Raw genomic sequence first — 112,458 nt, 5'->3', positions numbered from 1 at the left:
CGCACGTACGTGGCGGTGCGCGGCGGCATCGCGGTCGAGCCGGTGCTGGGCAGCCGGTCCACCGACTCGCTGTCGGGGCTCGGCCCCGAGCCGTTGCGGGCCGGGACGCTGCTGCCGGTGGGCGGGTCCGCCGCCGGGGAGATCTCGGTGGACCTGGCGCCGCCGCCGGGGCCCGCGCCCGCCGTGCTGCGGGTGCTCGCCGGGCCGCGGGACGACTGGTTCGTCCCGGGGGCGCTGGAGACGCTGTGCGGGGGGCCGTACGAGGTGAGCCAGGACAGCAACCGCGTCGGGGTGCGGCTGCGCGGGCCCGAGCTGAGGCGGGCCAGGAAGGGCGAGCTGCCGAGCGAGGGCATGGTCACCGGCGCGGTCCAGGTGCCGCCGAGCGGGCAGCCGATCGTGTTCCTCGCCGACCACCCGCCCACGGGCGGCTACCCGGTGATCGCGGTGGTGCGGCAGGCCGACCTGCCGGTCGCGGCGCAGCTGCGGCCCGGCGACCAGGTGCGCTTCACAACGCGACCTGGCCGCTGACGCAGGTGACGACCGACCCGCCGACCCACACGTCCCGCTCGTCGGCGGTGATCCGCACACGCCCGGCCCGGCCCAGCACGGTCCCCTGCCCCGCCGTGTACGGCGCCTTCACCCGCCCCGTGCGCAGCAGGAACTGCGCCAGGGACGCGTGCAGGCTGCCGGTCACCGGATCCTCGACGTCGGGGGCGAACACGCGTACCTCGTACTCGTACGGCGAGCCCTCCGGGCAGGGCCCCGCCACGCCGACCATGTGCTCGATCGCGCCCGGCCGCAGCTCCAGCACCTCCTCAGCGGCCGCGAGCAGGACGACCACCCAGCCGGGCCCGTTGTCGGCCCATTCGACGGCCAGCATGCGCTCGCGGCCGATGCGCAGGGTCTCGGCCAGCCGCTCGGCCAGCTCCTCCTCGACCGGCCCCGACCGCAGCAGCTCGGGGGCGGCGAAGGCGAGCCCGTCCGCGGTCCTGCGCACCCGGATCAGCCCGGCCTCGCACTCCTGGACGATCTCCGCCGCGTCGCGCGGCCGGCCGCCGCCCTCCAGCCAGGCGTGGCAGGTGCCGAGCGTGGGATGCCCGGCGAAGGGCAGCTCGCCGCCCCCGGTGAAGATCCGCACCCGGTAGTCGGCCCCGGGCACGGTCGGGGGCAGCACGAACGTCGTCTCGGACAGGTTCGTCCAGGCGGCGAAGCGCCGCATCTCCTCGGTGTCCAGCCCTCGGCCGTCGAGCACGACCGCGAGCGGGTTGCCGCGATAGGGGACGGAGGTGAACACGTCGACCTGACGGAATGCACGTTGCATACGCGCAGTCTGGCCGACGGGTCTTCCGCCGGTAACCCCGCGCGCTCACACTGGGCGATGTGGCGGACTACGACGTGCTGGTGCTCGGCTCCGGTCCCGGCGGGCAGAAGGCCGCCATCGCGGCGGCGAAGCTGGGCCGGCGCGTCGCCGTCGTCGAGAAACGGAACATGATCGGCGGCGTCTGCATCAACACCGGCACGATCCCGTCCAAGACGCTGCGCGAGGCGGTCCTCTACCTCACCGGCCTCAACCAGCGCGAGCTGTACGGCGCCAGCTACCGCGTCAAGGACGAGATCACGGTCGCCGACCTCGGGATGCGCACCCAGCACGTGATCGGCCGCGAGATCCAGGTGATCCGCAGCCAGCTCGGCCGCAACCACGTCACGGTCCTGCCCGGCACCGGACGTTTCCTCGACCCGCACACCATCGGGATCAGCGGCGAGGAGGAGCGCAAGGTCACCGCCGACCGGATCGTGATCGCCACCGGCACCTCCCCCGCCCGCCCGGACAGCGTGCAGTTCGACGAGCGCACGGTCATCGACTCCGACGCGATCCTGCACCTGGACCGGGTGCCCGAGACCATGGTCGTGGTCGGCGCCGGGGTCATCGGCATCGAGTACGCCTCCATGTTCGCCGCCCTCGGCACCAAGGTGACCGTGGTCGAACGGCGCGAGCGCATGCTGGAGTTCTGCGACCTGGAGATCGTCGAGGCGCTCAAGTACCACCTGCGCGACCTGGCGGTGACCTTCCGCTTCGGCGAGCACGTCGCCGCCGTCGAACGCCGCCCGCGCGGCGCGCTGACCCTGCTGGAGAGCGGCAAGCGCATCCCCGCCGACTGCGTCATGTACTCGGCAGGACGCCAGGGCAAGACGGCCGAGCTGAACCTGGAGGCCGCCGGGCTGACCGCCGACGACCGCGGCCGGATCCGGGTGGACGAGCACTACGCCACGGCCGTGCCGCACATCTACGCGGTCGGCGACGTGATCGGCTTCCCGGCGCTGGCCGCCACCTCGATGGAGCAGGGCCGGGTGGCCGCCCAGCACGCGTGCGGCGAACCCGTGGCGGAGCTGCGGGAGCTGCCGCCCATCGGCATCTACACGATCCCCGAGATCAGCTTCGTCGGGAAGTCGGAGGACGAGCTGACCCGCGACCGGATCCCGTTCGAGGTGGGCATCTCGCGCTACCGGGAGCTGGCCAGGGGGCAGATCATCGGCGACTCGTACGGGATGCTCAAGCTGCTGGTCTCCTCGGAGGACCGGCGGCTGCTGGGCGTGCACGTGTTCGGCACGGGGGCCACCGAGCTGGTGCACATCGGCCAGACCGTGATGGGCTGCGGCGGGACCGTCGACTACCTGGTCAACGCGGTGTTCAACTATCCGACGCTGGCGGAGTCGTACAAGGTGGCGGCGCTGGACGCGATGAACAAGATGCGGGTGGTGGCCCGGCTCACCGCCGACATGTGACTTCTCCCAATTGTCGGTTCTGACCGCTACGCTCCTCGATGGTTCATCTACGGGAGGCGTACGTGCGCAGCGAGGCCGCGGGGAGGTGGCTGCCCGCGTTCCTGCTGCTGGCCGCCATCTGGGGCAACAGTTTCTTCTTCATCAAGATCGCCGTGGGGGCGCTGCACCCGCTGCAGGTGTCGTTCGGCCGCATGGCCGTCGGCGCGCTCACCCTGCTGGTCGCGCTCGCGGTGACCAGGCGGCCGCTCCCCCGCGACCCGCGGCTGTGGGGGCACTTCCAGATCGCCTCCGTCGTGCTCACCACGCTGCCCTTCACCCTGTTCGCCTACGGCGAGCAGTACGTCTCCTCCGTCGTCGCCGCCATCTGGAACGCCACCACGCCGCTGTGCACCCTGGCCTTCACGCTGGTGCTGCGGGCCGAGCGGGCGACCGCCGCGCGGGCGGCCGGGCTCGGGCTCGGGTTCGCCGGCGTCATGGTGGTGCTCGGGGTGTGGCAGCCCATGGCCGGCGGACAGCTCGGCGGCAGCCTGGCCTGCTTCGGGGCGGCGCTCTGCTACGGGGTCGGCGGCGCGTACATGGGCCGCTTCATCACCGGGCGGCGGTCCGAGCCGCCGGTGGTGCTGGCCGCCGGTCAGCTCCTGACCGGGGCGGTCCAGCTCGCGGTGATCACGCTGGTGGCGGGCGTGCCGCTGGTGGACACCGCGGCGCCGGCCGAGGTCTGGTGGAGCCTGCTGGGCCTCGGCGGCCTCGGCACGGGCGTGGCCTACCTGCTGCTGTACCGGGTCCAGGCCCTGGCGGGCGTGACGACGACCTCGACGGTGACGTACCTGCTGCCGGTGTTCGCGGTGGCCTCCGGCGTGCTGCTGCTCGACGAGACGATCACCTGGAACCAGCCGGTGGGCGCGCTGGTCATCCTGCTGGCCATCGCGCTCACCCAGGGCGCGCTGCGGGTGCCCGCCCGCTCAGCCCTCCGCTGAGGGACGGCGTCCGCGGGGCGCGGGCTTCTTGCGGCCCGCCACCAGCGTGTCGCCGGGCACGGGGGCCGGGGCGGGCTCCTCGGTCGCCGGCGGGGCGGCGGGCCGGGTGCGGGGCCGGGGGTGCGGCATGGTGTCCGTCATGGGCGAGGGCGCGTCCTCGGACTGCTGACCGGTCTCCTCCGGGACGGCGTCCTCGGCGGGCTTCGACCGGCGGGCGGGCGGGACGGCGTCCTCGGCCGGTCTCGACTGGCGGGCGGGCGCGTCGGCGTCGCGCAGCGAGGCGATGACCCGGTCGGCCTCGGCATCGGCGGCGAACTCGTTGGCCGCCTCCGTCTCCCGCCTGCGGATCACCACCATGTGGTCGACCGACAGCCGCCCGGCGCCCACGACGGCGAGCAGGATGGCGGCCGCTCCGAGCAGGATCAGCTCGTTCATGCTGATGGGGTTGAGCGGCGGGGCCACCAGGAAGACGCCGAGCGCCTCGGCGAACAGGATCAGCCCGGTGACGGCGACGCCCAGCCCGGCGATCAGCAGCGCCCCGCCGATCAGCTCGGTGAGCATGGTGACCGTGGCCCACGCGCCGGGCGCGGGCGCGCCCTGCTGGAGGAACTTCGCGCCGGTGGCGGTGAGGCCGTCCTCCAGCTTGGTCCAGCCGTTGGCGAAGAAGATGCCGCCCACGCCGACGCGGGCGACTAAGGCGGCGACATCACGCAGGGCCTGTTTCACGGTATTTGTCTGCCCGGTGCGGGACACGGCACACCTCAATCACGGCTGAGCAGCATGGCCACCGCGACGGCGGTGAGGCTGAGCAGGACGACGCTGACGACCACGGTCGTGTGCAGGGCGTTGACGAAGGCCCAGCGTGCGGCGCCGAGCAGCGCGTCGCCGGTGCTGCCGCCGATCTCGCGGGCGACGTGGGCGGCGCCGGCCAGCGACTGCCTGGCCTGGTCCATGCCGCCCGCCGACACGCCGGGCACGGCGGGCAGGGCGGGCGCGTAGGCGAGCGTGGTGATCGTGCCCAGCACGGCGACGCCGAGGCCCGCGCCCAGCTCGTACGCGGTCTCCTCGATGGCCGCGGCCCCGCCGGCCCGGGACTCGGGGACCGACGACATGATCGTGTCGGAGGCGGCCAGCAGCGCCACCTGCACGCCGAACCCGATGCCCACGAAGCAGACCGCCAGCATCACGGGATGGCCCTCGACGCCCCAGCCCAGCGTGGGCGTCAGGGCCAGCGCGACGAGCCCGAGCCCGCCGCTCATCGTGGCCCGCATGCCGATCCTGGGCAGGATGTGGGCCGCCGCGAGCCCGCCGGTGACGGCCGACAGCACCAGCGGCAACATCCTGACCGCCGCGCGCACCGGGCTGTCGCCCAGCACGAGCTGCAGGTACTGGGCCAGCATGAGCTGGAGCCCGACCAGCGCGAACACGCCCAGCAGCACGCCGGCCACGCCGGTGGTGAACTCGCGCCGCCGGAACAGGGCCAGCTCCAGCAGCGGCGCCGGCAGCCGGGACTGGCGGCGGACGAACGCGACCAGCAGGCCGGCGCCGCCGAGGAAGACCAGCACCGAGGCCCAGAACGGCAGCAGGGTCCCCGCCCCGGCCTCCTTCAGCCCGAAGGCCAGGGCGAGCAGGCCGAGCACCGACAACACGGCGCTCGTCGCGTCCCAAGGACGTTCCCTGCGCAGCGGCGACTCCGGCAGCAGCCGGACGGCCAGGGGCAGCAGCACCAGCAGGATCGGCACGTTGATCAGGAAGACCGCGCCCCACCAGAGGCCGACGAGCACGCCGCCGATCAGCGGGCCCACCGCCGCCCCGGCCGCGGCGACCGCGCTCCAGACGCCGAGCGCGACGGCCCGCTCGCGCCGGTCGGTGAACACCTGGCGGATCAGCGAGAGCGTGGCCGGCATGATCATGGCGCCGCCGACGCCGAGCAGCGCCCTGGCCAGGATCAGGGTCAGCGGCGTGGGCGCGAACGCCGCTCCCGCCGAGGCCACGCCGAACAGCACGAACCCGCCCAGGACCAGCCGCTTGCGGCCGTAGCGGTCGCCGAGCGTGCCGAAGACGATGAGCAGCGGCGCGACGACGAGCGAGTAGCTGTCGATGATCCACAGCAGCTCGACGGAGGACGGTTCGAGCGCGGCCGTGAGCGCGGGCACCGCGATGTGCAGGACGGTGGCGTCGACCGTGATCAGGAGCAGGCTCAGGCAGAGCAGCACGAGGACGGCCCAGCGGTTGTCCCGCCGCGGGCGATCGGCACGCCGTACGAGGGGTGCGGCCTGGGTGACGGTCATGGGCCTCCTTGCAGGCCGATCCGGTCACCAGGGCCTGCACGTGCGCAACGGTCGAAAGCGGGGGAACTCACGGGGGGCGGTCTCGCGCCCTCTCCTGCCGCGGCTCTCCACTCCGGCTTGCGTGGCAGCTTAGGCCATGCCAGGCGCCCGGCATAGCGGTATGGGCCGATCCGCGAGGCCCCCCACCTCTCTAGTGAGATACAGCCATATGTCCGGATCTACCCAACCCCCATCCGTCACCCGATCATGGAAGCCGTGGGGAACGCTGGAAGTGCCGGTAAAGACGATATTTCCGATAAGTCCTCACGCGAGTGGTGCACCGAGGCCCTGACCAGGCTGAACGCGGGCCGTCCCGAATCGGCGCTGGAGGCCGCGCGCCGGGCCGCCGACCTCGACCCCGGCGACGAATGGGCCTGCCGCCTCATCAGCCTGGCCCACGAACGCCAGGGCCGCGACGCCGACGCCCTCCCCCCGGCCGAACGCGCGGTGGACCTCGCGCCCGGCTCCTGGTCCGCCCGCCTGCGCCGGGCCGCGATCTCCCGCCGGATCCCCGGCCGCTGGTCCGCGGCGGCCGCCGACGCCGTGCTGGCCGCGCGCTTCGCCCCCGAGGAGGCCGACCCCGACGTCCTGCTCGGCGACCTGGCGCTGCTGCGCGGCGACCATCGGGAGGCCGGGCGGGCCTACCGCGCCGCGCTCGCCACGGCTCCGGCCCATCCGCAGGCCCGCGTGAACCTGGCGCTGTGCCTGCTGCGCTGGGACCGTCCGCGCCCGCACCACGACCCCGCCTGGCCGGTCGACCCGCGCCAGACGGGACGCGCCAGGCGGGCGCTGGAGGTGTGGGCGCGCCAGGCCCGGCTGCTGCTCGCCGTGGCCACGATCGCCGTCGCGGCGGCAGCGCTCGCCCTCGACTCGGCGGTGTGGGCGCGGTGGTGCGGGTTCGCCGCGCTGGCCGCGCTGGTGCCGTTGACGGTCCGGCAGGCGCGGCGGGTGGGGGTCTGGGCGTACGTGCCGGCCATGGCCGGGCGCGATCCCTGGCTGGGCGCGGCCGTGGCGTCGGCCGCCTTGTCGGTGCCGGCGTTCACGGGGTGGCTGCTGCTGGGCGCGGTGCCGGCGGCGCCGTCCTGGCGGGATCCGGTGTGGGCGGGGCTGGCCGGGATCGTGGTGCTGATGTGGCCGGCGCTGGCGGTCGTCCGGGTGCTGGCAGAGGCGTGGCGGGGGCGGCCGATGCCCGCGCTGGCCGAGCTGGCCCGCGTCACGGGCGAGCGCACGGCGGCCAGGAACGCCGGCGTGACGTTGTGGATCGTGCTCATCAGGACCTGGTCGGTGCTGGTGCCGCTGGTCGGCGGGGCGCTGGCGGTCGAGCCGCGGGCCGCGGTGGCGGCGGTGGCGGTGCCGTTCCCGCTGGTGCGGGCCTGGCTGCGGGCCCGCCGCGGGGGCGACGGATGGCTGCTCGCCGCGGGAGTTCTCGTGGCGCTCGCCGCCCTCGGCTGCGCCGTCGGCGGCGCGCTGGGGTCGGCCTGGGGCTGGCGGGCGGGGGTGGCCGCGCTCGGGGCGGCGATGACGGTGTTCGCGGCCCGCGCCCTGCGCGCGTGGTGGCGCGGCGCGCCGGGGCCCTGGCGGGCCTCGCTCGTCATGTGCGACCTGCCCATGGGCGGCGCGCCCTCGGTGGCCCTGACCCCGGAGGCGCGCCAGGCGTTCTCCTACGCCAGGAGCCTCGTCCTGTCCTACGGCGATCCCGCGGGCCCCCGGGTCGTGGGCGCGGCCGGATCCGTCACCTCCTCCGGCGAGCTGCGGCTGATCGCCGGGCCGGAGGCGTGGGAGGGCGTGGCGGCCGACCCGCGCGTCGCGGTGTTCGCGGCCGACCCGTTGCAGCGGCGGTTCTGGGTGGAGGTGCGCGGCATCGCCCTGGCCGGCCCGGACGTGCTGCGCGTCACCCCCAAACAGGTGCTCGTCGGCGAGTTCCCCGGCAGGCACCAGCGACGGTGAATAGAGTTTTGTTCTATGCGGACCCTGCGCACCCCCGAAGAGCGCTTCGCGAACCTGCCCGACTTCCCCTACGAGCCCCGCCACGCCGACCTGCCGGACGGCCCGCGCATGGCCTACGTCGAGGCCGGCCCCGCGGACGGCGAGCCGGTCGTCCTGCTGCACGGCGAGCCGAGCTGGTCCTTCCTCTACCGCCACGTCATGCGCGAGCTGGCCGCGGCCGGGCTGCGCGCGATCGCCCCCGACCTGATCGGCTTCGGCCGCTCGGACAAACCCGTGGACCCCGCCGACCACACCTACGCCAGACACGTCGAGTGGACCCGCGCGCTGCTGTTCGACGCGCTGGCCCTGGACGGCGTCACCGTCGTCGGCCAGGACTGGGGCGGCCTGATCGGGCTGCGGATCGCCGCCGAGCACCCCGAGCGCGTGGCCAGGATCGTGGCCGCCAACACGGGGTTGCCCTCGGGTGACATTCCCATGCCCGACGTCTGGCACCGCTTCAGGGACACCGTGGCCAGTGCCCCCACGCTGGACATCGCCCGGCTGGTCCAGGCGGGTTGCCGGACGCGGCTCAGCGACGAGGTGCGGGCGGCCTACGACGCGCCGTTCCCGGACGAGTCGTACAAAGCGGGCCCGCGGGCCCTGCCGGGGCTCGTGCCGATCACGCCCGACGACCCCGCCGCGCCCGCCAACCGCGCTGCCTGGCAGATCCTCACCACGCTCGACCGCCCGTTCCTGGTGGCCTTCTCCGACGGCGACCCCATCACCGGCGGCATGGCGCCCATCATGCTCAAGGCCGTCGCGGGCACGGCCGGGCTGTCCCATCCGGTGATCGCCGGCGCCGGCCACTTCCTCCAGGAGGACGCCGGCACCGAACTCGGACGTCGGATCGCCCTTTTCGTGACCTCCACCTAGCGTGTCAGGGCCGCCCAATCGTCGGTCGGGTGCGGTATAACCGGGGGCGGACCGGGGAGGCGTGATGCGTGAGTCCGACAGGGCCCAGGCCGCGGGGCGGGCCGCGGCGCGGGATCTGTTCGAGCAGGTGAGACTGCGTTATTTCCAGATTCCCCCCGCCGTGCGCCGGGTGCTCTACGCCGTGCTGCTCATCGTCGTCATGGGCGTGGGCGCGGCGCTCGGCTGGGATCTGCTGAAGACGTTCCCCCTCGTCCTGCTGGCCCTCGCCTTCGTGGCGCTGACCATGCGCTTCCCGCGGGCCGCGGCGACCGCGCTGGTCGTGGCCGGCTGGGTGGTGCTGGCGCTGCCGCTGTTCTCCTGGCGCTTCCCCCCGGGCTCCATGGCGCTGCACGCGATGGTCGCGCTCGCCCTGCCCGTGGCCGCCGCCGCCCACCTCGTCCGCTGGGTCACGCCGTGGGTCACCACGCTGGCCGCGCTCGTGCCGGCCGGGGTGCTGGCCTTCGGGCTCTCCTTCCTGTCGGCCGCCGTCGCGCTCTGGGGCGCCTGCCTGGCGGCCGTCGTCGTGCTGGTCCACCGGTTCCTCCAGGCGCGCCGGGCCAAGGCCGAGCTGTCCGCCGAGGAGCAGCAGGTGCGCGTGCGCGCCCGCGAGGGCCGGCCCGAGCCGCAGGCCGACAAGGCGGGCGCGCCGCCGCAGATCTCCGTCGAGGAGGCGCTGGCCGAGCTGGAGGGCATGATCGGGCTGGCGCCGGTCAAGGAGCAGGTCCGCTCGATCGCCGCCTCCATCGAGGCCACCCGGCTGCGGGCCGAGGCGGGCTACACCGCCGAACGCCCCACCAGGCACTTCGTCTTCGTCGGCCCGCCGGGCACCGGCAAGACCAGCGTGGCCCGCGCGCTGGCCAAGATCTTCTACGCGTTCGGCCTGCTGGAGACCCCCTACGTGGTCGAGGCGCAGCGGGCCGACCTGGTGGGCGAGTTCCTGGGCGCGACCGCGATCAAGACCAACGAGCTGGTCGACCGGGCGCTCGGCGGCGTGCTGTTCGTCGACGAGGCCTACAGCCTGGTCAACTCCTCCGACGGCCAGCCCGACAGGTTCGGCGCCGAGGCCGTCCAGACCCTGCTCAAACGGGCCGAGGACGACCGCGAGCGCCTGATCATCATCCTGGCCGGCTACGAGCAGGAGATGGCCTCGTTCCTGTCCAGCAACCCGGGCCTGGCCAGCCGTTTCGCCACGCGGGTGCGCTTCCCCAGCTACTCCGCTCCCGAGCTGGCCGAGATCACCGAGGTGCTCCAGCGGCGCAGGGGCGACACGATGGCCCCCGACGCCAGGCGCGCCCTGCTCGGCCTCTACGAAGACGTCCAGCGGCGCGGGCTGGTCGACGAGCTGGGCAACGCCCGCTTCGTGCGCAGCCTGGTCGAGGCCGCCGCGCAGGCCAGAGACGTGCGCGTGGTGGGCGCCGGCGGCACCCCGACCACCCACGACCTGGTGACCACCACCACGCCCGACGTGACCAAGGCGTTCGAGGAGCTGACCGCCCGCTTCCGCGGCTACGTGGCCACGCCCACGCTGGAGGAGGCGCTGGCCGACCTCGACGCGATGGCCGGCCTGGAGCCGGTCAAGCGGCAGGTGCACGCCATCGCCGCCCAGCTCCAGGTGGCCCGCATGCGGCAGGAGCGCGGGCTGCCCACGCCGCCCCAGATGCGGCACTTCGTCTTCGCCGGGCCGCCCGGCACCGGCAAGACCACCGTCGCGCGGGTGCTCGGCCGCGTCTTCGCCGCGCTCGGCCTGCTGGCCAGGCCCGACGTCGTCGAGGCCCACCGGGCCGACCTGGTCGGCCAGCACCTCGGCGCGACCGCGATCAAGACCAACGAGCTGGTCGACCGGGCGCTCGGCGGCGTGCTGTTCATCGACGAGGCCTACAGCCTGGTCAACCCCGGCTACGCGGGCGGCGACGCCTTCGGCTCGGAGGCCGTCCAGACCCTGCTCAAACGGGCCGAGGACGACCGCGACCGGCTGGTCATCGTGCTGGCCGGCTACCCGCGGGAGATGGACTCCTTCCTGGCCACCAACCCGGGCCTGGCCAGCCGGTTCAACCAGCGGGTGGCCTTCCCCAGCTACTCGCCGCGCGAGCTGTCGCAGATCGCGGTGCTGCTGGCCGGCAAGGCCGGCGACCGCTTCGACGAGCAGGCCCTGCGCGACCTCGACGAGGTGTTCGCCTGGGTGTGCGAGGAGCGGCTGATCGACGGCCTGGGCAACGGCCGCTTCGCCCGCTCGTTGTTCGAACGGGCCGCGATGCGCCGCGACGTGCGCCTGGCCGCCCACGCCTCGGGCGGCGGTTCGGCCAGCGCCGCCGACCTCACGACGATCACCAGCGACGACGTGCGTACCGCCGTGGACGAACTTTCCGGACGTTAACCCCTCTTTGGCATTTCCCCGCGCCACGATGCTGCTGGGTGTAGCAGTATGACTACCTATCGTGCGCGTCCGGGAGGGGGACGATGGCGGGGTTCCTGGCCCGCAGGCTGCTCAACTACGTGGTGCTGGTCGGCGTGGCCGCGAGCCTGGCGTACCTGCTGGCCGCCGGGGCGCTCGATCCGCGTTCCAACTACGCCGACCGCACCCCGAAACCGCCGCCCGCCGTCGTCGACGCCCAGCTCACCGCGCTCAACCTCAACGACAAGACCCCGCTGCTGCAGCGCTACGCCACCTGGGCCGCCGGCGTGCTGCACGGCGACTTCGGCAAAACCGTCACCGGCTCGCCCGTGAACGAGGACCTCCGGCGGCGCATGGGGGTCACGTTCCGGCTGGTCATCCTGGGGCTGCTGTGCGGCAGCCTGCTGGGGGTGCTGGTGGGCGCGTACGCGGCGGTGCGGCAGTACGGCTGGTTCGACCGGCTCTCCACGGGCCTGTCGTTCGTGGTGCTCGCGGTGCCGGTCGTGGTGCTGGCCAACATGCTGATCCTGGCCGGCGCCTGGGCCAACGACAACCTCTTCGGCCGCCCGGTGCTGCTGGTCAGCGGCGAGTACAGCGACGGCCTGCAGACCGGGTTCTGGGGCTACGTGCTCGACCGCCTGCAACACCTGATCCTGCCGACGATCTCGCTGTCCGTCGGCCTGGTCGCGGTCTTCAGCCGCTACCAGCGCAACATGATGCTCGACGTGCTCGGCGCCGACTTCGTCCGCACGGCCAGGGCCAAGGGGCTGAGCAGGGGCCGGGCGCTGACCCGGCACGCGCTGCGCACCGCGCTGATCCCGGTGGCCACCTACTTCGCCTTCACGTTCGGCGCCCTGCTGACCGGGGCCACCTTCACCGAGAAGATCTTCGGCTGGCACGGGCTGGGCGAGCAGCTGATCAACTCGATCTTCACCAACGACGTCAACACCGTGGCGGCGATCTCCTTCCTGGCCGCCGTGGCCGTGTTGTGCGCCGCGCTCGCCTCCGACCTGCTGCACGCCGCGCTCGACCCCAGGGTGCGGGCGTGATGACGCTCTCCGACGAGGAGCTGGCGGAGGAGCTGACCTCCGACCTGGGCCGGGCGCCGTCGCGGCTGCGGGTGGTGGCCGGGCGGTTCTTCCGCTCGCCGCAGGGGCTGGCCGGGTTCGCGGTGCTGGCGCTGATGTTCCTGCTGGCGTTCGCTGGGCCGCTGTTCACCCCGTGGTCCTACACCGACAAGGACTTCACGGCGTTCCTGCAGCCGCCCTCGCCCCGGCACTGGTTCGGAACGCTCCAGACCGGCGCCGACGTCTACGCGGTGACCCTGCGCGGCATGCAGAAGTCGCTGATCGTGGGCCTGCTGGCGGCGCTGGTGTCCACGGCGGTCGCGGCCGTGGTGGGCGCCTTCTCCGGTTACTTCCTGGGCTGGACCGACCGGGCGCTGAGCTGGGTGACCGACCTGCTGCTCGTGCTGCCCGCGTTCCTCATCCTGGCGATCATGTCGCCGCTGTTCGGGGCCGGGCAGTGGGTGTTGTTCGTGGTCATGCTGGCGCTGTTCCTGTGGATGGTGACCGCGAAGATCGTCCGGGGGATGACGATCTCGCTGAAGGAGCGCGAGTACATCCAGGCCGCCCGTTTCATGGGGGTGCCGCCGGTGCGGATCATCTTCCGGCACGTGATCCCCAACCTGTCCTCGCTGCTCATCGTCGACGCCACGCTCAACGTCAGCGCGGCCATCCTGACCGAGACCTCGCTGTCGTACTTCGGGTTCGGCATCCAGCCGCCCGACGTCTCCTTCGGCACGCTGATCGCCGACGGCTCCCGCACGGCGGTCTACGCGCCCTGGACGTTCTGGTTCGTGGCCGGGCTGCTGGTGGTCACCGTGCTGGCGGTCAACCTCATCGGCGACGCGCTGCGCGACGCCTTCGACCCGGCGGCGCGGCGATGAGGCCGGCGGCGAACCCCGTCCTGGAGGTCAACGACCTGCACGTGTCCTTCGGCGACGTGCGCGCGGTGCGCGGGGTCAGCTACTCGGTGAGCCCGGGCGAGGTGCTGGGCATCGTGGGCGAGTCCGGGTCGGGCAAGTCGGTCACCTCGGCGGCGGTCATGGGCCTGCTGCCGCCGAGCGCCCGGGTCACCGGGTCGGTGCGGCTGCACGGCAAGGAGCTGATCGGCGCCTCCGAGCGGGAGCTGACCCGCTTCCGCGGCAAGACCGTCTCGATGGTGTTCCAGGACCCGCTGTCGGCGCTCACGCCCGTCTACCGGGTGGGCGACCAGATCGCCGAGGCCGTCCGCATCCACCAGCGGGTGAGCAAGGAGAACGCCGCGGTCAAGGCCGTCGAGCTGCTGGAGCTGGTCGGCATCCCGTCGCCGAGCGAGCGCGCGCTCGCCTTCCCGCACGAGTTCTCCGGCGGCATGCGGCAGCGCGTGATGATCGCGATGGCCATCGCGAACGACCCCGACGTGATCATCTGTGACGAGCCCACCACCGCGCTCGACGTGACCATCCAGGCGCAGGTGCTGGAGGTGCTGAAGAAGGCCCAGCGGAAGACCGGCGCGGCGATCATCATGATCACGCACGACCTCGGCGTGGTGGCCGGCTTCGCCGACCGGGTCCTGGTCATGTACGCCGGGCGGCCGGTCGAGGTGGGCGACGTCGACGACATCTACTACCGGATGCGCATGCCGTACACGGCCGGGTTGCTGGCCTCGATCCCGCGGGTCGACCGCGGCGGCCGTCAGCCGCTGCTGCCGATCGCCGGGAATCCGCCCTCGCCGGCGGCGTTGCCGCCGGGCTGCCCGTTCGCGCCGCGCTGCCCGCTGAAGATCCACGAGTGCGACGCGGCCGAGCCGCCGCTGTTCGACGTGGCGACGGGCCACCGGGCGGCGTGCATCCGCTGGGAGATCGTCCGCCCCCAGGGCCCCGGCCGCCACGCGGCCGGCGAGCCCGTCACCCCCGCGGTCCGCGCCGAGCAGCCGGTGCTGGAGGTCGACGGCCTGGTCAAGGACTACCCGCTGCTCAAGGGGGCGCTGTTCAAGCGCAGGGTCGGCACGGTGCACGCGGTGGCGGGTGTCAGCTTCGACATCCGCCGGGGCGAGACGCTGGGCCTGGTCGGCGAGTCGGGCAGCGGCAAGACCACCACGCTCACCCAGATCCTGGAGCTCGTCCCGCCGCAGGAGGGGCGGGTGGTCGTGCTCGGCCGCGACACCGCCCGGCTCGACGGCGCCGGACGCACCGCGATCCGGCGGGACATGCAGGTCGTCTTCCAGGACCCGATGGCCTCGCTCGACCCGCGCATGACGGTCTACGACATCCTGGCCGAGCCGCTGCGCACCCACGGGGAGCGCCGGCCCGGCCGGCGGGTGGGCGAGCTGCTGGCCCTGGTGGGCCTCGACCCGGCGCACGCCGCCCGCTACCCCCAGGACTTCTCCGGCGGCCAGCGGCAGCGCATCGGCATCGCCAGGGCGCTGGCGCTGGAGCCCAGGCTGCTGGTGCTGGACGAGCCGGTCTCCGCGCTCGACGTGTCGATCCAGGCCGGCGTCATCAACCTGCTCGCCTCGCTGCGGTCCAGGCTCGGGCTGTCGTACCTGTTCGTCGCGCACGACCTGGCGGTGGTGCGGTACATCGCCGACCGGGTGGCCGTCATGTACCTGGGCAGGATCGCCGAGATCGGGCAGGTCGACGCGGTCTACGGGGCTCCGGCGCATCCGTACACGCAGGCGCTGCTGTCGGCGATCCCGCTGCCCGACCCGGCGCGGGAGCGCGTACGCGAGCGCATCCTGCTCGAAGGCGACCTGCCCAGCCCGGCCCACCCTCCGAGCGGCTGCCGCTTCCGCACCCGCTGCCCGAAGTTCCGCTCGGTGCTCAGCCACGACGAGCGCTCGCTCTGCGTGGACGTCGAGCCCGAGGTGCTGCCGGTGGGCGACGACCAGGGCGCGGCCTGCCATTACGCCGAGAGGCTCGACGTCGTCTAGATCAGGAGGAATGCGCTCGATGAAAGTTCCACGTCTTGTCGTGGCCGTCGCCGTGACCGGCTCGCTGTCGCTGGTGAGCTGCGGCGGCGGCGGCTCGGGGGGCGGCACGGCGAGCGGCACGGAAGGCGCGCACAAGACCATCAAGGCCTTCGACATCAACCCGCAGCCGCGCGACAAGGTCAAGGACGGCGGCACGCTGCGCTGGGGCATCAACGAGTTCCCCACCCAGTGGAACAGGAACCACGTCGACGGCAACCTGGCGATGGCGGCCGTGATCAGCAACGCGTTGTTGCCCTCGCCGTTCGTCTCCGACGAGAAGGCGGAGATCACCGTCGACCCCGACTACGTGCTCGACGCCAAGGTCACCGACCAGAGCCCGAAGCAGGTCGTCACCTACACGCTCAACCCCAAGGCCAAGTGGTCGGACGGACAGCCGATCACCTGGGCCGACTACCAGGCCCAGTGGCAGGCGCTCAACGGCCGCAACCCCGAGTTCCACATCGTCTCGGCCACCGGCTACCAGGACATCGAGAAGGTCGAGCGGGGCAAGGACGACTACGAGGTGAAGGTCACCTTCGCCAAGCCGTTCGGCGACTGGCAGTCGCTGTTCGGGCCGCTGCTGCCGGCCGCCACGAACCGGACCCCGCAGGCGTTCAACACCGCGTGGCTGAACAAGATCCCGGTGACCGCCGGGCCGTTCAAGTTCAAGGGCTTCGACCAGACGGCCAAGACGATCACGATCGTCCGCGACGACGCCTGGTGGGGCAACCGGGCCAAGCTCGACCAGATCATCTACCGGGCCTCGGAGCAGGACTCCCTGATCGGCGCGTTCAGCAACGGGGAGCTCGACCTCATCGACGTCGGGCCGTCGGCGCCCGACTACGCGCGGGCCAGGGCCACGCAGGGCGCCCAGGTGCGCCAGGCCGCCGGGCCCGACTTCCGGCACTTCACCTTCAACGGGTCGAGCGAGCCGCTGAAAGACGTGAACGTGCGGCAGGCCATCCAGCTCGGCATCAACCGGCAGGCCATCGCGCAGTCCGACCTGCAGGGGCTCGACTGGCCGATCGCGCTGCTGAACAACCACTTCTTCATGAACACCCAGGAGGGATACCTGGACAACGCCGGCAATCTCGGCGTCTACAACCCCGAACGCGCCAAGCAAATGCTCGACGCGGCCGGCTGGAAGCTGAACGGGGCCGTCAGGCAGAAGAACGGGCGGCCGCTCGACCTGCGGTTCGTGGTGCCGTCCGGGGTGCAGCTGAGCAAGTCGGAGGGCGAGCTGGCCCAGAACATGCTGGCTCAGATCGGGGTGAAGCTCACCATCAAGGCGGTGCCGAGCGACGACTTCTTCACCAAGTACGTCATCCCCGGCAACTTCGACATCACGCCGTTCGCCTACATCGGCACGCCGTACCCGATTTCGAGCAGCTACGGGATCTACGCGAACTCGGCGAACGGCAAGACCTGGAACGCCAACTTCGGGCGGACCGGCTCGCCGGAGATCGACCAGGCCATGGACAAGGCGGCCCAGAATCTCGACCCGGCCGCCGCCCGCACCCAGACGAACGAGGCCGACGGGCTGATCTGGAAGCTGGTCAACGTCCTGCCGCTCTACCAGCGTCCGCAGAACGTGGCGGCCAGGCAGACCCTGGCCAACGTCGGCGCGCGCGGCTTCTACGACCTGCGCTACGAGGACATCGGCTTCACCGGCTGACCGGCGCTCAACGCTCCACGGCCAGCTTCACGCCCAGCCCGACGAAGATGCCGCCCGTCGCCGTGTTCACCCGGCGGCGGGCGGCGGCGCTGCGGCGCAGCCATCCGCCGATCCGCCCGCGAGAAGATGACCGTCGAGAGGCATGCTTGATCCTCTCATATCCCCATTTTCCGCCCAATGTGCGGAATGTCGGTGGGAGGCGGTAGAAGTGACCCATGACGATGGAGCTCACCTGGCCGCAGATCCTCGCCTGGCGGCTGCGCAGGCAGTTCGTGGCGGCGGCCGACGGGCCGGACGCGGTGTCGGTGGCCCGCCGGCTGTGCGGCGTGCAGGCGCAGGTCGCCTCCTCGGCGCAGCTCGCGGTGGCGGTCAGGAGCGCCCGGCCCGACCCCGGTGAGATCGACCGGGCCCTGTGGAGCGATCGCACTCTGGTCAAGACCTGGCTCATGCGCGGCACCCTGCACCTCGTGCCGGCCGACGAGCTGGCCGGTCTGTGCGCGGCGCTGAGCACGCTGCGCTTCTGGGAGAAGGGCTCCTGGCAGCGTGGCCACGGCGTGACCGCCGCGGAGATCGAGGCCGTCATCGAGGCCGTCCCCGAGGCGCTGAAGGGGGCGCCGCTGACCCGCGAGGAGCTGGTCGACGCCATCGTGGCGCTGACCGGCGACGCCCATCTCCGCGAGGCGCTGACGTCCGGCTGGGGGGCGCTGCTCAAGCCGCTGAGCCGCCTGGGCGAGCTGTGCTACGGGCCGCCCCGCGAGGGCAAGGTGACCTTCACCGCGCCGCGGTCGTGGGTGCCGGGCTGGCCGGGCGAGCTGCCCGACCAGGAGGAGGCCGGCGTGCGGGTGCTGCGGGCGTTCCTGGGCGCCCACGGCCCGGCCACGCCGGAGATGTTCGACACCTGGCTGTTCGGCGGCGTGGCCAGGAAGGCGGTGCTCAAGGCGTGGGTCAAGGGGCTGGCGCCGGAGCTGGCGGAGGTCAGGGCCGACGACGGCACCACGCTGTACGCGCTGGCCGAGCACGCCGACGACCTGGCCGCCACCCGGCCCTCGCAGGAGGTCCACCTGCTGCCGGGCTTCGACCAGTTCATCCTGGGCGCGCCGCGGACGCTCGCGCCGCTCGTCCCGCCGCCGCTCAAGCCCAAGGTCAGCCGCCAGGCGGGCTGGATCTCGCCCGTCGTGGTGCACGAGGGCCGGGTGGCCGGCGTCTGGGAGGCCAAGAACGGCGCCATCACCCTCGACCTGGCCGCGCCGGTGCCCCAGGACGCGCTCGACCGCGCCCTGAGCCGTATGCGGTCGCTGCTGGGGCCGGCCTGACGCCGTCCGGTCAGGCGGACGAGCTCGCCATCACCCGGTCGACGATGCCCTTGTTGCCCTCCTCGCGGGCGCAGTGGGCGCAGCAGTACCAGTGCTCGCCCGACTGGACGCCGTGCCCGATGACCTTGGTGCCGCAGTGCTCGCAGATCGGCGCCATGGCCTCGATCGCGCACTGGAAGCAGTCGAAGGTGTGCACGGCTCCCTGCGCGTGCACCTCGAAGGCCATGTCGTAGTCGTTGCCGCAGTTGTCGCAGACGGCCATGGTGATCCCCTCTTCACGTCCGAATCACCTGGGGCAATACCCCGAACCATGGCCCGCTTTCCCCAACGAAACGCCATATTCAGGCCGAGTCACCATCGATGATGACGAACCGTACAAGCAGCGGCAGCCCCAGGAGGCCGAGCGCGGCGAGCGCGACGGGGAGCCCGAACGGTCCGGTCAGCACCGCCACCAGCAGCGGGCTGACGACGAACCCGGCGTAGGAGACCATCGAGACGCCCCACACCAGCGTCCCGGTCGGGTCGTCGGCGGCAGAGCGGCTGAGCAGCGCGGGCACCAGCGGCCCGAGCGCCAGCCCGGTCAGGGCGAAGCCCGCCATCGACAGCGGCACGCCGTCACCGAGCCCGGCCAGGCCGATCCCGGCCGCGCCGCCCACCCCGGCGACCAGGTACCACACGCGCGGGGGCACCGGGGGGAGCGTGTGCGCGGCGAGCCGGCCGGCCGTGAGCGCGGCCATGTAGACCGCGGGGGCCAGGCTCGCGGTGAGGGGCGTGGCGGCCCTGTGCTCCTCCAGCAGGAGCACCGACCACTGCTCGACCGCGTTCTCGATCACCAGCACGCAGCTGGCCAGCGTCCCGAGCAGCAGCGCGACGCCCCACAACCGGCGCCACGCGCGGTGGTCGCCGGCGGGCGCGGCCCGGCCGCGGCCCACCGGCAGGGCGCGCAGCGACAGGGACGTCGCCGCCACCAGCACCGCGATCACCAGCAGCACGGCCCGGACGTCCAGGCCGAGCGACCGGGCCAGGCCGGTGAGCGGGGCGGCCACGATGACCGCGAGCGGGAAGGCCGCGTGCACCGGCTGGAAGAGCCGCCGGCCGCTCTCGCGCTCGACGCGTCCCGTGGTCAGGTTGAGCGCCACGTCGAGCGCCCCGCTGGCCGCGCCGAGCAGCAGCAGCCCGGCCACGAGCGGCCCGTACGCGGTGACCGCGGCCAGCCCCGCCACGGCCAGCCCGAACAGGACGGTCGCCGCCGTGAGGGCAAGGCGCTCGCGCCCGCGGGCCAGCCGTCCGGTCAGCGCCATCGCGGGCAGGGCCCCGACGGGCACCGCGCCCAGCGCCGCGCCGAGCTGCGCCGCCGAGACGCCGAGCTCCTGCTTCACCGCCGGCAGCAGAGCCGCCCAGGCCCCCCAGAACACCGCCCAGACGGCGGACACCGCGATCAGCGGCATTCACCAACCCCCTTGAATTGCGGTCAAGTCTCGGTAAAGATCGACGACGTCCTTAATGTCCCCCGCCGAAGGGAAAATCGTGCTGACGCGAACGGTCATCGCGGCCGGACTGGTCGCCGCCGGTATCGCCGCCACCCCCTCCTCCGCCTACGCCGCCTCCGCGGCCGCCGCCCCCGAGACGCCCGAGCGCGTCTGCGGCGCGGGCTACCACCGGGTGCAGGACGGCCACCGCGCGATGAAGACGCGCGACGGGAAGGTGCTCGGGCACGTCTATCTGATGTACAACAAGCGCGCCGGGAAGAACTGCGTGGCGGCCATCAAGACCGCCTTCCGCGGCACCCCTACGGTCACCGGCGCCTCCATCGAGGTCCGCGGCGGCGGCCGCAGCGAGGACGTGCAGCGTTACCGCTTCTACGCCGAGACCGGCCACATCGACGGTAGCTGGAAGTGCGTGAAGTACGCGGGCTGGACGCGCACCCCGGACAACCGTGTCGAGGCCTGGGGCGGCCGCGGCTCGTGGGGCAACTGCCGGGGCTGACAACGAATCCGGTCCGCCCCGCCCGGAGCTGTCACATCGCGCCGGGCCGCCTCGTCCTGTGTCATGGAAGCCGACACAGGGAGGATCACCATGACCCAGCGCATCGACATCGCCAGGCTCGCCCCGGAGGCGTACCGGGGGTTCCTGGCGGTGGAGGCGTACATGCACGGCAGCGACCTGCCCGCGGCCACGATCGAGCTGGTCAAGCTGCGGGCCAGCCAGATCAACGGCTGCGGCTACTGCGTGCACATGCACAGCAGCGACATGAAGAAGGCCGGGGAGAGCGACGAGCGGCTGTGGTCGGTCGCCGCCTGGCGGGAGGCCACGGTGTTCACCCCGGCCGAGCGGGCGGCGCTGGCGCTGACCGAGGAGGCGACCCGCCTGGCCGACCGCGGCGAGGCCGTGCCGGACGAGGTGTGGCGGCAGGCGTCCGAGCACTATGACGACAAGCAGCTCGCCGCCCTCGTCGTCGCCATCGCGATGATCAACGCGTGGAACCGGATCGGCGTGACCGCTCGTCTGGTCCCGGGGACGTGAGGCGGGCGCGACCGCGCGAGGCGGTAGAAATGCGTTGAGCGGCCCCGGCGGCCCCGGTTAGGTTGGCGCGCAAGGCGGGTGGCGGCACCCGCCGAGCCGCCGTCAGCCGGCGGCGGCCCGGAAGGGGGAAGACCGTGAAACGTGTCAGAGTCCCGAAATCGACGGCCATCAGGCGTCCGCATCCGTCGGCCGAACCCGATCTGCGCACCCCGTCGGGGCGAAAGTTGCCCTATTAGCTACCCTTTACAGCGAACTTACGGCTGTATCGGTAGATAACAGAGGTAACAGAAACATCACGGGGGGCTCACATGAAGAGGCTTGCGGTGGTGCCGCCGCACATCGCCAGGCACAAGATCCGCGACATCCGGGCGGCGGTCCGCCGCAGAAGGACCGAGGCCACCGACCCCAAGGTGGTCGACCTGCGGGCCTACAGCGGCCGGAACGTGATCCACTTCCCCGGCGGACCGACGCCGGCCGCCTGACCGCACGAAACCCGCACGAACCCGCACGAGTTCACCGCGCCGCTGAGGCTCGACGTGACCGGCTCCCCCCGCCGGCCGTCCGGTTTCAGCCGTAGAGCCTCTTGGCGTAGGACTCGCCGTAGTACGACTCCAGCTGCTCCAGGCTCTCCTCGACCACCTGCACCTCCTTGATCAGGCTGGCGTGCGAGGGCAGGACGGAGGGGTTCCAGGAGTCCGGCGCCCACAGCTGCGAGCGCAGGAACGCCTTGGCGCAGTGGAAGAAGATCTGCTCGATCTCCACCACCAGGGCCAGCCGCGGCCGGTGACCCTTGACCACCATCTCGTCGAAGAACGGCGCCTCGCGCACGAGCCGGGCGCGGCCGTTCACGCGCAGGGTCTCGTTGCGGCCCGGGATCAGGAAGATCAGGCCGGCGTGCGGGTTCTTCAGCACGTTGAGGAACCCGTCGGCCCGGCGGTTGCCCGGACGGTCGGGAATGGCGATCGTGGTGTCGTCGATGACGTGGACGAACCCGGCCGGGTCGCCCTTGGGCGAGACGTCGCAGTTGCCCTCGGCGTCGGACGTGGCGATCAGGCAGAACGGGGAGGCCGCCAGCCAGTCGCGATCACGCGCGTGCAGCCGCGCCCGCTCCTTGGTCGCGGCCCTCGGCATCACCTCGCCCAGCAGTTCCCGCAACTCCTCTTCGGACCCGATCTCCGCCCAGCTCATCTGATCTCCTCTCGGGGGTTACCGCCCGATTTTGTCAGGAGATCGGAGCAAGCATCCTGTGGGGTGCCCGCAACAGCACGCTGACCGGATCATCACGGCTGTCCGTCAGGCCGGGGCCGGGGCGCACCTCGACCTCCTCCAGCCCGACGGCCGTGCCGCACGACGGGCACCGCGACACCGGGTCGAGCCGGGCGCCGCAGGTGGCGTGGTGGAACAGGCGGCGCGGGCCGTCCCCGCCGAGGTTGCGCTCGCCCCACTGGGACAGGGCCAGCATGGGGACCCACAACTCGCGGCCCGTGGCGGTCAGGACGTACTCGTCGCGGGGCGGGTTGTCCTGGTAGCGGCTCTTGGCCAGCACGCCGGCCTCGACCAGCGCCCCGAGCCGCTGGGACAGGACCGCCCGCGGGATGTCGAGGTGGGCGAGGAAGTCGCCGTAGCGGCGTACGCCGTACATGGCGTCGCGGACGACCAGGAGCGTCCACCGTTCGCCGATCACTTCCAGGGCCCTGGCCAGCGAGCAGTCCTGGCCTTCGTAGTTCTTGCCGAGCGCCATGGGATCCATGTTAGTTCATTCACCGAACCGTGATACGTTGCGCCGCATGAGTTCAGTGACCGAACTGACCCGGGTCCGGCCGGGCACGCTCGCCGTGGCGTCCGCGGCGCCCCTGCTGGTGCTGACGAACTACACGGTGCCGATGGTGACGTTGCCGCAGACGGCCGCGTCCTTGAACGCCGGGCCGACGGGCCCGGTGTGGATGCTGGGCGGCATCTCGCTCGGGCTGTCGGCGCTGCTGCTGGTCTCCGGCGGGCTGGCCGACGACCACGGGCGCAGGCGGGTGCTGGTGTGGGGGTCGGCCGTGCTGGCCGCCGCCGGGGTGGCGGCCGCGCTGAGCACGTCGGTGCCGGTGTTCGTGCTGGCCAGGCTCGCGCAGGGCGGGGCGAGCGCGGCGATGCTGGCCGCCAGCCTGGGCATCGTCGGCCACGCCTTCCCCTCGGGCGCCGAGCGGGTGCGGGCCACCGGCCTGTACGGCGCCATGATCGGGCTGGGCACCGCGGTCGGCCCGCTGGCCTCCGGCGCGCTGGCCACGGCGGTGAGCTGGCGGGCGGTCTACTGGGTGTTGTCGGCCGCCGCGCTCGCCCTGGCCGTGGCCTCGGCGCGGCTGCTGGCCGAGTCGCGCTCCCCCGCGCCGCGCCGGTTCGACGTGCCCGGCGTGGTGCTGCTCAGCCTGGGCGTGGGCGCGCTGGTCGCCGGGGTCACCGAAGGGCGTGCCGGGTGGGGGCGTCCGGTGGTGGTCGGGGCGTTCGTGCTGGCGGTGGTGCTGGTGGCGGCGTTCGTGACGGTGGAGCGCCGGCGTCCGGAGCCGCTGCTCGACCTGGAGCTGTTCCGGCGGCCGGTGTTCCTGGTCGCCACCGGCGGCGCGCTGGTCGTCGGGGCGGCGGTGGTGGGCCTGCTCAGCTACCTGCCGAGCGTGCTCCAGACCGCGCACGCGCTGACGCCGCTGCAGACCGGCCTGCTGTTCGGCCTCTGGTCGGGCACGTCGTTCGCGGTGTCGCTGGCGTCCCGGCTGGTACGCCTGCGCACCGCCGCCCGGCTCGCCCTCGGCCTCGGCCTGACCGCGCTCGGGTTCGCCGGCCTGCTGGGCGTGGGCGGCTCCCTGGACCTGCCGCTGGTCGTGGCCGGGCTGGTGGTGAGCGGCGCCGGATCGGGGCTGATCAACTCCTCGATCACCCACCTGGCGATCGAGAGCGTGCCGGCCCACCGGGTCAGCATGGGGTCGGGCGCCAACAACACCGCCCGCTACGTCGGCTCCTCGCTGGGCGCGGCCGGCGTGGCCGCGGTCGTGGGCGCGTTCGGCGTGGACCGGGGGGCGACGGTCGCGGTGGCGGCCTGCATCGTGCTGGCGGCGGTGACGGCCCTGGCCGCCGTGCTCACCCGCCCCTGAGCCCGCCCCCGCCCCCGCCCCCGATCCCGAGCCCGAGCCCGAGCCCGGTCCTGAGCCCCGGCCCCGGCTACCAGCGCCGGGCGTGGGCCATCGAGGTGAGCAGGGCGTCGCGTTCCATGGCGAACCTGGCCGGATCCATGCCCTGCCGTTCGGCCCGCAGGTGCAGCACGGTCAGCTCGGTCGCCGCCTGCTGGTAGTCGCTCATCGCGCGGCCGAACCCGGCGCCCCTGGCCCACCTGCGGGCCGCCTTGCGGGCCTTGAGCGTGCTGAGCATCTTCACGTCCTCCGCCGTGACCAGGCCGGTCGGGCCGTAGCCGGGCAGGTAGACGCCCATCTTCGAGACGAGCTGGCGGCGTTCGACGACGGTGACCACGACGAGCAGGACCAGCGCCACCATGATCACCAGGTACGCCGTGCCCAGCCAGGCCAGCGACTGGGTGGAGGCGGCGCCGTTCCACAACCCGTGCAGGACGACCGCGCCCAGGTAGCCGAGCGGGATCGCGGCGAACCTGCCGGGTGTGCGGCGGGTGAGCGCGTAGGCGACGCCGAGGCCGATCATCGAGGTGTAGATGGGGTGGCCGAGCGGGTCGATCAGCCCTCTGAGCACGAACAGCCGGACCGCGGCGCCGGTGCCGTCCTGGCCGAACGCGATCAGGTAGTAGCCGATGTTCTCCACGGCGGCGAAGCCGAGCCCCGCCATGGAGGCGTAGACGATGCCGTCGGTCAGGCCGTCGATCTCCTGCTTCCTGCGCAGGAGCAGCAGCAGCGCCGACCCCTTCAGCGCCTCCTCGATCACCGGGGCCAGGAACACGGTGCCGACGTCGTTGACGAGCTGGGCGCCGTACCCCGCCCGCAGGAACAGCGCCTGCCCGGCGAGCGTCAGGCCGACGCCGAGCACGATCGCCAGGCCCGCGCCCCACGCGAAGGCGAAGGCCAGGTGCAGCTTCGGCTCCGGCTCCAGCCGGTCGAGCGAGAGCACCGCGGCCAGCAGCACCGGCAGCGGCGCGATCCCGAGCACCGCCGACAGCCCGAACCCGACCGGGCCGCCTTTGTGCAGCATGAGACCGAGGACGATCAGCGCGAGCACGCCTGAGACCACCAGTCCGATCAGGAGTGCCTTGCTGGGTCTCTTGGCGGGCAGCGGAGCTGTCATGGGGGGCGCCTTTCTCCGACTCAGTGCACCTACTATGAGCGTTCCCGGCCGTCGCGCACTTGACAGTCGCCTACATCACCGTGACTCGCGGTAATAGGGATCGGCCACGACGGATTCCCCGTCCACGTAGGAGTACACCTCACGCCCGCCGATGAACACCCTCAGCGCCCGGCTCATCACGTCGAGCGGATCGCCCGACCAGATCACCACGTCGCCGTCGAGGCCGGGACGCAGCGAGCCGACCCGGTCGTCGAGGCCCATGATGCGGGCCGGGTTGACGGTGATCGAGCGCAGCGCGGTGTCCCGGTCGAGCCCTTCCTTGACGGCGAGGGTGGCCTGGTGGACGAGGAAGTGGATGGGCACCACCGGGTGGTCGGTGGTGATCGCCAGCTCGACCCCGGCCCGCGCCAGGATGCCCGGGTTGCGCAGGGCGCGCTGCCGCAGCTCGACCTTCGACCGGCTGGTGAACAGCGGGCCGATGATGACCGGCACGTTCCGCTCGGCCAGCGTGTCGGCCAGCAGGTGGCCCTCGGTGCCGTGATTGAGGATCAGCCGGTGGCCGAACTCGTCGGCCAGGCGCAGCGCGGTGGCGATGTCGTCGGCGCGGTGCGCGTGCTGGCACCACGGCAGCTCGCCGTCGAGCACCCGGACCAGGATCTCCAGCGTGGCGTCGCGGTCGAACGGCTTGTCCTCGCGCTCGGCCGCGGCCTTCTTCGCCCTGTAGTCCTGCGCCTTCATGAGGGCGTCGCGGATCACCGCGGCCACGCCCTGCCGGGTGGAGGGCAGCTTCTTCTGGTCGCCGTAGACGCGCTTGGGGTTCTCCCCCAGCGCGCTCTTGACGCTCACCGGCTCCCTGACCAGCATCTCGTCGACGGACCTGCCCCAGCACTTGACCGCGACCGTCTGGCCGCCGATCGGGTTGCCGGAGCCAGGCTTGATCACGGCGGTGGTGACGCCGCCGGACAGCGCGTCGGCGAAGCCCTGGTCGGCCGGGTTGATGGCGTCGAGGGCGCGCAGCCGGGCCCCGTTGGGGTCGGTCATCTCGTTGGTGTCGTTGCCCGCCCAGCCCTCGGCCTCCTCGTACACGCCGAGGTGGCCGTGCGCCTCGACGAAACCGGGCAGCACCCAGCCGCCGGCCGCGTCGACGACGGTGGCGGATTCCGGGACGGCCACGTCCCGCCCCACGGCGACGATCTTCCCGTCGCCGACCAGGACAGTGCCGCCCTCGATGGGGTCTCCGTCAACCGGCACGACATATCCGTTGATGATGGCGAGAGTCATGCCGGAAACCTACAGTCGTCACGCTTCCTGCCTAAAACCTGGACCGATAACCAAGTTTCGGGCATGCTTGTCGAGATCTTCAGTCAAGGCATCGAAAGGGACGTACTGGTGCGCATGCTGGCAAAGGCAATCCTTCTCACGGCGGCGATCGGCCTCAGCGGCGTCGTGGCGACCCCGGCCGGCGCGACCGCCGCACGTAGCCCGGAGAGCATCTGCGGCTCCGGCTTCTGGATCGTGAAGGGCGGCACGCAGCCCGTCAAGACCTCCAGCGGCCGCCGCTACGGCACGGTCTACCTGCTCTACAGCCGCAGCAGCGGCGAGAACTGCGTGGTGACGGTCAAGTCCAGCTTCGTCGGCACGAAGACCCCGATGAGCGCCATGCTGACCGTCCAGCCCAAGGGCAAGAAGGTGGTCGAGCGCGTCGACAGCGGCAAGTTCGCCTACTACGCCGGCCCGGTCAAGTACTACGCCGCCAACGCCTGCGTGAAGTTCTGGGGCTCGATCAAGCCCAACGGCCACGACCCGGCCGTCGCCGGCGGCGGCCGGCAGGCGTGGGGCAACTGCACCTGATCGCGCCTCGCGCGGGTAGGGGTGAGGCCATGCTGACCGAACTGTACGAGCGCTGGCTGCTCGAACTGTGGAACGGCGACCTCCCCCTCGCGCACGACCTGGTGACCCCCGAGTTCGTCGGCCACTGGCCCGGCACGGACGTGCACGGCCCCGACGGGCTGATCGAGGCGATCCGGCAGGGCCACGAGCCGTTCGACGACGTCCGGGTCACGCTCGACGTGGGCCCGGCCGTCGACGGCGACCTGGTCGCCGCCCGATGGACGTTCACCGGCGCCTATCGGGGCGGCCTGCCCGGCGCGAGCGCCCCGCCGGGCACCCCCGTCTCCTTCTCCGGCCACGACCTCCTGCGTGCCACGGACGGACGATTCTCCGAATACTGGGTGATCTCCGACCTCCAGTCGTTCTCCCGGCAACTCGGGATAGGCTGACATATTCGCATCACGACGGGGGTCGAAGGATGTCACAGGAGGCAATGGGGGCGATGGGCCCGATGGGCGGGATGGGCGCCCAGCCGCTGGAGCTGCCCGAGGAGGACCTGTCGGCGCTGCTCGCCGCCCAGCGCTTCGGCGCGCTCGCCACGAACGGCGGCGGCGGCCGTCCGCAGTTGTCCACGGTGGTCTACACCTGGGACCCGCCGCGGCGGGTGGTGCGGATCTCGACCGTCGCCGACCGGCTGACGGTGCGCCGCCTGCACCGGGACCCGCGCTGCGCGCTCTACGTCACCAGCGACGACTTCGGCTCCTACGCCGTCGCGGAGGGCGAGGCCGAGCTGTCCCCCGTGACCGACCGGCCGGGCGACGAGGTGGGCCTGGAGCTGCTGGCCATGCAGCCGTCCTTCGGCGACGCCGCGGGCGAGCTGGCGTTTCTGCACCGGATGGTCGCCGACCGCCGGCTGGTGGTCAGGATCCAGGCGAAACGCCTCTACGGGGCCCTGCTCCCGGCGCCCTCCTGATCGCGCGCCGCCGGTTGTAGGCGACCATCGCGACCACCAGCAGGATCAGCGCCAGGTCGATGGCCGCCGACCAGCGCATGGCCGGCGCGTGCCCGCCGCCCTCGGCGACCGCGAAGTAGACCGCCCCGATCACCGCGACGCCGCCCGCGCCGGCGAACTGCTGCGCCGTGCTGAGCACGCCCGACCCGATGCCGGCCTGGTGCGGCGCGACCTCCACCAGCGCCGCGCCGATGAGCCGCGGCAGGACCAGGCCGTTGCCCGAGCCCACGAGCATGAGCGCGACCATGACGTACGGCAGCCCGCGCCCGGCCCCGGCCACCACCAGCGCCAGCCCCAGCGCGGTGACCAGCCCGCCGATCATGACGACGACCAGCCCGTACCGGCTGACCAGGCGGGTGCCCAGCAGCGAGGTCACGGTGAACAGCACGCCCATCGGCGCGAAGGCCAGGCCCGCCTGGAACGCGGTGAGCCCGAGCCCGTTCTGCAGCAGCAGCGTCAGCGTGAACATGAACGAGGCGAAGTACGCCATGAACGCGACGATCGCCCCCACGCCCGCCAGATAGGAGTGCACCTTGAGCAGGCCGAGGTCGAGCACCGGCTGCCCGCCCCGGGCGGCCAGCGCCCGCTGCCACCACCAGGTCAGCGCGAACACCGGCGCGCTCGCCACCATGGCGGCCCACGTCCAGGCGGGCCAGCCCAGGCTGTTGCCCAGGCCGAGCGGCACCAGCAGCAGCGCCAGCCCGGCGGCCAGCCCCGCCGCGCCCGGCAGGTCGAACGCGACGGGCTTGTGCGGGTCGGCCTCGGGCAGCAGCCACCGGGCCAGCGGCACGACGACCAGGCCGACCGGCAGGTTGATCAGGAAGATCACCCGCCAGCCGAGGCCGAACACGTCGGCGGTGAGCAGCAGGCCGCCGAGCACCTGGCCGGCGATGGAGCCGAGGCCGCCGGCGGCGCCGTACCAGCCGAGGGCGCGGCCGCGGCGTTCCGGCGGGTAGACGGCCGAGATCATGGCCAGCACCTGGGGCACCATGACGGCTCCGGCCAGGCCCTGGAGCAGGCGGGCGGCGACCAGCCAGGCGGCGCCGGGCGCGAGGCCGCACAACACCGAGGCGACGGTGAAGCCGGCCACGCCGAGGACGAACAGCCGCCGGTAGCCGTAGCGGTCGCCGAGCCGGCCGCCGGTGATCATGCCGGCCGCGTACGTGAAGGCGTACCCCGCCACGATCAGCTCCAGGGCGGCCGGACCGGCGCTCAGGTCGTGCTCGATGGCCGGCGCGGCCACGTTGACCACGAAGAAGTCGAACTGGGCCATGAACCACGCCGACAGCAGGACCGGCAGCACCCCTCGCATCTTGTCAGGCTAGATCAGACAGGCTCTTGCAAGTTGAGTGGGAGGGGCTTACGATCCGCGTAATTGTTAGGAAACTTTCTTTAAAGAAAGGTCCTTGACGTGCGCCGATTAGTCACCCCCCTGATCGCCGTCCTCGTGATCATCGGCATGTGCACCCTTCCCGCACAGGCCGCGAGCCGCCTCATCGCCACGTTCTCCCTCTCCGGGAACACCGGCACCTTCCTGGTGAGCAACCCGGGCACGACCGCCGTCAGCGGCTGGTCGATCGTCTTCGAGCTGCCGTCCGGGGTCACCGCGAGCAACCCCCAGAACGCCACCATCCGCCAGAACGGCACCAAGGTGACGCTCACCCCCGCTTTCTACATCAACACCGTGCAGGCGGGGAAGAACACCGAACCCTACAGCCCCAAGGTGACGCTGAGCTCGGCCGTCCAGCCGACGAGCTGCCTGATCAACGGCGCCAACTGCGACGGCACCGGCGGTGACCCGCCCGCCAAGCCGCCGGTCAGCGCCACGTACGACGTCAGCGGCACCTCGGCCAAGTTCATCGTCGCCAACAACAGCACCACCGCGCTGAACGGCTGGTCGATCGTGTTCGAGCTGCCCGCGGGCGTCACCGCGAGCAACGCCCAGAACGGCTCACTCACCCAGAGCGGGCGGACCGTCACGCTGACCCCCGTCCACTACAACACCACCGTGAACGCCGGCGCGACCACCGAGCCCTACAGCCCGAGCTTCACCGTGAGCACGGCCAACGCCGAGCCGACGAGCTGCCGGATCAACGACGTCAACTGCGACGGCACCCCCGACGCGCCGCCCGGCGCCCCCGGGAACCTGCGCTCGCCGGTCAAGACCACCAAGACCGTCTCGCTCGCCTGGGACGCCGCCACCCAGGGCAGCCTGCCCATCGTCGGGTACGAGATCTACAACGGCTCCGCCCTGGCCGCCTCGGTCACCGAGACCTCCGGCACGGTCTCCGGCCTGACGCCGAACACCGAGTACACGTTCACCGTCAAGGCCAAGGACCGCAAGGGCACCCTGTCGGCCGCCTCCGCGCCGCTGAAGGTGACCACCCGCAACCCGGCCGACGACGCGCAGGCGCCGTCGGCGCCCTCGGGCCTGCGCAGCACGGCCAAGACCTCCAGCAGCGTCACGCTGGCCTGGACGGCCTCCACCGACAACACCGGCGTGGCCAACTACGACGTCTTCGCCGGCTCGACCCTGGCCACGACCGTCACCGGCACGACGGCGGTCGTCTCCGGCCTGTCCCCCTCGACCGAGTACTCCTTCACGGTCAAGGCCCGCGACCTGTACGACAACCTCTCGGCCGCCTCCACCCCGGTGAAGGTGACGACGTCGGACATCGTCGAGACCGGGTACGCCCGCGTCGGCTACTTCGTCCAGTGGGGCATCTACGGCCGTCAGTACTTCGTCCGCAACCTCGACACCACCGGGGCCGCGGCGAAGCTGACGCACATCAACTACGCCTTCGCCAACATCGACCCCAAGAACCTGACCTGCTTGCAGGGCGTCACCAAGGGCACCACGTCCGACCCGCAGGACCCGAACCAGGGCGACGGCGCCGGTGACGCCGAGGCTGACTACGGCAGGCCGTTCAGCTCCGCCCAGTCGGTCGACGGGGTCGCCGACACCGGCTGGGAGAAGCTGCAGGGCAACTTCAACCAGCTCAAGAAGCTCAAGGCGAAGTACCCGAACCTCAAGGTGCTGATCTCGCTCGGCGGCTGGACGTACTCCAAGTACTTCTCCGACGTGGCGGCGACCGACGCCTCCCGCAAGAAGTTCGTCTCCTCCTGCATCGACACCTACATCAAGGGCAACCTGCCCGACTACAACGGCAAGGGCGGTCCCGGCACGGCCGCGGGCATCTTCGACGGCATCGACCTCGACTGGGAGTGGCCGGGCGCCGAGGGGCACGCGGGCAACCACATCGGCCAGAACGACAAGGCCAACAACACGCTGCTGATCGCCGAGTTCCGCCGCCAGCTCGACGCGCTGACGACGACGACCGGCAAGCGGTACCAGCTCACGGCGTTCACCCCGGCCGACCCGGCCAAGATCGCCGCCGGCTGGGACCTGCCCGAGGTCGCCAAGTCGCTGGACATCTTCAACATCCAGGGCTACGACTTCCACGGCGCGGGCAGCGACAACTCCTGGGAGCCGAACCGCACCGGCCACCAGGGCAACCTGTACCTCGACGCGGACAGCCCGTACAACCCGGACTTCAGCGTCGAGAAGGCCGTGGACGTCTACCTCCAGGCCGGCGTCAACCCGCGCAAGCTGACCATCGGCCTGGCCTACTACGGCCGCGGCTGGCAGCAGGTGACCGACGGCGGCAAGTTCGGCGAGTGGCAGGACGCGCACGGCGCGGCTCCCGGCCAGTTCCAGGAGGAGGCGGGCACCCGCGGCTACAGCAACCTGCTCGCCATGGTCCCCGGCTGCACGGTCCGCCACGACGAGGTCGCCGTCGCCACCTACTGCTACACCGGCAACAACGGGCAGTGGTGGACGTTCGACGACGCCTGGTCGATCGGCAAGAAGACGGCCTGGCTGAAGAGCAAGGGCCTGCTCGGCGCGATGATCTGGGAGATGTCCGGCGACCCGGGCGTGCTCACCACCGCGCTGGACGCCGGTCTGAAGTAGCCCGGGCTCAGTAACACCGTTCGGTAACAGCTGGGGGGCGGGCCGCCGCGGGCGGCCCGCCCCCACGCATGTCCGCGTGTCGAAGCCTCATCGGATGGGCACCGCTGCGTTACTCTGCCCTCAACTCACGGTCATCCTTGCTGGTCATGGTCGGGGGTGTCGGTCTCTCCCCCACCGAGGAGATCCATGTTGCGGCGACTCGCCCTGTTCCTGCCCCTCGCCCTCCTCCCCCTGGCCTCCCCGCCCACCGCCGCCGTGACCACGGTGGTCAACGTCGCCCATCGGGGCGCTTCGGCGTACGCGCCGGAGAACACCGTCGCCGCCTTCCAGCTCGCCGCCCGCCAGGGGGCCGACCTGTTCGAGCTGGACGTCCAGGAGACCAAGGACCACGAGCTGGTCCTGATGCACGACACCACCCTCGCCCGGACCACCGACGCCGAGCGCGCCCTGCCCGGCCTTGCGCCCTGGCGGGTGCGCGACCTCACGCTCGCGCAGATCCGCAGGCTGGACGCCGGCTCCTGGTTCGACCGGGAGTACACCGGCGAGCGGGTGCCGACCCTGCAGGAGGCGCTGCGCGCGACAGCCGGATCCCGTGCCGGCATGCTGCTGGAGGTCAAGGAGCCGAAGCTCTACCCGGGCATCGAGGCCCGCATCGTCCGCGCGCTGCGCGCCGAGCCCTCCTGGCTCGTGCCGGGGCGGCTGGTGGTCCAGTCGTTCGACTGGGACTCGATGCGCGCCTTCCACCGGCTGCTGCCCGACGTGCCGATCGGGCTGCTCGGCACGCCGAGCACCGCCGCGCTGCCCGGCCTGGCCAGGTTCGCCGACCACGTCAACCCGCCGTACGCCGCGCTCACCCCTTCGTACGTGAAGCTGGCCCACGAGCACGGCATGAAGGTCTTCGCCTGGACGGTCGACAGCCCCGACGTCATGCAACGCCTGCTGACGTACCAGGTGGACGGCATCATCACCGACAAACCCGACGTCCTGCGCGACCTGCTGACCGGAACCTGACCCCAAAACGCCTGACCAGAACCCGCCCGCCCGAAACGCCTGACCGAGCCTGACCCCCTGGAACGCCGATGAGGGGGCCCGTTCTCGGGCCCCCTCATCTCAGTTCAGCGTGGATCAGCTACAGCCGCTGGTCGAGCCGCAGCCCTCGCACACGTAGCAGCTTCCGGCCGGCCGCATCTTGGTGCCGCAGGTCATGCAGAGCGGCGCGTCGGCGGTGAAGCGCTGGTGGCTCTCCAGCGTCAGCTCCCGGACCGGCTCCTCCTTCGGCTCGTCCTTGGGCTTCTCGATGGGCGCCGACTGGGCCAGCGCCTCCCGGTCGACCGCCTCAGGCAGCGCCGCCGGGTCCTCGCCGCGCTGCTGCGCGGCGCGCTCGGCCGCCGAGAAGATGCCGAGCGCCGCCCGCTCGTCGTAGGGCAGGTGGTCGAGGGCCAGGCGGCGGAAGATGTAGTCCATCACCGACGTGGCCATCCGGATGTCCGGGTCGTCCGTCATGCCCGCCGGCTCGAACCGCATGTTCACGAACTTGCTCATGTACGTCTCGAGCGGCACCCCGTACTGGAGGCCGATGGAGATCGCCACCGAGAAGGCGTCCATGACGCCCGCCAGCGTCGAGCCCTGCTTGGACATCTTGAGGAAGACCTCGCCGAGCCCGTCGTCAGGGTAGGACGAAGCGGTCATGTAGCCCTTGGCGCCGCCCACGGTGAAGCGGGTGGTCATGCTGGGACGCTGGTTGGGCATGCGCCGCCGGGTCGGCCGGTTGACCTCGATGACCTTGACCTCGGGCTCGGCCTCGACGGCCTTCGGCTCGTCCTTCTTGGCGCCGTTGCCGGCCGACAGCGGCTGGCCGACCTTGCAGTTGTCGCGGTAGACGGCCAGCGCCTTCAGGCCGAGCTTCCAGCCCTCCAGGTAGACCTGCTCGATGTCGTCGATCGTGGCCGATTCCGGCAGGTTGACCGTCTTGGAGATCGCGCCGGACAGGAACGGCTGGGTCGCCGCCATCATCCGCACGTGGCCCATCGGCGCGATGGCCCGCTCGCCCATCGCGCAGTCGAACACCTCGTAGTGCTCCTTGCGCAGGCCGGGGGCGTCGACGACGTGGCTGTGCTCGCCGATGTACTCGACGATGGCCTCGATCTGCTCCTGCTGGTAGCCGAGCTGCTTGAGCGCCCGCGGGATCGTCTGGTTGACGATCTGCATCGAGCCGCCGCCGACCAGCTTCTTGAACTTGACCAGCGCGAGGTCGGGCTCGATGCCGGTGGTGTCGCAGTCCATCATCAGGCCGATGGTGCCGGTGGGGGCGAGCAGGCTGGCCTGGGCGTTGCGGTAGCCGTTCTTCTCGCCGACCTTCAGGCACTCCGACCACTGGCGCGACGCCTCGGCGTGGATCTTCGCGTCCATGGTGCCGACCGTGCGCAGGTTGTCGTTGGCGGCGGCGTGCTTGCGCATGACCCGCTTGTGCGGCTCGGCGTTGCGGGCGTAACCGTCGTACGCGCCCACCACCCCGGCCAGCTCGGCGCTGCGCCGGTAGGACACCCCGGTCATCAGCGACGTGATCGCCCCGGCCACCGCGCGGCCGCCGTCGGAGTCGTAGGCGTGGCCCGTGGCCATGAGCAGCGCGCCCAGGTTGGCGTAGCCGATGCCGAGCTGGCGGTAGGCCCGCGTGGTCTCGCCGATCTTCTCGGTCGGGAAGTCGGCGAAGGTGATCGAGATGTCCATCGCGGTGATGATCAGCTCGGTCAGCTTGACGAAGTCGGCGACGTTGAAGGTGTTGTCGTCCTTCAGGAACTTCAGCAGGTTGATGCTGGCCAGGTTGCACGAGGAGTTGTCCAGGTGCACGTACTCCGAGCACGGGTTGCTGGCGGTGATCCGGCCGGTCTCCGGCGTGGTGTGCCAGTCGTTGATCGTGTCGTCGTACTGGACGCCCGGGTCGGCGCACTCCCAGGCGGCCTTGGCCATCTTGCGGAACAGGTCCTTGGCGTCGACCTTCTCGATGACCTCGCCGGTCAGGCGGGCACGAAGGCCGAACTGGTCGCCCTTCTCCACCGCGCGCATGAACTCGTCGGAGACGCGCACCGAGTTGTTGGCGTTCTGGTACTGGACGGAGACGATGTCCTTGCCGCCCAGGTCCATGTCGAAACCGGCGTCACGCAGGGCCCGGACCTTGTCCTCCTCACGCGCCTTGGTCTCGATGAACTCCTCGATGTCGGGGTGGTCGACGTCGAGCACGACCATCTTGGCCGCCCGGCGCGTCGCGCCGCCCGACTTGATCGTGCCCGCGGAGGCGTCCGCGCCGCGCATGAAGCTGACCGGCCCGCTGGCCGTGCCGCCGCTGGAGAGCAGTTCCTTGGACGAACGGATGCGGGACAGGTTGACGCCCGACCCGGAACCGCCCTTGAAGATCACGCCCTCTTCCTTGTACCACTCCAGGATCGACTCCATCTGGTCGTCCACGGAGAGGATGAAACAGGCGCTGACCTGCTGCGGCGAGGCGGTGCCCACGTTGAACCAGACCGGCGAGTTGAACGCGAAGACCTGGTGGACCAGGGCGTGCTTGAGCTCGTGGTCGAAGATCTCGGCGTCCTCGTCGCTGGCGAAGTAGCCGTGCTCGACGCCCGTGCGGGTGTAGACGCCGACCACCCGGTCGACGAGCTGCTTCAGGCTCCACTCGCGCTGCGGCGTGCCCACTGCGCCGCGGAAGTACTTGGTCGTCACGATGTTGGCCGCGTTCACCGACCAGAACTCGGGGAACTCGACACCCCGCTGCTCGAAGTTGATCGAGCCGTCGCGCCAGTTCGTCATCACGACGTCACGGCGCTCCCACTGGACCTCGTCATACGGGTGCACGCCGGGCTTCGTGAAGATCCGCTTCATCCTCAGCCCCTTACGCGGCCGCTTACCCCCGCGCGCCACTGAACCGCTGGCCGTGTCCGTCATGACTCCCCCTTCTCCGCCTTCAACTGTGAGATCTCGGCCTCGAAGTCCGCCAGGCTCTCGAAACCGCGATAAACCGATGCGAATCGCAGGTAGGCCACCTCGTCCAGCTCCCGGAGCGGGCCGAGGATCGCCAGGCCCACCTCGTTCGACGGCAGCTCGGCCGCGCCCTTGGCCCGGATGGCCTCTTCCACCCGCTGCCCGAGCTGCGCCAGCGAGTCCTCACTGACCGGCCTGCCCTGACAGGCCCGCCGCACGCCCGCGACGACCTTGTCCCGCGAGAACGGCTCCGTCACCCCGCTACGCTTGCTCACCATCAGCAGGACGGTCTCCTGCGTGGTGAACCTGCGCCCGCACTCGGGACAGGTGCGGCGGCGCCTGATGGCCGCGCCGTCGTCCGTGGACCGGCTGTCGATGACCCTGGTGTCAGGGTGGCGACAGAACGGACAGTGCACGGCTTCGCCTCCTCGACCCGCCCGGCCCACCACACGCGTAAAACCCTCGCCGCGGTACGCTCGCGCACGCCTCACGGCATGCCATGGTGCGGTCACGGAAACACAAGGTGTGGTGAACCGACATCGGTGTAACTACTAGATGTTGTGGTCCAACCGTAGAAGCGCGCGACCATGAACGCAAGTTGAGCAACACCGTTGAGCCGAAGTCGCTGATCAGCCCCTCAGTCACACGGGCCCCGGGCGTGTCGCCGCTGCCGGCCGCTCGCGCCCCTCACCCGACCGGCCCCCTCGCACCCGACGGCGACCAGCCCAAACAGGCCCCACAAAGGTACCGGAGCCCACAGCCTCCCCCCACCTCCCACCACCCCCGAAGCCCCCTCCCCTACCCCCACAAACCACCTCGGAACCCACCCCACCTTCTCCGCTGGCCCCCAGCCCTTCCCCTCTCCCGCCCCGCCTCCCCCGGCCCCACTTGCTCACATATGCCCCACCCCCACAGGGACGGAAGGGCGGCTCGTTGGAGATGACCATCCAGCCGCCAGGGTCAACGCTGTGGCTCGCGGCCACCGCACGATCTTCGGTTGTCTCCACGGACTCCGAATGATCACGCGGTGGCCGTCTCCATGCGCCCCCGACGACTCAAGATCGCCAAGCGTCACCGGAGTACCGGATGGTCACCCCACGAAGTGGCGGACGAAGCACGTCACGGGCACTTCGCGCGCATCGTGGGGCTCCAGCCGTTGTGGACGACGTACTTGCTGCCTGCGTAGTAGCTGACCTGGCCCTGCAGGCGGTAGGTGAAGGTGTCCCCCCGCTTGCAGCCCTTGTACAACGTCCTCTTGCCGGCCCCGTACCAGGAGGCGCTGGAGATGTTCTGCCAGCCCCACCAGCGCTTGCGCTGAAGCATGATCTTGACGCGCTGGTTGCTGGAGCAGCCGATCGCCCAGCCGGTCGCGGCCACGTGGCCCTTGCGCATCTCCGGACGGTACACACGCACCTCACGGCAGGACATCGTCGTCGAGCCGGCCGCCGCCGCGGCCGTGGTGACGGCGGTCAGGGAGGTCTGGGCGCCGGTCTGGACGGAGGCCTGCGCGGGGGCGCCCGCGGTCAGAGCCGCGGCGGCCACCGCCGCACCGACGACCATCGTGTTGAACGTTCGCATCGAGTTCTCCTTGGTGCTCGTCGTACTGGACACCGCGAAGGTAGCCAGGCCGATGTTGAGAACCTGTGGAGTGCCTGTTGAGCGAACCACCGGCCAGCGCACTCCACTGACGCATCGCGATCGCGCTTGGGATCTGCGCTGGTAGTGGCAGTGCCGGACGGTTGCCTGATGGCAACCCCGCCAGTCTGACAATCCGCACGACGTCCATGATCGTGCGGGTCCAGCGCGGCCGGTATCCACCGGATCTCGGAGAACGTCAGCAGGACGCGGTCATCCGTCCTGGGTGACTGAGCGGCGGCGATGGCCGGCACGTCCCCCATCCGGCGCTCCTCCAGGGACGCGCAGCCGCGGGTCCCGGCTTACGGAGGCCCGGGGCCCTGGCACGCCTGGGGGCCATAAGCCTGGCCTCCATCCCCAGGCACACCTTGGACCCATCGGTCTGGCCCCATCCCACGGCATGCCTTCGGGCCCGCCCCCTGAGGCTTTACCCCCTGAGGCTCTACCCCCTGAGCTCAGCGTCCCCGATCCCCCCAGAGCGTGCCCTCAGACGACCTCCGCCCCCAGCAACCCCGCCCGGCCGGGCAGCCCGGCACCCACGGCCGCACGGCCAACCGCCCTGATGCCCACCGCGGAATCGCCGGGCACTCCGGCGCCCACAGCGGCATGCCCAGCCGCCCGCGTCCCGAGCCAGAACCCGCCCAGGGACAGCAACACCATCACCACCACCAGCAGCACGGTCCGCCCCCGCCGGGTCAGCCGCACCGGAGGAGCCGGAGCCCTGACGCCGGCACCCGCAGAAACCACTCCGGTACCGCGCCCCCGCCGCCGCAACGCACGACGATTCCGCACAAACACGGCACCGTCACCGATCGGAGCACTTTCCGCCCCCACAACACGTCCCAACATCTCCCGCCCCCCGCGAGCCTCACCGTCACCAGAACCCCCGTTCCTCCGCGCCCCCCGGCGCCGCGCGCCCCCCGGCCCGCTCACCACTTCCCCCCGATCCCGGCCCGCGCCCTCCCCAGAGCGCCGCGCCCGTGCCATGAACCGATCCGCCGTCCGTCCCGAGCGCCGCCCCTGCCTGTCGGACCGCTCGGCCGACTGCTCTGAGCGCCCCCCTTGCTCGCCCATCCGTCCCGAGCGGCGCCCCTGCTCCCCCAGCCGCTCGCCCTTCTTCCGGCGGCGCGCCCGCGTTTCGGGCTGCTCGGTCGCGTCGCCTGAGGGCCGCCTTCGCGTCTCCGGGCGGCCCGTGGCCTCCCCTGGACGCCGCCGTTCCCAGGGACGGTCCGCTCGGGCCTCCGCCTGGCGCTCCCGCTCCCCTTCCCGCAGGATCCCTGCGTTCCGGCCCGCCGGCCGCCCCGCGCGGCCTGCCTGACCTCGCCTGCCCGATGCCACCAGCCCCCAGCGTCCCGACGTCACCGCCTCGTCGCGCCTACCCGCCCCCTCCGCCTGACGTCGGCGTCCCCGCCCCTCCGCCTCTCCCTCCGGACGTCGTCCGGCCGCTTCGGGTGGCCGTCGGCGCCGGGTGCCGGGCTCGGGCGGGCGGGCGCGGGGTTTGGTCACGTCCGTGTCGGGCGCGCCCTGCGTACCTTCAGGACGGCGGCGACCGGTCAGCGTGTCGTCGGCGAGCGACCGCCCACCGACCTCCCGAGGCAGCGGCCGGTCGGCATCCGTGTCCGCGTCGGGACGCGGGGAGGGGACCAGCCACAGTCGGGGACGGTCCGAGCCTTGAGCGACCTTCCCGGAGCCACTGGCGCGACGCCGCCGGGTGTTCGAATCGGAAGCCGGTCGTTTTCCCGGATTTTCACGGTGGCCGGAGCCGGTTTGCGGGTCGTCTCCCCGTCGGCCACCGCCCCGGGTGGCGTCGGCGATGAGGGTGAGCCGGTTGGCGTCTTCGCTGGTCGTGTCGGTGCTCGGGGTCGTTCGCACGATTGACCTCCCGCCGTCTGGCCCGAGGAAACGGCCAAAATAAGATCAGCAAATCGAACACGGTGTCGATCGAACTCCCGTACGATGTTGTACACCACGCTGGCGACAATTTCGAGGAAGACTCGAACAATTGTTTGAAGATGATCTTCAACAGCGATACGGTCGCTGTGTGCGACATCAAGACCACGGACCGGGAGGTTCGCCAGTGAGGCGGGCCGCCGCCAGGCGAGGAGGAAGAGCATGAGCGAGCGGGAAGACGCTAACGGGGTCACAGACCTCGCGGTGCGCCGACGCGACTCCCTGGGCCTGACGCCCAGGCAGCGCAAGATCCTCGAAGTGATCCGCGATTCGGTGCAGCAGCGCGGCTACCCGCCCTCGATGCGCGAGATCGGCGAGGCCGTGCAGCTGACGAGCACGTCCAGCGTGTCGCACCAGTTGACCGCCCTGCAGCGCAAGGGATACCTGCGGCGCGATCCGCACCGGCCGCGCGCCCTTGAGGTGCGCCTGCCCGGCGAGCCCGTGCTGTGGGTCGACCCCGACGCCACCGACGACGAGGCTCCGGTGAGCCGGCCGACCGCCGCCTACGTCCCGCTGGTGGGCCGCATCGCCGCCGGTGGTCCGATCCTGGCCGAGGAAAGCGTGGAGGACGTCTTCGCCCTTCCCAAGCAGCTCGTCGGCGAGGGCACGCTTTTCCTGCTCCAGGTCGCCGGTGACTCGATGATCGAGGCCGCCATCGCCGACGGCGACTGGGTGGTCGTCCGCCAGCAGCCGGTCGCCGAGAGCGGTGACATCGTGGCCGCCATGATCGAGGGCGAGGCCACGGTCAAGACGTTCAAGCGCAAGGACGGGCACGTGTGGCTGGTGCCGCACAACCCGAACTACGAGCCCATCCCCGGTGACGAGGCCAGTGTTCTGGGCAAGGTGGTGGCCGTCCTCCGCCGCCTCTGAACCTCCGGCCGGCGCCCTTTCCTGCGGCCGCCGTTCGATTTCCTGCGATCCGGCCTCCCTCGCACGGGGGCTGTGGTCGTCGGCGCCATGTGGCGATTCCTCGCAAGTCGCACGCACCGAACGCCGCCCTCCAACGCTGAGGCTCTTCCATCCGGGCCTCGCGTGGAGGGCGGCGTCGTCGTCGCCCGCTCACCTTTCTCCCGGGGCGTTCCTTCGGGCCCCGGACACCTTTCTCCCGGGACGTTCCTTCTGGCCCCAGAACACAACGCGGCCGGCCCCGCACACCACCCCGACCCGGACGTCCGCTCCCCGGTTCGACACGCCGGCCATGCAGCCGCCCCCATCGGCAGGCACCTGCACCAGGCCCCCTTCCGCCACACCGCAAACTCCTAGACTGTGCCCGTGACCGACACGAATGCCCCAAAAGAGACCCCCGCCTCCAAAGAGTTGAAGGACCTCAAAGAGACGCATGACGGTCTCAAATGGGCAATCACCGCCCCCGGTGTCATCCCCGCCTGGATCGCCGACATGGACCTGGCCACCGCCCCCGAGGTGGTCGAGGCCCTGACCCGCCGCGCCGCCGGCGACCTCGGCTACCCGACCTGGCTGGACAAGCCGCAGGCCGGCCCCCTGGCCGAGGCGTTCGCCGAGCGCATGGCCGTCCGCCACGGCTGGACGGCCGACCCCTCGCACGTCCACACCTTCAGCGACATCAACCAGGCCCTCCAGGTGCTGCTGCACCTCTGGACCAAGCCAGGGGACGGCGTCGCGCTGCACACCCCCGCCTACCACCCGTTCCTGACGACCCTCGACGTGATGGAACGTCCGCTCGTCCCCATCCAGCTCGAACCGGATGGCGACGCCTGGCGGTTCGAGGTGCCCGACCTGTCCGGCTGCCGGGTGCTGCTGCTGGTCAACCCGCACAACCCGACGGGCCGCGTGTTCACCCGCGCCGAGCTGGAAGGGCTGGCCGAGCACGCCGAGCGCCACGACCTGCTGGTGCTGGCCGACGAGATCCACGCCGACCTCACCTACGCGCCCCACCGGCACATCCCCTTCGCCACGATCCTCCCCGAGCGCACGGTCACCCTCACCTCGGCCACCAAGGCGTTCAACCTGGGCGGCATCCGCTGCTCGGTCGCCCACATCGGGCACGCCGGGGTGCGCGCGGCCCTGGCGGCGCAGCCGCCGTTCCTCTTCGGGTCGACGCACCTGTTCGGGGTGGAGGCCACGGTCGCGGCCTGGCGGCACGGCGACGCCTGGCTGGACCGGACCCGGGCGCTGCTCGACCACAACCGCCGGCTGCTCGCCGAGCGGCTGCCGGACCGGTTCGGGTACCGGATGCCCCAGGCCACCTACCTGGCGTGGCTGCACACCGGGCAGCCGGGCATGGCCGAGGTCATCGAGCGGGAGGCCAAGGTCCAGCTCAACGACGGCGCCGCGTTCGGCCCGGGCGGCGCGGACTACGTACGGCTGAACTTCGCGACGACGGAACCTGTGCTCTCGGAGATTCTCACCCGACTGAGCTGAGTGGCGACGCAACCGCCGCTCTCGGAGATTCTCACCCGACTGAGCTGAGGGCGGCCGGAGCCGGTGCCGAGCTGAGGGGCAGCTGGTGCCGAGCTGAGGGGCGGCCCCGACGGGCCGCCCCTCAGGACGGTCAGCTCAGCGGCGGCAGGTCCGGCGCGGTCGCCGCCGGGCGCTCCTCCAACGCGGCGAGCGCCAGCTCGACCGCCTTGGCCAGCTGCGGGTCGCGGCCCGCCACCCGGTCCTGCGGCGTGATCACGACCTCGACGTCGGGATCGACGCCGTGGTTCTCCACGCCCCAGCCCGGCCCCTCCAGCCAGAACGCGTACCGCGGCTGGGTCACCACGGTCCCGTCCACCAGGGAGTAGCGCGAGTCGATGCCGATGACGCCGCCCCAGGTCCTGGTGCCGACCAGCGGGCCGAGGGCGCGGTTCTTGATCCCGGCGCTGACGATGTCGCCGTCGGACCCGGCGAACTCGTCGGCGACGGCCACGATGGGCCCGCGGGGCGAGTCCTCGGGGTAGCGCATGGGCTCGTAGCCGCGGGCCCGCGCCCAGCCGGTCACCTTGCGCGACAACTTCTCCAGCACCAGCTCGGACAGGTGCCCGCCGCCGTTCTCGCGCACGTCCACGACCAGCCCGTCGAAGGCCATCTCGGTACGCAGGTCGCGGTGGAACTGCGCCCACCCCGAGGCCACCATGTCCGGGACGTGCAGGTAACCGAGCCGCCCACCGGACGCCTCGCGGACGAAGGCCCGCCGGCTCTCCACCCAGTCGTGGTAGCGCAGCTGGCTGTCGTCGGCGAGCGGGGTGACGACGACCCGGCGCGGCGAGCCGCCGGCCGCGGGCCGCACGGTGAGCTCCACGGGCTGGTCGGCGGTGCCGGACAGCAGCGCGAGCGGACCGCGTACCGGATCGACCGGCTGTCCGCCCACCGCCACGATCGCGTCGCCGGGACGGATCGCGACGCCGGGCGCGAGCAGCGGCGAGCGGGCCGCGTGGTCGGAGGTCTCGCCCGGCAGAATGCGCTGGACCCGCCAGGTCCCGTCCTCCTCCTTGGCCAGGTCGGCGCCGAGCAGGCCCTGGCGGCGGCGCGGGTCGCTGACGCCGTCGTGGCCCCTGGCGTAGGCGTGCGAGGTGCCGAGTTCGCCCTGCACCTCCCACAGCAGGTCGATCAGCTCGGAGTGGCAGCCGAGGCGGCCGACCAGCGGCTCGTACCGGTCGAGCGTGGCCTGCCAGTCGACGCCGCCCATGTCCTCGCGCCAGAAGTGGTCGCGCATGAGCCGTCCGGCCTCGCGGTAGCCCTGGAGCCATTCGGCGACCGGGTCGATCTGGACGGCGATCCGGTCGAGGTCGATCGTGACGACCTCGTCGCCCTCGCCGGCCGCCCGCGTCTGGAGGCCGTTCTTGCCGTTGGTGACGAGCCTGGTGCCGTCGCCGCTGACCTCGAAGGCCCGCACATCCTTGCCGAGTTCGGCCTTGGCGCGCTTCTTGAGGTCGTAGCGTTCGAGCACGGTCTCGTTCACCGGCTCGGTGCCGTCGCCGAGCTGGCCCGTCAGGGGGTGGCGGAGCCAGAGCAGCGCGTCCTTGGCGGTCCTGAGGTTGCCGTAGCGGCCCGCCGGCACGGGGACGGGGACCACGCGGGAGGCCAGCGCCTCGGGGTCCACCTCGGTACGCGGCGGCGCGTCGTCCTTCTTGTCGTCCTTGCCGGGCTTGTCGTCCTCCCCGTTGAACCCCCGTCCCTGCAACGAGGGGTCGAACGGCGACGGCGTGGCGGCCTGCAGCGGCACGATGTACGGCCGGCAGCCCGCCGGGAACGACAGGTCGAACACGTGCGCGTCGTACACCGGGTCGAACGTGCGCACCGACAGGAAGGCCAGGTGCTTGCCGTCCTTGGTGAACACCGGGTCGTAGTCGGAGAAGCGCAGCGGCGTCACGTCGATCACCGACGTGCCGTCCACGCGGCCCATCTTGATCTGCGACAGCGGCTCGTGGTCGGGGTGCACCCAGGCCAGCCAGCCGGAGTCCGGCGAGAAGGTGACCCCGCTGATGTCGCCCTGCGTGGTGCGGTCGAGCTCCCGCAGGTCGCCCGACTCCAGGTCCACGACGAGCAGCCGCCCGTCGTGCGTGGCCACGGCGGCGTGCTTGCCGTCGGGCGCGGCGGTCAGTTCGAGCACCCGGCCGAGCTGCCCGCCGGCCAGGCTCCTGATCTCGCCGCCGGGGGTGCCGATCTCCAGGCCGTCCTCGCCGCCGGCGTCGGAGACCCACACGGCCCGGCCGTCGGCGCCGAGGGCGCGCGGCAGGCGCACCCGCACGCCGGGTTCCACCCGGAGCGCGCCCGCGGGCCCGTCGCGGTGGGTCACCCAGTGCGCGGTGCCGCGGATCTCGACGGCGCTGGCCCGCCCGGTCGGGTCCGGGGAGAAGGCGCCGACGCGCGTGGGCGCGGGCCGGCGCGCCCGTCCCGGCCGCGGGCCGCCGAGCTTGACCTCCAGCTTGTACGGCTCGGCGTCCAGGCTCTCCAGCAGCCACAGGTCCCCCGCGTGGCTGTAGATCACCCGCTCACCGTCGCTCGTGGCGTGACGGGCGTAGAACTCGTCGTGGTTGGTGTGCCGGCGCACGTCGGACCCGTCGGGAAGGGCCGAGTAGAGGTTTCCCACGCCGTCCGCGTCGGACAGGTAGACGATCCGGTCGCCGACCCAGCTCACCGCCCAGTACTGGGCGGGGCTGTCGGCGAACAGCCGGACGAACTCCCCGTCGCCGTCGGCGTCGACCCAGATCTTGGCCGCCGTGCCGCCCCGGTAGCGCTTCCACTGGGACGGCTCGCGCCAGACCGGCGACACCGTGGCCACCTTCGCGCCGCTGACGGCCGCCTCGCTGACCCACCCGTACGGCAGCCGCTCCGCCGGCCCCCCGTCGAGCGGGACGGCGTACGCCCACAGCCGGGTACGGGACGCCTCCCCGGTGGAGCTGACCGCGAGCACGGCTCCGTCGCCGGTCCAGCCGCGGACGCCGGTCATGGCGTTGCCCCAGTGCGTCAGCCGGGTGCCTTCGGCGCCGTCCAGCTCGGCCGCGAACACCTCGGGGGCGCCTTCCTTGCCGCTGGTCCACGCGATGCGCGAGCCGTCGGGCGAGAACCGCGGGGCGGAGACCGGCACGCGGTCGGCGGTGAAGCGCCAGGCCCGGCCGCCGGCGACGGGGGCGAGCCAGACATCGTCGTCGGCGACGAAGGTGACCAGGTCACCGGACAGATGTGGATATCTCAGGTATGCGCCATATGTCACAGCTAGACACTAATGCGAGACACCAAACCAGCTAAAGATTTTCTCTCAGAGCACGGCGCCACCGTCCGCGAACAGCCAAGACCGCCCGATGCCCCGGATGTGCGGGGAACGGCAGGGAAGGAGCCAATCGCTACAAATCACACACTGTGAGGAATCATGCGATTTTTCGTCCGACCGCACCAGCTCCCGGGCCGCCTGGCCGCCGCCGCCATCATCCTCAACTCCGGGTTCGGCAAGACCAAGGCCGACGAGCAGACGGCGGCCGGCCTGCACGGCATGGCCGCGGGCACGTACCCGTTCCTGCGCGGCCAGGACCCGGTGGCCTTCACCCGGCTGCTGTCGAAGGGCGAGCTCGCCCTCGGGGCCGCGCTCGCCCTGCCGTTCGTGCCGTCGTTGCTGGCCGGCGCGGGGCTGACCGCGTTCGCGGCCGGCCTGCTCGGGCTCTACCTCAGGACGCCGGGCATGCGCGAGGAGGGCAGCCTGCGCCCGACCCAGCAGGGCATCGGCCTGTCCAAGGACCTCTGGCTGCTGGCCATCGGCCTCGGGCTGGTGATCGAGGAGCTCCGCAGTGACGATTGATCTCCGGATGCCCGACCCTAATCCGGACAAAGCTGGGTAGCCCGACCACATGGTACAAATCGGCTACACCTTGATGTCCGAGCAGACCCCGGCCCGCGAACTGGTGGACTACGCCGCCACCGCCGAGCGCGTCGGCTTCGACTACGCGGTCATCTCCGACCACTACTTCCCGTGGATCGAGGAGATGGGCCACTCGTCGTACTGCTGGTCGGTGCTGGGCGCGGCGGCGCAGGTGACCGAGCGGCTGCCGCTCATGACGTACGTGACCTGCCCCATCATGCGCTACCACCCGGCCGTGGTGGCGCAGAAGGCGGCCACGATGGGGGTGCTGAGCGAGGGCAGGTTCACCCTGGGCCTGGGCGCCGGCGAGAACCTCAACGAGCACGTCGTCGGCGAGGGCTGGCCGCCGGTGGACACCAGGCACCGGATGTTCGCCGAAGCCGTGCAGATCATCAAGGAACTGTTCAGCGGCGAGTACGTCACCTACCAGGGCGAGTTCTTCGACGTCGACTCCGCCAAGCTCTACGACCTGCCCGACGAGCAGGTGCCGATCGGCATCGCCGCCTCCGGCGGCCGGTCGGCCGAGATCGCCGCGGAGCTGGGCGACGTGCTGGTCATCAACGACCCGATGCCCGAGGTGGTGCAGCAGTTCCACGCCGCGGGCGGCCAGGGCAAGCCGGTCTACGGCCAGCTCCCCATCGCCTACGACACCGACCCCGAGGCCGCCAAGGAGCGGGCCCACCGGCTGTGGCGCTGGTCGGGCGTCGGCGGCTGGAAGGTCATGGCCGAGCTGCCCGGCCCGGTGAACTTCGCCGCCGCGGCCGGCTCGGTACGCCCCGAGGACGTCGCCGAGAGCGTGCCCTGCGGCGACGACGTGGACGCGGTCGTGCAGGGCGTCAAGAAGTTCGCCGACGCCGGATACACGCACGTGGCGCTCGTGCAGATCGGGCACGACCAGCAGGAGCCGTTCTTCGACTGGGCGGAGAAGGAGCTCCTGCCGGCCCTGCGCCGGATCTAGCCGCCTACGGGACGATGTTGACCAGCTTGGGCGCGCGCACGATCACCTTGCGCGGCGTGCCCTGGAGGTAGCCGGCCACCTTGTCGGAGGCCAGGGCCAGGGCCCGCAGCTCGTCCTCGGAGATGTCGGGGGCGACCTCCAGCCGGTCGCGCACCTTGCCCGCCACCTGCACCACGCACGTGACCGACTCCTGCACCAGCAGCGCGGGGTCGGCGACGGGCCAGCCGGCGAAGGCGACAGGACCGGTGCGGCCCAGGCGCTCCCAGCCCTCCTCGGCGACGTAGGGCGCCACCAGCGACAGCATGACGGCCAGCGACTCGGCGGCCTCGCGCACCGCCGGGTCGGCCGCGCCGGGGCCGGAGTCGATGGCCTTGCGGGCGGCCGAGGTCAGCTCCATCATGCGGGCCACCGCGACGTTGAAGCGCTGCGACTCGACCAGCTTGGTGACCTCGTCGATCGTGCGGTGGGTGACCTTGCGCAGCTCGGCGTCGCCGCCCTCGAACGGCACGCCGGGCTCGGCGGTCGCCTCCGACATCACGCGCAGCGCGCGGGCCAGGAACTTCTGCGAGGCGGCCGGCGAGACGTCGGCCCAGTCGATGTCGTCCTCCGGCGGACCGGCGAAGATCATCGTCAGGCGGACGGCGTCGACGCCGAAGGCGTCGATCTGCTGGCCCAGGTCGATGCCGTTGCCCAGGGACTTCGACATCGCCTTGCCGCCGTTGATCACCTGCCCCTGGTTCAGCATGCGCAGGAACGGCTCGGTGAAGCTCACCATGCCCATGTCGTGCAGGACCTTGGTGAAGAAGCGCGAGTACAGCAGGTGGAGGACGGCGTGCTCGATGCCGCCGACGTACTGGTCGATCGGGCCCCACTTGCGCACCTGCTCGGGGTCGAACGGCCCGTCGGTGTAACCGGGCGAGGTGTACCGCAGGAAGTACCAGGACGAGTCGACGAACGTGTCCATCGTGTCGGTGTCGCGCTGGGCCGGACCGCCGCACTTGGGGCACTCGACGTTGACCCACTCGGTGGCGCTGGCCAGCGGGGAGACGCCCTTGGGCGCCAGCGCCTCGCCGCGCAGGTCGGGCAGCGTGACGGGCAGCTGCTCGTCGGGGACGGCCACCTCGCCGCAGTCGGCGCAGTGGATGATCGGGATCGGCGTGCCCCAGAAACGCTGGCGGGACAGCAGCCAGTCGCGCAGCCGGAAGTTGACCGCGCCGGCGCCCCGGCCCTCGGCCTCCAGGATCTCGATGATCTTGGCGATGGCCTCGGCTTTGGTCAGCCCGTCGAGAGGGCCGGAGTTGACCAGCGTGCCCTCGCCGGGCGTGGCCTCGCCGGTCTCGCCGGGGTCGGCCAGGCCGGTGTGCACGACGACCTTGACCGGCAGGTCGAACTTCCGCGCGAAGTCCAGGTCGCGCTGGTCGTGGGCGGGCACGGCCATGATCGCGCCGTGGCCGTAGTCGGACAGCACGTAGTCGGCCGCCCAGACCGGGATGCGCTCGCCGCTGACCGGGTTGACCGCGTGGCGGCCCAGGAAGACGCCCGTCTTCTCCTTGTCGGTGGACAGGCGCTCGATGTCGCTCAGCTTGGCGACCTCGGCGCGGTAGGCCTCGAAGGCCGGGCGCTGCTCGTCGGTGACGATCTCGTCGGCCAGCGCCGCGTCGACCGCGACCACGAAGAACGTGGCGCCGTACAGGGTGTCGGGGCGCGTGGTGTAGACGTGGACCGGCTCGTCGCGGCCCTCGATCTCGAACAGCACGTCGGCGCCCTCGGAGCGGCCGATCCAGTTGCGCTGCATGGTCAGCAGGCGCTCGGGCCAGCCGTCGAGCTGCTCCATGTCGTCCAGCAGGCGCTGGGCGTAGTCAGTGATCTTGAAGTACCACTGCGTCAGCTCGCGGCGGATGACGTCGGCGCCGCAGCGCTCGCACTTGCCGGCCACGACCTGCTCGTTGGCCAGCACCGTCTGGTCGTTGGGGCACCAGTTGACCAGGCCGCCCTTGCGGTAGGCCAGGCCGCGCTCGAAGAAGCGGTTGAACAGCCACTGGTTCCAGCGGTAGTACTCGGGGTCGCTGGTGTGCAGGCGGCGCGACCAGTCGAAGGAGATGCCGTAACGCCGGAAGGAGTTGGCCTGCGTCTCGATGTTGGCGTAGGTCCACTCGGCGGGGTGGGCGTTGCGCTTGATCGCGGCGTTCTCGGCGGGCAGCCCGAAGGAGTCCCAGCCGATCGGGTGCAGGACGTTGTAGCCCTGCTGCATCCAGTAGCGCGCGACGACGTCGCCGATGGCGAACACCTCGCCGTGGCCCATGTGGAGGTCGCCCGACGGGTAGGGGAACATGTCGAGCATGTAGCGCCGCTCCCGGGGGTCGGCCGCGTCCTCGCTCGCCCGGTAGGTGTCCTGTTCCTCCCATCGCTGCTGCCACTTGGCCTGCAGCGCCTGCGGGTCGTACTCACTCACGGCTACTGTCCTTCTGGCTTGACTCGGACCCATAAGAAAACCCCTCGTGCACGACGAGGGGTAGCCGCGACGGCGAGACCTCTCAGGGCCGTCGCGGCCCGCTAAGAAGCAGGGTCGCGGAACGCATGTGTCAAGCCTAGCGCACGTCTTCGACGGAATGCAGATACTCCGGCGACCGGCGCAGGCACAATAGACCCTTCAGGTCCAGCGAGACCTGATGGTGATGTATCCGTTGTGACCTCATATGTCCCTTTAGAATACTGTCGTCGCGTGGTGTACCCAGCTGAGCCAGATCGACCGGAGGGCGACCTGCCGCTGCAGGATCCGCCAACCGATCCGCGCGGCTTCGCTCGTTTCGCTGCGAAACCAGCCGTATCTCCTGGAAAATCCCATGAGATCATGCCTGGTACGTCAAATCCGGATATAGCGGCACATCCGGACACAACCTCGGGAGGGCCGGCAGCAATGGCAACGGAGAATTCCGCGAGCTCCGGGGCGTCGCACCTGCCACCGTCCTGGCCGGAGGCCCGCAACGACGTGCCTTCCTCCTGGCCGTCCAGCGGGCAGGAGTCCTCCGGCGTGCCGATGTCGTGGCCGGAGGCCGCCCCGGCACAGCCGTCCTGGCCCGAGGCCCCGCAGGCGCCGTCCTGGCCCGAGCCGCCGCGCCCCGAGGGCTCCTGGCCCGACGTGCCGCGCAACGACTCCTCGCGGAACGACCTCCCGCGCACCGGCTCCTCGCGCGACGACGGCCGGGCGCAGCAGCGGGGCGGCGACGCGTCGTGGCCGGAGCCGGCGCGGCCGTCCTGGCCCGACCCGCCCCGGCAGGAACAGGGCTGGCCCGAGGCCCCCCGCCAGGAGGTCCCCGTCTCGTGGCCGGAGCAGCAGCAGCCGGCCCAGCCGCAGGACCCGGTGCCCGCCTGGTCGCAGCCGCCGACGCCGTCCCCCGGCGCGTGGTCCAACCTGTCCACGCCGGCGCCCTGGCCCAACAGCCCCACCCCCGCCCCCTCCCCCGCGCCGTCGGCGTCCGCCGCCGACCCGCTGGACCGCACGGTCACGCTGGGCCGCGCGTCCGGCCCGCTCGACGCCCCCGTCCAGCCCGCGCCGTCGCCGCTCGACGGGCCCGGCAGGCCCGGCGGCCCGTCCGCCGCCCCGGCCGACGAGCACACCGTCATGTACGGCGGCCGGCAGGCCGACACCATGGTGGGCGACCCCGCGATGCCCCCGGGCCCGCTCGCGGCGGCCCACGTCGGCGCGCCCCCGGCCGGACCGGGCATGCCCGGCGACGGCCACCCCGACCAGCCGCGCCCCGGCTCCAACCTCAACCGCGACCCCTCCGACCCCGACCGCCGGTTCGTGACGGCCGGTCAGATCAGCGGCTCGCGCACCCCGCCTCCCGACCGCCAGCAGGAGCTCTGGAACAACGTCTTCGGCGACGAGTACCAGGGCGGCGACCACGACTCCCTGGACGACGAGCCGGGCAAGCCCATCTGGATCTACGCGCTCGGCGGCTCGGTGGTGATCGCCCTGATCGCGGCGCTGCTGTGGGCCTTCCTCGCGGGCCCGCTGGCCGGCGAGGACACCCCGGAGGGCAAGACCGCCTCCTCCCCCACGGCCTCGGCCGGCCCCACGAAGGCGGGCACGGGCAAGCGCTCCACCACGATCCCCGCCCTGCCGAAGTACCCGGGCAAGGCGTCCCCGGTGACCGGCCGGGTCGAGGACGCCGCGGCCGGGGTCTCGCTGCCCCGCCTGGGCGGCAGCTGGCAGCTCGACCAGCGGGCCACGGTCAAGTCCACCTTCGGCTACGACACCCGTCAGTACACGGAGGTCGCGCCCGACAAGTACGCCCAGGTCATGTCGGGCCCGCTGCCGGCCAGTATGTCCTCCCTGTACGACAAGGACGACCTGGAGCCGGTCATCCGGCGCATGGTGCTGCAGGCCCGCAAGGACTTCTACCCCGACGGCAACAAGGTCAGGAAGATCGCGCAGCAGCCGATCAAGGTGGGCGCCTCCACCGGCCGGCTCATCGCGTACGCCATGACCGCCGGCACGGAGAAGGCCACGATCGTCACGATGGCGGTCAACACCGGCGGCAGCGTGCCCGCCATCGTGTTCGTGTCGATCCCGGACGAGGGCAAGCAGCTCCTGCCGGACATCCGTACCGTGATGAACCAGCTCAAGCTGACCGCGCAGTCCTGAGCCCCGGGCGCCGCCGCGCCCGGCTCAGAACGTGCACTCCATGTGCTTGATCCCGTTGATGAACGAGGAGTGCAGGCGGTCGGGCCGGCCGCCCTCGATGTGCGGCACCCGGCGCAGCAGCTCGCGGAACATCACCGTGATCTCCCGCCGGGCCAGGTGGGCGCCGAGGCAGAAGTGCGGCCCCGGCCCGCCGAAGCCGACGTGCGGGTTGGGGTGGCGGGTGATGTCGAAGCGGTACGGGTCGGCGAACACCCGTTCGTCCCGGTTCGCCGCCCAGTAGAACAGCACCACCTTCTCGCCGGCGCGGTAGAGGTGGCCGTTCATCTCGTGGTCGCGGGTGACCTTGCGGCGCATGAAGTTCACCGGCGAGGCCAGCCGGACGATCTCCTCCACGGCCCCTGGGGCGCGGCCCTCGACGTCCTCCAGCCACAGGGCGCGCTGGTCGGGGTTCTTGGTGAGCAGGCGCAGGCCGTAGGAGATGGCGTTCCTGGTCGTCTCGTTGCCCGCGACCACCAGCAGGATGAAGAACGAGCCCAGCTCCTGCATCGTCAGCCGCTCGCCGTCGATGTTGGCGTTGACCAGCGAGGACGTCAGGTCGTTGGTGGGGTTGGCGGTGCGGTGGGCGGCGAGGTCCTGGACGAGCTGCTGCAGCTCCATGCCGGCGGTGAGCAGGCGGGTGGCGAGCTGGTCGAGGTCGCCGCCGGTGTATTCGGGGTCGAAGCCGCCGAGGATGACGTTCGAGCGGTCGAAGACGAACCGGTAGTCGCGCTCGGGGATGCCCATCATGTCGCAGATGATCTTCAGCGGAAGGCGCGCGGCCACGTCGGTGACGAAGTCGCCGCCGGGACCGGCGGCCAGCAGGTCGTCGACGATGCGCACGGCGGCGGCCTCGACGTCCGACTCGAACTGCTTGATCATCTTGGGGGTGAACGCGCGGGAGACGATCCTGCGCAGCCGGGCGTGCCGGGGGTCGTCCATGTTGATCATGGAGCCGAAGTACTCGGTGAACTCGGCGGGCATGTCGGGGATGTTCGTCGCGCCGCCGTCGCCGGAGCAGAAGACCTCGGGGTTGCGGCTCGCCTCCAGGATGTCGGCGTGCCTGGCCAGCGCATAGTAGCCGGGCCCTTTGGGCGCGACGGCCAGCTCCATCTCCTCGAAGAAGGCCGGCGTCTCGCGGGCGCGCAACCGGTCGAACGCCGCCTCGCGCTCGCTCATGGGCCTGGCCCAGAAGTTCCGGTCCGAAAGGTCGAAGTCCAGGACGGTCATAGGGCAATCATTCGGAAAGCGACCACTTACGTCAATGGGTTCGACGTACACCGTACGTGGCTGCCGGAAAAACCGGTGGCTCGCGCGGACGGGGCTTTGTAGGGTGCCGCGCATGACGTTCTTCTTCCTCCTCGGCTAGCGATCCGCCGGCGGGCCGTGGGCTGACCCACCGCCGGTGATGCGGGGCGGCCTGCCGCCGTCCCGGGTCGCTACGTGGGAGAAGAACAGTTGCTCACCTTGGCGGTGGCCAGGGCGGTGCGTGGCACCGAACCCCTGGTCGCGGCGGAGATCCGGCGTGCCCGTCTCGGGGCCGTCGTCGGCGTCCGCCATCGGGAGGTGTGGTTCGAGGTCCGGCCCGGCGCCGGGCTCCTGGGATTGCGCACCGCGGACGACGTACTGCTGGCCGCGGCCGTGGTGGACGGGGTCGGCCACGGCCGCTCCGCGCTCGCCCGGCTGGCGCGGGCGGCCCGCGGGATCGACCTCGGCGCGCCCGGCGGCCCCGACGTCGAGGTCTCGGCCTCGTTCGTGGGACGCCGCAACTACACCAGGCACGAGATCGAGGATGCCGTCGGGACCGAGCTGGCCCGGTCGTGGCGGCTGCGCTACCACTCCCGGCGGGACGGCGGCCGGCCACCTGCGGGGGCGACGGCGTGGCGGGTGACGATCGAGGGCGACCAGGCGGTCATCGCCCGGCGGGCCGGTGACCGGCCGCTGCACCGCAGACCGTACAAGACGGCCTCGATCCCGGGCACGCTGCACCCGCCGCTGGCCGCCGCGATGGCCCAGCTCGCCGGGGTGGGCGCGGCGGGCTTCCGCGGCGTCGTGCTCGACCCCTGCTGCGGGGCGGGCACCACCCTCATCGAGGCGCACGCGCTCACCCACACGCCGCACGCCGGAGCCGCCGGAGCCGCCGGATTTGCTGAGCTCTCCCCGCTCGCGCTCGCACCACACGCCGGGCTCTGCGGGCTCTCCGGGTTCGTCGGGTTCGACCGCGATCCGGCCGCCGTCGCGGCGGCCGCCGCGAACGCGCGGGCCGCCCTGCCACCGGACGGTACGGGCCCGTTCCGCTGGGGGCTCGCCGACGCCGGACGGCTCCCCGTGGCGGACGGAAGCGTGCGGCGGGTGCTGGTGAACCCGCCCTGGGGACGTCAGGTGCCGCCGCGCGGCCTGCTGGGCCCCGGGCTGGACCCGTTGTGGCGGGAGGTGCGGCGGGTGCTGGAACCCGGCGGCCTGGCCGTGGCGCTGCTCCACGACGATCCCGGCACCGGTGCGACAACGGCCGGCGCGCCGGACGGGTTCGCGGTCGAGGAGACGGTCCCGGTGAGCCTGTCAGGGCGCCACCCGGTGATCACCGTGCTCAGCAGCCGAGCCAGTCGAGGATGAGGCGGTTGACCTCCGCGGGCCGTTCCAGGTGGAGGAAGTGGCCCGCGTCCGCCACCAGCTCGACCCGCGACCCCGGCGGCAGGCTGCCGGCCGCGTCCTTGGCCATCTCCGCGCCCATGCACCCGTCCCGCTCGCCGTGCAGGTACAGGACCGGGCCCGCGGTGGCGGGGTCGACGTCCGGGTAGCGGCCCGAGGGAGGCGTGGTGCCGAGCGCGGCGCGGTAGTACCCGATGGCCGCCGCCATGTTGGCGGGCTCGCCCAGGCTGCGCCGGACGAACGCCAGGTCCTCGGCCGGGTCGTGGCCGGGCGACCAGTCCCGCCACAGCCGGTCGAGGAAGGCCGGGTCGGCGGCGGCCGGCTCGGCCAGCACGGTCTGGAACAGGAATATGTAGAACGACCGCTTGAGCTGCTCGTACGCCAGCAGCCCGGGAAGCTGCGCGCCCGGCGGCGGCACCGCGAGCGCGACGGCCCGGCGGAAGCGCCCGGCCAGGGCGTAGGCGGGGAAGGCCCCCCAGTCGTGCCCGACGATCACCGCGTTCTCGTCGCCGCCGAGCTCCTCGTGCAGCGCGCGCACGTCGGCGACCAGGGCCGCCTCCTCGTACGCGCCGTCGGCCGGGATCTCGGTGGGCGCGTAACCGCGGCTGAACGGCGCGACGGCGCGGTAGCCGCGTCCGGCCAGCTCGGGCATCAGGTGCCGCCAGGTGTGCGCGGTGTCGGGGAACCCGTGCAGGCACAACGCCAGCGGCCCCTCCCCCACGGTCAGATACGCGAACTCCACGCCGTTGGCGTGGATCGTTCTGATCTCCATGACTGCGAAACCTAGCATTCGCCTCCTTCCGGGAGTACCACTGCACAAGGGGCCTTTCATCGTGAGGAGCAGGTATGCGCCGCGGATGGGTTCTCGCTCTGGCCTCACTGACCATCGTGCTCGTGGTGGTGGACCTGACCGCCGTGACGATCGCGCTGCCCGACATCCGCGCCGCCCTGCGCGCCGCGCAGATCGGCTCGGTCTACCCGGAGGGCCCGGCGCGGGGCCGGGCGCTCGGCATCTTCAGCGCCGTCTCCGGCCTGGCGATGACGCTGGGCCCGGTGGTGGGCGGCGCGCTGACGGCGACGTTCGGCTGGCGGGCCATCTTCCTGATCAACCTGCCGATCGGCGTGTTCGTGGTGGTGGCGCTGCGGCAGCGGGTGCCGGAGTCGCGCGGCCGGGGTCACCTGGACCCGCTGGGCGTCGTGCTGGTCGCCGCGGCGCTGTTCGCGATCATCCCGGCGCTCATCCACGACGTGCCGCTGCTGCTGGTGGCCGGGCTGGCGCTGCTGGCGGCGTTCGTCCTCGCCGAGCGGCGGACGGCGACCCCGATGATCGACTTCGGGCTGTTCCGGAACCGGGTGTTCGCGGTCGGCTCGGCCACGACGCTGCTCATGCTGGCCGCGCTGCTGGGCGGGTTCACGTACCTCACCCTGTACGTGCAGGGCCCTCTGGAGGCGAGCCCGAGCGAGGCCGGGGTGCGTTTCCTGGCCTTCAGCGTGGCCGCGGTCATCGGCCCGATCGCGGTCGGCCGGGTGCTGCACCGCTGGCCCATGGGCGTGCTGATCGCCGCCGGCCCGGCGCTGATCACCGTGGCGCTGCTGGTGATGGCGATCCCGGCGGCCGACCGGTGGACGCCGATCATGGCCGGGCTGTTCCTCGGCGGCCTGGGGCTCTGCGCGGGCAACGTGGTGGCCAACCAGGTCGGCCTGACCGCGCCGATGGATCAGGTGGGCATGGCCACCGGGACGGTGAACACGCTCAAGCAGGTCGGCACGGCGGTGGGCGTGGCGGTGCTGGCGGCGCCGTACCGCTCGGGGTGACCGCGATGTTGCTGGTGGCGGCCGGGCCGGCGCTGGCGGGCGCGCTGCTGCCGCTGGCCCTGGCGGGCAGGCGGGTCAGTCGGCCTGCGGCCAGTCCCAGCCCAGCTGGAGGAACAGACCCAGCCGGTCGCTGACCGCGCGGATCTCGCTGATCCGCCCCTCGCGCAGGGTGACCAGGAAGATCGCCTCGACGTCGAAGCTGCGCCCGGTGGGCGTGGGCATGCGCGGGTGGGTGCCGGAGTGCGTGCCGGTCATGCGGATCCTGGCGACCAGCCTGTCCCCCTCGGCGACGACCTCCTCGACCTCGATGTGGAACGGGTCGAACGCGTCGAGCTGCATCCGGATGCCCTCGAAGGCGGCGCCCGGCTCGTCCGGCTCGCCAAAAATGATCTTGTTGTGGTCGACGACGTCGGGGGTCAGGTAGTCGCCCAGGTCGTCGAGGCGGCGTTCGTTGACGGCGGCGAAGAAGTCGGTGATCACGTTCAATTTCCTCTCTTACGGTGTAAGACGGGAGTATCTTACGGTGTATGAGAGAGCGGATGTCAAGGGAACGGGTGCTGGAGGCGGCGCTCGAACTCCTCGACCGCGAGGGCGCGGCCGGGCTGTCCATGCGCAAGCTGGGCAAGGAGCTGGGCGTGGAGGCGATGACGCTCTACTACTACGTGCCGAACAAGGACGCGGTCCTCGACGGGCTGGTCGAGCTGGTGCTCTCCCGCGTCACGATCGAGCCGTCCGGCGACTGGCGGGTGTGGATGCGGACGTTCGCCGAGTCGATCAGGGCCGAGCTGCTGCGGCATCCCGCGCTCATGCCGGTGGTCGCGATCCGGCCGGTGGCCACGCCGGGAGCCCTGGACATGGTCGAAGGCGCCGCCGCCGCGCTGACCCGGGCGGGCTTCACGGCCAAGGAGGCGCTGCACGTGATCAACGCGGTGTCCACGTTCGTGATCGGGCACACGCTGGCCGAGGCGGGGCCGGACAGCCCGCAGCAGCCCGACCTGGACCTGACGGACCGTCCGGTGCTGGCGCGGGCGGTCGCCGACGGCCTCGGCACGCCCGAGGACCACCGGGAACGCTTCGAGCTGGCCGTGGCGGCCCTGCTCGGCGGATTCGCTCCGCAAAGCTGACGCCCTCAGCCGTGCCACCCACGCGTGTTCACCGGCGCGCCGGCACCCGACCCGGGCGTCCCGGTGCACGTGGCCGAGGCCGGGCCGGGGCGGTCAGAACGTGTACGGCAGGTGCTTGATGCCGTTGATGAAGTTCGACAGCAGGAAGTCGGGCTCGCCGGACGTCCTGATGCCGGGCAGGCGGGTGAACAGCTCGCGGAACATCACGCTCATCTCCCTGCGCGCCAGGTGGGCGCCCAGGCAGTAGTGCGGCCCGGGGCCGCCGAAGCCGACGTGCGGGTTGGGGTCGCGGGTGATGTCGAAGACGTCCGGGTCGGTGAAGACGGACTCGTCGCGGTTGGCCGAGTTGTAGAAGAGCAGCACCTTGTCGCCCTTCTTGTACGGCACGCCGTTCATCTCGTGGTCCCGGGTCAGCGTGCGGCGGAACTGGATCACCGGGGTCGCGTAGCGCACGATCTCGTCGCACGCCCGGCCGACGCGCGCGTCGAAGTCGGCCAGCAGCAGCTCCCGCTGCTCGGGATGGTCGGTGAACAGCTTCAGCCCGTAGGCGATGGCGTTGCGGGTGGTCTCGCTGCCGGCCACCACCAGCAGGATGAAGAACGAGCCCAGCTCCTGCGAGCTGAGCCGTTCCTCGCCGCCCACGAGCAGGCTGACCAGGTCGCCGGTCGGGCGTCTGCGGCGCTCGTCGCCGAGTCGGGCGGCCATCCGGTTCAGCGAGTAGCCGGCGCGCAGCAGCTTGGCCAGCCCGCGGGCGACGTTGGCGCGGCTGAAGTTCGGGTCGATGCCGGTGTACTCGGGGTCGGCGTTGCCGAGGATGACGTTGGTCCGCCGCAACACCAGGTCATGAAATTTCGGTGGGATCCCCATCATGTCGCAGATGACCCGTACGGGGAGCCGGGCGGCGACCTGCGCCACGAAGTCGCCCGGACCCTGCTCGATGGCCTCGTCCACGATCTCGGCGGCGGCCCTGGCCAGGTCCTCCTCCATCTTGGACAGGATGCGCGGGGTGAAGGCCCTGGAGACGATCCTGCGCAGGCGGGCGTGGCGCGGGTCGTCCATGTTGATCATTGAGCCGAAGTAGACGCTGAGCCAGCGCGGCATGTCGGGGATGCTGTTGGAGCACGGCTCGCTGCTGAAGACGGCCGCGTTCCTGCTGGCCTCGGTGACGTCGGCGTGACGCACGAGGGCGTGGTAGCCGGGCCCGCCGCCGATGAACGGCACGGTCTGCTCCGGCACGAAGAGGGGCCGTTCGAGCCCGCGCAGGCGGCGGAAGGTCTCCATGCGGTCCGCCTGCGGCAGTCCCCAGAACGGTATCTGCGAGATGTCCAGATCCGCGGAGAGCGTCATACCACACAAGCCTTGGGCAAGTGCTCACTTACGTCAAGGTCCGCCGCGTCGCGGCGCCCGGCTACCGGTCCCCCAGGATCAGGTCGGAGCCCTTCTCGCCGATCATGATCGCCGGGGCGTGCGTGTGGCCGCGGTTGAGCGTCGGCATGACGGACACGTCCACCACCCTGAGCCCTTCCAGGCCGCGCACCCGGAGCGACGGGTCCACCACCGACCCCTCGTCGGTGCCCATCCGGCAGGTGCCCACGGGGTGGTAGAGGGTCTCGCCGCGTTCGCGCACCCACCGGGCCAGCTCCTCGTCGCTCTCCGGCCCCCAGTACGGCGCCATCGGCCCGCCCGCGTACCGCTTCATCGCGCTCGTCGCGAACACCTGCTTGGCCGTCTTCAGCCCGGCGACCAGGCGCTTGACGTCGGCCTCCGCACTCAGGTAGCCGGGGTCGATCAGCACGTCGCGGCCGCTCAGCCCGACCCTGCCGCGGCTCTGCGGCTGCAGCAGCACGACGCCGACGGTCAGGCCGTGGCCGGTCGGCGGGGTGAGCCCGTGGTCGACGAACGGGCCGGGGGCGAAGACCAGCTCGATGTCGGGGGCGGGCTCCTCGGCCGAGGTCCGGACGAAGGCGACCGCCTCGCCGACGTTCGTGGTGAGCATGCCCGAGCGCAGCACGATGTAGCGCAGCAGGTTCACCAGGGACTCGGCCTTGGTCAGCGTCACCGGCTCCTTGCACTCGACGTACACGCCGGAGGCCAGGTGGTCCTGGAGGTTCTTGCCGACCTCGGGCAGCTCGCGCACGACCGGCACCCCCGCGTCGCGCAGCTCCTCGGCCGCGCCGACCCCGGACCGCAGCAGCAGGTACGGCGAGCCGATCGCCCCCGCCGACAGGACGACCTCCCTGGCCGCCCTGACCAGGGTGCCGCCGCTGTGCTCGATGCCGACGGCGCGGGAGCCCTCGAACACGACGCGGTCCACGGTCGCGCCGGTGAGCACGGTGAGGTTCGGCCGGGCGGCGGCCGGTCGCAGATAGGCGTCGGCGGCGCTCCACCTGCGGCCGCGGTTCTGGGTGACGGGGGTGGGGCAGTAGCCCTCGTTGGAGCGGCCGTTCAGCTCCGGCAGCCGGGTCAGGCCCAGCTCCTCGCAGGCCCGCAGGAAGGCCGCCGTGGTGACGTTGGGGCTGCGCAGCTCGGAGACGTAGAGCGGACCGGAGGTGCCGTAGACGCCGCCGTGGTTGCTGCCGACGCGCTGCTCGGCCCTGGTGAAGTAGGGCAGGACCTCCTCGTACGTCCAGCCGGGCACGCCCCACTGGTCGTAGTCCTGCTGGCAGCCGCGCACCCACATCTGCGCGTTGAGCGAGGACGAGCCGCCGATCACCCGGCCGCGCGGCCAGTAGAGCTCGCGGCCGGACATCTCGCTCTGCTTGGCCGTCGTGAAGTTCCAGTCGTAGTCGGTCTTGAACAGCTTGGCGAAGCCGGCGGGCATGCGGATCTCCAGCTTGTCGTCATGCCCGCCCGCCTCGACCAGCGCCACCGACACCGACGGGTCCGCCGACAGCCGGTTGGCCAGCACGCACCCGGCGGACCCCGCTCCGACGATCACGTAGTCGTACTGCATGAGCACTCCAGGGGGCTAAGTAACCTGTCACTTGCTTACTCCAGGTGAGCTTTCGCGTCCATATGCATCTGTAACCTTGGTTACCTACCGGTCGGTATGGGCTGATGCCAAGATGGCGGCAAGCGCGTACAGAGGAGGAAGGCGTTCATGCTCAACTTGTCGGTCGTCCTGGAGGACAGCGCCAGAAACAACCCCGACGGCACGGCGATCGTCTTCGGCGACATGCGCCTGCCGTACGGCATGATCGACACTGTCGCCCGCCAGGTGGCGAACCTGCTCGTGTCGCGGGGCATCGGCAAGGGCGACAAGGTGGCGCTGGCCTGTCCCAACCTGCCGTACTTCCCCTTCGTCTACTTCGGCATCCTCAAGGCCGGCGCGACCGTGGTGCCGCTGAACGTGCTGCTGCAGGGCCGGGAGATCGCCTACCACCTCGACGACAGCGACGCCAAGGCGCTGTTCTGCTTCGAGGGCTCGCCGGAGCTGCCGCTGGGCGAGCGCGGCAAGGCGGGCTTCGAGGCCGCGGACGGCTGCGAGCACTTCTTCGTGCTGCCCGCCACCCCCCTGGCCACCGAGTCCCCGTACGGCGAGACGGTGTGGGCGGCGCTCAACGGCGTGCCGGCCGACTTCGAGACGGTGCAGACCGACCCCGAGGACACCGCCGTGATCCTCTACACCTCGGGCACCACGGGCCAGCCCAAGGGCGCCGAGCTCAGCCACCAGAACATGCTGATGAACGCCCTGATCAGCGACCGGATGTTCCCCCGCAGCGAGGGCGGCGACACCTACCTCGCGGTGCTGCCGCTGTTCCACTCCTTCGGCCAGACGACCGTCATGAACACCGCCTTCATGCGCGGCGCGACGGTCGTGCTGATGCCGCGCTTCGAGCCGGGCGAGGCCCTGGAGCTCATGCGCAAGGAGAACGTGACGACCTTCGCGGGCGTCCCGACGATGTACTGGGGCATGCTCACGAAGATCCACGCCGAGGGCGCCGAGGTGCCGCGCAGCCTGAAGGTGGCCGTGGCCGGCGGCGCGTCGTCGCCGGTGGAGGTGCTGAAGGACTTCGAGCAGACCTTCGGCATCGGCATCCTGGAGGGGTACGGCCTGTCGGAGACGTCCCCCGTGGCCAGCTTCAACCAGCTCGGACGGCCCACCAAGCCCGGCACGATCGGCACGCCCATCTGGGGCGTGGAGATGAAGCTGATCGACGGCGACTGGAAGACGGTCGAGGGCGAGGGCCCCGGCGAGATCGCCATCCGCGGACACAACGTCATGAAGGGCTACTACGGCCGCCCGGAGGCGACGGCCGAGGTGCTCAAGGACGGCTGGTTCCGCACCGGCGACATCGCCACCCGCGACGCCGACGGCTACTACGCCATCGTCGACCGGGCCAAGGACATGATCATCCGTGGCGGCTTCAACGTCTACCCGCGCGAGCTGGAGGAGGTGCTCATGACCCACGAGGCGGTGTCGCTGGCGGCGGTCGTGGGCGTCCCGCACGAGTCGCACGGCGAGGAGGTCAAGGCGTACGTCATCCGCACGCCCGGCTCGTCGGTCACCGAGGACGAGCTGATCGCCTGGGCCAGGGAGAACATGGCGGCCTACAAGTACCCGAGGATCGTCGAGTTCCGCGACGCCCTGCCGATGACGGCCACGGGCAAGATCCTCAAGCGCGAGCTCCGCTGACCGGCCACGGCGCGGGCCCCGGCCCGCGCCTCCCGGCCGCGCCGCCCCCTGCACCGGCCACCGGGACGGCCGGTGCGCCGACCGCTGCGCCGACCACTGCGCCGACCACTGTGCCGGCCACTGTGCCGATCATCGAGCCGACCGCTGCGCCGATCACCGAGGCCCGCCCGCTCGTGCTGTTCGACCTGGACAACACGCTGATCGACCGGCTGGCCGCATTCCGGCTGTGGGCGGCCGAGTTCGCCGCGGGGCGCGGGCTGGGCCCGGACGCCGTGGACTGGCTGGTGCGGCTGGACGCCGACGGGTCCGTGCCGATGGACGCCTTCTTCGCCCGCGTCCGCGAGCGCTTCGCGCTTGCCGAGCCCGTCGAGGAGTTGTGGCGGGCCTACCGGGCCAGGCTGCCGTACCTGGTGGAGTGCCGTGCCGAGGTGCTGGCGGGGCTGGACCGGCTGCGGGCGGCGGGGTGGGCGGTCGGGATCGTGACGAACGGGATGGCCGACAACCAGACGGGCAAGATCCGGCGTACCGGGCTGGCCGAGCGGGTGGACGGGTGGGCGATCTCCGGCGCGGAGGGCGTGCGCAAACCCGGCGCCCGGCTGTTCCGGATCGCCGCCGACCGGTGCGGATCCGTGCCGGCCGGCGGGTGGATGGTGGGCGACGACCCGGACAAGGACATCGCGGGCGGACGCGCGGCCGGATTGCGGACGATCTGGATCGACCGCGGGACGGGCGCGGCGGCTCCCCCGGCGGACCTGACGGTGGACGACGTGCTCGCGGCCATGGAGCTGATAATCGGGATGCCCGGCGGCGGGGACGCTCGCTAGTGTGGCCCGATGCGTGACAGACCCGCGGATCTGGACGAATCGCTGCTGGCGCCTGCTCTGGAGGCGTGGGGGATCAAGGCCGTCGGGCTGGCGTACGCGCCGGTGGGCTTCGGCGACCACCACTGGATCGCGACCGGCGCCGACGGACGGCGCTGGTTCCTCACCGCCGCCACCCTGTCCCCCGAACCGGACGCCGTGCCGTCCCGCGAGCCAGAACTGCCGGCTCCAGCCGGCCGCCCCCACGAGCCGCGGGCGGCCGGTGACCTGGGCGGGGTGGCGCGGGTGGCGTTCGGGGAGTTGGGGCGGGCGCTGGAGACGGCGGCGGCGCTGGCCGCGACCCTGCGGTTCGTGGTCGCGCCCGTGCCGGACCTCGACGGCGGCGCGCTGCTCCGCCCGCTCGCCGCCCGGTACGCGCTGAGCGTCTTCCCGTTCATCGACGGCGTCACCGGCGGCTTCGACGACGAGCCGGCCGAGCACGACCGCGCCCAGGTCATCGACCTGCTGGCCGAGCTGCACGCCACACCCCCGCCCCCGTCGACCCCGTCCCGCCCGCTGCAACCGCCCGGACGGGCGGCGCTGGAGCGGGCCCTGACCGAGACCGGCCGCCCGTGGACCGGCGGCCCGTACGCCGAGCGGGCCCGAGCCCTGCTCGACCGGCACGCCGGAACCCTGCACGCCCGGCTGCGCCACTTCGACCGCGGCTGCCGCGACCTCGGCCCGCCCGTCGTCACCCACGGCGAACCGCACCCCGGCAACCTGCTCCGGCACGAGGGCCGCTGCCTGCTGGTCGACTGGGACACCGTCGGCCTGGCCGTGCCGGAACGGGACCTGTGGCTGGTCGCCAGGACCCCCGCCGACCTGGCCAGGTACGCGGCCGCCGGCGGCCGCACGCCCGACCCCGCCGCCCTGGCCCTCTACCGGCTGCGCTGGAGCCTCGACGACGTGGCCCAGTACGTCGCCCTGTTCCGCGGCCCGCACGGCCACACCCGCGACGCCGAGCTGAGCTGGCACTTCCTCACCCGCACGCTCGACGGCCTGGCCGCCGGCGGGCCCTGCCCCCGCTGAGCGTTCCCGGTGGTCAGGCGTTGAGCAGTTCGGCGAGCAGTTCGGCGAGCACCGCGGCCTCGCTGATCTCGGGCTGCCTGGTGGCGGTGAGCAGGGTCAGCGGGCCCTTCCCGGCGAGCTCGCGCAGGTGGGCCATCGCCTCGGCCCGCTCGGGCTCGGCCAGCTCGTCCCGGTAGCGGTGGCCGAACTCCGCGAACCGGTCGGGGTCGTGCCGGTACCAGGTGCGCAGCTCGGTGGACGGAGCGACTTGTTTGCACCATTCGTCGAGGTGGGCGTCGGCCTTGGCCAGGCCGCGCGGCCACAGCCGGTCGACCAGCACCCGGGCGCCGTCGTCCGGCGCGGGCTCGTCGTAGACCCGGCGCACCTGAACCTTGTTCCCAGCCGTCACCGTCCGCCCCTCCTGCCGACCGTGAGACCACGCTACGCCGGGCGATGCCAAGCGCCGTTCAGGGACCCGGCCGGTGACGTCCAGGATCCGGGATGTGGACGAGCCGATCCCCGACGCGCTGCTGCCCGTGCTCCGCGACCTGCGCGCCACCTGCGGGGTGCGTCCGGACCTGCGGGAGGAGACGCCGCTGTGGGGCGGCGAGCGGGTGCTCATGCTGTTCGCGCCCGACGGCAGCGGCGTGGGCCTGCGGCTCGGCGTCGCCGGTAGCCCGGCCGAGCAGGTGGCCGACCTCGCCGACCAGGTGCAGGAGTGGGCGGTCGAGGCGCTGTGGGGGCAGGGGCTGCCCGCGGTGTGGCCGGAGTGCCCCGAGCATCCCGGCACCCACCCGCTGGCCGCGACGGTGGCGGACGGCGTCGCGACATGGTCGTGCCCGCACACCCGCACGCCCGTCGCCGCCGTGGGCCACCTCTGACCCCGGGCACACCCAGGTCAGCCGGCCGCTCGGACAGCACCTCGGAGCGGGGTGAGCCGTGGGGAGAGGGCGACGGGCCCTCTCCCGCCCGTCACGGCCAGTTGACCGCCGGCCGCAGCTGCACGCCGGACCTGCCGTCGTCGTCGAGCTTGACACCCAGCACCTGGTGCAGCTGGACCTTGTTGCGCTCGAAGCCCACGATGCAGCCCGCCATGTACAGGGCCCACACCCTGGCCGTGCCCATCCCGACCTCCTGGACGGCCTCGTCCCAGTTGGCGTCGAGGTTGTCGCACCAGTGGCGCAGGGTCTTGGCGTAGTGCTCGCGCAGGTTCTCCTCGTGGCGGATCTCGAAGCCGATGTCCTCCATCTGCCTGATCAGCCAGCCCACCGACTCCAGCTCGCCGTCGGGGAAGACGTAGCGGTTGATGAAGCCGCCCTTGTTGAACGTCTTCTCCTTGCCCGTCGGACGGGTGATGCAGTGGTTGAGCAGCCGGCCGCCGGGCTTGAGCTTGCCGTAGAGGAACTCGAAGTACGACGGGACGTTGTCCTTGCCGATGTGCTCGGTGAGGCCGATGGAGCTGACCGCGTCGAAGCCGGTCTCCCGCACGTCGCGGTAGTCCATGAAGCGCACCTCGGCGAGGTCCTGGAGGCCCGCGTCGGCGATCGCCTTCTGGGCCCACTCGGCCTGCTGGCGGCTCAGCGTCACGCCCAGCGCCTTGACGCCGTAGTGCTTGGCGGCGTGGATCACCATGCCGCCCCAGCCGCAGCCGACGTCGAGCAGGCGCATGCCCGGCTTGAGGTCGAGCTTCCTGGCCACCAGGTCGAACTTGGTGTACTGGGCCTCCTCCAGCGTCGCGTCCTCCTCGGGGAAGGTCGCGCACGTGTAGGCCATGGACGGCCCCAGCACCCACCGGTAGAACCGGTTGGACACGTCGTAGTGGTGGTGGATCGCCTCGGCGTCACGCTGCTTGGCGTGCCGCGAGCCGAGCCGGGCCAGGGCGCTCTGGCGCACCTCCTGCGGGGGCGGCGGCACCCGCATGAGCAGCGGCTTGACGCCCAGCGACCGTACGGCGGCCAGCTTCTCGCCCGCGGTCAGGTCGTTGGTGGTGATGTTCCACATGCGGTCGAGCAGGGTGTACAGGTCGCCGTGCACGTCGATGTGGCCCGAGATGTACGCCCTGGCCAGGCCCAGTTCCCCGGGGGCCTGCGCCAGGTAGGCCACCGCGATGGGCGACTTGACCTCAAGACCGAGGTCGGCGCCGTCGGGACCGGCCTTGCTGCCGTCGTAGGCCATGAACGAGATGTTCGCGTCAGAGCCGACGATCTTCTCAAAGATGCTTGCGAGAGCCATGCTCACCTTCCCCGTACACACTTTTCGTACAGGTCCAGCAGGCGACCGTTCGGGTCGTATTCCCGCTTGACCGGCCAATAAGCATCACCGTTGTACAGCTCCCAGAACTGCTCACGGGCGTAGAAGGAGGTCGAGTAGAGCGACTTGTGGCCGTCCAGCTCGTGTACCGAGTCCTCGATGAGCCTGTTGTAGTAGCCGTCGAACTGGCCGCGCGGCAGCGGGACCATGCCCCAGAAGCCGAAGTTGACGTAGAGCTTGCCCGGCTCCAGCGGGTACAGCGGCCACTGGGAGCCCGACCGCAGCGGGCACATCCAGACGGGGGTCATGCCCACCTTGTCGTGGAAGAACTCCAGGAACTGCGCGCCGCGCTCGATCGGCACCTCGACGTCCTGGATGACCGACTCCTGGACGGGCTGGTCGCGCCAGCGGTCGATGCGGGCGGTCAGCCCGGTCCGCCGGTCGAGGGCGACGAGCTTGCGGTAGACGTCGGAGCGCATCCAGCGGCGCGGCATCAGCGAGCGGACCACCGGCTGCTGCACGCCGAACGCCCGCGAGCACCAGAACCAGTCGGTGTCCCAGCGCCACAGGTAGTCGTGGATGCTCAGCCAGTCGCGGCTGCGCTGCCTGATCGACTGGTAGTAGATGCGCATGCCGGTGTAGTCGGAGACGTAGGGCGCGCGGTCGGCGAAGCGGCCCAGCGTGATGTACATCTCCTCCGGGTCGAAGAAGACGCCGTCCACGAAGTCGACCTGCTCGCCGTCGTGCACCATGCTGTCGCAGATCTCCTGCATGGCCAGCATGCACTTGGCCGCGTCGGTGAACCTGATGTGCGTCAGGTGCACGTACGGCTGGACCTTGCGGAGCTTGATCCGGATGCGCAGGGCGTAGCCGAGCGTGCCGTAGGAGTTGGGGAAGGCGCGGAACAGATCCTGGTGCTCGTTGTCGTCGCGGGCCACGACGATGCGGCCGTCGCCGGTGAGGATCTCCAGTTCCTCCACCGACTCGTGCGGCAGGCCGTCCCGGAAGCTGGTCGACTCGATGCCGAGGCCGGTCACGGCGCCGCCGAGCGTGATCGTCTTGAGCTGCGGCACCACGTACGGCATGAGCCCGTGCGGCAACGTGGCCTCGACGAGGTGCTCGTAGGTGGTCATGCCCTGGACCTCGGCCGTCATCGTCGCCGGATCCACGCTGATGACCTCGTCGAGGTCTCTGGCCGACAGCTTGGCCGTCCTGCCTCCGTCACGGAACCTGAACAGGTTGGACGTGGACTTGGCCAACCGGGGAGCGGCGTCGCCGGGGATCTCGGCGTAGGACTGCCGGATCTGCTCTACTGCCCGTTGGTGTGTCGACATCGTCGTCGTCACGGAAGCACCCCCTTGAGCTGGTAGAGATCGTCCGTAAGACCGTATCTCCCGCGGCCCGGCTCGAACAGACCGGGGTCGTTAAAGACACGAAAACTGTTCATCGTGCCAGGTGAAACGCCTATGTGGTAGGCAAATGCGGAAATCTACGCCGAACCAGGGGTGAGACTCCATTGAGCACGGCCCGCACCTCTCGTCCCTCCAGTGCCGCCGTCAGGTTGTCCAGCACGGCCGTGAGCAGGCGCGTCGTCGCCTCGGGCGTCACCCCGGCGGCGTGCGGCGACAGCAGCACGTCCGGCAGATCGCGCAGCGGGTCGCCGGCGGGCAGCGGCTCGGTGTCGAACACGTCGAGCGCGGCCCCGCCGAGGTGCCCGTCGCGCAGCGCGGCGACCAGCGCCGCCTGGTCGACGACGCCGCCCCTGGCCGCGTTGACCAGCAGCGCACCCTGCTTCATGCGGCGCGGGTCGATCAGCCCGCGGGTCTCCTCCGACAGCGCGATCACCACGACCAGCACGTCGCTGCCGGCCACCAGCGCCTCCAGGTCGGCGCGGCCGGGCGCCTGCCGCGGGGATCTGGTCCAGTAGGAGACCTCGCAGCCCAGGGCGCCGAACAGGCGCACGCAGTTCTCGCCGATCGGGCCGTACCCGACGACGCCGACCCGGCGGCCGCTCAGTTCGCGCGGGCGCAGGCCCTGCTGCGGCCACTCCCCCGCGCGGACGGCGGCGTCGGCGGCCCCCAGCCGGCGCGACAGCGAGAGCGTGGCGGCCAGGCACCACTCCGACACCGCGACGGCGCTGACGCCCGGCGTGTTGGCCAGCGGCACCCCGGCCTCGGCCAGGGCGGCCAGGTCGTGGCCGTCGACGCCCACCGAGGGCTGCTGCACGAAGGCCAGCGCGGGCGCGTGCTTGACCGCCTCGGCGTCGAGCACGAGCGTGGAGGTCCAGTCGCCGAGCACGATCTCGGCCTCGGGCAGCGCGGCCAGCAGCCCGGCGCGGTCGCGGGTGGCGGGCACGCGGACCGTCACCCGGTCGCCGAGCGGGGCGAGCAGGCCGCGCGTCGCCTCCTCGGGCAGCGGCGGCAGGGCGAGCAGGTTCCAGGGGCTCATGCCTTCACAGTAAAGCTGTCGATCACCTGTCGCATCAGTGTCCTGTTGCGCAGCCACTGGTCCTGGGTGACCGTCCAGGACAGGATGTAGGCCGTCTCGCCGGACACCACCGCGCGGCGCACCTCGTGGTAGGTCATGCCCGGCCTGATCCAGTGCGTGCCGGCGGCGCTGGCGGCGGTCCAGGAGAACTCCCACTCGACGGCCTTGACGCCCCGGTGGTTGACCACGCGGCGGCCGCGGCTGATCACCTCCTGGCCGTCCTGCCGCAGCGTCTCCTCCGAGTCGCGCAGGATCTGGTTGGCGTCGAGGCTGGAGTACAGGGCCTCGACGCCGAGGTGGGCGTTGCCGTCGCGGCGCGTCCACTCGGTGACGGACTCGCGCAGCGCGCCCCGCCAGCCGATCGGGCGCAGGATCGACCAGCCCTCCCGCGAGGTCCACGCGCGTACGGCCGGGCGCACCCGCCGCACGGTCGGCGTGGGGGTCGCCGACGGCGTCCGGCTCGTCGTGGGCTGCTGCGAAGGCGACGGGCTCAGCGGGCTGGCCGCGGCGGCCGGCTGGGCGGTGCGCGGGGCGCCCTCCGCGGGCGTGGCGAGCTTGAAGTAGGCGACCGCGCCGCCCGCGACGACCACGACGGCGGCGGCGGCCACGGCCAGCACGGCCCGCCCGCGCCCGCTGCCCGGCTTCTTCTCCGGCAGGTCGGTGTAGGACGGCTTGGCCGCCACCTCGATGGCCGCGAGCAGCCGGTCGGCCTCCTCGGCGTCCACCCGGTCGGCGGGCTCCTTGCGCAGCAGGCCCTTCAGGATCGGGTGCATGATCGGCGGGATGCGCCGGTAGTCGGGCTCCTCGTTGAGCAGCGCGTTGATCGTCGCCATGGCCTCGCCGCGGTCGAAGGGCGAGCGGCCGACCATCGCGGCGAACAGCGTCGCGCCGAGCGACCACAGGTCGGAGGGCGGTCCGGCCTCGTCCGCGCGCACCCGTTCCGGGGCCAGGAAGCTGGGCGAGCCGGTCACCATGCCCGTCCTGGTCAGCGAGGCGTCGCCCTCGACCGTGGCGATGCCGAAGTCCATCAGCACCGCGCGGCCGTCGTCGGCGAGCAGGATGTTGGCGGGCTTGACGTCTCTGTGCAGGATCCCGGCCTCGTGGGCGGCCCTGAGCGCCGACAGCACCTGACGGCCCACGTCGGCCGCCTGCCGTACGGGCAGCGCCCCCGAGGTGGCCACGACCTCTTCGAGCGAGGGGTGCGCGACCAGCTCCATGACGATCCAGGGCCGGCCGCCCTCCTCGACCACGTCGTAGACCGAAACCACGGAGGGGTGGTTGAGTTTGGCCGCCGTACGGGCCTCGCGGGCGGTGCGCATGAGGTGGCGCTCCTGCTCGCCCGGCGACAGCCCCTCGGGCAGCAGCACCTCCTTGATGGCCACCTGCCGGTTGAGCAGCGTGTCGTAACCCTCCCAGACGACGCCCATACCCCCGCGGCCCAGTTCGCGCAGTAACTGGTAGCGCCTGGCGACAAGCCGGTTGCTCTCCGAAACCATGTCCTACCCCTGTAGCGGCGCGAGCGCCTGCTGCAGACAGCCGCTGGACGCCGGCGATCTGTAGACCACCCGAACAGTGGGCAAGTTTCCCATACCTCCCACGAGTTCGCGGGAAGGACGCAAAAGGCCGCTTGCCACGACGTGCCGAATGTTGTTCTACTGAGGCGGGTTCGGAGCCGTGAAGCCAAGCGTTCGCCTGTGCGACTGTCGAGGAGATGTCCATGTCGAAGGGTAGTGGCGGCCCGCTGGCCGGGGTGCGCGTGCTGGAGCTCGCGGGGCTGGCCCCGGGGCCGTTCGCCGGGATGATGCTGGCCGACCACGGCGCCGAGGTGCTGCGGGTCGACCGGGTGAAGGCCGTCTCCGACCGACCTCGTACGGACGTGATGGACCGCGGGAAGCGGACGATCGGCCTGGACCTGAAGTCGCCCGAGGGCGTGGCCGCCTTCAAGGAGCTGGCCCGCAACGCCGACGTGGTGATCGAGGTGTTCCGTCCCGGCGTCGCCGAACGGCTCGGCATCGGCCCCGCGGACCTGCACGCGGTGAACGAGCGGCTGATCTACGGCCGGATGACCGGCTGGGGGCAGGACGGCCCGCTCGCGCCCACCGCCGGCCACGACATCGACTACATCGCGATCTCCGGCGTGCTGTCGATGCTCGGCCGCGAGGGCGGCAAGCCCACCCCGCCGATCAACATCCTCGGCGACTTCGCCGGCGGCGGCCTCATGCTCGCCTACGGCGTGCTGCTGGCCCTGTTCGAACGCCAGCGCACCGGAAGGGGCCGGGTGATCGACGCCGCCATGGTGGACGGCGCCGCCCTGCTGTTCTCGATGTTCTACCAGGCCGCCCAGAGCGGCTTCTGGGGCCCGCGCGGCACCAACCTGCTCGACACCGGCGCCCCCCAGTACGACACCTACGAGACCGCCGACGGCGGCTTCCTGGCCGTAGGCTCGCTCGAACCGCAGTTCTGGGACGCCATGGTGAACCTGATGGGCCTGACCGGCCTGCCCGACCGGAACGACAGGACGCAGTGGCCCGCACTCAAGGCCCGGCTGGCCGAAGAGTTCGCCAAGCGCACCCGCGCCGAGTGGGAGGCCCTGTTCGAGGGCTCGGACGCCTGCGTCTCGCCCGTGCTGTCCATGGCCGAGGCCGCGCGGCACCCGCACAACGTCGCCCGGGGCGCGTTCGCCGAGGTCGGCGGCGTGACCCAGCCGGTGCCCGCGCCGCGCCTGCTCGGCGTGCCGGCCCCGGACCTGTCGCCGGCCACCCGCCTCACGGACCTGTCCGCGTGGGGGCTGCCGGCCGCGGAGGCGGAGAAGCTGCGGGAGCAGGGCGTGCTGGCCTGAGCCTTCGTCAGGGGCGGGACGTCACCGGTCGCGCGTGGGCGGCATAGTCCTTGAGCCGGATCGAGTCGTGCAGGCGCACCCCCTTGCTGCTGATCTTGGTCGCGGCCCTGGTGAGCGCGACCGGCAGGTGGTTGACCAGGCGGATGCCCTGGGTGAGCGCCCACACGTCGAAGCGGCTCCCGGGGACGATCCCCGTGGCCGCGCGGCGGGCGAAGGCGCGGCTGCGGCGCACGTACTCGCCGATCTCGGCCTCGTAGGCGGGATAGGCCGTGCGGTGGTCGCCGCCGTGCGCGGCCAGCTCGCCGGCCAGCACGTACGACCCCACGACCGCCAGGCTCGTGCTGCCGCCCACGGCCGGCCCCGGGCAGTAGCCGGCGTCGCCTGCCAGCGTCACCCGGCCGCGTGACCAGGAGTCGAGCCTGAGCTGGGTGATGGAGTCGAAGTAGAAGGCGGACGTGCGGTCCACCTCGTCCAGGATCCTGGGGATGTGCCAGCCCAGGCCGCCGAACCGCTCGCGCAGCAGTTCCTTCTGGCGGGCCACGTCGCGGTAGTGGTAGTCGAGCGGCTCCGTCGTCCTGAACAGGAAGCCGGCCCGCGCGTCGTCCATGTGCGCGGCGCTGTAGACGGCGGCCATGTAGCCCTCGCCCGCCAGGGCCTCCATCCGGCCCTCGAGGCCCAGGAAGTCCGGGACGGAGGCGACGGCCAGGTACGCGCCGATCCAGGTGGCGAAGCGCTCCTCGGGGCCGAAGGTCAGGCGGCGCACGTTGGAGTGCAGCCCGTCGGCGCCGATCACCAGGTCGAAGCGGTCCTGCCGGCCGCTGTCGAAGCGCACCTCGCCGTCCTCGGAGATCGAGGCGATGGAGTCGCCGAAGACGTAGGCGGCGTCGTGCCGGGTGGCCTCGAAGAAGACCTCGCTCAGGTCCTCGCGCATGATCTCGACGTGCCGGTCGGAGACGGCGGCGAGGAGGCGGCGCAGCTCCAGCTCCACGGGCCGCGCCCGGCCCTCCCGGTGGATCCTGAGCCGGTCGGTGCCGGTCTTCTTCGCCATGACGGGCTCCAGGAGGCCCATCTTCTCGACGATGTCCATGGCGGGCCGGAACAGGTCCACCGCGTGGCCGCCCGACTTCCTGAGCGCCGGGGCGCGTTCGACGACCGTGACCTCGAAGCCGTACCTGGTCAGCCAGTACGCCAGCACCGGTCCGGCGACGCTGGCGCCCGAGACGAGCACCTTCATGGCCACCTCCTTACTTAACGGTTGGTAAGTGCACGCTAGCACGCGTCCTTACTTAACGGTAGGTAAGGGATAAACTTCAGGCATGCCCAGTGACACCAAGTCCCGCATCCAGGCGGTGGCCCGCGAGCTGTTCGCCGAGCAGGGCGTGCAGAACACCAGCCTGCGCCAGATCTCCGACCGGCTGGGCATCACCAAGCCCGCGCTCTACTACCACTTCGCCTCGCGCGACGACCTGGTGCGCAGCATCGTGCAGCCGCTGGTGGAGGACTTCGAGCGCTTCGCCGCCAGGCAGGAGCCCGGCGACCCGCGCGCGCTGCTCGACGACTACTTCGAGCTCATGTGGCGCCACCGCGACGTGACCGGGATGATGGTGCGCGACCTGTCGATCCTGGCCTACCTCGACCTGGGTCAGCGCATGTTCGAATGGCGGCGCGAGCTGATCGCCCTGCTGCTCGGCCCCGAGCTCACGCAGGCCCAGCAGATCCGCGCCACGCTGGCGCTCGGCGGCATGGCCGACTGCACGGTCGAGTACGCCGGCCTCCCCCTGGAGGAGGTCAAGCCGACGGCCGTCGCGGCGGCGGCCGAGGCGCTCGGGTTGTGACCCCTGGGCCTAGACGGCCACGTAGAGGTCGGCGCCCTCGAAGTGATGGACCTCCAGGTCCGTGGTGAAGGCGCGGGAGGGCTGGCCGCCCGACTCGGTGTGCCGCCACACCTGCTGCCACGCCTCGATCAGCGCCTGCGGCAGCTGCCCGCGGGCCTCCAGCCGGATCGACTTGGCGGCCGGCACGCGCACCGCCACCATGCCCTCGGGCAGGCGCGGCACCGTGCGCACGCCGATGCCGACGATCTGCGTGTAGGCGCCGGTGTGGTCGCTCTCGTAGTCGGTCAGCACCGCGTAGAGGTTCTCGTCGATGCGGCCCGGCACGTGCGCGAAGGCCCCCGGCGCGCCCGCCCGCTGCCACAGCGCGGGCAGCGCCGCCCGCGCCGGATCCGCCTCGTCGGCGTTGGTCGTGCGTACGGCGAAGCCGACAACGATCAGCTCGGCCCGTTCGACGATGTCCACGACATACCTCCCCCAAATGTGTCCCCGGCCGATCATAAGCCCCGGAGAACGGGGGAAACCCCTAGTTAGCCCTGTCACCCCATAAGATGGATGAACGTGAAGTTTCTCAACGACCAAGAGCCTCGTTACGATTTGACTTACAGCGACGTGTTCATGGTGCCGTCGCGCTCCTCGGTCGGATCGCGGCTCGCGGTCGACCTGTCCACGAACGACGGCACGGGCACCACGATCCCGATCGTCGTCGCCAACATGACCGCGGTCGCCGGCCGCCGCATGGCCGAGACCGTGGCCCGGCGCGGCGGGATCACCGTGATCCCCCAGGACATCCCCCTCGACGTCGTCGCCGACGTGGTCGACTGGGTCAAGAAGCGCGACCTGGTCCACGACACGCCGCTCACCCTCACCCCGCACGACACCGTGGGCGAGGCGCTGCAACTGCTGCCCAAGCGCGCCCACAACGCGGTCATCGTCGTCGACTGGGACAACCGGCCCGTCGGCGTGGTGACCGAGGCCGACTGCCAGGGCGTGGACATGTACACGCAGCTGTCCGAGGTCATGTCGAGCGAGCTGCTGACGCTGCCCGCCGGGCTCGACCCGCGCGCCGCCTTCGACCGCCTGCACGAGGGCCGCCACCGCCTCGCGCCCATCGTGGACGACGAGGGCCGGCTGGTCGGCATCCTCACCCGTACGGGCGCGCTGCGGGCCACCCTCTACCAGCCCGCGCTCGACGCCCAGGGCCGCCTGCGCATCGCCGCGGCCGTCGGCGTGAACGGCGACGTCGCCGCCAAGGCCAAGGAGCTGCTGGAGGCCGGGGCCGACTGCCTGGTCGTGGACACCGCCCACGGCCACCAGGAGAAAATGATCGCCGCCCTGCGCGCCGTCCGGGCGCTCGACCCCGGCGTGCCGGTCGCGGCGGGCAACGTCGTGACCGCCGAGGGCGTGCGCGACCTGGTCGAGGCCGGGGCCGACATCCTCAAGGTCGGCGTGGGGCCGGGCGCCATGTGCACCACGCGGATGATGACCGGCGTCGGGCGTCCGCAGTTCTCGGCGGTGCTCGAATGCTCGGCCGAGGCCCGCCGGCTCGGCAGGCACGTCTGGGCGGACGGCGGCGTCCGGCACCCCCGTGACGTGGCCCTGGCGCTGGCGGCCGGGGCGTCCAACGTGATGATCGGCTCGTGGTTCGCCGGCACGTACGAGTCGCCCGGCGACGCCCGCACCGACGCCGACGGCCGCAAGTACAAGGAGAACTTCGGCATGGCCTCCTCCCGGGCCGTACGGCTCAGGACGGCCGAGGACTCCGCCTACGACCGGGCCAGGAAGGCGCTGTTCGAGGAGGGCATCTCGACCTCGCGCATGTACCTCGACCCCAAGCGGCCCAGCGTGGAGGACCAGATCGACGGGATCGTCGCCGGCCTGCGGTCGTCGTGCACGTACGCGGGCGCGGCGAACCTGGAGGAGTTCCACCAGCAGGCCGTCGTCGGCATCCAGAGCTCCTCCGGCTACGCGGAGGGCATGCCGCTGCACCAGAGCTGGTGACCCCGGCGGCGCGCCCTTTCTCCCGGCGCCGGGCGGCCTGGCGCCGGGAGAAGGGAACGGCCCGGCGCCCCGAGAAGGGGCGGCCATGAACGACGGCCGTACCACGACGGCATAGAGTCGTCGGGTTATTGTCATCGTCAACAGGAGCACATTCGTGGCACTCGAGAAGCCCGAGATCGACTTCCCCGAGGGCAACCCGCCCGCCGACCTGGAGATCGTCGACCTCGTCGAAGGCACTGGCCCCGAGGCCAAGCCGGGCCACAACGTCAGCGTCCACTACGTGGGTGTCTCGTTCTCGTCCGGGGAGGAGTTCGACGCGTCGTGGAACCGCGGCCAGGCGTTCGAGTTCCCGCTCGGGGGCGGCCGCGTCATCGCGGGCTGGGACCGCGGGGTCGCCGGGATGAAGGTCGGCGGCCGTCGCAGGCTCGTCATCCCGCCGCACCTCGGTTACGGCGACCGCGGCGCGCCGCCGCGCATCAAGGGCGGCGAGACGCTGATCTTCGTGGTCGACCTGCTCGGCGTCAGCTAGACCGGGAACGGGCGGGCCGCGGACAGTGGCCCGCCCGGCTACCCCTGCTTTGGAAAACCCGGGACATATCGGGTGGGGAAATGTCGGCGTGGTGAGGCACGATAGCGGTGTGCTTCTGATCGACGTGGTCCGGACCTCCGACGCGGTGACGCGCACCTCCGCACGGCTGGGCAAGGTCGGGCATCTGGCCGAGCTGCTCGCCCGGGTCGGCCCGGACGAGGCAGAGATCGCCATCGCCTACCTGTCGGGCGACCTGCCCCAGCGCCAGATCGGCGTGGGCTGGCGCTCGCTGGAGGACGTCCCGCAGCCCAAACTCGCCGCCACCGCCACCCTCACGACCGTCGACGCGCTGCTGACCCGGATCAAGGCCGTCTCCGGCCCCGGCTCGCAGGCGGCGCGCAGAGCGCTGGTCGCCGAGCTGTTCGCCGGGCTGACCAGCCAGGAGCAGCAGTTCATGCGCAGGCTGCTCAACGGCGAGCTGCGCCAGGGCGCCCTCGACGGCGTCATGATCGAAGCGCTGGCCAAGGCGTCCGGCGCGCCGTCGGCCGACGTGCGGCGGGCGCTCACCCTGCGCGGCTGGCTGCCCGCCGTGGGCGCGGCGGCGCTGACGGGCGGCGTGGCGGCGCTGCACGCGTTCAAGCTGGAGGTGGGGCGGCCGGTCTCCCCCATGCTCGCCGGCAGCGCGCCCAACGTGGCCGCCGCGCTGGAGAAGGCCGGCTCGCCGGCGTCCCTGGAGTGGAAACTCGACGGCGTACGCGTGCAGGCCCACCGCTCGGGCACGCAGGTGCGGGTCTTCACCCGCACCCTCGACGACATCACCGCGCAGGTGCCCGAGCTGGTCGAGGCGGTGCTCGGGCTCGACTCCGCCGACCTGGTGCTCGACGGCGAGGTCCTCGCGCTGCGGCCGGACGGGCGTCCCCACCCGTTCCAGGTGACCGCGAGCCGCGTCTCCAGCAAGACCGACGTCGCCAGGCTGCGCGAGCAGACCCCGCTCAGCGTGTTCTTCTTCGACGCGCTGCGCGCCGACGGCGCCGACCTGCTCGACCTGCCGTACTCCCAGCGCCAGGAGGCCCTGGCCCGCGCCGTCCCGCCCGGCCTGCTGACGCCGCGGCTGATCACCGCCGACGTGGCCGAGGCGGAGAAGTTCTTCACCGACGTGGTCAAGGCGGGCCACGAGGGCCTGGTGGTCAAGGCCCTGTCCTCCCCGTACGCGGCCGGCCGGCGCGGCGCGGGCTGGATCAAGGTCAAGCCCCGGCACACGCTCGACCTGGTGGTCCTGGCGGCCGAGTGGGGCCATGGCCGGCGCGAGGGCAAACTGTCCAACCTCCACCTGGGCGCACGCGACCCCGAGGGCGGGTTCGTCATGCTCGGCAAGACGTTCAAGGGGCTCACCGACGAGCTGCTGGCCTGGCAGACCGAACGCTTCCTCGAACTCGCCGACGGCCCCACCGACGAATGGGCGGTCAAGCTGCGGCCCGAACTGGTGGTGGAGATCGCCTTCGACGGCGTGCAGCGTTCACCGCGCTACCCCGGGGGGATGGCGCTGCGCTTCGCCCGGGTGCTGCGCTACCGACCGGACAAACGCCCTGAGGACGCCGACACCGTCGCCACCGTCCGCTCCCTCATGCTCTGATCCCACCCGGCCGTCCGGCACGCGGAGACCGGCTCTCAGAGGTGGACGAGGGGTCCCCTGGTGCTGCCATCGATTCCGCCCGCGCGCACGCACGGTACGTCCGCGCGCTGACCGCCGCCCCCCTCGCCACCCCTGCCTCCTATGAGGGACTGCTCACCCAAGAAGCAGGCACAGCAGCACGCGAAGGCCGGCGAACTGGGTTGCCCGCCTTGCCACCCGATCGCAGGTCCGGTGGGGCCTTCGCGGCCGCGGAGCAGGTTCGCCCTCGGTGGGGCCTGAGGTCGGATTGGTCTGGGGCGTGGTGTTAGACGAGTTCTGTCGTTCTTCGGAAACCCCAAGATCCTCGGCGTACGCTCGGCGTTCTGGGCCTCTTGCGCCCTTAAATGAGATATGTCACTGTATGTCGCATTAAGTTGTCTTTACCTGCTGTTTGTCGCATATGTTCTTCCTCGCCCGCCGGATCCCACATCCCTTGCGGGCGGACAGGCCGTCACAAGCCTCTCACTCCCCTTGACCTGGCCTTTCCCTTTCATGTCCCCTAGCTAGGACCGTGGTTTACCTTGGGCCAGCACTCCCACAAATCGTCCCCCAACGACCGCAAGCTCTCCCCGGGCAAGCGGCGCTGGACCGCTATCGCCGCTGGGGCCGCCGTAGTGGCCGCCGCCTCGACCACCGCCTGGGCCGCCGTCGGCAACGACGCCCCCAGCACCACCGCCGCCAAGGACGCCGCCACGGCGACCACCTCCACCGGCACCCCCAACCCGCCGGTCGCGGCCAACGTCTCCCAGCCCAGGACCACCACCCCGGCTCCCACGGCTTCGACCCCCAGCGCCTCGACCTCCACCGCTTCGGGGCCCAGCGCGAAGGGCGTCCCGAACGCCCCGCACGGCGCCAACCCTGCGCCGAAGGCCCCTGAGGCCGCCCGGCCCGACGCCACCGAATCGTCGGCCCCCGACACGGCCGCGTCCGACACGGCGGCCCCCGACACGGCGGCGTCCGACACGGCGGCGTCCGACACGGCGAAGAAGACGACCAAGACCGTCAAGCCGGTCAAGCTCCGGACCACGAAGCCGAAGGTCCGCGTCCTGTCCTCCGGGACGTGTGGCGCCTCGTACTACGGCGAGCCCCAGATGACGGCCAGCGGGGAACGCTTCAACCCCTCCGCCATGACCGCCGCCCACAAGACCCTTCCGCTGGGCAGCCGTGTCCGCGTCACCAACCCGCGCAACGGCTCGTCGGTCACCGTACGCATCAACGACCGCGGCCCGTACGTGGGCGGCCGGTGCCTCGACCTCTCCACGGCCGCGTTCGACGCGATCGGCAGCCTGGGGGCGGGCGTGATGACCGTCCGCTACGAAGTCCTGGCCCGCTGACCGCGTTCGGCCTCTCCTCGGCCGTCCATCGACGTACGTCCCTCGACCCCGATACCGCGGGCCCGATCCGGATCCCCGGTCCCCGCCATTCCCGGACGTCCCCGCCATCGCGCAGGCCGCCGGACATGCCCTCACCAGTCCCCTGCCGTTCACGGACGTCCCCCGACATCCGCTCTCCGCGGGCGTTACTTGACCAGGCGGACCGTCAGCGGGTAGCGGAAGCTGCTTTCGGCCAGGGCCGAGATGCCGCCGACGATGCCCAGGACGACGGCGGCGACCCAGATCACCGGCAGCAGCACGATGCCGATGACGGTGAGCGGCAGGATGCAGGTCGCCCCCACCACGGTGAGCTGGAAGTTCAGGGCCTCCAGCGCCTGCTGCCGCAGGTAGGGAGAGGTCTTGGCCGCCGTGAGGAGCAGGATCAACGGGCCCACCACCGGGATCCCGATGGCCATCAGCAGGTGGCCGAAGGCGGCCTGGACGCGTTCGTTGCTCTCCGAAGCCCGTTCCGGACGGACCGGCCGGGGCGTCGGCGGCGCGAATCTCGGCACCGCCATCGTCCCGTACAGCTCGTTCATGATGGGCATCAGGTCGCCGTGCGTCCGCGCGGTCATCGCGCGTTCCAGCCGGTCGTCGAACTCCAGCTTGTCGAAGCGGCCCTCCGCGTAGGCGGCCTTGACGTGCTCGACGACGTGCTCTCGGTCCTGGTGGGTGACGCGCAGATGAGCTGGCGGCACCTGTCCCGGCCCGGGGGTCTTGGGTACCCCAGCCATGATGGTCATGCCTCTCCTTGGATTCGGCAGTCAACTTTCATACTGCGTCCTCGGAGCCGGACGTGCCATCGGGAGAAACCCCGAGCTGTCCCCGAGATCATCCCCGACACCGGCGCTCCGGACGGTATAAAAAGGATCCATGAGATGGCGAGACCGCTACGGTATCCGTCGGCTGCGCGGGCAGAAGATCGCGCGGTTCGACCGCGAGGCGACCGATGCCGACATCGAAGCGCTCATCGCCTTCGCACGTTCGCGGCGTGGCGTCGAGTTCTACGTCGAGCCGGAGACGTTCGCCACCGACACGACAGCTGTGGCGGTGGCCGACGACGGCGAGTGGACCAGGCGCAGGGTCGGGTCGCCCGCGGTGATCCACAAGGTGGCCCGGGATCTGGCGTTACCGGTGTACGACGTGCAGCTGACGGGCTATCCTCCTCGGATGCGTGCGTACAACGAGCGCCGGCGCCGCGAAGAAGGCAGCCTGTAGTTCCGGCGGGAAGGGTGCTGGTGGAGGCCACCGGCACCCTTTCTTCATGCGCTCCCACCCGCCCCCCGGTGCCGGTCGGGCCCCGGCGGGGACGGGACGTCGTCGAGCAGGCCGAGCATGGGGATCAGCCAGCCGCCGTTGACCGGGCCCATGGCGGTGTCGAGCTCGGCGGGGGTGGGCAGGCGGTCTCGCACGACGGCGGGTGAGAGCAGGCCCTGCAGGGCGTGCATCAGGAGGTTGGCCATCGAGTAGTGGGGGTCGGTGGTGAGGGCACGTTCGAGGGCGATGGTGGCCAGGATGTTGTCGCCCGTGCGCCAGGCCGCCATGGCCAGCAAGGAGGCGGCCGGCGGGACGAAGCGGGGCTCCAGGCGGCGAGTGAGGTCTTTCCACAGGGGCAGGTGGGCCTCGCGCATCATGGTCCAGGCTTCGTCGCGGACTCTGATCACGGTCAGGGCCAGGCCCAGCCGGGCGGCTGCGAGGTCGTCGAGGCGGGCGCCGCGGGCGTGGGCGGTCAGGGTGGCGCGGACTTCGGCGAGCGCCTCGGCGACGTAGCCGCGGGCGAAGGTGTCCAGGTCTGGGGCGGCCACCAGGCGGGCTCGCACCTCGGCGACGGCGGTGGCGGTGGCCTGACGCATCGCCAGGCGGACCGGGCCGGCGGCGGGGGCGATCGTGCGTTCGAGACTGCGACGGTCGGGGAGGGCGACCAGGCCGCGCACGGTGGCCTCGGCGGCGATCTGGCTGGTGGTCGGGTCGTACGGGGTGCCTTCCGGCGGGCAGCAGCGGGGCAGGTCGCAGACGTAGGACCAGTAGCGGCCTTCGTGGGCGCGGAGCGCCTCGCCCACGCGGATCTCCGACGCGGCGGCCAGCCGCCTGGCCTCGTCGACGGCGGGCGTGACGGTGTCGCCTCTGCCGTAGCCGACGATGACCAGCTCGGTGACGCCTTCGCGGGACAGCAGGCCGGTGAGGGGGTCGAGGGTGCCCTGGGGGATCGGGAGGTCCCACCTCGCGGCCACCTTGGCGTGGCCCCGGTGGAGGCCGATCACGACCAGGCTGTCGTGGGGGTGGAAGCCGACCAGGTAGGGGACGGCGGCCAGGATGTCGGCCGGGCTGGTGAGCGTGAGGCAGGAGGCCGGGGCGTTGGTCGTCATGAGCGTCAAGGGTGCCGGGGAGGCACGTCCCGAAAACGCCCGAGCGCGATTCTGTGGATGACGAGCGCCCCGACACCTCATCCTGTGGACGGCAGCGCGGGTGGAACAACCCAGCAGGTCAGGGGATGGGCTGCGGGTGGGGACCAGCCTGGTGGGGGTTACGCGGGTAGGAGTCAGGCCGCTGGGAGCACGCGGGCGGAGGTCACGTCGGTGGGATCACGTGGGTGGGGTTGGGGGTGGGGTCGGGGGGTGGGGTGGGGGATATGCGGGTGCGTACGAGGAGGGCGGCGCCGGCCACCGCGGCCGGCATGGCCACCACCGCCACGAACGGCACCAGGAACAGCAGGAACCCCACCACCCCGAACCCCAGCGTGACCCCCATGTTCCGGCGCAGCAGCGCGAAGCGTTCCTTCCTGGCCACCCCCCGGCGTTCGAGGGCCAGCGTGGTCAGCTCGACCGTCAGGAAGAACCCGGAGATGAAGGCGCCGATCACCGGCACCACCGTCTGGCCGATCACCGGCACGAACCCCAGGAAGAACAGCGGCACGGTGAACAACAGCACGTAGAACAGGGTGACCAGGCTGTCCCTGATCGAGCGGGGCAGCGTACGCCACCACGGCTGCTCCACCGCGCCGGGCAGCGGGTCGGCCTCGGCCGATAGACGTTCGTAGAACGGCTCGCCGATCGCCAGCGTCAGCGCCGTGAACGTCAGCACCGCCAGCGCCAGCCCGCCGAGGAAGAGCGCGATGCCCACCAGCGTGCGGAACAGGTCGGCCCAGCTCCACGAGTCGGCGAACGGGGTGAAGAACTCGGCCAGGTCGCGCGCGTGGGTGCCGAGCAGGATCAGCGCCGCCACGTAGACGGCGAACGCGATCACCGCAGGGATCAGCCCGAACAGCCACCACCGGCCGTGCCGCGACACCCATCCCAGACCCTGGAAGAAGAAGCCGACGCCGGCGGCGAAGTCGCGCAGAGATCGCATGCCCGGCAGGCTAGCGCCAGAACGACGTGACCGCGTAACCCAGCTCGTCGAACAGCTCGCGCAGCAGCGGCAGGGACACCCCGAGCACGTTGCCGTGGTCGCCCTCGATGCCCTCGACGAACCAGCCGCCGCGCCCCTCGATGCTGAACCCGCCGGCCAGGCCGAGCGGCTCGCCGGTGGCGACGTAGGCGGCGATCTCCTCCTCCGACGGCTGGCCGAAGCGCACCACGGTGGTGGCCACCTGCGCGGCCTGCCGGCCGGCCGGCACGTCGATCACGCAGTGGCCGGTCACCAGGCGGCCGGTGCGCCCGCGCATGATGCGCCAGCGCTCGACGGCCTCCTCGGGCGTGCCGGGCTTGCCGTAGGGGCGGCCGTCGAGTTCGAGGATCGAGTCGCAGCCGATGACCAGCCCCTCCTCCAGCCCGCTCGCGACGGCCTGCGCCTTGGCCTTGGCCAGGACGAGGCTGAGCGCCGCCGGCGAATGCGCGGAGAAGGCGTCCTCGTCGACCCCGGAGACGATCACCTTGGGGTCGAGGCCGGCGTTGCGCAGCACGGTGAGGCGGGTGGGCGAGGCAGAGGCCAGAACGATCACCGTCCCAGCTTACCGAAGGCCCGCGCGGTCACCAGTCGTGGTTGGGGGTGCCCCTCGCGGGCTGCCGGTCGGCCGGGTCGTACGGGCCGCCCTGGGCCGGGACGGTGCCGCCGAAGATGCCGCTCAGCAGGCCGTCGAGCAGGTGGCCGAGGCCGCCGGGCAGCGAGGCGTGCTCCTCGCGCAGCTCGGCGGCCAGGGCGGAGGCGTCCATGTTGGCCTTGGCGGCGCGGGCCGCCAGGAGGGACATGACCATGGGGGCGACCAGCGGGAGCAGCCGCATGATGGTGCCGGAGCTGACGCCGGCCAGTTGCGAGAGCCCGGCCGCGGCCCGTTCGGTGCCCTGGCCGCCGAGGACGTGGCCGAGGATGCTGTGGCCGTCGCGGGTCAGCGAGGCGACGTCGCCGTTGAAGGGGTCGGCGTCGACGTGGTCGTCGAGGGCGCCGCGCAGGGCCTCGGCGCCGTCGGGGTGCTCGGCGTTGCGGGCCATGCCGCCGATCACGGTGCCGGCCACGGCCTCGACGACCTTGCGCGCCGTGGCCGTGTCGGTGCCGAGCATGCCGGCGATCTGGTCTACGCCTGAGTCGCCGAGCTGGGTGAGGAGCTCGTCATTCAGTGTCAAGGCAGTCCCCCGATCCGAGTCGCGGGAGACGTTCCCCGGCCGTGATCGAGGCAAGGCCGGGGTTCCGCTAAGTCTCGGGAAAGGCGGGTCTGCCGGGGCTCAGTCGAGTGCGGGCTGCTTGCTGCCGCTGGTCAGGCCGGCGGCGGCGTACGCGCTCGCCTCGTCGAGCGTCTCGTGTTCGAGCAGGGCCGCCACGATGCCGTCGAGCCGTTCGCGGTTCTCGGTGAGCACCTGGACGGCGCGCTCGTAGCACTCGTCCACGATGCGCCGGGCCTCCTCGTCGACGGTGGCCAGCGTGGCCGGCGACGCCTGCGGCGAGGAGCCGTCGTTGGGCAGGATGGTCAGCGGGCCGATCTTCTCCGACATGCCCCAGCGGCCCACCATGCCGCGCGCGATCATGGTGACCTGTTCGAGGTCGTTCTCGGCGCCGGTGGTGATGATGCCGTAGACGACCTGCTCGGCCGCCATGCCGCCGAGCGCGCCGGTGATGCGCCCGCGCAGGTACGGCTCGTCGTAGGCGTAGCGGTCGGTGTCGGGCGTGGACAGCGTGACGCCGAGCGCCCGGCCGCGGGGGATGATCGAGATCTTCCTGACCGGGTCGGCGCCGGGCTGGAGCATGCCGAGCAGGGCGTGCCCGGCCTCGTGGAAGGCGGTGCGGGTGCGCTCCTCCTCCGGCATCACGATGCTGCGGGCCGCGCCGAGCTGGAGCTTCTCCAGCGCGTCCGCGAAGTCGGACATGTCGACCTTCTCCTTGCCGCGCTTGGCGGCAAGGAGTGCGGCCTCGTTGACCAGGTTGGCCAGGTCGGCGCCGGTCATGCCGGGGGTGGTCTTGGCGATGCGGTCGAGGCTGACCTCGCCGTCGAGCGGCACGCCGCGCGAGTGGACCTCCAGGATGGCCGTGCGTCCGGCCGCGTCGGGCAGGCCCACCTGCACCGTGCGGTCGAAGCGCCCGGGACGCAGCAGCGCCGGGTCGAGGATCTCGGGCCGGTTGGTGGCCCCGATGACGATCACGCCCTCGGCGCCGGAGAAGCCGTCCATCTCGGTGAGGATCTGGTTCAGCGTCTGCTCGCGCTCGTCGTGGCCGCCGATGCCGCCCGCGCCGCCGCGGGCCCGTCCGATGGCGTCGATCTCGTCGATGAACACGATCGAGGGCGCGACCTTGCGGGCCTCCTCGAACAGGTCGCGGACGCGCGAGGCGCCCACGCCGACGATCATCTCGATGAACTCGGAGGCGCTGGCCGAGAAGTACGGCACCTTGGCCTCGCCCGCCACGGCCCTGGCCAGCAGCGTCTTGCCGGTGCCGGGAGGGCCGGCGAGCAGCACGCCCTTGGGCAGCTTGGCGCCCAGCCTGCGGTACTTGCCGGGGTCCTTCAGGTAGTCGACGACCTCGACGAGCTCGTTCTCCACCTCGTCGATGCCGGCGACGTCGTCGAACGTGACGCGCACCTTGCCGGCCTCGACCGGCTTGGCGGCCTTGGACTTGCCGAGCCCGCTCAGGCCGCCGCCCATCATGCTGGCGCCGCGGCGCATGATCCAGATCCACAGGCCGGCCAGCAGCAGCACGGGCAGCAGCGACAGCAGCAGGTTGGAGAAGAAGCCGCGGGTCAGCGGCTTGGACGTGGTCTCCACCTGGGCCGACTTGAGCTGCTGGTCGAGCTGGTCGGTGTTGGCGAAGGCGGGGATCTCGGTCTGGAACTTGGTGTAGGACTCGTTGCTCTCGGGGTTCTTGGCCGCGCTCCTCAGGTCGCCCTCGACCGACAGCCCCTGGGCGTAGATGTCCTTGACGTTCTTCGCCTCGACCTGCTTGGTGAACTCGGTGTAGGAGATCGTCTCGACCGAGTTGTTGTCGACCAGCGAGGAGACGACGAAGAAGCCCGCGTACACGACGAGCAGGGTGACGACGAAGCGCCACCAGTTGATCTTCGGCCGCCCGCCTGGCGAACCGGGCAGGCCTTCCGAGCGCCAGGGCGGCTTGACCTTGCCCTTGTTCGGTGCCTGCGGCGGTCCAGAGCGTTCCACGGCGTCACTCCCCCACATCGCCGCATACATGATCTTTCTAGCCTAGAACACGCACTCCTGAGACGACGCGGCCAATATCACGCCAGCGCTTTCTCTGCGAGTCAGGCACTGTGACGAACGCAAGTCCCGGCTTGCTCATTCCCCCGTCCATCACCACGACGGCCGCTCGAGAGGAATGTTTGCCGTATTTGACGCGGTATACGAGCATCCATCCGGTTTTGACGCGTTGTGAGGCGAGCCAGCTGATCTTGGAGCCCTTGGGGTGGTGGTTGAGCGTCCAGCGCGCGGCCAGCAGCGCCGTGTCGCGCGGCGACTTCTGCTCCATGATCGGCAACGGGCAGGTCACCAGCATGCCGCGCAGCCTGCCGCCGCGCACCGCCGGCAGCACCTGCTTGCTGGTGAACGGCGCCGCCCCGTGCGTCTTCCACGGCTTGCCCAGCCGCGGCACGGCCAGGCCGGTGCGCCGGTCCTTCATCAGCCGCCTGGCCGGCCGGGGCAGGGCCATCCGCTTGACCCGGCCGGTCAGGCGGGGCACCCGCGGGTCGGCGTACAGGGCCTGCATGGCGGTGTAGCCGGGCGCGAGCGAGGCGCCCGGCGACGGCGACGGGGTCGCCGTGAGCGCCGACGTCGGCGTGAGGGAGGAGGTCGGCGTGGCGGACGACGTTGGCGTGGGGGTGGCCGACGGGGTGGGGGCCGGCGCGGATGGGGCCGGCGCGGACGAGGCGGGTGCGGCCGGCGGCGCGGTTACCGGCCCCGCCACGACCTCGTCCGGCCCGGACGGGAGCGCCAGGACGATCACCGTGGCGCCGACCGCCACGGCCGCCACGACGGCGAGCCCCCGATAGATCGACCGCATGCGGACATCGCCGATGCGGGAGCGCCTGGGCGGTGAAACAGGGTTCGCAGGGCGGTCTGTGGTTCTCACTCGTGAACCCTCGGTCTCATCTTCCCCATGGAGCACGACGGGAGCGTACGACATATCCCGCCATTGCGTGTGTGAAGCGACCGAAGTGCAATCATGGCGGGGTGGAACAGGTGGAACTGCGGTTCGGCGAGGACTCCCGGTTCGCCCAGACGCACACGAATCTCTCCGCGGTCAGGTGGGAGCCGTCGGGCCTGTGGGTGGCCGGCGACGAGACCGCCACCGTCGAGCGGCTCACCTGGACCGGCGACCACTACGGCGACGAGCGCTCGTTCTTCCTGGCCGACTACGTGAACCTGCCCGCCGGACGCTTCGACGAGGCCGACATCGAGGGCCTGGCCAGGGCCGACGGCCATCTGTGGGCGGTCGGCTCGCACAGCCTCAAGCGCCGCAAGGCCAAGCCGGGCTCGCCGGAGAAGTCGATCAGACGGCTGGGCACGGTCGTCCGCGAGGAGAACCGGTTCATCCTGGTCCGCCTGCCGCTGGACGGCACCGGCGAGCGCCCGCTGCCCGGCGCGATCCTGTCCGGCGAGCGCAACGTCGCCGCCATGCTGGCCGATGACCGCCATCTGGCGCCGTTCCTGGCGCTGCCGGGCAAGGACAACGGGCTCGACATCGAGGGCATCGCGGTCGTGGGCGAGCGGGTCTACCTCGGGCTGCGCGGGCCGGTGCTGCGCGGCTGGGCGGTGGTGCTGGAGATCCGTCCGGTGGACGACGGCGGCGGCCGGTTACGGCTCGACGGGCCGTACCGCAAGCACTTCCTCGACCTCGGCGGGCTGGGCGTGCGGGACATGTGCCCGCACGGCGGCGACCTGCTGCTGCTCACCGGCCCCACGATGAGCCTGGACGGCCCGGTCCGCGTCGTGCGCTGGCGGGAGCGGCAGGGCGGCGGGCTGGTGCCCGCGCACGACCTGGAGACGGTCCTGGAGCTGCCCTACGGCGTCGGCGACGACCATCCGGAAGGGCTGGCCGTGCTGCCCGACGGCCGGCTCATGGTCGTCTACGACAGCCCGTCGCCCGCCCGCATCACCCCGGCGGGCGGCGTGCTGGCCGACGTCTTCACGATCTAGCGACCCGCCCGAGCAGCCAGGGCGCCTCGGCGACGAACGTGCACGAACCCGGCTCGATCTCGGTGAACCCGGCGTCGCGCACCACGGGCAATCCGGCGGCCACCTTGGCGTCGAAGTCGTCCCTGCCGGACGCGGCGCGCACGGAGACCGCCAGGCCGTCCGCCCGCCAGGCGGCCCGCTCGGCCTCGTCGCTGGCCCACCAGGCGAGCTGCGCGGCGTGCCCGGCCTGGGCCATGGCCTTGCCCGCCGACATGGTCAGCGCGGGGTTCTCCCACAGGACCGGCGGCCCGGCGGGCGGCTCGCCGGGCTCGGCGGCGTCGCTCAGCTCGGTGCCGCCCACCTGGAGCCGGGCCAGATCCTTGGGCCAGGCGTCGAGCGGGACGGGCGGGTGCACCCGCACCTGCGCCGTGCGGTGCTCGACCGTGCGGCCGGGGAGCGCGGCGGCCCTGCGCCACTCGGCGCCCCTGGCGCGCCGCACCACCTTGCGGATCTTGCCGGTGGACTGCCAGGCGTGCAGCTCCGCGGCCCACTCCCCCGGGTCGTCCAGCAGGCTCAGCACGGCCATGGCGGCGGCCTCCAGCGCGTCGGTGCGCTCGGGGGGAGCGGCCCTCTCGATCCTGACCACGAGGGGGAGGACCATCAGTTCGGTCTCGTTCATCACCGTCTAGCATGCCGGATGGCCAGAGACATTCCCGCGGCCAGCAGGCAGAGGGCGCCGGCGGCGTACCAGGCCAGGTCGTAGGCGCCGAGGTGGTCGCGGGTCAGGCCGGCGCCCACGGCGGCGACGGCGGCGCCCACCTGGTGGGAGGCGAACACCCAGCCGAACACGACCGCGCCGTCCTGGCCGTAGATCTGGCGGCACAGGGCGACGGTCGGGGGCACGGTGGCCACCCAGTCCAGGCCGTAGAACACGATGAAGATCAGCATGCTGGGCTCGGTGGTGGCCGCGAACAGGCCGGGCAGCAGCATCAGCGACAGGCCGCGCAGGCCGTAGTAGACGCCGAGCAGCAGCTTGGGGTTGACCTTGTCGCTGAGCCAGCCGGAGGCGACCGTCCCGGCGATGTCGAAGATCCCGATGATGGCGAGCAGGCCGGCGGCGACCGGCTCGGCCATGCCGTGGTCGTGCGCGGCGGGGATGAAGTGCGTGCCGACCAGGCCGTTCGTGCTCATGCCGCAGATCGCGAAGCCGCCGGCGAGGAACCAGAAGGGCCGCGTGCGCGCGGCCGACCGCAGCACCGTCAGCGCCCGCGCCGCCGCGTTCCCGCCGGCCGGCCCGGTCCGTACGGCGCCCGCCTCGGCGCCGAACGCCGTCGTGCCCACCTCCTCGGGGTGGTCGCGCAGCAACCACCAGACGAACGGCACCACCGCGAGCGCGGCGCCGGCCACCGTCAGGGAGGCCACCCGCCAGCCCGGCCCCTCGGCGAGCCAGGCCAGCACGGGCAGGAAGATGAGCTGCCCGGTCGCGCCCGCCGCGGTCAGGATGCCGGTGACGAGCCCCCGGTGCCGGACGAACCAGCGGTCGGTCACCGTGGCGGCGAACACCAGCGCCATCGACCCGGTGCCGAGCCCGATGAACACGCCCCAGAACAGCAGCAGGTGCCAGCTCGCCGTCATGATCACGGTGAGCCCGCTGCCCACCGCGACCAGCAGCAGGGCCAGCGACACCACGCGGCGCATGCCGAAGCGGTCCATCAGCGCGGCGGCGAAGGGCGCGGTGAGCCCGTAGAGCACCAGGTTGATCGACACTGCCAGCGAGATCGTGCCCCTGCTCCAGCCGAACTCGTCGTGCAGCGGGGTGATCAGCACGCCGGGGGTGGCGCGGAAGCCGGCCGCGCCGAGGATGGCCACGAAGGCCACGGCCGCGACCCACCAGGCGCGGTGGATCCTGCGGGTCCGCGTGGGGGTGGGGGTGGTGCTCAACGTCATGCGCCAATCCTGATTCATCGCATTTTGACGGCGCGAGTGGCCCGAAAGCCAATATGTGCAAGAATCGGGCCATGGCCCATCGTGTCGCGGTCGTCGTGCTGAACCACTTCGCCCCGCTCGACCTCGGCGTGCCCGGCCAGGTCTTCGAGTCGGCCGAGACGCCGGACGGCGAGAAGCTCTACGAGGTCGTGACCTGCTCCCCCGACCGCGAGCCGGTCCGCTGCACGGCCGGTTACACCGTGCTGCCCGACCACGACCTCGACGTGCTGGACACGGCCGACACGGTGCTGGTCCCCGGCATCCACGCGGGCCGGGCGATGAAGGACGGCACGATCACCGACACCCTGCGCGCCGCCCTGCAGGACCGTCCGCGGGTCATGTCGATCTGCACGGGCGCGTTCGTGCTGGCCGCGGCTGGCCTGCTGGACGGCCGTCCGGCCACCACGCACTGGCGCGAGGCGGCCCGGTTCGCCGCCCTGTTCCCCCAGGTCAAGCTGGACCCCGACGTGCTCTTCGTGGACGACGGCGACGTGCTGACCTCGGCCGGGGTGGCGGCGGGCCTCGACCTGTGCCTGTACGTGATCAAGCGCGACCACGGCACCGAGGTGGCCAACCGGGCCGCCCGCCGCTGCGTGATGCCGCCCTGGCGGGACGGCGGCCAGGCGCAGTACATCGAGCGCCCCCTGCCGCACGACGGCGCCGGCGGCACCGCCGCGACCCGCGACTGGATGCTGGCCCACCTCGACGCCCCGCTCGACCTCAACGCGCTGGCCGCGCACGCCAGGATGAGCGTGCGCACCTTCACCAGGCGCTTTCGCGAGGAGACCGGGATGAGCCCGGCCAAATGGCTGTCCGGCCACCGCGTCCGCCACGCCAGGCGGCTGCTGGAGACCACCGACCTCGGCGTGGAGGAGGTGGCCAGGCGCTCCGGCTTCGGCACGGCGGTCTCGCTCCGGCAGCACCTGCACGCGGCCGTCGGCGTCGCGCCGCTGACCTACCGGCACACCTTCCGCAGTTCCTGAGAGCCCCTACTCGAACAGGTCGGGCTGCTCGCGCACGATCTGGTCGTGCAGCGGCTGGTAGTTGATCCAGCCGACCAGGTCGTTGCCGATCTGCTGGTGGGTCAGCGCGGCGTTGTCGGGCTCGATGGGCACGACCTGGCCGGCGGCCTTGGCCAGGAGCTGCACCTGGGCCGAGCGTTCCATGGTGATGAACCACCAGGCGGCCGCGTCGACCGTGTCGCCGACCGTCAGCAGGCCGTGGTTGCGCAGCACGAGGGCCTTGTTGCCGCCCAGCGTCGCGGCGATGCGCTTGCCCTCCTCCAGGTCGGTCACGACGCCCGTGTAGTCGTCGAACAGCGCGTTGTCCCGGTAGAAGGCGCAGGCGTCCTGGGTGATGGGCTCGATGGTCTGGCCGAGCGCGGACAGGGCGCGGCCGTGGATCGAGTGGCTGTGGGCGGCCGCGACGACGTCGGGACGGGCCTGGTGCACCTGGGAGTGGATGGCGAAGGCGGCCTCGTTGACGTGGTGGCGGCCCTCGACGACCTGGCCCTCGTGGTTGACCAGGATGAGGTCGCTGACCCTGACGTGCTTGAAGGACATGCCGAACGGGTTGACCCAGAAGTGGTCGCTCAGCTCGGGGTCGCGGGCGGTGATGTGCCCGGCCACGCCCTCCTCGAAGCCGAACCTGCCGAAGATGCGCAGCGCCGCCGCGAGCCGTTCCTTGCGGTGCCGCCGCTCCTCCTCGATCGTCTCGAACGTCGGCGGCAGGCGGAAGATGAGGTTGTCCGGCAAGGTTCTCCTTGTGCACAGAATGTTGTTCTGACCGCAGACTAACGCCTGACGGCACGCCCGCCGTCCATGCCGCTGCCTACGCCGCCACCTCCACACCCTTGCCGAACCAGGTCTCCAGCGCCTGGGTCAGCGTCTCGTCCGGCGTGCCCGCCCAGGCCACGTAGCCGTCGGGGCGCACCAGGACGGCCTCGGCCGGGCACGACGGCATGGTGACCGTCTCGACCCGCTCGTGGCGCACGCGCAGCTCGCCGGTGCGGTCGAGCAGCAGCGGGCGGGCCCGGGAGGCGGGCTCGGCGGGCAGGTCGGCCAGGAACCGGCCGGCGAGGGGATGCGCGCTGCCGGGCGCCGGGTAGGGCAGGTCGGAGCCCGCCATGAGCGCCGCGACGCGCCGCCGGTTGGCGTCGTCGTCCAGCAGCTCGGCGAACAGCGTGCGCAGCGCGGTGACGTCGGGGCCGGGCGCGGCCAGGGCGAGCTGGGCGCTGGAGTGCACGGCCACCCGCTCGGCGGCGGGCCTGCGCTCGGCGTCGTAGGTGTCGAGCAGCCCCTCGGGCGCCCAGCCCTGGAGCGCGGCGGCCAGCTTCCAGGCCAGGTTGGCGGCGTCCTGGAGGCCGAGGTTGAGCCCGGGCGCGCCCATGGCCGAGTGCACGTGGGCGGCGTCGCCGGCCACGAACACGCGGCCGGCCCGGTAGCGGTCGGCCACCCGGGTCTCGCGGCCGTTCAGCCGCCGGAGCAGGTGGGGGCCCTCGCCGGCGGGCGGGGCGAGCGGCAGGTCGGCCCCGAGCACGCGGGCCAGGCTCGCGCGCAGCTCGCCGATCGTCATCGGCACGTCGTCGCCGGGGGCCTCGCCGTCGCCGGAGGTCTCGCCGCTCCACTCCATCGCGGTGACCGAGAGCACGCCCGGCCCCGTGGGCAACATCGCGTACGCGCCGCGCTCGGTCCGGTGCCAGGTGTAGAGCACGAACGTGCCGTGGCCGGGCACCTCCATCTCGGCCGTGCCGCGCCGCACGACCGCTCCGGGCACGGTGACGTGGGCCGTGCGGCTGACGACGTCGGGCGCGCTCACTCCCGGGAAGCCGATGCCGGCCCGCTTCCTGACCAGGCTGTGGGCGCCGTCGCAGCCCACCAGGTAGCACGTGCGCAGCTCGTAGGGGCCCTCGGGGCCTGTCACGGAGAGCGTGACGCCGTCGGCGTCCTGCTCGAAGCCGGTCAGCTCGTGGCCGCGCCGGATCTCCACGCCCAGCTCGGCGGCCCGCCGCTCGAACAGCTCCTCCAGCTCCGGCTGCCGGACGTGCAGCGCGCGCAGCGGGTTGTCGTCGAGCCTCGCCAGGTCGAGCGGCATGGCGCCGAAGACGAACGCCGGCACCGGCACGGGCGCCGCGGCCAGCCCCCGCTGGTGCAGCAGGCCGACGACCTGGCCGACGATGCCGTTGGCCTTGGGCCGGTCGCTGCGGGCGGGCAGGCGTTCGAGCACGACGGGCCGGACTCCGGCCAGGCTGAGCTCGCAGGCCAGCATCAGGCCGTTGGGCCCGGCGCCGACGATGACGACGTCGGCGACCGTGGGGTCCGCTGCGGTCATGGGGTGTCTCCTTCGGTTCGGGGGTGGGGGGCGGGCAGCCCCGCGGCCAGGCGGTGCAGCGCCTCGCGCAGCACCGGCACCAGCGGGACGGGCGGGTCGGAGCGCAGCCAGTGGCCGACGGCCACCTGCACGGCGGCGCTCACGGTGGCCGCCACCAGGTGCGGGTAGAGGTCTCGGTCCGGATCGGCGCCCGTGCGCTCGGCCACGGCCGCGGCCAGCTCGCCGTCGGCCGCGAACTGGGCCTTCAGCGCCTCGGCGCGCAATGCGGGCTCCTCGGCCAGCAGCCTGGTGAGGGCCAGCCGGTCGGCGTCGGGCGGCCCCGGGCTGGTCAAGGCGTGTTCCCAGGGCTCGGCGACGGCCGCGATCAGCGCCTCCCACAGCGGCTCTGCCGCCGGGCGGGCCCGCAGCACGGTCACCGTCCGGCGGACGCGGTCGGTGTGGCGGGCGGCGAGGGCCTCGTACTTGCTGGAGAAGTAGTTGTTGAACGTGCGCGGCGACACGCCGACCAGCTCGGCGACGTCCTCCACCCGGACGTTCTCCAGGCCGCGCTCCAGGGCCAGCCGGAGCGCCGCGTCCATCAGCGCCTCGCGGGTCGCCTGCTTCTTCCGTTCCCTCAATCCGGTCACCCTTTCAGATTACGCAGTTTTTCCGATCAAGCAATCTTTCTGGTTAAGCAATTTTTTGCCTAACGGGGGCACGAGCCAGCTGGCGTTAGATTGGAGGCATGTCCACCACGCTGACCATGGAGTTCGCCGGCACGGTCAGGGCCGACCGCTCCGGGCCCGTCGACCGACTGCGCGACGCCGCCGCGATGACCGAATGGCTCCGCGAGCACGCGGCCGACCTGGACGTGCCGCCCGGCTTCACCGCCACGGAGGAACTGCGCGAGCAGACCGTACGGCTGCGCCAGGCCGTCCGGGCGCTGCTGGCCAAGGCGATCGCCCCGGCACCGCCGAGCGTCGCGGACGCGGCCGGCCTGCCCGGTTTCGCCGAGTCGCTGGCCCTGGTCAACGCGACCGCCCTGGCCGCCCCCACGGCCCCGCAACTGTCGTGGACCGGCGAGCCGGCGCTGACCATGGCCCCCGCGACCAAGGCGAACCCGTCCACGCGCCTGCGGGGACGGCTCGCCGTCGCGGCGGTGGAGTTCCTGGCCGGGCCCGACCGCGCCCTGCTCCGCACCTGCGGGGCCCCGCGCTGCGTGCTCTATTTCGTCAAGGAGCACCCGCGCCAGGAGTGGTGCTCACCGGCGTGCGGCAACCGCGCGCGGGCGGCCAGGCACTACCGGGAGCACAAGAAATAGCCTCCTCTAACGCCAACGACCTACTTTTGCCGTTATATTGATTTCTAACGGGCAATCAGTCGTGCAACCGTTGGACGAGGAGAGTCGTATGTCATTCCGGACCGGGCACGTCGGGCTCAACGTCACCGACCTCGACAGGTCGAAGGAGTTCTACGGCCGCGTCTTCGGCTTCACCGTCGCCCACGAGTCCGCCGAGGACGGCCGCCGCTACGCCCTCCTCGCCCAGGACGGCGAGCTCGTCGTCACGCTCTGGCAGCAGAGCGACGGCCGCTTCCCCACCGCCCTGCCCGGCCTGCACCACCTGTCCTTCCAGGTGGCGGACCTCGACGCGGTGCGCAGGGCCGAGCAGGTCGTCAGGGAGGTCGGCGCGAAGCTGCACCACGACGGCGTGGTCCCGCACGGCGAGGGCGCCTCCTCCGGCGGCGTGTTCTTCGAGGACCCCGACGGCATCCGGCTGGAGATCTCCGCCCCCGGTGCGGCGGGCGATCGTCCCGCTCCCACCGCCGGCGCCCCCACCTGCGGGTTCTTCTAAATGAGACATCCAGGCGAGATCGCCGTCCAGGCCCGCGCCGGGGTGCGGACGCCGGGCGCGTTCGGCAGCTCGCGCACCCGACCCGAGATCCCCGAGGTGGCCGCCGCGTTCCTGCGGGCGCAGCACCTGCTGGTCGCGGGCGCGGCCGACGACCTCGGCCAGGTGTGGGCCGACGTGCTGACCGGGTCGGCCGGGTTCGCCGACGCCGACGACGACCGCACGATCACCGTCCGCGCCCTGCCCGCGGCGCCGCTGCGGGGCCTGTTCACGGCGGAGCGCGACATCGGGCTGCTGGCCATCGAGCCGCACACCCGGCGCCGGATGCGCGTGAACGGCACCGCCGTGCAGGCGGGCGAGGGCCTGGTGGTCTGGACGGAGCAGGTGTACTCCAACTGCCCCAAGTACATCCAGGCCCGTGAGCCCACCGCCGCGCCCGGCGTCCCGGAGGTCGTCGGCGGCGGGACGCGGCTCGCGCCGGGCCACGTCGGGTGGATCGAGCGGGCCGACACGTTCTTCATCGCCACCCGCGCCGCGGGCCTGGGGGCCGACGTCTCCCATCGCGGCGGCAACCCGGGGTTCGTCCGGGTGACCGGGCCGGGGTCGCTGGAGTTCCCGGACTACGTCGGCAACTCCATGTACATGACGCTCGGCAACCTGGAGCTCGACCCGGCCGCCGGGCTGCTGTTCGTCGACTGGGACGCCGGCCGGACCCTCCACCTGACCGGCCGGGCGGAGGTGGACTGGACGGCGGAGCAGCGGTCGGTGCGGTTCGAGCTGACCGCGTACACGGAGGTGGACGGCACGGTCGGGGCGGGCTGGACGCCGCCGGAACACCACCGCTTCAACCCGCCCGTCACCCGCTGACGCCGGGCGGCGGGCTCAGAGGTTCTCGGGCATCGAGGTCATGCCGTTCAGCAGCGGGACGAGCTGTTCCTCCTCGTAGTCCAGGTGGGCCTCCAGCTCGGCGGCCAGCCGGTCGAGCTCGTCGCCCGCGCTCGCGCCCGCGCCGGCCAGGTCGCGGACGCGGGCGACCAGCCGGGCAACCACGCGGTGCTCGGCGCCCAGCCGGGCCAGGACGTCGGCCAGCTCGGGACGCTCGGCGGCCAGGTGCGGGAACAGCACCGCGTCCTCGCCCTCGTGGTGGGCGTGCAGGGCGTCGCAGAACGCCAGGCAGTGCGTACGCAGGTCGAAGCCGTCGCCGCCGGCCCGCAGGCGTGCCAGCTCCCGCCGGAAGCCGTCGTGCAGCTTGACCAGTTCGTCGCCCCACGCGATCAGGCGCTGTTCCTCGCTCATGCCCACGCCACCGCCCTCGCCCGGTGGACGGCCGCGAACACGGCGGCCAGCAGGGCGGCCCCGGCGGCGACGCCGAAGCTCCAGCCCGCTCCCCCGGCGGCCGACACGGCCGCGCCGACGGCTCCGGCCACGCTGCTGCCCACGACCCTGACCAGCGCGTTCACCCCTCCGGCCGCCGCGGTCTTGGCCGGTTCGACGTGCTCGACGGCCATCGTGCCGAGCGCCGCGTACACCAGGCCGACGCCGAGGCCGAGGACGGCGGCGGCCCCGTACAGGTCGGCCGCGGTGTCGCGGAAGACCGCCAGCCACACCGCGGCGGCGGTGACCAGCGCGGAGCCGCCGGAGACCAGCGCCGCGGCCGGGAAGCGCCGCATCAGCGGCCCGGCCAGCATCGAGACGGCGAGCATCAGCACCGTGGTCGGCAGCAGGTACAGCCCCACCTGCAGCACCGAGGCCCCGAGAGAGCCCTGGGCGACCGCCGACAGCGTGGTGATCGCCCCGAACAGCGCGAACCCGATGAGGAACGAGGCCACCGTGGCCCCGACCGTGCCGCGGTGCAGCAGCATGGGGATCTCGATCAGCGGCGAGGCGGTGCGCCGGGCCGTGACCACCCACGCGACCGCGAGCACGACCGCCCCCGCGAGCAGCCCCAGCGTCGGCGGCGACGTCCAGCCCCAGGCGCCGCCCTTGCTGATCGCGAGCAGCAGGCAGACCAGCCACCCGGCGACGAGCACGGCCCCCACCAGGTCGGGACGCCCCGCGCGTCCGGCCGGCGCCGCCTCTCGCACCAGCGCCGCCACCAGGACGAGGCTCAGCGCGCCCAGCGCCGCCAGGATCCAGAACATGGCCCGGTGGTCGCCGCCCACCAGCCCGGCCAGGATCATGCCGCCGCCGCTGCCCACGCCGATGGTGGCGCTCAGCACGCCGATCGCCGTGGCCAGCCGCTGGGCGGGGACCGCCTGCCTGGCCAGCCCCATGGCCAGCGGGAGCAGCGCGGCGGACACGCCCTGCAGCGCCCGTCCGGTGACGACCGCGCCGAGCGTGCCGGACAGCGCGGCGACCGCCGAACCGGCCACGAGCAGGGCGAGCGCGGACAGGGCGACGGCGCGGCGGCCGTACATGTCGCCGAGCCGGGACAGCAGCGGGATCGCGACCGCGCCGGACAGCAGGCCGGCGGTGAGCGTCCAGGAGACGGAGGTGGACGACGCGCCGAACTGCCTCTGGAGCAGCGGGAGCAGCGGGACGACGACGGTCATCTGGAGTGACCCGACGGCGACGGCGAACGCCAGGACCACCACCGTCGTCCACGGCGATGTCTTTTTATACATGTATAGAAAGTAACATGACGGCATGCCCGCACGCACTGGAAGGCCGCCCCGGATCTCGCGGGCCGACATCGTGGCAGCGGCGCACCGGGTCATCGAGGCCGACGGCGTCGGCGGGCTGACCATGCGCAGGCTGGCCAAGGAGGTCGGCAGCACGCCGATGGCGCTCTACCACCACGTCCGCGACAAGGAGGAGCTCCTGCTGCTCCTGCTCGACGAGTACGCGGCCGGGCTGCCGCGCCCCGACCTGCCCGCCGACCCGCGCGAACGCGTGGTCGTGGTGGCCCTGGCCATGCGCGACGGGGTGGCCGGCTGTCCCTGGGCGGTGGACGTGCTGCGCGCCGACGACCTGCTCGCGGTCGGCGCGCTGTGGTACCCGGAGAAGATCATCGACGCGGCCCTCGACGCGGGCCTGACGGCCGAGCGCGCCGTGCACCTCTACCGGATCATCTGGCACTACACGGCCGGCGAGATCGCCATCCGCGCGGCGGCCGGGCGCAGGCGCGAGGAGGGCCGGCCGACCTACCGCGACCAGGTCTTCGCCGGCCTCGACCCGGCGGCCCTGCCCCGCCTGGCCGAGCTGGGCGGCCGCTGGGCCGAGCTCACCGCCGCGGACACCTACGAGCTGGGGCTGCGCGCCCTGGTGGACGGCCTGCTCCCCGGCCACACGGCGAGGGGTTGAGTCAGGGGCCGAAGGCGCGGCGGTAGGCGGAAGGGGAGGTGCGCATCGCGCGGGTGAAGTGGTGGCGGAACGTCGCCGGGCTCTCGAACCCGACCGCCGCCCCGACCTCCTCCACCGGCGCCGCCGTCGACTCCAGCATCGGCAGGCTCGCGGCCACCCGCTGCGAGATCACCCACCGCAGCGGGCTGGTCCCGGTCTGCCGCTTGAAGTGCCTGATGAACGAGCGTTGCGACATGTGCGCCACCGCGGCCAGGTCCGCCACGCCGATCGGCTCGGCCAGGTGGTCGAGCGCCCACCCCATCGCCCTGGCCACGCCGCCGTCGTCGGCCACCGGCGTGACGGCGGCCTCGATGAACTGGGCCTGACCGCCCTCCCGGTGCGGCGCGACGACCAGGCGGCGGGCCACCGCGTTGGCCACGTTCGGCCCGTGGTCGGTGCGTACCAGGTGGACCAGCAGGTCGAGGCCGGCGGCGCTGCCCGCGCTGGTCAGCACGTCGCCGCCGTCCACGTACAGGACGGAGGGGTTGACGCGGACGGCGGGGAAACGCCGCTGGAGCAGGTCGGCGTACTTCCAGTGGGTGGTGGCCTCGCGGCCGTCCAGGAGACCGGCGGCGGCCAGGGCGAACGCGCCGGAGCAGATCGACACCATCCGGGCGCCCCGGCCGTGGGCCTGGCGCAGCGCCTCGACCAGCTCGCCGGAGACCTCGCCCCGGACGTCGGCCACGCCGGGCACGATCACCGTCCCGGCCCCGGCCAGGATGTCGAGCCCGTGCCCGGCCTGCATGGTGAACCCGCCGACCACGCGCAGCGGCTCGGCGGTCTCGGCGCACACCTTCAGGTCGTACCAGGGGACGTCCAGCTCGGGCCTGGGCAGCCCGAAGAACTCCACGACGCACCCCAGCTCGAACGGCGCCATCCCGTCGAAGGCCAGCACCGCGACCGTGGGCAACCGGGCGGGAACCGGCAGCCGGGCGGGGGCCGGTAGCGGGGCGGGGGCCGGTAGCGGGGCGGGGGCCGGTAGCGGGGCGGCGGAGATCATGGGCGGTCGGCCGGAGGTCGGAAGCGGCACATACGCATATTAACCGCCCATATCCGGCGCGAGCAGGTTAGCGCTCCCCTCCCTGCGGCAGGAGTGATATATGCATATTTCGGGGGTAGAGACCGTTTTCCCCGATCACCGCTACGAGCAGGCGGAGATCACCGAAGCGTTCTCCCGTCTGACGGACTGCGACGAGGAGTTGCTGCGGCGCTTCCACGCGGCCACCGGCGTCGTGGGCCGCAACCTCGCACTCCCGCTGGACGGCTACACCAAGCTCGACTCCTTCGCCCGCGCCAACGCCATGTACGTCGAGATCGCCCTCGACCTGGGCGAGCAGGCCGTCCGAGGCGCCCTCGAAAAGGCCGACGTGCCGCCGGGGAAGATCGACCACCTGCTGTTCTGCTCGACCACCGGCCTGGCCACGCCCTCGCTGGACGCCAGGCTCGCCCAGCGCCTCGGGCTGCGCGGCGACGTCAAGCGGGTGCCCGTGTTCGGCCTCGGCTGCGCGGCCGGGGCCTCGGGCCTGTCGCGTCTGCACGACTACCTGCGCGGCTGGCCCGATCACGCCGCCGTGCTGGTGTGCGTGGAGCTGTGCTCGCTGACCATCCAGCGCGACGACTCCTCGATCGCCAACATGATCGCCAGCGGCCTGTTCGGGGACGGCGCGGCGGCCGTCGTCGCCACCGGGCGCGGCCGGGGCCCCGAGGTCGTCGCCACCCGCAGCAGGCTCTACCCCGACACCGAGCACCTGATGGGATGGGAGGTGGGCGACCACGGCTTCCACATCGTGCTCGACGCCGACCTCACCCACTTCGTGGACCAGGTGCTGGCCGACGACATCAGGGCCTTCCTGGCCGACTACGGCCTGACCCCCGACCAGGTGCCGACCTGGATCTGCCACCCCGGCGGCCCCAAGGTCATCGACAAGATCGTGCAGAGCCTCGACCTCGACCCCGGGGCGCTGGACGTGACGTGGCGGTCGTTGCGGACGTACGGGAACCTGTCGTCGGTCTCGGTGCTCCACGTGCTCCAGGAGACCCGCGGGCACTCCGGCCGGCCCGCCGTCCTGATGGCCCTGGGCCCCGGCTTCTCCGCCGAACTGCTCCTGCTCCACTGGTGAGGACGACCGGCCGACGAACGGGCGAAGGCCGATAACGACCGGGCGACGGCCGGTAACAACGGGGAGACGGCGGCCTCCTCCGGGCCCGCGCGACCGTCCGCGCCGCACATCCCCGCCCATCCCATCAATTCTGATTTGTCACAACTGATCACGTGACGATCGCGGTTTGTGCTCGCTTGCGTCTCCGGCCCGGCCGCTGCCACACGGATCTCCGTCATAGGACGCGGAGGTGGTTGCGATGAGATGTCGCCCCTTAGCCATTCGTCCCCTGGCCATCAGCGTCGGGCTCGCCGCGCTTCTCGGACTCGCCGCGTGCGGCGGCTCCGGCGGATCGTCCAGCGGCAGCGCCGCGCGGGCCCCCCTGTCCGACACGCAGCGGCAGCCCGCGCCGAGCGCGTCCCCGGCCGGCACCCAGGAATCCGAGAAGGACACGACCACGGCGCAGATCTCCACCTTCGCCCTGGACGTGGACACCGCCTCGTACGGCTACGCCCGCCGTACGCTCCAGGAAGGCCGCTGGCCCGCGCCCGGCGAGATCCGCCCCGAGGAGTGGGTCAACGCCTTCGGGCAGGACTACCCGCAGCCTTCCGACGACGGCTTCGCCGTGCACGTGGACGGCGCGCGGCTGCCCGCCCGCGACGAGGCCGTGCTCCGCGTGGGCCTGCAGACCCGCGCCTCCGACCCGGGCGCGCGCCGCCCGGCCAACCTCACGTTCGTGGTCGACGTGTCCGGCTCGATGGCCGAGACCGGCCGCCTGGACCTGGTCAAGTCGGCCCTGCACAAGCTGCTCGACCAGCTCGCGCCCGGCGACCAGGTGTCGCTCGTGGCCTTCAGCGACGAGGCCGAGGTGCTGGCCTCCATGACGCCGCTCACCGCCAGGAGCCAGCTCCACGCCGCGGTGGACGAGCTGGCCACCGCCGGCGGCACGAACCTGCAGAGCGGCGTCCTGACCGGGTACCGCGAGGCGTCCCAGGCGTTCCGGGCCGCCGCCACGAACCGGGTCGTCCTGCTCTCCGACGGCCTGGCCAACCAGGGCGACACCGAGTGGCGGACCATCGTGGAGCAGGTCAAGGAGTACGCGGGCAAGCAGGTCACGCTGCTCACCGTCGGCGTCGGCCGCGAATACGGCGACGAGCTGATGGAGCAGCTCGCCGACAACGGCGACGGCATGGCCGTCTACGTGGACTCCGAGCAGGAGGCCGAGAAGGTCTTCACCACCCAGCTCCCGGCCACCATCGAAGTACGGGCCCGCGACGCCAAGGCGCAGGTCGTCTTCAACCCCTCGGTCGTGGAGAGCTACCAGCTCATCGGCTACGAGAACCGCGCGATGTCGGCCGAGGAGTTCCGCGACGACAGCCGCGACGGCGGCGAGATCGGCCCCGGCCACTCGGTCACGGCCCTGTACGCCCTCCACCTCAAGCCGGGCGCGCGTGGACAGCTCGCCCAGGCGACCGTGCGCTGGCTGGACCCCGACACCCGGGCGGCCTCCGAGGCCGGCAAGTCGCTGCGGGCCGACGACCTGAAGCCCTCGATCTGGACCGGCACGCCGATCCGGCTGCAGGTGGACGTGGTCGTCGCGGCCTTCGCGGTCTACCTGCGCGACAGGAAGGCGTTCGGCCTTGACCTGCCGGCGCTGCGCGAGCACGCCGAGCGCCTGTCGGGGAGCTCGGAGGACCCGATGGTCGCCGAGCTGGTCAGGCTGATCGACATGGCCCGCTCGGTCGGCTGACCGCCCGCCGGGGTCAGGCGGGGTCGGGGGCCGGCCGGGAGGCGACGAAGCCCTGGTGGGGCGAGCGCGAGACGGGCAGTGTGCCCGCGTAGAGCTCCCCCACCAGCGGCATGGGCTCAGGGTGGCAGAACACCGACGAGCCCGTGCGCAGGATCGCCGGGCTGTTCAGCACCAGCGGCAGCCCGGCCAGCAGGAAGGGCAGCGCGTTCGCGGCCTGCTCGGGGGTGAGCTCCCGGCCGCCGACAAGCGGCAGCACCGCCGCCACGCAGCGCGCGCGGAACGCGGCGTCCTTGGCGGCCAGCCGCTCCAGCTCCCGACGGGAGCGCCGGTAGGCGCGGTTGCCGGCCAGCTCGTTCCAGTCGAAGACGGTGGCGTTGGCCGCGCCCATGCCTTCGAGCACCCGGATCACCCGGTTGCGCGTGTTGTTGGCCGCCGACCGCGCCTTGATCAGCGCCGCCCCGGACGGCAGCCCGCGCGCGACCAGCGTGCCGGCCAGCTCGACGCCCGGCACGAGCACGTGCACGCCGGTGAACGTGCGGGTCGCCCACTCCAGCAGGCTGCGGATGGCCCGCAGGGTGAAGAACCCGTTGAACGCGCTGACCTCGACGACGGCATGCTCACGAGCGGCGAGGATCTTCGCGCACCGCGGGGTCAACGGGACGGCCTGCACGCTGGACATGGCACGGAGAGTAGCAAGATTTGACTCAGCGTATGCCTGGTACGCGCATGTGTGTCGCGGGTCCCGGAGTCCGATACACTTGTGACCGCAGCAAGGGGCTATGGCGCAGTTGGTAGCGCGCCTCCATGGCATGGAGGAGGTCTGGGGTTCGAATCCCCATAGCTCCACCCCTCATCCACCCGGGCGTTCGCCCGGGTCACTCCCTCTCCCGCAGCTCGTAGTCCAGGGTGTAGGAGTGCGAGCCGTCCGGGGCGATGGTGATGTTCATCCGTCCCGTGATGCCGGTCAGCTCGCCCACGCCCGAGTCGGGCACGATCGTGATGGTGAGCGACTGCCCGCCGCGGTCGCTCAGCGCCTGGTGCGCCACGACGAAGCCGCCCTTGCGGCCCTCCAGGGTGCCCTCGATGCGTTCCATCGCCACGTACGCGCGCGACTCCTCCACCGGGGTCGAGGCCACCATCAGATGGACGACGCTCGTCCCGGTCAGGTCGCCGTGGAAGGTCTTGGTCATGCTGACGAGGCCGAGCGCGACGCCGTCGCGGTCGTCGAAGGGCGGCTTGGCGTCCCAGCCGGCGGTGTCGAAGGTTCCCTGTGCGGTCATGGGAGCCATCCTGCCGGTCTTACCTGTCAGCTTCCGTCAGGTACCGGCCAGCCGTTCCACGACGGGCGCGAAGGCGTCGACGAACTGGGCGTTCACCGTCACGTACGAGATCCCGAGCCGGTCCCTGCGCCGCCGCAGGACGTCGGCCATCTCGTCGGGGGTGCCGGTGAGCAGGCCGGTGGCCTCGGGGCCGAGCGGGCCGAAGCGGCCGGCCAGCCAGGCGGGCGGCTCGCCGCCGGCGGCCACCAGGTTCATGCCGAGCTCCAGGTCGTGGAAGCGGTCGCCGGCCAGCTCGTAGAGCTCGTCCAGCTTGGCGGCGAGCTGGTCCTCGGTGTGCTGCGGCGGCACGCCGAGCGCCACCGTGTCCGCCTTGCGCGCGGCCAGGCCGAGCACGCGGGCGCCCGTCGCGGCGACCAGGATCGGCACGTCCTTGACCGCGTCGATCGTGGCGGCCAGGCGGAGCACGCGCTCGGCCGGGGTGCCGAACGGCACGCCGAGCGCCGCCGCGTCCTGCTCGGCGCCCGGACGGCCGGCGCCCAGCCCGAGCTCGAAGCGTCCGCCGGTGAGCGTGTGCAGGGTGGCGGTCTCCCAGGCGACGGTCTCGGGCGTGCGGTACGGGGCGCTGACCACGTACGTGCCGACGCGCAACGTCGAGGTGACGGCGGCGGCCGCGGCCGCGGCGGCGAACGGCGACAGCGTCCCGAGCGTGTCCGGGACGAGCAGGGTGGAGAAGCCCAGGCTCTCGACCCTGCGGGCCAGCCCGGTCCAGGCCTGCGCGGTGGGGGCGTAACCGGCGACGGCCCCGAATCTGAACGGGTGATCGGTCATGCGCTCCACGATGCCGCGACGGCCCGGCCGGCACATCGTCCGCCGGACCGGTGGCCCGCTACGACGGCGGGCGCACGCCCGGCGCGGCCCGCTACTCCCCCAGCAGTAGCCGGACGAAGTCGTTGGCGAACTTGCCCGCCGGGTCCAGCCGCCCGGCCAGCTCGCGGAAGCCGGCGGGGCAGGCGGGGCGGCGGATGAACAGCTTGCCCCAGTGGGGCCGCGGGTCGAAGGGGGCGAGCGTCCGCTCGACCAGGTCGATCGCCGGGAGCACGGCGGCGACGTCCCTGATCCAGGTGAAGTGCACGCCGACGCTGTCGCGGTCGCGGAACGGGCTGAGCCACAGGTCGTCGGCGGCGATCGTGCGCACCTCGGAGATCTGCAGGGCCGGGCGGACGCGGTCGCCGACGGCGTACAGCGCGCGCAGCGCCGCCACCGCGTGCGCGCGGGGCAGCAGGAACTCCGACTGGAGCTCGTCGCCGGCGCCGCTCGGCGGAGCGTCGGGCCGGAAGTGCGGCAGCCGCTCGTGCCAGGGGCCCGGCACGCCGAGCTGCGTGGTGCAGGCGTCGGCGGGCATCCCGGGCAGCGGGTGGCGGGGTTCGGGGGCGGGGCGGGTGCCGTGCCAGGAGCCGGCGGTGAACTCCTCGCGGCGCTTCAGCCAGATCCTGGTGTCGCGCCAGTCGGTGAACAGGCTGACGCTGTGGCCGCCGGCCATGATGTCGTCGAACCCGTCGAGCGCGTCGGGCGTCAGGCCCTCGCGGACGTACTGCCGCAGCTCGAAGGCCGGTACGAGATCGAGCGTCAGCGTGTGGACGACGCCGAGGGCGCCCAGCGCGACGACCGCGCCGGCGAAGTCGTCGTCCCCGCGGGACAACGAGAGCAGCGAGCCGTCGGCGGTGACCAGCTCCAGCCCGGACACGGCGGCGGCCAGGCAGCGGTTGGCGTCGCCGGAGCCGTGCGTGCCGGTCGCGACCGAGCCGGCGACCGAGATGTGCGGCAGCGAGGCCATGTTCTCCAGCGCGAACCCGGCCGCGTGCACCGCCTCGGCCAGCCGCGCGTACGTGGTGCCGGCCGCGACCCGGACCTTGCGCGCCGCGCTGTCGATCTCGATCGTGGCGGGCATGCGGTCAAGCACGACGAGGTCGCCGGTGGTGTCGGCGACGTCGTTGAAGGAATGACCGCTGCCCAGGGCCCGCACCCGGTCGCTCCCGGCCACCAGGCCGCGCAGCTCGTCGAGCGAGGCGGGATGGTGGACGGCCCGCGCCCGGAAGGCGGTGTTGCCCGCCCAGTTGGTCAACATCACGGCTTCACCCTATTCATCCGGTTTCCCTTGCCGTCTCCCCCGCCCGTCACTACGTTCGGCCCCGTGCTGTATCTGTCCGAGGCCATGGGCCTGGCCACCCTCGTGTTGTGGCTCTACTGCCTCTTCGACGTGATCACCACGCCGGACGCGGTCTGCAGGAACCTGCCCAAGATCGTATGGGTGCTGGTGGTCCTGCTGTTCCCGCTGGTCGGCTCGGTCATCTGGCTCGTGGCCGGCCGTCCCGAACGTGCCCCGCAGGCGACCTCGCGGCCGAGCGCGTTCCCCGAGTACGACCGCCCGGGGCGGTTCGCCGCCACCGACCCCGACGACGACGCGGAGTTCCTGCGCCGCTGCCGCGAACGTGCCGAGGAGCAGCGCAGGAACGCCCCGAAGAAGCCGCCGGAGGACTAGAAGCCCTGGGCGAGCCGGTAGTACGCCTGGTTCCAGCGCAGCTCCTTGGTGAACTGCGCCGTCGTGGTGTCCTTGTCGATCACCAGCAGCTCCACGCCGAGCATGTCGGCCAGGTCCGTCAGCTCCTCGCGCCCGACGGCCGTGGACAGCACCGTGTGGTGCGGCGCGCCGGCGGTCAGCCACGACTCGGTCGAGGTGCGCAGGTCCGGCCGCGGCGACCAGACGGCGCGGGCCACGGGCAGCTTCGGCAGCGGCTGCGGCGGCGCGACGACGTCGATCTCGTTGGCCACCAGGCGGAACCTGTCGCCCATGTCGGCCAGGCCGACGACGATGCCGGGGCCGGGCGCGGCGTCGAACACCAGCCGCACCGGGTCCTCCCGCCCGCCGATGCTCAGCGGGTGGATCTCGCACGACGGCGTCCCGGCGGCGATGGACGGGCACACCTCCAGCATGTGCGCGCCGAGGATGAGCTCGTTGCCGGGCGTCAGGTCGTAGGTGTAGTCCTCCATGAACGACGTGCCGCCCGGCTTCATGGCCTTGAGGGTGCGCAGCAGGACCGAGGTCTTCCAGTCGCCCTCGCCGCCGAAGCCGTAGCCGTCGGCCATCAGGCGCTGCACGGCCAGGCCGGGGAGCTGGCGCAGGCCGCCGAGGTCCTCGAAGTTCGTGGTGAAGGCGCGGAAGCCGCCGCGCTCCAGGAAGCCGCGCAGGCCGAGCTCGATCCTGGCGGCGTACCGCAGGGACTCCTGGCGCTCGCCGAGCAGTTCGGGCGCCACCCGGTACAGCTCGGCGTACTCCTTGACCAGTGCCGACACGTCGGCGTCGGAGGCCGCGTCCACGGCCTCGACCAGCTCGTTGACGCCGTAGGTGTTGACCGAGACGCCGAAGCGCAGCTGCGCCTCGACCTTGTCGCCCTCGGTCACGGCCACGTCGCGCATGTTGTCGCCGAAGCGGGCCAGCCGCAGCGCCCGCACCTCGGCCAAGCCCCTGGCCGCGCGCGCCCACGCCTCGACGCGCGCGCCGACGGCCGGGTCGCTGACGTGCCCGGCGACGGTCTTGCGCGGCACGCCGAGCCGGGTCTGCACGAACCCGAACTCGCGGTCGCCGTGCGCGGCCTGGTTGAGGTTCATGAAGTCCATGTCGATGGAGCTCCACGGCAGCTCGACGTCGGCCTGCGTGTGCAGGTGCAGCAGCGGCTTGCGCAGCGCGTCGAGACCGGCGATCCACATCTTGGCCGGGGAGAAGGTGTGCATCCAGGCGATGACGCCGGCGCACTCGTCGTCCGCGTTGGCCTCCAGCATGACGCGCCTGATCGCGGCGGCGTCGGTCAGCACCGGCCGCCACTGCACGGGCACGGGAAGCTGCTCGGCGATGCGCCGCGACTGCTCGGCCACCTGGCTCAGCGTGTCCTCGCCGTACAGTCCCTGGCTGCCGGTCAGAAACCAGATGTTCAACGCGGGCTCCTCTGTCCGTAGACGTTCTGATAACGGTCGTACAGGCGGTCGATGTGGGCCGAGCCGATGGGCAGCGGCGTGCCGAGCTGCCTGGACACGTGGACGGTGCGGGCCACGTCCTCGCACATCACGGCGGCCTTGACGGCGGCCTTGGGGTCCTTGCCGATGGTGAAGACGCCGTGGTTCTGCATGAGGACGGCCGGCGAGCGGTGGCCCTTGAGCGTCTCCACGACGCCCTGGCCGATGGAGTCGTCCCCGATCAGCGCGAACGGGCCGACCGGGATCTCGCCGCCGAACTCGTCGGCCATGGCCGTCAGCACGCACGGGATGGGCTCGCCGCGGGCCGCCCACGCCGAGGCGTAGGTCGAGTGGGTGTGCACGACGCCGCCCACCTCGGGCATCTCGCGGTAGACGTAGGCGTGCGCGGCGGTGTCGCTGGAGGGCGCGTGGGCCCCCTCGACGAGGTTGCCGTCGAGGTCGCAGACGACCATGTTCTCCGGGGTCAGCTCGTCGTAGGAGACCCCGGACGGCTTGATGACGAACAGGTCCTCGCCCGGGACGCGGCCCGAGACGTTGCCCGCGGTCCAGACGACCAGGCCGTAGTGCACCAGCTCGGCGTGCAGCCCGGCGACGGTCGCTCTCATTTCCTCGTGGTTCACTTGGCGGCCTCGTTCCTGATCGCGCGGAGGGTGTGCAGCATGCGCCCGTCCCCGAAGTGGTCGTGCAGGTCGCGGTACTGGGCGTACAGGCGGTCGTAGGCGTCGGCGCGGGCCTCGTCCGGCACGTACGCCGCCCGCGTGCGCTTGCCCATCGCCGCGGCGGCCTCCTCGATGCCCGGGTAGGCGCCGGCGGCGACGGCCGCGTGCACGGCCGAGCCGAGCGCGGGGCCCTGGTCGGAGCCGATGACCGACAGCGGGCGGCGCAGCACGTCGGCGTAGACCTGCATGAGGAAGCGGTTCTTCAGCAGCCCGCCGGCGACCACGAACTCCTCCACGGGCACGCCGGACTTCTCGAACGTCTCGACGATCATGCGGGCGCCGTACGCGGTGGACTCGATGAGCGCGCGGTAGACGTCCTCGGGCCTGGTGGCGAGGGTCTGGCCGACGATCACGCCGGACAGGTCGTGGTCCACGAGCACCGAACGGTTGCCGCCGAACCAGTCGAGCGCGACCAGCCCGTGCGCGCCGACGGCCTGGCGCTCGGCCAGCTCGGTCAGGCGCTCGTGGCCGTCGGTGCCGAAGGTGTCGACGTACCAGGCGAAGATGTCGCCCACGGCGGACTGGCCGGCCTCGTAGCCCCACAGGCCGGGCACGATGCCGTCCCGGACGACACCGCACATCCCGGGCACCTCGGCCAGCCGGTCGCTGGGCATGATGTGGCAGGTGGAGGTGCCCATGATGGCCACCATCTGGCCGGGGCGCACGGCGTCCGCGGCGGCGGCGGTGACGTGGGCGTCCACGTTGCCGACGGCCACGGCGATGCCCTCGGGCAGGCCGGTCCATCCGGCCGCCCGCGCCGTCAGCACGCCGGCCAGGCCGCCGAGGGGAGCCAGGATGACGCCGCCGACGTCGTCGCCGACCACGCCGGTCGCCAGTTTGCCGGCGAAGCCGGAGAAGCCCGGGTTGAGCGCGGCGAGGAAGTCCTCGGAGGGGTAGCTCCCGTCCTGGAAGACGCCCTTGTAGCCGGCGGTGCAGATGTTGCGGCTCTCGACGCCGGACAGCTGCCAGACGATCCAGTCGGCCGCCTCGATCCAGCGCTCGGCCCTGGCGTACACCTCGGGGGCCTCCTCCAGGACCTGCAGGGCCTTGGCGAACTCCCACTCCGAGGAGATCTTGCCGCCGTAGCGCGGCAGCCAGCTCTCGCCCCGCCGCGCGGCCAGCTCGTTGATGCGGTCGGCGTGCGGCTGGGCGGCGTGGTGCTTCCACAACTTCGGCCAGGCGTGCGGCTGCTCGGGCGTCTCGAAGCACAGGGGCGTGCCGTCGGCCGTGGTCGGCAGGACGGTGCAGGCGGTGAAGTCGGTGCCGATGCCGATCACGTCCTCGGCGGCGACCCCGGCGGCGGCCAGGGCCCCGGGCACGGCCACGCGCAGCACGTCCAGCCAGTCGCGCGGCGACTGCAGCGCCCAGTCGGGGCCGAGCCGCACGCCGGTGCCGGGGAGCGTGTGCTCGATGACGCGCTCGGCGTACTCGTGGACGGCGCTGCCCAGCTCCGCGCCGTCGGCCACGCGGACGACGACCGCGCGCCCCGACAGCGTGCCGAAGTCCACTCCGACCACGAACTTGTTAGCGTTCACATTGCACTCCAGAGAGTTGTCTGTTCGCCTGCCGGCTATCGGGCCGGCGCGGTGCTGGACCTGACGACGAAGCTGGGACGCACCACCATGCGCTCGTACGCCGCCGGCCCGGCGTCGATCTGCCGCAGCAGCACCTCGATGCAGTGGCGGCCCACCACGTCGAAGTCCTGCCGGACCGTGGTGAGCGGCGGCGAGAAGAACTCGGACTCGGGGATGTCGTCGAAGCCCACGACGCTGATCCGCCCGGGGACGGGCACCCCGGCCTCGCTGAGCGCGCGCAGCACGCCCAGCGCCATCTGGTCGTTGGCGGCGAACACCGCGGTGACCCCGTCCATCCCGGCCAGGCGCCGGCCGGCCGCGTACCCGGCGCGCGGGCTCCAGTCGCCGGGCAGCGGCTCGGGCACCGGCCGGCCGGCCGCCTCCAGCGTCGAGCGCCAGCCCTCGACGCGCCCCTCGGTCTCCAGCCAGTCGGACGGCCCCGCGACGTGCCAGACCGTCTCGTGGCCCAGGTCGAGCAGGTGCTGGGTGGCGAGCCTGGCGCCCTCGACCTGGTCGATGCAGACCGCGGAGACGTCGGCGCCGTGCGCGCCCTCGACCACGACCGCCGGAACCCCGGCCGGCAGGCTCTCCAGGGCGGAGGCGGCCGAGCGCTGCGGCGCGACCACCACCACCCCGTCCACGCTCTGCTCGGCCAGGTAGTCGAGCGCGTCGCGGACGCTGGCCGCGTCGATCGACTTCAGGCTCACGATGCTGACGAAGTAACCCGCGGTCCTGGCCGCCTGCTCGATGCCGTAGACCATGCTGGCCGGGCCGTACAGGGTGGTGTCGAAGCTCACCACCCCGAGGGTGCGCGACCGCTTGGTGACCAGCGCGCGGGCGACCAGGTTGCGCCGGTAGCCCAGCCGGACGATCGCCTCCTCCACCCGGGCACGGGTGTCGGCCCGGACGTTCGGGTGGTCGTTGAGCACCCGTGAGACCGTCTGGTGCGACACGCCGGCCTCCTTGGCCACGTCGGCCATGACCGGCGGACGCGGCCTGGGGCTCGGTACCACGGGTTCTCCTTTCGCGGGGCTTGCCGGGCCTGCGGTGGTCAGCGGGAGGCGCCGGCGCGCCGCTTGGTCCACACGTCGAACGCGACGGCGGCCAGCAGCACGGCGCCCTTGACGAGCATCACCCGCTCACTGGGCGAGCCGATGAGCGACATGCCGTTGTTGATGACAGCCATGATCAGACCGCCGGTGATCGCGCCGACGACCTTGCCCACGCCGCCCTGGACGGCCGCGCCGCCGATGAAGGCCGCCGCGATGGCGTCCAGCTCGAAGCTGTTGCCCGCGGTCGGGCCCGCCTGGTTGAGGCGGCCGGCGAAGATGATGCCGGCGACGGAGGCCAGCACGCCCATGTTGACGAAGATCCAGAAGACCACCGACTTGACCTTGACGCCGGACATGACCGCCGCCTGGAGGTTGCCGCCGATGGCGTAGATCTGCCGGCCGAAGACCGTGCGGTTGGCCATCAGCGAGTACGCCAGCACCAGCGCGGCCAGCAGCACCAGCACCCACGGCAGGTTCTTGAAGCGGGCGAGCTGCACGACCAGGAACAGGATCAGCGCGGCGCCGGCCGCCATCTTCAGCGCGAACACGGCCATCGGCTCGACCGACTGGCCGTAGCCCCTGCGGGCGTTGCGGGTGCGCCACTGCGCGGCGACCATGCCGCCGATCGCGACCAGGCCGATGAGCAGGCTGAACAGGTCGGCGCCGCCCAGCGGGCCGAGGCCCACGTTGCCCAGGTAGCCGTCGGTGAAGCCGTTGGCCAGCGTACGGACCTGGTCGGGGAACGGGCCGATGCCCTGGTTGCCGAGCACCGTCATGGTGAGCGCGCGGAACAGCAGCATGCCGGCCAGCGTGACGATGAAGGCCGGGATGCCGAAGTAGGCGATCCAGTACCCCTGCCAGGCCCCGATCAGGGCGCCGGCGGCGACCGTGATCAGCAGGGCCAGCGGCCACGGCAGGCCCATGTTCACCATGAGCACGGCGGCCAGCGCTCCGGTGACCGCCACCACCGAGCCGACCGACAGGTCGATGTGCCCGGCGATGATGACCAGGATCATCCCGATCGCCAGGATCAGGACGTAGGAGTTCTGGACGATGATGTTGGAGATGTTCTGCGGCTGGAGCAACGCGCCGTCGGTGAGCACCGAGAACAGCACGATGATCAGCGCGAAGGCGATGTAGATGCCGCTCGAACGCAGGTTCAGCGACATGCCGCCCAGCGACACCCGGCCGGGCCGCCGCGGCGCTCCCCCGTCGCCTCCCGCGCCGACCTGCACGTCGGCGGGCGTGATGCTGCTCATCGGAGCTACTCCTGTCCCTTGGTCATGAGATGCATGAGGCTTTCCTGGGTGGCCTCCCGGCGGGGGACCTCGCCGGTGACGCGACCTTCGGAGAGCGTGTAGATGCGGTCGCACAGGCCGAGCAGCTCAGGCAACTCACTGGAGATCACCAGCACGGCCTTGCCCTGGTCGGCGAGGCGGTTGATGATCGTGTAAATCTCGTACTTGGCGCCGACGTCGATGCCGCGGGTGGGCTCGTCGAGAATGAGCACGTCAGGCTGCGTCAGGATCCACTTGGAGAGCACGACCTTCTGCTGGTTGCCGCCGCTCAGCTTGCCGACGACGCTGTTGACGCTGGGCGCCTTGATGTTCATGCTCCGGTGGAACTCCTCGGCGACCTTGTACTCCTCGTTCTCGTTCACCCAGCCGCGCCGGGCCAGGCCCTTGAGCCCGGCCGCGCTGATGTTGCGCTTGATGTCCTCGATGAGGTTGAGGCCGTACCGCTTGCGGTCCTCGGTGGCGTAGGCCAGGCCGTGGCGGATCGCGTCCTGCACGTTGCGGATCTCGATCGGCTTGCCGTCCTTGAAGACCTTGCCGGAGATGTGCACGCCGTAGGTGCGGCCGAACAGGCTCATCGCCAGCTCGGTGCGCCCGGCGCCCATCAGGCCGGCCAGGCCGACGATCTCGCCCCTGCGCAGGGTGAGCGAGGCGCCGTCCACGACCTTGCGGCCGGGCTGGCTCGGGCTGTGCACCGTCCAGTCCTCGATCCGCAGGACCTCCTCGCCGATCGTCGACTCGTGCGGCGGGAAGCGGTTGTCCAGCGCGCGGCCGACCATGCCGGAGATGATCCGGTCCTCGGTGACGTGGTCGGTGGCCATGTCCAGGGTCTCGATCGTGCGACCGTCGCGGATGATCGTGACGGAGTCGGCGATCGCGGTCACCTCGTTGAGCTTGTGCGAGATGATCACGCAGGTGATGCCCTCGTCCCGCAGGCCGCGCAGCAGGTCGAGCAGGTGGGCCGAGTCGTCGTCGTTGAGGGCGGCGGTCGGCTCGTCGAGGATGAGCAGCTTCACCTCC

Annotated in this window: 102 protein-coding genes and 1 tRNA gene (2 of these 103 only partly in view); 49 read left to right on the top strand and 54 right to left on the bottom strand. The window is 72.1% G+C overall.

Features of this window, described 5'->3' with window-relative positions; genetic code table 11:
* Positions 1–528 carry the 3' portion of a biotin-dependent carboxyltransferase family protein gene (locus AB0J71_RS22365; protein WP_364415794.1) on the top strand. It extends 306 nt beyond the left edge of the window, so 528 of the gene's 834 nt are visible here — the last part of the coding sequence; its start codon lies off the left edge, out of view; its stop codon occupies positions 526–528.
* Here the strand turns inward: AB0J71_RS22365 and AB0J71_RS22360 are convergent.
* Positions 506–1,321 carry a PhzF family phenazine biosynthesis protein gene (locus tag AB0J71_RS22360; protein ID WP_352326844.1) on the bottom strand — a complete coding sequence of 272 codons (816 nt, stop codon included), beginning with the start codon at positions 1,319–1,321 and terminating at the stop codon, positions 506–508. The two genes, AB0J71_RS22365 and AB0J71_RS22360, sit on opposite strands and share 23 nt — an antisense overlap.
* Before the next feature lie 59 nt (positions 1,322–1,380).
* On the opposite strand from AB0J71_RS22360, the gene sthA reads away from it, so the two are divergent.
* Together sthA and AB0J71_RS22350 are read left to right on the top strand one after the other, a co-directional pair.
* Positions 1,381–2,784, top strand: coding sequence for a Si-specific NAD(P)(+) transhydrogenase (sthA, locus tag AB0J71_RS22355; RefSeq protein WP_352326845.1), 1,404 nt, complete (start codon positions 1,381–1,383; stop codon positions 2,782–2,784).
* A 38-nt stretch (positions 2,785–2,822) separates the two neighbouring features.
* Positions 2,823–3,761, top strand: coding sequence for a DMT family transporter (locus AB0J71_RS22350; RefSeq protein ID WP_364415792.1), 939 nt, complete (start codon positions 2,823–2,825; stop codon positions 3,759–3,761).
* Here the strand turns inward: AB0J71_RS22350 and AB0J71_RS22345 are convergent.
* Both AB0J71_RS22345 and AB0J71_RS22340 read right to left on the bottom strand, forming a co-directional pair.
* Positions 3,747–4,487: a DoxX family membrane protein gene (locus tag AB0J71_RS22345; RefSeq protein WP_364415790.1), complete on the bottom strand. Its 741-nt coding sequence runs from the start codon at positions 4,485–4,487 to the stop codon at positions 3,747–3,749. The genes AB0J71_RS22350 and AB0J71_RS22345 overlap by 15 nt on opposite strands.
* A gap of 35 nt (positions 4,488–4,522) precedes the next feature.
* A complete protein-coding gene (locus tag AB0J71_RS22340; RefSeq protein WP_352326848.1) occupies positions 4,523–6,052 on the bottom strand; it encodes an MFS transporter in 1,530 nt (509 codons plus the stop codon).
* Positions 6,053–6,307: 255 nt separating this feature from the next.
* Here AB0J71_RS22340 and AB0J71_RS22335 point away from each other — a divergent pair, with 255 nt between their 5' ends.
* From AB0J71_RS22335 to AB0J71_RS22305, 7 genes are all read left to right on the top strand, one after another.
* Positions 6,308–8,038: a hypothetical protein gene (locus AB0J71_RS22335; protein WP_352326849.1), complete on the top strand. Its 1,731-nt coding sequence runs from the start codon at positions 6,308–6,310 to the stop codon at positions 8,036–8,038.
* Positions 8,039–8,053: 15 nt separating this feature from the next.
* Positions 8,054–8,950: a haloalkane dehalogenase gene (locus AB0J71_RS22330; protein ID WP_364415788.1), complete on the top strand. Its 897-nt coding sequence runs from the start codon at positions 8,054–8,056 to the stop codon at positions 8,948–8,950.
* Positions 8,951–9,014: 64 nt separating this feature from the next.
* Positions 9,015–11,363: an AAA family ATPase gene (locus tag AB0J71_RS22325; protein ID WP_364393247.1), complete on the top strand. Its 2,349-nt coding sequence runs from the start codon at positions 9,015–9,017 to the stop codon at positions 11,361–11,363.
* An 83-nt stretch (positions 11,364–11,446) separates the two neighbouring features.
* Entirely contained in the window at positions 11,447–12,430 is a 984-nt protein-coding gene (locus tag AB0J71_RS22320; RefSeq protein WP_352329570.1) for an ABC transporter permease, read from the top strand.
* On the top strand, positions 12,430–13,329 hold the full coding sequence (locus AB0J71_RS22315) for an ABC transporter permease (protein ID WP_364415786.1): 900 nt from the start codon (positions 12,430–12,432) through the stop codon (positions 13,327–13,329). The genes AB0J71_RS22320 and AB0J71_RS22315 overlap by 1 nt, the downstream gene beginning before the upstream one ends.
* The gene (locus AB0J71_RS22310) at positions 13,326–15,356 is read left to right on the top strand and encodes an ABC transporter ATP-binding protein (protein WP_364415784.1); all 2,031 of its coding nucleotides are present in this window, start codon (positions 13,326–13,328) and stop codon (positions 15,354–15,356) included. The genes AB0J71_RS22315 and AB0J71_RS22310 overlap by 4 nt, the downstream gene beginning before the upstream one ends.
* 19 nt (positions 15,357–15,375) lie before the next feature.
* Positions 15,376–17,070, top strand: coding sequence for an ABC transporter family substrate-binding protein (locus AB0J71_RS22305; RefSeq protein WP_364415782.1), 1,695 nt, complete (start codon positions 15,376–15,378; stop codon positions 17,068–17,070).
* 7 nt (positions 17,071–17,077) lie between these two features.
* Here AB0J71_RS22305 and AB0J71_RS22300 read toward each other — a convergent pair whose 3' ends face one another.
* A complete protein-coding gene (locus tag AB0J71_RS22300) occupies positions 17,078–17,302 on the bottom strand; it encodes a hypothetical protein (protein ID WP_364393242.1) in 225 nt (74 codons plus the stop codon).
* Between AB0J71_RS22300 and AB0J71_RS22295 the strand changes: the two genes are divergently transcribed.
* Positions 17,286–18,383 (top strand): winged helix DNA-binding domain-containing protein, encoded by a 1,098-nt coding sequence (locus AB0J71_RS22295; RefSeq protein ID WP_352326655.1) that lies wholly within the window; start codon positions 17,286–17,288, stop codon positions 18,381–18,383. The two genes, AB0J71_RS22300 and AB0J71_RS22295, sit on opposite strands and share 17 nt — an antisense overlap.
* Positions 18,384–18,393: 10 nt before the next feature.
* Here AB0J71_RS22295 and AB0J71_RS22290 read toward each other — a convergent pair whose 3' ends face one another.
* Positions 18,394–18,645 carry a hypothetical protein gene (locus AB0J71_RS22290; protein ID WP_352326656.1) on the bottom strand — a complete coding sequence of 84 codons (252 nt, stop codon included), beginning with the start codon at positions 18,643–18,645 and terminating at the stop codon, positions 18,394–18,396.
* Positions 18,646–18,724: 79 nt separating this feature from the next.
* Complete coding sequence (locus tag AB0J71_RS22285) at positions 18,725–19,831, bottom strand: MFS transporter (RefSeq protein WP_364415780.1); 1,107 nt, start codon at positions 19,829–19,831, stop codon at positions 18,725–18,727.
* Positions 19,832–19,910: 79 nt separating this feature from the next.
* On the opposite strand from AB0J71_RS22285, the gene AB0J71_RS22280 reads away from it, so the two are divergent.
* The 3 genes from AB0J71_RS22280 to AB0J71_RS22270 all read left to right on the top strand — a co-directional run bounded on the left by AB0J71_RS22280 (position 19,911) and on the right by AB0J71_RS22270 (position 21,388).
* Positions 19,911–20,369, top strand: coding sequence for a hypothetical protein (locus AB0J71_RS22280; protein WP_352326658.1), 459 nt, complete (start codon positions 19,911–19,913; stop codon positions 20,367–20,369).
* A gap of 90 nt (positions 20,370–20,459) precedes the next feature.
* A complete protein-coding gene (locus tag AB0J71_RS22275) occupies positions 20,460–20,906 on the top strand; it encodes a carboxymuconolactone decarboxylase family protein (protein ID WP_352326660.1) in 447 nt (148 codons plus the stop codon).
* Positions 20,907–21,214: 308 nt separating this feature from the next.
* Positions 21,215–21,388, top strand: coding sequence for a hypothetical protein (locus tag AB0J71_RS22270; RefSeq protein ID WP_352326661.1), 174 nt, complete (start codon positions 21,215–21,217; stop codon positions 21,386–21,388).
* Between the two features lie 85 nt (positions 21,389–21,473).
* On the opposite strand, the gene AB0J71_RS22265 is transcribed toward AB0J71_RS22270, so the two are convergent.
* Positions 21,474–22,094 (bottom strand): pyridoxamine 5'-phosphate oxidase family protein, encoded by a 621-nt coding sequence (locus tag AB0J71_RS22265; RefSeq protein ID WP_352326663.1) that lies wholly within the window; start codon positions 22,092–22,094, stop codon positions 21,474–21,476.
* Positions 22,095–22,128: 34 nt separating this feature from the next.
* Positions 22,129–22,647 carry a helix-turn-helix domain-containing protein gene (locus AB0J71_RS22260; RefSeq protein ID WP_352326665.1) on the bottom strand — a complete coding sequence of 173 codons (519 nt, stop codon included), beginning with the start codon at positions 22,645–22,647 and terminating at the stop codon, positions 22,129–22,131.
* A gap of 46 nt (positions 22,648–22,693) precedes the next feature.
* Between AB0J71_RS22260 and AB0J71_RS22255 the strand changes: the two genes are divergently transcribed.
* Positions 22,694–24,037 (top strand): MFS transporter, encoded by a 1,344-nt coding sequence (locus tag AB0J71_RS22255; protein WP_364415778.1) that lies wholly within the window; start codon positions 22,694–22,696, stop codon positions 24,035–24,037.
* A gap of 67 nt (positions 24,038–24,104) precedes the next feature.
* On the opposite strand, the gene AB0J71_RS22250 is transcribed toward AB0J71_RS22255, so the two are convergent.
* Complete coding sequence (locus tag AB0J71_RS22250; RefSeq protein WP_352326668.1) at positions 24,105–25,190, bottom strand: PrsW family intramembrane metalloprotease; 1,086 nt, start codon at positions 25,188–25,190, stop codon at positions 24,105–24,107.
* A 75-nt stretch (positions 25,191–25,265) separates the two neighbouring features.
* Positions 25,266–26,471, bottom strand: a complete 1,206-nt coding sequence (locus AB0J71_RS22245; RefSeq protein ID WP_364415776.1) for an amidohydrolase — start codon at positions 26,469–26,471, stop codon at positions 25,266–25,268.
* A gap of 114 nt (positions 26,472–26,585) precedes the next feature.
* Between AB0J71_RS22245 and AB0J71_RS22240 the strand changes: the two genes are divergently transcribed.
* Genes AB0J71_RS22240 through AB0J71_RS22230 form a run of 3 tightly spaced genes read left to right on the top strand, consistent with a single transcriptional unit; the run spans position 26,586 to position 27,993 of the window.
* Complete coding sequence (locus AB0J71_RS22240; RefSeq protein ID WP_364415774.1) at positions 26,586–27,041, top strand: hypothetical protein; 456 nt, start codon at positions 26,586–26,588, stop codon at positions 27,039–27,041.
* A gap of 29 nt (positions 27,042–27,070) precedes the next feature.
* Positions 27,071–27,469: an ester cyclase gene (locus AB0J71_RS22235; protein ID WP_364415772.1), complete on the top strand. Its 399-nt coding sequence runs from the start codon at positions 27,071–27,073 to the stop codon at positions 27,467–27,469.
* Positions 27,470–27,498: 29 nt separating this feature from the next.
* Positions 27,499–27,993 (top strand): TIGR03618 family F420-dependent PPOX class oxidoreductase, encoded by a 495-nt coding sequence (locus AB0J71_RS22230; RefSeq protein WP_352326675.1) that lies wholly within the window; start codon positions 27,499–27,501, stop codon positions 27,991–27,993.
* Here the strand turns inward: AB0J71_RS22230 and AB0J71_RS22225 are convergent.
* Positions 27,941–29,344 (bottom strand): MFS transporter, encoded by a 1,404-nt coding sequence (locus tag AB0J71_RS22225; protein WP_364415770.1) that lies wholly within the window; start codon positions 29,342–29,344, stop codon positions 27,941–27,943. The two genes, AB0J71_RS22230 and AB0J71_RS22225, sit on opposite strands and share 53 nt — an antisense overlap.
* 99 nt (positions 29,345–29,443) lie before the next feature.
* Here AB0J71_RS22225 and AB0J71_RS22220 point away from each other — a divergent pair, with 99 nt between their 5' ends.
* Together AB0J71_RS22220 and AB0J71_RS22215 are read left to right on the top strand one after the other, a co-directional pair.
* Positions 29,444–32,005 carry a glycosyl hydrolase family 18 protein gene (locus AB0J71_RS22220; protein ID WP_364415768.1) on the top strand — a complete coding sequence of 854 codons (2,562 nt, stop codon included), beginning with the start codon at positions 29,444–29,446 and terminating at the stop codon, positions 32,003–32,005.
* A 186-nt stretch (positions 32,006–32,191) separates the two neighbouring features.
* Entirely contained in the window at positions 32,192–33,016 is an 825-nt protein-coding gene (locus tag AB0J71_RS22215) for a glycerophosphodiester phosphodiesterase family protein (protein WP_352325988.1), read from the top strand.
* A gap of 114 nt (positions 33,017–33,130) precedes the next feature.
* Here the strand turns inward: AB0J71_RS22215 and AB0J71_RS22210 are convergent, their stop codons facing one another.
* The 4 genes from AB0J71_RS22210 to AB0J71_RS22195 form a co-directional block, all read right to left on the bottom strand.
* Positions 33,131–35,950 (bottom strand): vitamin B12-dependent ribonucleotide reductase, encoded by a 2,820-nt coding sequence (locus AB0J71_RS22210; RefSeq protein WP_352325989.1) that lies wholly within the window; start codon positions 35,948–35,950, stop codon positions 33,131–33,133.
* Positions 35,947–36,402 carry a transcriptional regulator NrdR gene (gene nrdR, locus AB0J71_RS22205; protein WP_103955744.1) on the bottom strand — a complete coding sequence of 152 codons (456 nt, stop codon included), beginning with the start codon at positions 36,400–36,402 and terminating at the stop codon, positions 35,947–35,949. Before nrdR ends, AB0J71_RS22210 begins: the two co-directional genes overlap by 4 nt.
* 703 nt (positions 36,403–37,105) lie before the next feature.
* Entirely contained in the window at positions 37,106–37,564 is a 459-nt protein-coding gene (locus AB0J71_RS22200) for a hypothetical protein (protein WP_364415766.1), read from the bottom strand.
* 543 nt (positions 37,565–38,107) lie between these two features.
* A complete protein-coding gene (locus AB0J71_RS22195; RefSeq protein WP_352325992.1) occupies positions 38,108–38,326 on the bottom strand; it encodes a hypothetical protein in 219 nt (72 codons plus the stop codon).
* A 1,407-nt stretch (positions 38,327–39,733) separates the two neighbouring features.
* On the opposite strand from AB0J71_RS22195, the gene lexA reads away from it, so the two are divergent.
* Both lexA and AB0J71_RS22185 read left to right on the top strand, forming a co-directional pair.
* The gene (gene lexA / locus AB0J71_RS22190; RefSeq protein ID WP_352325993.1) at positions 39,734–40,441 is read left to right on the top strand and encodes a transcriptional repressor LexA; all 708 of its coding nucleotides are present in this window, start codon (positions 39,734–39,736) and stop codon (positions 40,439–40,441) included.
* A 402-nt stretch (positions 40,442–40,843) separates the two neighbouring features.
* The gene (locus tag AB0J71_RS22185; protein ID WP_352325994.1) at positions 40,844–41,971 is read left to right on the top strand and encodes an aminotransferase class I/II-fold pyridoxal phosphate-dependent enzyme; all 1,128 of its coding nucleotides are present in this window, start codon (positions 40,844–40,846) and stop codon (positions 41,969–41,971) included.
* Between the two features lie 130 nt (positions 41,972–42,101).
* Here AB0J71_RS22185 and AB0J71_RS22180 read toward each other — a convergent pair whose 3' ends face one another.
* Positions 42,102–45,248 carry a PDZ domain-containing protein gene (locus AB0J71_RS22180; protein ID WP_364415764.1) on the bottom strand — a complete coding sequence of 1,049 codons (3,147 nt, stop codon included), beginning with the start codon at positions 45,246–45,248 and terminating at the stop codon, positions 42,102–42,104.
* A 156-nt stretch (positions 45,249–45,404) separates the two neighbouring features.
* Here AB0J71_RS22180 and AB0J71_RS22175 point away from each other — a divergent pair, with 156 nt between their 5' ends.
* Together AB0J71_RS22175 and AB0J71_RS22170 are read left to right on the top strand one after the other, a co-directional pair.
* On the top strand, positions 45,405–45,827 hold the full coding sequence (locus AB0J71_RS22175; protein ID WP_352325997.1) for a hypothetical protein: 423 nt from the start codon (positions 45,405–45,407) through the stop codon (positions 45,825–45,827).
* 49 nt (positions 45,828–45,876) lie between these two features.
* On the top strand, positions 45,877–46,845 hold the full coding sequence (locus AB0J71_RS22170; RefSeq protein ID WP_364415761.1) for a TIGR03557 family F420-dependent LLM class oxidoreductase: 969 nt from the start codon (positions 45,877–45,879) through the stop codon (positions 46,843–46,845).
* Positions 46,846–46,849: 4 nt separating this feature from the next.
* On the opposite strand, the gene leuS is transcribed toward AB0J71_RS22170, so the two are convergent.
* Positions 46,850–49,330: a leucine--tRNA ligase gene (gene leuS, locus AB0J71_RS22165; RefSeq protein WP_352325999.1), complete on the bottom strand. Its 2,481-nt coding sequence runs from the start codon at positions 49,328–49,330 to the stop codon at positions 46,850–46,852.
* Between the two features lie 432 nt (positions 49,331–49,762).
* On the opposite strand from leuS, the gene AB0J71_RS22160 reads away from it, so the two are divergent.
* Positions 49,763–51,493, top strand: coding sequence for a hypothetical protein (locus AB0J71_RS22160; RefSeq protein WP_364393228.1), 1,731 nt, complete (start codon positions 49,763–49,765; stop codon positions 51,491–51,493).
* Between the two features lie 24 nt (positions 51,494–51,517).
* On the opposite strand, the gene AB0J71_RS22155 is transcribed toward AB0J71_RS22160, so the two are convergent.
* Positions 51,518–52,759, bottom strand: a complete 1,242-nt coding sequence (locus tag AB0J71_RS22155; protein WP_352330884.1) for a cytochrome P450 — start codon at positions 52,757–52,759, stop codon at positions 51,518–51,520.
* A 228-nt stretch (positions 52,760–52,987) separates the two neighbouring features.
* Here AB0J71_RS22155 and AB0J71_RS22150 point away from each other — a divergent pair, with 228 nt between their 5' ends.
* Positions 52,988–54,142 carry an RNA methyltransferase gene (locus AB0J71_RS22150; protein WP_364415759.1) on the top strand — a complete coding sequence of 385 codons (1,155 nt, stop codon included), beginning with the start codon at positions 52,988–52,990 and terminating at the stop codon, positions 54,140–54,142.
* On the opposite strand, the gene AB0J71_RS22145 is transcribed toward AB0J71_RS22150, so the two are convergent.
* On the bottom strand, positions 54,117–54,950 hold the full coding sequence (locus AB0J71_RS22145) for an alpha/beta hydrolase (protein WP_364415757.1): 834 nt from the start codon (positions 54,948–54,950) through the stop codon (positions 54,117–54,119). The genes AB0J71_RS22150 and AB0J71_RS22145 overlap by 26 nt on opposite strands.
* A gap of 74 nt (positions 54,951–55,024) precedes the next feature.
* On the opposite strand from AB0J71_RS22145, the gene AB0J71_RS22140 reads away from it, so the two are divergent.
* Complete coding sequence (locus AB0J71_RS22140) at positions 55,025–55,993, top strand: MFS transporter (protein ID WP_364415756.1); 969 nt, start codon at positions 55,025–55,027, stop codon at positions 55,991–55,993.
* Between the two features lie 75 nt (positions 55,994–56,068).
* Here the strand turns inward: AB0J71_RS22140 and AB0J71_RS22135 are convergent, their stop codons facing one another.
* On the bottom strand, positions 56,069–56,473 hold the full coding sequence (locus AB0J71_RS22135) for an ester cyclase (RefSeq protein ID WP_352325220.1): 405 nt from the start codon (positions 56,471–56,473) through the stop codon (positions 56,069–56,071).
* Positions 56,474–56,520: 47 nt separating this feature from the next.
* On the opposite strand from AB0J71_RS22135, the gene AB0J71_RS22130 reads away from it, so the two are divergent.
* Positions 56,521–57,117, top strand: a complete 597-nt coding sequence (locus tag AB0J71_RS22130; protein WP_352325218.1) for a TetR/AcrR family transcriptional regulator C-terminal domain-containing protein — start codon at positions 56,521–56,523, stop codon at positions 57,115–57,117.
* 93 nt (positions 57,118–57,210) lie between these two features.
* Here AB0J71_RS22130 and AB0J71_RS22125 read toward each other — a convergent pair whose 3' ends face one another.
* Both AB0J71_RS22125 and AB0J71_RS22120 read right to left on the bottom strand, forming a co-directional pair.
* Positions 57,211–58,464 (bottom strand): cytochrome P450, encoded by a 1,254-nt coding sequence (locus tag AB0J71_RS22125; protein ID WP_364415755.1) that lies wholly within the window; start codon positions 58,462–58,464, stop codon positions 57,211–57,213.
* 61 nt (positions 58,465–58,525) lie between these two features.
* Positions 58,526–60,070, bottom strand: a complete 1,545-nt coding sequence (locus tag AB0J71_RS22120) for a GMC family oxidoreductase N-terminal domain-containing protein (RefSeq protein ID WP_364415753.1) — start codon at positions 60,068–60,070, stop codon at positions 58,526–58,528.
* A gap of 147 nt (positions 60,071–60,217) precedes the next feature.
* Between AB0J71_RS22120 and AB0J71_RS22115 the strand changes: the two genes are divergently transcribed.
* The 3 genes from AB0J71_RS22115 (at position 60,218) to AB0J71_RS22105 (ending at position 63,642) form a co-directional block, all read left to right on the top strand.
* Positions 60,218–61,753, top strand: a complete 1,536-nt coding sequence (locus AB0J71_RS22115; protein WP_352325215.1) for a long-chain fatty acid--CoA ligase — start codon at positions 60,218–60,220, stop codon at positions 61,751–61,753.
* Between the two features lie 122 nt (positions 61,754–61,875).
* Positions 61,876–62,577, top strand: a complete 702-nt coding sequence (locus tag AB0J71_RS22110) for an HAD family hydrolase (RefSeq protein ID WP_352325214.1) — start codon at positions 61,876–61,878, stop codon at positions 62,575–62,577.
* Positions 62,578–62,586: 9 nt separating this feature from the next.
* Positions 62,587–63,642 (top strand): phosphotransferase, encoded by a 1,056-nt coding sequence (locus AB0J71_RS22105; protein WP_364415751.1) that lies wholly within the window; start codon positions 62,587–62,589, stop codon positions 63,640–63,642.
* A gap of 13 nt (positions 63,643–63,655) precedes the next feature.
* On the opposite strand, the gene AB0J71_RS22100 is transcribed toward AB0J71_RS22105, so the two are convergent.
* Positions 63,656–64,030, bottom strand: a complete 375-nt coding sequence (locus AB0J71_RS22100) for a DUF488 family protein (protein ID WP_364415749.1) — start codon at positions 64,028–64,030, stop codon at positions 63,656–63,658.
* Positions 64,031–64,103: 73 nt separating this feature from the next.
* On the opposite strand from AB0J71_RS22100, the gene AB0J71_RS22095 reads away from it, so the two are divergent.
* Positions 64,104–64,502: a hypothetical protein gene (locus tag AB0J71_RS22095; RefSeq protein WP_364415747.1), complete on the top strand. Its 399-nt coding sequence runs from the start codon at positions 64,104–64,106 to the stop codon at positions 64,500–64,502.
* Between the two features lie 91 nt (positions 64,503–64,593).
* Here the strand turns inward: AB0J71_RS22095 and AB0J71_RS22090 are convergent, their stop codons facing one another.
* The 4 genes from AB0J71_RS22090 to AB0J71_RS22075 form a co-directional block, all read right to left on the bottom strand.
* Positions 64,594–65,853: a cyclopropane-fatty-acyl-phospholipid synthase family protein gene (locus tag AB0J71_RS22090; protein WP_364415744.1), complete on the bottom strand. Its 1,260-nt coding sequence runs from the start codon at positions 65,851–65,853 to the stop codon at positions 64,594–64,596.
* Between the two features lie 2 nt (positions 65,854–65,855).
* Positions 65,856–67,205, bottom strand: a complete 1,350-nt coding sequence (locus tag AB0J71_RS22085) for an FAD-binding oxidoreductase (protein ID WP_352325225.1) — start codon at positions 67,203–67,205, stop codon at positions 65,856–65,858.
* A gap of 130 nt (positions 67,206–67,335) precedes the next feature.
* Positions 67,336–68,319 (bottom strand): 2-hydroxyacid dehydrogenase, encoded by a 984-nt coding sequence (locus tag AB0J71_RS22080; RefSeq protein WP_352325208.1) that lies wholly within the window; start codon positions 68,317–68,319, stop codon positions 67,336–67,338.
* On the bottom strand, positions 68,316–69,854 hold the full coding sequence (locus AB0J71_RS22075; RefSeq protein WP_352325207.1) for a protein kinase: 1,539 nt from the start codon (positions 69,852–69,854) through the stop codon (positions 68,316–68,318). Before AB0J71_RS22075 ends, AB0J71_RS22080 begins: the two co-directional genes overlap by 4 nt.
* 221 nt (positions 69,855–70,075) lie before the next feature.
* Here AB0J71_RS22075 and AB0J71_RS22070 point away from each other — a divergent pair, with 221 nt between their 5' ends.
* Positions 70,076–71,197 carry a CaiB/BaiF CoA-transferase family protein gene (locus AB0J71_RS22070; protein WP_364415742.1) on the top strand — a complete coding sequence of 374 codons (1,122 nt, stop codon included), beginning with the start codon at positions 70,076–70,078 and terminating at the stop codon, positions 71,195–71,197.
* A 7-nt stretch (positions 71,198–71,204) separates the two neighbouring features.
* On the opposite strand, the gene AB0J71_RS22065 is transcribed toward AB0J71_RS22070, so the two are convergent.
* Positions 71,205–72,431, bottom strand: a complete 1,227-nt coding sequence (locus AB0J71_RS22065) for an FAD-dependent monooxygenase (RefSeq protein WP_364415740.1) — start codon at positions 72,429–72,431, stop codon at positions 71,205–71,207.
* Positions 72,432–72,513: 82 nt separating this feature from the next.
* Here AB0J71_RS22065 and AB0J71_RS22060 point away from each other — a divergent pair, with 82 nt between their 5' ends.
* A complete protein-coding gene (locus AB0J71_RS22060) occupies positions 72,514–73,032 on the top strand; it encodes a helix-turn-helix domain-containing protein (protein WP_352325204.1) in 519 nt (172 codons plus the stop codon).
* Between the two features lie 9 nt (positions 73,033–73,041).
* On the opposite strand, the gene AB0J71_RS22055 is transcribed toward AB0J71_RS22060, so the two are convergent.
* Positions 73,042–73,494: an effector binding domain-containing protein gene (locus tag AB0J71_RS22055; protein ID WP_352325203.1), complete on the bottom strand. Its 453-nt coding sequence runs from the start codon at positions 73,492–73,494 to the stop codon at positions 73,042–73,044.
* 96 nt (positions 73,495–73,590) lie between these two features.
* Here AB0J71_RS22055 and AB0J71_RS22050 point away from each other — a divergent pair, with 96 nt between their 5' ends.
* The 4 genes from AB0J71_RS22050 (at position 73,591) to AB0J71_RS22035 (ending at position 78,565) form a co-directional block, all read left to right on the top strand.
* Entirely contained in the window at positions 73,591–75,030 is a 1,440-nt protein-coding gene (locus AB0J71_RS22050; protein ID WP_352325202.1) for a GuaB1 family IMP dehydrogenase-related protein, read from the top strand.
* 154 nt (positions 75,031–75,184) lie between these two features.
* A complete protein-coding gene (locus AB0J71_RS22045; protein WP_352327812.1) occupies positions 75,185–75,559 on the top strand; it encodes an FKBP-type peptidyl-prolyl cis-trans isomerase in 375 nt (124 codons plus the stop codon).
* Positions 75,560–75,668: 109 nt separating this feature from the next.
* Positions 75,669–77,192, top strand: coding sequence for an ATP-dependent DNA ligase (locus AB0J71_RS22040; protein WP_352327811.1), 1,524 nt, complete (start codon positions 75,669–75,671; stop codon positions 77,190–77,192).
* 560 nt (positions 77,193–77,752) lie between these two features.
* Entirely contained in the window at positions 77,753–78,565 is an 813-nt protein-coding gene (locus AB0J71_RS22035; RefSeq protein ID WP_352327810.1) for a septal ring lytic transglycosylase RlpA family protein, read from the top strand.
* A gap of 185 nt (positions 78,566–78,750) precedes the next feature.
* Here the strand turns inward: AB0J71_RS22035 and AB0J71_RS22030 are convergent, their stop codons facing one another.
* Positions 78,751–79,347 (bottom strand): DUF1707 and DUF4870 domain-containing protein, encoded by a 597-nt coding sequence (locus tag AB0J71_RS22030; protein ID WP_352327809.1) that lies wholly within the window; start codon positions 79,345–79,347, stop codon positions 78,751–78,753.
* Positions 79,348–79,477: 130 nt separating this feature from the next.
* Between AB0J71_RS22030 and AB0J71_RS22025 the strand changes: the two genes are divergently transcribed.
* Positions 79,478–79,822 (top strand): hypothetical protein, encoded by a 345-nt coding sequence (locus AB0J71_RS22025; protein WP_352327808.1) that lies wholly within the window; start codon positions 79,478–79,480, stop codon positions 79,820–79,822.
* A gap of 44 nt (positions 79,823–79,866) precedes the next feature.
* On the opposite strand, the gene AB0J71_RS22020 is transcribed toward AB0J71_RS22025, so the two are convergent.
* The 6 genes from AB0J71_RS22020 to AB0J71_RS21995 form a co-directional block, all read right to left on the bottom strand.
* Entirely contained in the window at positions 79,867–80,970 is a 1,104-nt protein-coding gene (locus AB0J71_RS22020; protein ID WP_364415738.1) for a DUF4192 domain-containing protein, read from the bottom strand.
* 202 nt (positions 80,971–81,172) lie between these two features.
* Complete coding sequence (locus AB0J71_RS22015; RefSeq protein WP_352327806.1) at positions 81,173–81,952, bottom strand: EI24 domain-containing protein; 780 nt, start codon at positions 81,950–81,952, stop codon at positions 81,173–81,175.
* 10 nt (positions 81,953–81,962) lie between these two features.
* Positions 81,963–82,544, bottom strand: coding sequence for a nucleoside triphosphate pyrophosphatase (locus AB0J71_RS22010; RefSeq protein WP_352327805.1), 582 nt, complete (start codon positions 82,542–82,544; stop codon positions 81,963–81,965).
* Positions 82,545–82,572: 28 nt separating this feature from the next.
* Positions 82,573–83,163 (bottom strand): DUF937 domain-containing protein, encoded by a 591-nt coding sequence (locus AB0J71_RS22005; RefSeq protein WP_364415736.1) that lies wholly within the window; start codon positions 83,161–83,163, stop codon positions 82,573–82,575.
* Positions 83,164–83,262: 99 nt separating this feature from the next.
* Positions 83,263–85,182, bottom strand: a complete 1,920-nt coding sequence (gene ftsH / locus AB0J71_RS22000; RefSeq protein ID WP_352327803.1) for an ATP-dependent zinc metalloprotease FtsH — start codon at positions 85,180–85,182, stop codon at positions 83,263–83,265.
* A gap of 37 nt (positions 85,183–85,219) precedes the next feature.
* The gene (locus AB0J71_RS21995) at positions 85,220–86,038 is read right to left on the bottom strand and encodes a hypothetical protein (RefSeq protein ID WP_364393207.1); all 819 of its coding nucleotides are present in this window, start codon (positions 86,036–86,038) and stop codon (positions 85,220–85,222) included.
* A 170-nt stretch (positions 86,039–86,208) separates the two neighbouring features.
* On the opposite strand from AB0J71_RS21995, the gene AB0J71_RS21990 reads away from it, so the two are divergent.
* Positions 86,209–87,174: a DUF3616 domain-containing protein gene (locus tag AB0J71_RS21990; RefSeq protein ID WP_364415734.1), complete on the top strand. Its 966-nt coding sequence runs from the start codon at positions 86,209–86,211 to the stop codon at positions 87,172–87,174.
* On the opposite strand, the gene AB0J71_RS21985 is transcribed toward AB0J71_RS21990, so the two are convergent.
* Together AB0J71_RS21985 and AB0J71_RS21980 are read right to left on the bottom strand one after the other, a co-directional pair.
* Positions 87,164–87,832, bottom strand: a complete 669-nt coding sequence (locus tag AB0J71_RS21985) for a peptidyl-tRNA hydrolase (RefSeq protein ID WP_352324659.1) — start codon at positions 87,830–87,832, stop codon at positions 87,164–87,166. The genes AB0J71_RS21990 and AB0J71_RS21985 overlap by 11 nt on opposite strands.
* Entirely contained in the window at positions 87,832–89,100 is a 1,269-nt protein-coding gene (locus AB0J71_RS21980; RefSeq protein WP_364415732.1) for an MFS transporter, read from the bottom strand. The genes AB0J71_RS21985 and AB0J71_RS21980 overlap by 1 nt, the downstream gene beginning before the upstream one ends.
* Positions 89,101–89,171: 71 nt before the next feature.
* On the opposite strand from AB0J71_RS21980, the gene AB0J71_RS21975 reads away from it, so the two are divergent.
* Positions 89,172–90,122: a DJ-1/PfpI family protein gene (locus AB0J71_RS21975; protein ID WP_364415730.1), complete on the top strand. Its 951-nt coding sequence runs from the start codon at positions 89,172–89,174 to the stop codon at positions 90,120–90,122.
* Between the two features lie 6 nt (positions 90,123–90,128).
* Here AB0J71_RS21975 and AB0J71_RS21970 read toward each other — a convergent pair whose 3' ends face one another.
* From AB0J71_RS21970 to AB0J71_RS21960, 3 genes are all read right to left on the bottom strand, one after another.
* Complete coding sequence (locus AB0J71_RS21970; RefSeq protein ID WP_364415728.1) at positions 90,129–90,893, bottom strand: class II aldolase/adducin family protein; 765 nt, start codon at positions 90,891–90,893, stop codon at positions 90,129–90,131.
* A gap of 76 nt (positions 90,894–90,969) precedes the next feature.
* The gene (locus AB0J71_RS21965) at positions 90,970–92,469 is read right to left on the bottom strand and encodes an FAD-dependent monooxygenase (protein WP_364415726.1); all 1,500 of its coding nucleotides are present in this window, start codon (positions 92,467–92,469) and stop codon (positions 90,970–90,972) included.
* The gene (locus AB0J71_RS21960) at positions 92,466–93,095 is read right to left on the bottom strand and encodes a TetR family transcriptional regulator (protein WP_364415724.1); all 630 of its coding nucleotides are present in this window, start codon (positions 93,093–93,095) and stop codon (positions 92,466–92,468) included. Before AB0J71_RS21960 ends, AB0J71_RS21965 begins: the two co-directional genes overlap by 4 nt.
* 98 nt (positions 93,096–93,193) lie before the next feature.
* On the opposite strand from AB0J71_RS21960, the gene AB0J71_RS21955 reads away from it, so the two are divergent.
* The 3 genes from AB0J71_RS21955 (at position 93,194) to AB0J71_RS21945 (ending at position 95,165) form a co-directional block, all read left to right on the top strand.
* Complete coding sequence (locus tag AB0J71_RS21955; RefSeq protein ID WP_352324652.1) at positions 93,194–93,769, top strand: ABATE domain-containing protein; 576 nt, start codon at positions 93,194–93,196, stop codon at positions 93,767–93,769.
* An 88-nt stretch (positions 93,770–93,857) separates the two neighbouring features.
* Positions 93,858–94,301: a VOC family protein gene (locus tag AB0J71_RS21950; protein ID WP_352324651.1), complete on the top strand. Its 444-nt coding sequence runs from the start codon at positions 93,858–93,860 to the stop codon at positions 94,299–94,301.
* On the top strand, positions 94,302–95,165 hold the full coding sequence (locus AB0J71_RS21945) for a pyridoxamine 5'-phosphate oxidase family protein (protein WP_364415722.1): 864 nt from the start codon (positions 94,302–94,304) through the stop codon (positions 95,163–95,165).
* 15 nt (positions 95,166–95,180) lie between these two features.
* Here AB0J71_RS21945 and AB0J71_RS21940 read toward each other — a convergent pair whose 3' ends face one another.
* Complete coding sequence (locus AB0J71_RS21940; protein ID WP_352324648.1) at positions 95,181–95,594, bottom strand: hemerythrin domain-containing protein; 414 nt, start codon at positions 95,592–95,594, stop codon at positions 95,181–95,183.
* Positions 95,591–96,922 carry an MFS transporter gene (locus AB0J71_RS21935; protein ID WP_364415720.1) on the bottom strand — a complete coding sequence of 444 codons (1,332 nt, stop codon included), beginning with the start codon at positions 96,920–96,922 and terminating at the stop codon, positions 95,591–95,593. Before AB0J71_RS21935 ends, AB0J71_RS21940 begins: the two co-directional genes overlap by 4 nt.
* Before the next feature lie 22 nt (positions 96,923–96,944).
* On the opposite strand from AB0J71_RS21935, the gene AB0J71_RS21930 reads away from it, so the two are divergent.
* Positions 96,945–97,601, top strand: coding sequence for a TetR/AcrR family transcriptional regulator (locus tag AB0J71_RS21930; protein WP_352324645.1), 657 nt, complete (start codon positions 96,945–96,947; stop codon positions 97,599–97,601).
* A gap of 1 nt (position 97,602) precedes the next feature.
* On the opposite strand, the gene AB0J71_RS21925 is transcribed toward AB0J71_RS21930, so the two are convergent.
* Positions 97,603–98,670: a helix-turn-helix domain-containing protein gene (locus AB0J71_RS21925; protein ID WP_364415718.1), complete on the bottom strand. Its 1,068-nt coding sequence runs from the start codon at positions 98,668–98,670 to the stop codon at positions 97,603–97,605.
* Positions 98,671–98,740: 70 nt separating this feature from the next.
* Here AB0J71_RS21925 and AB0J71_RS21920 point away from each other — a divergent pair, with 70 nt between their 5' ends.
* Together AB0J71_RS21920 and AB0J71_RS21915 are read left to right on the top strand one after the other, a co-directional pair.
* Positions 98,741–99,760 carry a 3-oxoacyl-[acyl-carrier-protein] synthase III C-terminal domain-containing protein gene (locus AB0J71_RS21920; protein ID WP_364415716.1) on the top strand — a complete coding sequence of 340 codons (1,020 nt, stop codon included), beginning with the start codon at positions 98,741–98,743 and terminating at the stop codon, positions 99,758–99,760.
* Between the two features lie 238 nt (positions 99,761–99,998).
* Positions 99,999–101,489 carry a von Willebrand factor type A domain-containing protein gene (locus AB0J71_RS21915; RefSeq protein WP_352324642.1) on the top strand — a complete coding sequence of 497 codons (1,491 nt, stop codon included), beginning with the start codon at positions 99,999–100,001 and terminating at the stop codon, positions 101,487–101,489.
* Positions 101,490–101,502: 13 nt separating this feature from the next.
* On the opposite strand, the gene AB0J71_RS21910 is transcribed toward AB0J71_RS21915, so the two are convergent.
* Positions 101,503–102,168, bottom strand: a complete 666-nt coding sequence (locus AB0J71_RS21910) for a tRNA-dependent cyclodipeptide synthase (RefSeq protein ID WP_352324641.1) — start codon at positions 102,166–102,168, stop codon at positions 101,503–101,505.
* Between the two features lie 94 nt (positions 102,169–102,262).
* On the opposite strand from AB0J71_RS21910, the gene AB0J71_RS21905 reads away from it, so the two are divergent.
* Positions 102,263–102,335, top strand: a tRNA-Ala gene (locus AB0J71_RS21905).
* Between the two features lie 29 nt (positions 102,336–102,364).
* On the opposite strand, the gene AB0J71_RS21900 is transcribed toward AB0J71_RS21905, so the two are convergent.
* The 3 genes from AB0J71_RS21900 to AB0J71_RS21890 all read right to left on the bottom strand — a co-directional run bounded on the left by AB0J71_RS21900 (position 102,365) and on the right by AB0J71_RS21890 (position 104,894).
* Positions 102,365–102,769, bottom strand: coding sequence for a DUF3224 domain-containing protein (locus AB0J71_RS21900; protein WP_352324640.1), 405 nt, complete (start codon positions 102,767–102,769; stop codon positions 102,365–102,367).
* A 36-nt stretch (positions 102,770–102,805) separates the two neighbouring features.
* Positions 102,806–103,597 carry an LLM class flavin-dependent oxidoreductase gene (locus AB0J71_RS21895; protein WP_364415714.1) on the bottom strand — a complete coding sequence of 264 codons (792 nt, stop codon included), beginning with the start codon at positions 103,595–103,597 and terminating at the stop codon, positions 102,806–102,808.
* 91 nt (positions 103,598–103,688) lie between these two features.
* The gene (locus AB0J71_RS21890; protein ID WP_364415712.1) at positions 103,689–104,894 is read right to left on the bottom strand and encodes an FAD-binding protein; all 1,206 of its coding nucleotides are present in this window, start codon (positions 104,892–104,894) and stop codon (positions 103,689–103,691) included.
* 66 nt (positions 104,895–104,960) lie between these two features.
* Here AB0J71_RS21890 and AB0J71_RS21885 point away from each other — a divergent pair, with 66 nt between their 5' ends.
* On the top strand, positions 104,961–105,308 hold the full coding sequence (locus AB0J71_RS21885; RefSeq protein ID WP_352324637.1) for a PLDc N-terminal domain-containing protein: 348 nt from the start codon (positions 104,961–104,963) through the stop codon (positions 105,306–105,308).
* Here the strand turns inward: AB0J71_RS21885 and araA are convergent.
* From araA to mmsA, 6 genes are all read right to left on the bottom strand, one after another.
* The gene (gene araA, locus AB0J71_RS21880) at positions 105,305–106,759 is read right to left on the bottom strand and encodes an L-arabinose isomerase (protein ID WP_364415710.1); all 1,455 of its coding nucleotides are present in this window, start codon (positions 106,757–106,759) and stop codon (positions 105,305–105,307) included. The two genes, AB0J71_RS21885 and araA, sit on opposite strands and share 4 nt — an antisense overlap.
* Positions 106,756–107,403, bottom strand: a complete 648-nt coding sequence (locus AB0J71_RS21875) for an L-ribulose-5-phosphate 4-epimerase (RefSeq protein ID WP_364415708.1) — start codon at positions 107,401–107,403, stop codon at positions 106,756–106,758. Before AB0J71_RS21875 ends, araA begins: the two co-directional genes overlap by 4 nt.
* A gap of 11 nt (positions 107,404–107,414) precedes the next feature.
* The gene (gene araB / locus AB0J71_RS21870) at positions 107,415–109,034 is read right to left on the bottom strand and encodes a ribulokinase (protein ID WP_364415808.1); all 1,620 of its coding nucleotides are present in this window, start codon (positions 109,032–109,034) and stop codon (positions 107,415–107,417) included.
* Between the two features lie 53 nt (positions 109,035–109,087).
* Positions 109,088–110,071 (bottom strand): LacI family DNA-binding transcriptional regulator, encoded by a 984-nt coding sequence (locus AB0J71_RS21865; RefSeq protein ID WP_364393262.1) that lies wholly within the window; start codon positions 110,069–110,071, stop codon positions 109,088–109,090.
* Between the two features lie 71 nt (positions 110,072–110,142).
* Positions 110,143–111,402, bottom strand: a complete 1,260-nt coding sequence (mmsB, locus tag AB0J71_RS21860) for a multiple monosaccharide ABC transporter permease (RefSeq protein ID WP_352326445.1) — start codon at positions 111,400–111,402, stop codon at positions 110,143–110,145.
* 5 nt (positions 111,403–111,407) lie between these two features.
* On the bottom strand, positions 111,408–112,458 hold the 3' portion of the coding sequence (gene mmsA, locus AB0J71_RS21855; RefSeq protein WP_352326443.1) for a multiple monosaccharide ABC transporter ATP-binding protein. It continues 479 nt past the right edge of the window; only the last 1,051 of its 1,530 coding nucleotides appear in the window; its start codon lies off the right edge, out of view; it ends in the stop codon at positions 111,408–111,410.

This window comes from Nonomuraea sp. NPDC049637 (assembly GCF_040675235.1).
GTDB lineage: Bacteria > Actinomycetota > Actinomycetes > Streptosporangiales > Streptosporangiaceae > Nonomuraea.
Note: the sequence above shows the minus strand (reverse complement) of the source record. Positions and strands in the feature narration are given on the sequence as shown.

Excerpts from the sequence above, each read along its gene's own strand:
- AB0J71_RS22360 (WP_352326844.1), bottom strand. The coding sequence starts at position 1,321 with ATGCAACGTGCATTCCGTCAGGTCGACGTGTTCACCTCCGTCCCCTAT.
- AB0J71_RS22350 (WP_364415792.1), top strand. The coding sequence starts at position 2,823 with ATGGTTCATCTACGGGAGGCGTACGTGCGCAGCGAGGCCGCGGGGAGG.
- AB0J71_RS22340 (WP_352326848.1), bottom strand. The coding sequence starts at position 6,052 with ATGACCGTCACCCAGGCCGCACCCCTCGTACGGCGTGCCGATCGCCCG.
- AB0J71_RS22330 (WP_364415788.1), top strand. The coding sequence starts at position 8,054 with ATGCGGACCCTGCGCACCCCCGAAGAGCGCTTCGCGAACCTGCCCGAC.
- AB0J71_RS22325 (WP_364393247.1), top strand. The coding sequence starts at position 9,015 with ATGCGTGAGTCCGACAGGGCCCAGGCCGCGGGGCGGGCCGCGGCGCGG.
- AB0J71_RS22320 (WP_352329570.1), top strand. The coding sequence starts at position 11,447 with ATGGCGGGGTTCCTGGCCCGCAGGCTGCTCAACTACGTGGTGCTGGTC.
- AB0J71_RS22315 (WP_364415786.1), top strand. The coding sequence starts at position 12,430 with ATGACGCTCTCCGACGAGGAGCTGGCGGAGGAGCTGACCTCCGACCTG.
- AB0J71_RS22310 (WP_364415784.1), top strand. The coding sequence starts at position 13,326 with ATGAGGCCGGCGGCGAACCCCGTCCTGGAGGTCAACGACCTGCACGTG.
- AB0J71_RS22305 (WP_364415782.1), top strand. The coding sequence starts at position 15,376 with ATGAAAGTTCCACGTCTTGTCGTGGCCGTCGCCGTGACCGGCTCGCTG.
- AB0J71_RS22295 (WP_352326655.1), top strand. The coding sequence starts at position 17,286 with ATGACGATGGAGCTCACCTGGCCGCAGATCCTCGCCTGGCGGCTGCGC.
- AB0J71_RS22290 (WP_352326656.1), bottom strand. The coding sequence starts at position 18,645 with ATGGCCGTCTGCGACAACTGCGGCAACGACTACGACATGGCCTTCGAG.
- AB0J71_RS22285 (WP_364415780.1), bottom strand. The coding sequence starts at position 19,831 with ATGCCGCTGATCGCGGTGTCCGCCGTCTGGGCGGTGTTCTGGGGGGCC.
- AB0J71_RS22275 (WP_352326660.1), top strand. The coding sequence starts at position 20,460 with ATGACCCAGCGCATCGACATCGCCAGGCTCGCCCCGGAGGCGTACCGG.
- AB0J71_RS22270 (WP_352326661.1), top strand. The coding sequence starts at position 21,215 with ATGAAGAGGCTTGCGGTGGTGCCGCCGCACATCGCCAGGCACAAGATC.
- AB0J71_RS22265 (WP_352326663.1), bottom strand. The coding sequence starts at position 22,094 with ATGAGCTGGGCGGAGATCGGGTCCGAAGAGGAGTTGCGGGAACTGCTG.
- AB0J71_RS22260 (WP_352326665.1), bottom strand. The coding sequence starts at position 22,647 with ATGGCGCTCGGCAAGAACTACGAAGGCCAGGACTGCTCGCTGGCCAGG.
- AB0J71_RS22255 (WP_364415778.1), top strand. The coding sequence starts at position 22,694 with ATGAGTTCAGTGACCGAACTGACCCGGGTCCGGCCGGGCACGCTCGCC.
- AB0J71_RS22250 (WP_352326668.1), bottom strand. The coding sequence starts at position 25,190 with ATGACAGCTCCGCTGCCCGCCAAGAGACCCAGCAAGGCACTCCTGATC.
- AB0J71_RS22245 (WP_364415776.1), bottom strand. The coding sequence starts at position 26,471 with ATGACTCTCGCCATCATCAACGGATATGTCGTGCCGGTTGACGGAGAC.
- AB0J71_RS22240 (WP_364415774.1), top strand. The coding sequence starts at position 26,586 with ATGCTGGCAAAGGCAATCCTTCTCACGGCGGCGATCGGCCTCAGCGGC.
- AB0J71_RS22235 (WP_364415772.1), top strand. The coding sequence starts at position 27,071 with ATGCTGACCGAACTGTACGAGCGCTGGCTGCTCGAACTGTGGAACGGC.
- AB0J71_RS22230 (WP_352326675.1), top strand. The coding sequence starts at position 27,499 with ATGTCACAGGAGGCAATGGGGGCGATGGGCCCGATGGGCGGGATGGGC.
- AB0J71_RS22225 (WP_364415770.1), bottom strand. The coding sequence starts at position 29,344 with ATGCGAGGGGTGCTGCCGGTCCTGCTGTCGGCGTGGTTCATGGCCCAG.
- AB0J71_RS22215 (WP_352325988.1), top strand. The coding sequence starts at position 32,192 with ATGTTGCGGCGACTCGCCCTGTTCCTGCCCCTCGCCCTCCTCCCCCTG.
- AB0J71_RS22210 (WP_352325989.1), bottom strand. The coding sequence starts at position 35,950 with ATGACGGACACGGCCAGCGGTTCAGTGGCGCGCGGGGGTAAGCGGCCG.
- AB0J71_RS22200 (WP_364415766.1), bottom strand. The coding sequence starts at position 37,564 with ATGCGAACGTTCAACACGATGGTCGTCGGTGCGGCGGTGGCCGCCGCG.
- lexA (WP_352325993.1), top strand. The coding sequence starts at position 39,734 with ATGAGCGAGCGGGAAGACGCTAACGGGGTCACAGACCTCGCGGTGCGC.
- AB0J71_RS22175 (WP_352325997.1), top strand. The coding sequence starts at position 45,405 with ATGCGATTTTTCGTCCGACCGCACCAGCTCCCGGGCCGCCTGGCCGCC.
- AB0J71_RS22170 (WP_364415761.1), top strand. The coding sequence starts at position 45,877 with ATGGTACAAATCGGCTACACCTTGATGTCCGAGCAGACCCCGGCCCGC.
- leuS (WP_352325999.1), bottom strand. The coding sequence starts at position 49,330 with ATGGGTCCGAGTCAAGCCAGAAGGACAGTAGCCGTGAGTGAGTACGAC.
- AB0J71_RS22160 (WP_364393228.1), top strand. The coding sequence starts at position 49,763 with ATGGCAACGGAGAATTCCGCGAGCTCCGGGGCGTCGCACCTGCCACCG.
- AB0J71_RS22155 (WP_352330884.1), bottom strand. The coding sequence starts at position 52,759 with ATGACCGTCCTGGACTTCGACCTTTCGGACCGGAACTTCTGGGCCAGG.
- AB0J71_RS22145 (WP_364415757.1), bottom strand. The coding sequence starts at position 54,950 with ATGGAGATCAGAACGATCCACGCCAACGGCGTGGAGTTCGCGTATCTG.
- AB0J71_RS22140 (WP_364415756.1), top strand. The coding sequence starts at position 55,025 with ATGCGCCGCGGATGGGTTCTCGCTCTGGCCTCACTGACCATCGTGCTC.
- AB0J71_RS22130 (WP_352325218.1), top strand. The coding sequence starts at position 56,521 with ATGAGAGAGCGGATGTCAAGGGAACGGGTGCTGGAGGCGGCGCTCGAA.
- AB0J71_RS22125 (WP_364415755.1), bottom strand. The coding sequence starts at position 58,464 with ATGACGCTCTCCGCGGATCTGGACATCTCGCAGATACCGTTCTGGGGA.
- AB0J71_RS22120 (WP_364415753.1), bottom strand. The coding sequence starts at position 60,070 with ATGCAGTACGACTACGTGATCGTCGGAGCGGGGTCCGCCGGGTGCGTG.
- AB0J71_RS22115 (WP_352325215.1), top strand. The coding sequence starts at position 60,218 with ATGCTCAACTTGTCGGTCGTCCTGGAGGACAGCGCCAGAAACAACCCC.
- AB0J71_RS22105 (WP_364415751.1), top strand. The coding sequence starts at position 62,587 with ATGCGTGACAGACCCGCGGATCTGGACGAATCGCTGCTGGCGCCTGCT.
- AB0J71_RS22090 (WP_364415744.1), bottom strand. The coding sequence starts at position 65,853 with ATGGCTCTCGCAAGCATCTTTGAGAAGATCGTCGGCTCTGACGCGAAC.
- AB0J71_RS22085 (WP_352325225.1), bottom strand. The coding sequence starts at position 67,205 with ATGTCGACACACCAACGGGCAGTAGAGCAGATCCGGCAGTCCTACGCC.
- AB0J71_RS22080 (WP_352325208.1), bottom strand. The coding sequence starts at position 68,319 with ATGAGCCCCTGGAACCTGCTCGCCCTGCCGCCGCTGCCCGAGGAGGCG.
- AB0J71_RS22075 (WP_352325207.1), bottom strand. The coding sequence starts at position 69,854 with ATGGTTTCGGAGAGCAACCGGCTTGTCGCCAGGCGCTACCAGTTACTG.
- AB0J71_RS22070 (WP_364415742.1), top strand. The coding sequence starts at position 70,076 with ATGTCGAAGGGTAGTGGCGGCCCGCTGGCCGGGGTGCGCGTGCTGGAG.
- AB0J71_RS22065 (WP_364415740.1), bottom strand. The coding sequence starts at position 72,431 with ATGAAGGTGCTCGTCTCGGGCGCCAGCGTCGCCGGACCGGTGCTGGCG.
- AB0J71_RS22060 (WP_352325204.1), top strand. The coding sequence starts at position 72,514 with ATGCCCAGTGACACCAAGTCCCGCATCCAGGCGGTGGCCCGCGAGCTG.
- AB0J71_RS22030 (WP_352327809.1), bottom strand. The coding sequence starts at position 79,347 with ATGACCATCATGGCTGGGGTACCCAAGACCCCCGGGCCGGGACAGGTG.
- AB0J71_RS22025 (WP_352327808.1), top strand. The coding sequence starts at position 79,478 with ATGAGATGGCGAGACCGCTACGGTATCCGTCGGCTGCGCGGGCAGAAG.
- AB0J71_RS22020 (WP_364415738.1), bottom strand. The coding sequence starts at position 80,970 with ATGACGACCAACGCCCCGGCCTCCTGCCTCACGCTCACCAGCCCGGCC.
- AB0J71_RS22015 (WP_352327806.1), bottom strand. The coding sequence starts at position 81,952 with ATGCGATCTCTGCGCGACTTCGCCGCCGGCGTCGGCTTCTTCTTCCAG.
- AB0J71_RS21995 (WP_364393207.1), bottom strand. The coding sequence starts at position 86,038 with ATGCGGTCGATCTATCGGGGGCTCGCCGTCGTGGCGGCCGTGGCGGTC.
- AB0J71_RS21985 (WP_352324659.1), bottom strand. The coding sequence starts at position 87,832 with ATGAACGAGACCGAACTGATGGTCCTCCCCCTCGTGGTCAGGATCGAG.
- AB0J71_RS21980 (WP_364415732.1), bottom strand. The coding sequence starts at position 89,100 with ATGACGTTGAGCACCACCCCCACCCCCACGCGGACCCGCAGGATCCAC.
- AB0J71_RS21975 (WP_364415730.1), top strand. The coding sequence starts at position 89,172 with ATGGCCCATCGTGTCGCGGTCGTCGTGCTGAACCACTTCGCCCCGCTC.
- AB0J71_RS21965 (WP_364415726.1), bottom strand. The coding sequence starts at position 92,469 with ATGACCGCAGCGGACCCCACGGTCGCCGACGTCGTCATCGTCGGCGCC.
- AB0J71_RS21955 (WP_352324652.1), top strand. The coding sequence starts at position 93,194 with ATGTCCACCACGCTGACCATGGAGTTCGCCGGCACGGTCAGGGCCGAC.
- AB0J71_RS21950 (WP_352324651.1), top strand. The coding sequence starts at position 93,858 with ATGTCATTCCGGACCGGGCACGTCGGGCTCAACGTCACCGACCTCGAC.
- AB0J71_RS21945 (WP_364415722.1), top strand. The coding sequence starts at position 94,302 with ATGAGACATCCAGGCGAGATCGCCGTCCAGGCCCGCGCCGGGGTGCGG.
- AB0J71_RS21940 (WP_352324648.1), bottom strand. The coding sequence starts at position 95,594 with ATGAGCGAGGAACAGCGCCTGATCGCGTGGGGCGACGAACTGGTCAAG.
- AB0J71_RS21935 (WP_364415720.1), bottom strand. The coding sequence starts at position 96,922 with ATGTATAAAAAGACATCGCCGTGGACGACGGTGGTGGTCCTGGCGTTC.
- AB0J71_RS21930 (WP_352324645.1), top strand. The coding sequence starts at position 96,945 with ATGCCCGCACGCACTGGAAGGCCGCCCCGGATCTCGCGGGCCGACATC.
- AB0J71_RS21920 (WP_364415716.1), top strand. The coding sequence starts at position 98,741 with ATGCATATTTCGGGGGTAGAGACCGTTTTCCCCGATCACCGCTACGAG.
- AB0J71_RS21915 (WP_352324642.1), top strand. The coding sequence starts at position 99,999 with ATGAGATGTCGCCCCTTAGCCATTCGTCCCCTGGCCATCAGCGTCGGG.
- AB0J71_RS21910 (WP_352324641.1), bottom strand. The coding sequence starts at position 102,168 with ATGTCCAGCGTGCAGGCCGTCCCGTTGACCCCGCGGTGCGCGAAGATC.
- AB0J71_RS21900 (WP_352324640.1), bottom strand. The coding sequence starts at position 102,769 with ATGACCGCACAGGGAACCTTCGACACCGCCGGCTGGGACGCCAAGCCG.
- AB0J71_RS21895 (WP_364415714.1), bottom strand. The coding sequence starts at position 103,597 with ATGACCGATCACCCGTTCAGATTCGGGGCCGTCGCCGGTTACGCCCCC.
- AB0J71_RS21890 (WP_364415712.1), bottom strand. The coding sequence starts at position 104,894 with ATGTTGACCAACTGGGCGGGCAACACCGCCTTCCGGGCGCGGGCCGTC.
- AB0J71_RS21875 (WP_364415708.1), bottom strand. The coding sequence starts at position 107,403 with ATGAGAGCGACCGTCGCCGGGCTGCACGCCGAGCTGGTGCACTACGGC.
- AB0J71_RS21865 (WP_364393262.1), bottom strand. The coding sequence starts at position 110,071 with ATGGCCGACGTGGCCAAGGAGGCCGGCGTGTCGCACCAGACGGTCTCA.
- mmsB (WP_352326445.1), bottom strand. The coding sequence starts at position 111,402 with ATGAGCAGCATCACGCCCGCCGACGTGCAGGTCGGCGCGGGAGGCGAC.